Raw genomic sequence first — 83,595 nt, forward strand, 5'->3', positions numbered from 1 at the left:
ACGTATTACTTAGCCGAAACATTAAGTGTTGAGTCAGGTGCCACATTAACCATTCCAGCAGGAACCTCAATAATCGCCGATGTCGAAAGTGGGGATGAAACCAGTACGTATATCGTTGTTCAAAAAGGTGCCAAAATCGATATACAAGGCACTGAAGCCAGTCCAGTAGTGATGACTTCCTCCAATGAGGCCCCTGGTGATTGGGGTGGATTGGTAATCGCTGGGAATGCGACAACCACTGAAGGCACTGATGCAACTGCAGAGGTGGGACAAATTAAATATGGGGGCACGGTAGATACCGATAACTCTGGTTCCATTAGCTATTTAATCATACGTTATGCCGGGGCACAGATCAATCCAGACTCTCAATACAACGGCCTTACACTATATGCCGTAGGTTCCGGGACAACTATCGAAAATGTCGCCATGATCGATGGCAAGGATGATGGCGTTGAATTTTTCGGTGGAACTGTTTCGGTTTCCAATTTCTACTTCGAGAACAACGATGATGATGCGATAGATTGGACAGAAGGCTGGAGTGGTACTTTGACCAACGCCTATGTTCTACATACAAATGCCGGTTTCTCAACTGCAGTTGAAGCTGACGGCAGCAACAACAATCCGAAACTCGTAAACTTAACCGCAGTTTCTACCCAAGATGGTACTGCATTACAGTTTAAAAAGACTTCTGGAGCAACCATAACCAATCTTTATCTTGAAGGTTATGCCACTTTGGTTGATATGAAAGATTCCGGTCCTTTGGCCAATGTACAGATTGATGGTGCCGATGCTACCGTCGCTGGCCCTTATAACTCAGGAACGAAAGTTGACATTACTCTGTTTGATTGGGCTACTGGAAACTAAGCCACAATTAAATACCACTGAAAGCCCTGACGAATTAGTCGGGGTTTTCTTTTTTGCAGTACATCTGTGGGCGTTTTAAATACAAGTGAACCTGCAAGATATTAACCTAAACCTTTATATATAACCTTCCCATAACATTCAATTAACCTTAGTCCGTTTTATTTGCAGTCAATTTTTAACCCATGAAGAAACTAACTTCTATTCTTGCTCTATTTATTACCCTTGGTGTTTGTGCCCAAGAAAAAGGCGCTATTTCCGGAAAAATAATGGACTTGGAAATCGAAAACGAACCCATGCTATTGGCAAATGTGCAAATTAAAGGGGGTTCCAAAGCAACACAGACCAATTTTCATGGGAATTTTGAACTGAAAGATATTCCCGTAGGGCAACATACTTTAATCGTCAGCTATGCCGGTTATGAAAAATTAGAGATACCCGTACAGGTCGAAAAAGATAAGATTGCAGAAGTTAATGGCGGTTTGTCGCAGAAAACATTATTTGGGAGTGATATGGCCATTACTAAAACCATACAAAAAGAATTTACCAGAGGACCAAGTTTAAGGTAAGACGCATATTTGATATAAAAAAACATCCCGCTTTTGGCGGGATGTCTTCGTTTTGATTGGTTAAATTATCGTCAATTCTTTGCTAGTCCTTCTTTTTTAACACCGTCGACACTAGCAATCTCGTTATTGCTATATCTTACTTCCTTCATTTGATCACCGACCCAAAATGTCCATTTCCCTACTTTACGCCCATTTAAATAGGCGCCTTCAGAAATCTTTTTACCTTCTTCGTTAAAACTTGTCCATTCCCCATGTAACTTTCCATCAAGGTTAAAAGTCCCTACTTGACTTACAATTCCATTGTCATGAAAATAAGTAGCTTCTATCAATTCGGTTTCTTCATTTAAACCGACCTTATTTTCTTGTTGGGCATATGCAAATGACGTTGCCAATAGTACGGTTAGGAGTATTAAAATGTTTTTCATGATCGATCTTTCTTGTAATGACTAGTACGAAGATACGTTTTTTTTACGTTCACTTAACGTTTACTTTACATTAAAAACGATCGCCTTATGACTTCATTATTTTCCAATTACCCATAAAATGGGCCCATTGAACCAAATAACCCATTGCAATACCCTTTCATAAGTACCACAATAATGGATTCCTTTTTCAGCCAAATCCATTGCTTAACGTTTAGAAAACATTATCTTGACACGGTATGGGTTCCATACCGCGCAAAACCATTAACGCAATGAACTTCAGACATATAACCGTATTGTTTGTTTTCCTAGGGACCATTATTTCCTATTCACAAGAGACAAATGCGCCTAAATTTGGCAAAGGCCTATTTAACCTTGTTGGAAAAGACAGTACGTGGAGCATGAAAATCGCTGCACGTATGCAGTTTCTCTCAACCAATACCTGGAATAAGGGTGATGACGATAATTGGGTCGATCCAGAGCAAAATTTTCTGGTGCGTAGGGCTCGACTAAAATTCAATGGGTTTGCCTATACGCCAAAACTTAAGTACAAACTCGAACTGGGACTATCCAACCGTGATATTTCAGGTGCCTCCACCTATACCGGCAATGCCCCTAGATATATCCTCGATGCCGTCATTATGTGGAATTTTTATGAAAATTTCGAATTATGGGTGGGTCAGACCAAACTGCCCGGAAACATTGAGCGGGTCATTTCCTCAGGAAACCTGCAACAGGTAGATCGATCTTTGGTCAATAGTAGATTTAATATTGACCGTGACCAAGGAATTCAATTACGGCATCATTTCTATGTAAAGAACAACTTTTTGATTCGGGAAAAATTCGCCATCTCCCAGGGGGAAGGTAGAAATATCACCAGTGGCAATTTGGGGGGCCACCAATATACCACGCGTTTGGAATTATTGCCTTTCGGAACCTTTGAAGGGAATGGGGAATACAGTGGCAGTGACCTACAAAGGGAAACGAAACCGAAGTTAATGCTTGCCGCGACCTATGACAGTAACCAAAATGCAGTAAAGACAAGAAGCAACCAAGGCTCCTATATGACCAATGATACCGGTTTTTACGAAACCAATATCAATACTTTCTTTTTAGATGCCATGTTCAAGTATCAGGGCTTTTCATTAATGGGCGAATATGTACATCGGGATGCCAAGGATCCCATTGCTAAAAATTCGGATGGCACATTAACGGGTGATGAAGTACAAGTGGGCCATGGACTTAATCTACAAACAGGATATCTTTTCCGTGGCAATTGGGAAGTGTCTGGCAGGTACACCGAAATCAACTTGGACGAGGCCATTACAGGAAGAAATCCTGAAACCCAATATACTCTTGGTTTTTCTAAGTATATTGTTGGTCATAAACTGAAGGTTCAGACCGACTTAAGTTATTTGTCAGTAGATGGTGGATCGGACAGGATAATGTATCGCTTGCAATTAGACGTTCATTTTTAATTTAAAAAAGGGATATACGAATATAAAAGTTTAAGTGATTGAAGATGTTTTCCTGAAATCCATTTCACATCCAAAATGTGGAAATCGTTTTATTGAAATATTTTTTATCCGCAACATATAGTATTGATTTAACATATTCATAACATTTTGGTAACTTTAGACCATAGGGTTAAGGCTATGTTTACGCCGTTACTTTCAAAAGTTCTTTTATGGATAACATTTACTTTTTAATGATCATAGCACTGGCCATTTTAGCCATAGCGGATCTCGTTGTAGGGGTTAGTAATGACGCCGTTAATTTCCTGAATTCCGCACTTGGTTCCAAGGCCATCTCCTTTAAAACCATAATGATCGTGGCCAGTTTGGGTATCGCATGTGGTGCTGTATTCTCCAGTGGACTAATGGAAGTTGCTAGAAAAGGTATTTTTGTGCCAGGGGAATTTATGTTCAGTGAAATCATGATCATATTCATGGCCGTTATGATCACCGATATTCTCTTGCTCGACTTTTTCAACACCTTGGGCATGCCTACCTCCACGACCGTATCCATTGTTTTTGAATTATTGGGTGCAGCGGTTGCCATGGCCCTTATCAAAATAGGCATGGATGGCGGTTCATTTTCAGAGGTCGTTAATTATATCAATACAACAAAAGCCACCGAAATTATACTGGGTATTCTATTGTCCGTGGTTGTCGCCTTCTCGGTCGGGGCCTTGGTCCAATATGTATCCCGTCTTTTGCTATCCTTCAATTTTGAAAAAAAAGCGAATTGGGTAGGATCTGTATTTGGAGGATTCGCCTTGGCAGCGATTACCTATTTTATCTTTATCAAAGGATTGAAAGGAACGGATTATTATGCTGAAATCAAACCCATGATCGAAGGCAAGACTGCTATTATCATTGCCTTATGTTTTATAATTTGGTCCCTCTTATCCTATGTTGTTATTGCCGTTTTCAAAAAGAACATATACAAACTCATTATTGCGGTAGGGACTTTTGCCTTGGCATTGGCCTTTGCCGGTAATGACCTTGTTAATTTTATTGGGGTACCTATTGCGGCCTATCAATCCTATGAGGCTTGGGTCATCTCAGGAGTACCAGCCAACGAATTCGCCATGGGCGTTTTAGGCACAAAAGTACCTACCCCTACCACTTTTCTTCTTGGTGCCGGTTTGATAATGGTCTTGACCTTATGGTTTTCCAGCAAGGCTAAAAAAGTAGTGAAAACCTCCATCGACCTTTCTAGTCAGGCAGAGACAAAAGAACGTTTTAATCCGAATTTCTTGTCCAGAACCTTGGTCAGAACTACGATATTGGCTGCAAAATATACGGCAACCGTTATTCCGAATTCCCTTCAAACCCGTATAGACCAACAATTTACGAAACCCGTTATCAAACTCCCGAAAGGCAAGGAACATGAACTTCCTGCGTTCGACTTGGTGCGGGCAGCTGTCAACCTCATGGTAGCCAGTGTACTTATTTCGATCGCGACATCAATGAAACTACCCTTATCAACCACCTACGTGACCTTCATGGTCGCCATGGGTTCTTCCTTGGCGGACAGGGCATGGGGTAGCGAAAGTGCCGTTTACAGGGTCGCTGGAGTACTTAATGTCATTGGAGGATGGTTCTTTACCGCCCTGTGTGCTTTTATTGCTGCAGGGACTGTTGCCTATTTGATCCATTTGGGTGGTAGCGCCATGATTGCGGTCTTATTATTATTGGCCATTTTACTATTGACACGGAACTACATAAAACACACCAAAAAATCAAGGGAAGTTAAAGCTGAGGATAGTCTGAGTAAGGCTGAGAGCCAATCTATCCATGGGGTTATAGAAGAAAGTGCGGATAACATTTCAAAAGCACTTAGGCGGGTAAGTAAAATAAACCAAATTACCATTAATGGATTGATCAATCAAGATCTCGATGCGTTAAAAAAGGCAAAAAAGACCGTAGTAAAACTTGAAAATGAAATTGAGGAACTTCAGAATGATATTTTCTATTTCATCAAAGATCTGGACGACTCCTATTTAGGGGCCAGTAAATTCTATATCGATGTTATCGGAAGCATTCAGGACGTTGCACAATCATCTAGCCTGATAGCAAAAGTCAGCCATAAACATGTTAACAACAACCATAAGGCCCTAAAGAAAAAACAAGCTGAGGAATTGTTGTACATCAACGAGAAATTGGTGCACTTATGTTCTGAAATAGGCAAAATATTCGATGCGCGTTCCTTTCATGATATAAAACCCAATATTCTCCAAGAAAAGCAGGATTTGTTGGCCTACGTTAAGGAATCCATCCAAAAACAGGTGGAACGTACAAGATTTGAGGAATCGAGTCCTAAGAACACGACCCTCTACTTTAATATTTTATTGGAAACCAAAGACCTTATCAAAGCGAACATGGATATTCTAAATCTTTATTTTGAAGAACATAGAAATAGCACAATAGGTCAGGAACCGATAGATTGAAAATAAAAAAACCAAAAAACGATACTTTCTTATTTTCGAACTTCCAACAAAGTGTCGGTTTCCCCATATAACAACTCCGCCACTTCGATCAATTTTTTGACAATATCGTTAACATGATCGTTGTCATTTACCAATGAAGAAGCCATATCAACGGTTATCAAATCGTTCCGAATCAGTTTGTTTATCGATTTTGTGCTTTGGTGCTTGCCTTTTCTAGCTTCCTCCTTAAGCACCAATAATTTTGAATACTGGGCTTCCCGGTCCACTTCTTTTCTGAACAAATAGATAACGCGTAAAACTTTTACGATCTTCTTCCTGAACTTATCATACTCTTTACTAATATATTTATTGTCGGAATTTAGATAGTAGGACACATTCCTACCCAGTTCACGAACATCCTCGATAATCTCTACCATCTTGCGACTTGCGATCCTTATCTCGGATAACCGCGTATTCTGCACCTTGGTCATCTTTAAATCACTTTGTGCCGTAGTAGCATATCTTATGATTTCGCCATAGATGGTTTTTACCTTGCTCGAATACAATTCCCTTACATTGGTTTTAAAATCCTCCTTAGAGCCCTTAACAATCTCTTTTATCCCTATGTTTGATATAATCGCTTCCCGATGGATATTAAGTCCATGGGCTACGATTTCAAAAATTGCATTTTCGTACAAATACTTTGCCTCATTGATCAATGATACGATTACGCCAGAGGGAAATTGTAGTACGGTCTCGTTCAAGAACTTGGGCTCATCGATATCCTGACCCACTTTTTCCTTAAAGAATACCAGTAAAAAGTGTTCCAGTTTTTTAATGAAAGGAATCATGATAAGCACCCCTAAAATATTGAAAATAGTATGGAAGAGAGCTAGTTTCAAAGTATAATCAGTAGTGGCTATCCCTACCACCTCGGACAATATATTAACCAGATCCGCCAACGGGTAAATAAAGACCAGTGCCACCAAACCCGTCACTAGATTGAAAATTAAATGTGCCCCTGCCAAACGTCTTCCAGCCACATTGGACCCCAAGGACCCCAATACCGCGGTAATGGTTGTACCCACATTCGCCCCAATGGCCAATGCCAAGGCATTTTCATATTCGATCTGGCCTGCAGACAAGGCGGCCAAAATCAGGGCCAAGGTGGCACTACTCGATTGTAGTATGGTGGTTACCAATATTCCCAGACCTGTATACACCACCACTCCCCAAAACCCGGGAATGGCATATTGGGTCAAATCGATATAGGCTTTGAAAACATCAAAACCCTCTTTCATGTAGTGAATACCAAGAAAGAAAAAACCTAAGCCCGCCAAGACATTGCCCAAACCCTTAAATTCAGCCTTCTTTTGAAAAGAAAAAACAACCCCGAATACGAGCATGGGCATCGCCAAAGCGGAGATCTGCAATTTCAATCCAAATACAGCGACCAACCAAGCCGTGGCCGTAGTACCGATATTCGCCCCGAAAATCAACCCAAGACCACCGTTTAATGTAATCAATCCTGCACTAATGAACGAAATGGTAATTACCGAAACCAAGGAACTCGATTGGATTAAAGCCGTAACCACGGCCCCAACACCAATACTCTTATATAGTTTATGGGTAGCCCGTTTTAAAAGGTTTTGCAGGGGGCCTTTGGTAAAGACCCTAAAACCTTCTTCCAACATGATCATCCCAAATAACAGGATGGCCACACCCGCCCCTATGGTCTTTAGATTGGAATTAATCAACAAAAGCACTGCCAATATTCCCAGCAAAATATAAAACAACAATTTTTTAAACAGCCCCATGCCAATGTATTTTAACAACTTTGAAAAATTAGGGAATATAATCAATGGTTGAAAAATCACAAATACAGCGACCTTTAATTTCCATGAATCCCTTGAAACCACCATAAAACCCATGTATCCCAAGAGACGATATTACCCTTAAGTAAATATAATGTTAATTTTATGTTATTCGAAAAGCCCGGATTCTTTACACAAATGGGGCTAAAAACCAGTTTCTATTGATCATCTTTTTCATTATCCCCGAAAATATAGATCAAGAATCAAAAAAAACAGGAAATCAATAAAAAGAATAAAATACAGTATGAACTGAAATTCATAACGTTAAGATCACATTTGCCTATAATATTTGCAGTACGTTTGCATGTTTCCTTGAATAGTTATGTATGGATAATATTTACCTTCTGATGATTATTGCACTGGCTTTCCTAGCCGTTGCTGATTTGGTTGTAGGCGTTAGTAATGATGCCGTGAACTTTTTGAATTCCGCCATTGGCTCAAAGGCCATCTCCTTTAAAACCATTATGATCGTTGCCAGTGTTGGTATCGCTCTTGGTGCCATATTCTCCAGTGGGATGATGGAGGTAGCCAGAAAAGGTATTTTCAACCCAAGTGAATTCATGTTCAATGAAATCATGTTCATTTTCATGGCCGTGATGATTACCGATATTCTTTTGTTGGATTTCTTCAACACCTTGGGCATGCCCACCTCGACGACGGTTTCAATTGTTTTTGAACTCTTAGGGGCAGCTGTCGCCATGTCTATGATCAAAATATGGGATAGCGGCGGTGACTATACCAATGTGCTGGATTATATAAACACTTCAAAAGCCCTGGAAATAATACTGGGTATTTTGCTTTCAGTCGTTGTTGCATTTACCGTGGGTGCCATGGTGCAATGGATCTCCCGTTTGCTATTGTCTTACAATTTTGAGAAAAAGGCCAAATGGGTCGGCGCCTTATTCGGAGGCATTGCCCTTTCCGCCATCACCTACTTCATTTTAATGAAAGGCATCAAAGGCACCACTTATGCCAGTCAGTCCTTTGATTTGATCGGTGGTATGACCATAAGTGATTTCTTGGAACAAAAGGTTTGGTTTCTGATCCTCGTGAATTTCACGATCTGGTCTATCCTATCCTTCTTTTTAATGACCCTTGCTAAAGTCAATATTTACAAACTGATCATTGGCGTTGGCACTTTTGCCCTGGCCTTGGCCTTTGCCGGCAATGACTTGGTGAATTTCATCGGGGTACCTATTGCTGCCTTCCAATCCTATGAAGCATGGTCAGCCTCCGGGGTTGCCGCTACCGAATTCAGTATGGCCATACTTGCCAACAAGGTTCCTACCCCAACTTTACTGCTGTTCATTTCCGGTATGATCATGGTAGCCACATTGTGGTTTTCGAAAAAAGCACGTCACGTAGCCGATACTGAAATAAACCTTTCCAGGGAAGGTGCCTCAAACGAACGTTTTGAGCCCAATGTACTTTCACGTGGCATTGTGAGGCTTTCCATACTTATGTCACAACTAACATTGATCTTTCCTAAATCAGTAAGAAAAAAGGTAGATGCACGTTTTAAAAAACCAGTAATACACCTTTCCAAAGATAAAAGCTATGAGCTACCTGCCTTTGATATGGTGCGGGCTGCCGTGAACTTAATGGTTGCTGGCATCCTAATTTCGATAGCCACCTCCTACAAACTTCCTTTATCCACAACCTATGTCACTTTTATGGTGGCCATGGGAACATCATTGGCCGATAGGGCGTGGGGACCAGAGAGTGCCGTATATAGGGTTGCAGGTGTCTTGAATGTCATCGGGGGATGGTTTGGAACCGCAATTATTGCCTTTGTTGCCTCAGGTGCCATATTGACCATTATCAGTTTTGGAAAAGGCGCTGCGCTTGCCGTACTATTGTTCGCGGCTATTTTGTTGCTCATAAGAAGTTATATTTCCTATAACAAAAAATCAAAGGAAATAAAGGCGGAAGATAGCCTACGTAAAGCTGAGAGCAGTTCTATACAAGGCGTTATCGAAGAGAGTGTACACAATATCGCCAATGTGATCAAGCGTACCAACAAGATCTATACGAACTCTATCAACGGACTTGCCCGACAAGATCTTGATCAACTAAAGAAAGGGAAAAAACAGGTCTATAAACTGTCTAAGGAGATTGATGAACTTAGGGATAACATATTTTACTTTATCAAAAACCTTGACGAAACCAGCATAGGTGCCAGTAATTTCTACATTACAATTCTAGGAAATCTGACTGACATCGCCCAATCCCTTGATTATATTGCCAAAATATGCCATAAGCATGTCAATAATAATCACAGTAAATTAAAATACAACCAAATAAAAGAGTTAAAACAAATTGACCAGGAATTGGAAACATTGTTCAATAACACGAAGGAAGCCTTTGATAACCGATCTTTTGAGAGGATGGGCATTCTCCTTCAGAACAAGCAAAATCTCTTTGACATGGTCACCGAAAAAATACAAAAACAAGTAGCACGGACTAGGACCGAGGAATCGAGCCCTAAGAATACCACCCTATATTTTTCATTGTTATTGGAGACCAAGGATCTCTTGAAAAGCACAATAAGCCTCATGGAATCATACTACAATGAACACGACAGTAGTGTTAAACCTGCCAGACTTGATGAATAAGTTCTTTCGGAGACCACCAAAATGTCTATATTGGGCAAAATTGCCATAAGGCCAAGGTCGACGTTGACATAATCAATCATATACCAACCGGATTATTCGTCGCGATTGCCAACAGGATTTACATTTGCCATGCATGCGTTCTGCACATCAAATTTTTATCCTGGCCAATTTTGGATTTTTATAAAAAAACGAATAAATGAAAAGGTTTCTCCTAACAATGATCGTAATGGTTGGTTTACAAACTGTCACGGGCCAAGATTTAACTTCAACCCAATTACTGGATAAAGCCATCGCCTATCACGATCCAAATCAACTCTGGAACCTGTTTGCTGGCAAATTGTTCATTACACTACAATATGCCGATGGTAAAGAACGCCAAAGTGAAATCGAAATAAACCTTCCCAAGGAATATTTTAAAATAACCACCTTTCGGGAAGACGATATAGTGCTAGAGCTTATGGTGGAGAAAAACGATTGCACCTTAAAATTAAACGGCGAGACCACCATCTCCGATGAAGATAGAAAGACCTATCGGTTAAGCTGCGAACAAACACTGAAGACGAAGGACTATTACACCTATCTCTATGGCCTTCCCATGAAATTAAAAGACCCGGGAACAATCATAGACCCCAACGTTGAGACAAAAACCTTCAAGGGCAAGGAATACTTGGTCTTAAAAGTGAATTACGAGGAAGGTATAGGCAAAGACACTTGGTATTTTTACTTTGACCCCACTACTTATGCCATGGAAGTGTATCAATTTTATCACGATGAATCAAAAAATGATGGGGAGTATATTCTTCTAAGTGATGTTGAGAATGTGGCCAGTATGAAAATACCCAAGACAAGGGCTTGGTATACCAATAGTGATGACAGACTTTTGGGTATCGATATTCTAACAAAGGCAGAACCCTTAAAATAATCAACGACCATACTGTCGGGATAACCGCCAAGTATTATAAAATCAAACCCAAAACAGCGGTAAACGAATTAAAATATAAGGAAACGAGGCACTACGGAATTACCTCAAAGGGATTCTCCCATTGACTAACCCTATTGGCAAAAGAGGACTTTCTATCGATAAAAATTCATCTCATCCATATAGCGCCAAACCTCATAGGGCAACAAAGGTTTGATGTTCTTGCCCTTCTTATGGTTTTTGCGAATGAAGGTCGATGAAATCTCCATAATGGGTGCATCTACATGATGTATCCTTGGATGTCCCTTAAACTGATGGTCTACCTTCCCTTCCGAAACCCTGGGGTATACATAAATGGAATAGTTTTCGAGAATGACCCCATAATTTTTCCACTTGTGGAAACCCTTTAGATTGTCCTCTCCCATAATCAAGGAAAAGTCATGATCATTCCCATACTGCTCCCCTAAATGGACCAACGTATTAATGGTATAGTTCGGTTGCGGCAAATCAAACTCTATCTTACTTGGCTTCAGTTTGGGATACTCTTTCGTAGCTTCAAATACCATTTGGTATCTATGATGGTTGTCCAACAGGGTTTTCTTGGTCTTAAACGGACTCATTGGCGTGATAACAAACCATATTTCATCTAAATCGGAGAATTCCACCATATGATTGGCTATTACCAAATGGCCAATATGTATGGGGTTGAATGTACCGAAATATAACCCGACCTTTTTCATTTTCACCCTTCGGTTTTGGAAGTTTTTGCCCCCACATATTCAGCGACTAGATTCTTTGCCTCTATCAGGGCCGTATCCAAATCGTAATTCTTGATTACCTTATCGAATTGGGGTGCTGTAGCCAACTCTACCGAAGCTTTTGCAATACGCATATTGATTTTATCATCACTTTCCGTACTTCGTTTTTTCAAACGAATCTTAAGTTCGTCAACACTGGGTGGTTTAACAAACACAGCAAGTGTCACATCGGGATATTTCTTTTTGATCCGTAGTCCGCCGACCACATCAATATCAAAGATCACATTCTTGCCTTCAGCCCAAAGTCGTTCGACTTCAGTCTTTAGGGTGCCATAGAAGTTATCCCTATACACTTCCTCCCATTCAAGGAAATCATCATTTTTTATGTGTTTCTTAAACTCTGAAACAGTCATAAAATAATAATGTTCCCCGTTTTTCTCCTTGCCCCTGCGTGGCCTAGATGTGGCCGATACCGAAAAAGCCAGGTTCAACTCGGGCTGTTCCAATAAGTAACGTACAATCGTGGTCTTACCACTACCCGATGGGGCAGAAAATATGATCAGTTTACCTCCTTCCATCACAAAACATTAAGCATTTGTTCTTTTATTTTTTCTAGCTCATCCTTCATTTGTACAACGAGTTGTTGCATAGGAGCAAAATTGGCCTTTGAACCAATAGTATTGACTTCCCTGCCAATTTCCTGGCTAATGAACCCTAATTTTTTACCATTACTGTCTGAGGACTTCAAGGTTTTGGAGAAATAATCAAGATGATTGGCCAAACGCACCTTCTCCTCGGTGATATCATACTTTTCCAAATAATAGATCAGCTCTTGTTCAAACCGGTTTTCATCCACTTCGGCTTTTAGGTCCGAAACTGCTTTTTCCAATCGTTCACGAATAGTTGCCTGTCTTTGGGGGTCCATTTCTATAACTTGAGCCAACAAAGCCTCAAGGTTCTTTATGCGCTGAATAAAATCGCTTTCCAACACTGAACCTTCTTCTGATCGAAATTTATTTATCTCGGATAAGGCTTCCTTCAGTGCCAACTGTATGGTCTTGTATTCCTCTTCATCGATATCTTCCCTTTCGGTCTTCATGGCATCGGGTAAACGCAAGGCCATTTCCAACAACCTCAGATCCTCACCATCCGCTATCGATTTCAATTGTTTCATGTATTGCCTCACTACCCCTTCATTCACTTGGGCCGAAGTTTCATCCCCTGTATACTCTACATACAATCCGAAATCTACCTTACCCCTCACCAATGAACTGGCGATGACTTTCCGCAATTCCAATTCCTTGGCCCTATAGGCAGAGGGCATCCTCGCATTTAAGTCAAGACTTTTACTGTTCAGTGATTTTAATTCTACCGTTACTTTTTTAGTGGGGAGTTGTATGGTGTGCTTCCCAAATCCCGTCATGGATTGAATCATGGAGTATTTTTTATTTCCCGCAAAGATAAGCAATTGTAGTTTGCCAAATACCCCATAACTCCCTGTTCAGTCCAATTTAAACAGCCCTACTCTTTATCAAAATTTACAATTGTAAGCCACTGGCATTATTCGGATTTTTAAATACCCAGGATTTTTCTTAGAGCATCCTTATCTATTTCGGTACCTGCAAAATCATCAAAGGTCTTTTCGGTAGCCTCTATAATATGGTCTTGAATGAATTGGGCACCTTCCCTTGCCCCTTGTTCCGGACTTTTAATACAACACTCCCACTCCATTACCGCCCAAACATCACAGCCGTATTGGGTTAGTTTGGAAAAAATACTCTTAAAATCTATTTGTCCGTCACCCAACGATCGATATCTACCGGCTCGATCTCCCCAATCATTATAACCGCCGAATGCACCTTTCTTACCCGTAGGGTTAAATTCGGAATCCTTCACGTGAAAAGACCTGATGAATTCGTGATAATGATCGATGTAGGCAAGATAATCCAATTGTTGAAGTACAAAATGGCTCGGGTCATAGAGTATATTCACTCTTTTATGGTTACCAGTTGCCTTGAGAAAACGTTCAAAGGTATCCCCGTCGTGTAAATCCTCGCCCGGATGTATTTCGTAGCACACATCAACCCCTTCCGCGTCAAAATGGTTCAATATGGGCAACCAACGCTTCGCCAATTCCTTAAAACCCATCTCAACCAAACCTTTTGGCCTTTGGGGCCAAGGATGCATGGTATGCCATAATAGCGACCCAGAAAAAGTGGCATGTGCCTTTATGCCCAATCTGCGACTTGCGGTAGCGGCTTTTTTCACTACTTCGACCGCCCATTCCGTCCTGGCTTTTGGGTTGTTCTTAAGCTTGTCGGGGGCGAAACTATCGAACATAAGATCGTAGGCAGGGTGCACGGCCACCAATTGCCCTTGCAAATGGGTAGACAACTCCGTGATCTCCAAACCGTAAGAATTGACCTTGCCCTTTAGCTCATCGCAATAGGTCTGGCTTTCTGCCGCCTTGTCCAAATCAATCAAAAAACCTTCCCATGTAGGTATTTGTATCCCCTTATAACCCAAATCCGATGCCCATTTACACATTCCATCCATGGAATTAAAAGGTGCTTTACTATCTACAAATTGCGCCAAAAAAACGGCAGGTCCCTTAATTGTTTTCATTTGGTATGATTTAATATGGTTATTATACTGACAGTTAAAAGAGTTAGGTCGTAAATCAAAGAATATACGCTATATTTAATCCTTTGGAAGTTGACCTTTGTTTCTTCGGACTTGATTCATAAAGATAACAAATACATCATAATCCAAATAGTAATACGATTGGAAGGTGTTTCTGGTACCCGATCAGGATTTTGGATATGGTTTTGCAAAATAAAGCCGGCAACACCAGCTAATATTTTTCCGTTCACTAAATTTGAAGTATATGGAATTACCAGCGTACTAAACCATACGCTTTTACGTTTTATAGATTGAGCCACATTGTATCCCGTACAATGGAAGCAATTAAATTACAATACGACCATGGATAACGCATCAGCCCGCAATATGTGGGGAGATTACTTAGACAACCATCTGGAAGATGCCTTTGCCGAGGCTCCGAAAACAATGCATTTTTTTGACAATGAAAAAGATGCCAACGAGTGTGCCCTATTGGTTAAAAATGGAATTAAGAAGGTCATCACCCATTCCCTTTTAGGACTACAATACAGAAAGGAACCATTACCTAAAATCGGCGACTTTACCGTGGTGACCGATTGGAATGGAAAGGCACAGTGCATTGTGCGCACCACCTCTGTGCAATTGAAACCTTATTTCAGTATCGATGGGGAATACGCACAATTGGAGGGGGAAGGTGATAAAAGCCTCGCCCATTGGAAAAAAGTACATTGGGATTATTTTACACGGGAACTGGCACCCTTTCAAAGGGTACCCCGGGAAAGTATGATCATCGTTTGTGAATCGATTGAAAAGGTTTTTGAAAGAAAATAAACAAATCCCTTCCTAAAAAAATCATCCAAAAGGCAACCCCTAATTTGCATATACCCCAGCTAATCATGATGTAAAACCGCAAATGGCTTCAACCTTACCCTTTTCCCTGTATTTATTGATTTTCCAAATCGACCCAAACATTACCCCCTTTATGTGAGGCCACGGTAGCTTCGATAAAGTCCATGCCACGAACACCATCCAGCATTGTAGGGAATTCCCCATCGTTATATTCCTGGTTCCTAATAGCCTTTGCCGCCCCCTTATAAATATTGGCCATCGCATCAAAAATACCCTCAGGATGACCTGCTGGCAATTTTGTGCCATCCAAGGAAAACGCTGAATTATAAGCATGCCCTGGTTTATAGATCTTGGTAGGTTCCGTATCGCTTAAGAGATATAGGAAATTAGGGTCTTCCTGTTGCCACTTAAACGCCCCTTTTTCACCATAAATAGAAATCGCCAGTCCATTTTCCTCACCAGTGGCCACTTGACTGGCCCGTATAACCCCTTTTACATGGTCTCCCATTCTTACCAACACGGTACCGTCAATATCCATAGGGTTATCGTTATATAGATAATTGAAATCGCTTAAAATTGATTTTACCTTAAGTCCGGTAGTGTATTCCAGCATATTAAAGGCATGTACCCCAATATCACCCATACAGGAACTGACACCTGCCTTTTCCGGGTCTAATCGCCACACAGAGGCGCGTTTCTCCTTATCATGGATTATGGTATTGATCCAGCCTTGATAATAAACGGCATCTACCTTGTGGATTTTCCCCAAAACGCCGGCCTTTATCATTTCCCGCATTTGGCGTACCATAGGATAACCGGTATAGGTATGGGTCAATGCAAATACGGTTCCTGCGTTCTTATGGGCCGTTTGTAATTCCTTCGCCTCTTGCAATGTGGTTGTCATCGGTTTTTCACAAATTACATGAAATCCGTTTTCCAACAATTTCAAGGCCATCGGGTAATGCAGGTAGTTTGGAGTCAAGATCGCGCATACCTGAACACGTTCATTTTCTGGCAATCCCATTTCCTCAACAACAAAAGTGTCGAAATCACTATAAACGCGATCCAATGGCATATCGATTTCACTGGCAAACGCCTTGTTCCTTTCAAAATCGGGGGTAAAAACAGCAGCCACTATTTCATAATTATCATTGATCTGTGAGGCTACGCGATGTAAAATCCCAATAAGGGAATCACCACTACCTCCTAAAACCCCAAGTCTAAGTTTTTTTGGCATGAATTACTCTTTTTTTAAATCTTATAAAATCAACTACTTAATTTTGAACCATTGTTTTAAAGCAGGACCAAACCTGTTAGTGTCTATCGTAGTAGGAACCGTCAAAACCCAAAAACCAAGTTTTCGTCTCCATTCCTTGGTATTTACCGTTTGTAAAAGGCATAATCCATATTGATAGGCTCCAAACCATTGGCCCGAAAATCCATCGCTATCTGTGCCCTATGGTGTGTAGAATGGTTGATGACTTGAAAAAGCATCTCTTGAATGGTATTGGTGAACAATCTGCCTTCGGTATTCTCATAATCAACACGCTTTTCAAACTCATTGGTATGGGTGACAATATCAAAAGAGGTTCTTTGATTGTCGTAATGTACATCCGCCCAATCCGATATCGGCTGGCTTTGCCATATTTTATAACTAATGGGTTTGGTAAGGATTCTTGAATTCCATAAATGATGGGCATTTAGAATATGGCTAAAAAGCTCAATACTCCTATCCGGTACTTTATCGAATTTCTTACATTCTTCAATCAATTTTTTATTGCAATAAAAATTGTAATCAAACAAATGATTAAAAAAGACCTTCATAAAATTGTTTGTTAGTTTAACTTTTTAGCCCAATCTAGGTTTTTTAAATGTAGAAAAATTATTTAATATTTATGCTTCAAGAAGACAAACAATTTAATATCTTGAGGATGAAATACCTACCATTACTTTCAAGACTTACGAAATACCTTTAAGAAATAAGCCATATCGAACCAAAATATCGCCCGTACCAAATAGGATCGCATACCATTTAGCCGATAAACCAAATTAAAACCAACCGATGAAAAGAAGAAGTTTTATTCAAAAGACCGCTCTTACCACAGGAGCAATTTCCATGACCGGAAGCTTGGCATTTTCCAATTCCAAAGAAGTTACAAAACCCGGTTTCAATCTAAAATATGCCCCTCATTTAGGTATGTTCAAAGAACATGCCGGTAAAGACCCTATTGATCAGATCAACTTTATGGCCGATCAGGGATTTACCGCATTTGAGGATAACGGAATGATGAAACGTGATGTATCCCTCCAAACCAAAATGGGGGAGACCCTTGCCAAACGCAATATGACCATGGGCGTATTCGTTGTCGAAAAAGGCGGCAATATGGCGAATACCCTTGCTGCAGGCAAAAAGGAACACATTGATATTTTCTTGGACGGATGCAAAAAGGCCGTGGAAGTGGCAAAACGCGTAAACGCCAAATGGATGACCGTTGTGCCCGGGGGCTATCAAAGAAATTTGCCGATAGGCATCCAAAATGCAAATGTCATTGAAGCGTTACGCAGGGGCGCTGAAATACTAGAACCCCACGGTTTGGCCATGGTTTTGGAGCCTCTTTCCGATTCACCCGATCTTTACTTACAAACATCGGAACAAACCTATCTGATCTGCAAAGGTGTCAATAGCCCTTCATGCAAGATCCTATATGACATTTACCATATGCAGAAGAATGAAGGTAACCTCATTCACAATATGGACCTAACCTGGGAGGAAATCGCCTATATCCAAATCGGGGACAACCCAGGAAGAAAAGAACCGACCACGGGTGAAATCAACTATAGAAACATTTTCAAGTGGATCCACGAAAAAGGATTTGAAGGAATCCTTGGTATGGAGCACGGGAACTCACAACAAGGCAAAACGGGTGAACAGGCCGTTATAGATGCTTATCGTAAGGTCGATGGTTTTATGTAGTTTTATTTTAAGGTGATTTCGATAATCGTATCGACCCCATCTTTTTTATTCTTTGGAATTTCAAGAAGTAGCCCATATTTATCCAAACGGTGGCTTACCTTGCTCTTATCCTTAAAGAAAACGACGGATTGTACTTTTTCCTTAAAGGGCTGAACCAATAAAACATCCTTGTCCCAATCCAGGATATGAAGGTATAGTTTTTTACCTTTTTGGGTAGAAACACCCCAATCCTCTGCAGCTACGATTCCCCTTCGGGTACCATAAATGGTTTCCCCATTCTCTGCTATCCAATCACCCATGGCTTTTAATGATGCTTTGTGTTCGGGTTGTATCTGACCATTGGGCATAGGGCCTACATTCAATAAGAGATTGGCATTACGTCCTGCGGACTTCACCAACATATGCACCAATTCCTTAGGCGATTTATGGTTTTGGTCCATAAGGTTAAAACCCCAGGAACCATTAATGGTCAAACACATTTCCAAAGGCAATTGGCTTATATGTGAACCCTGCCACCCTGTGGTATTCTCCCCGGGCAAATCCTGCTCAAACATTTGAAAATCCTCTCCAGGATATGGTTTCACATGGTGGTTACTGCCTATTAAAGCTCCGGGCTGTAACTTGTGTATGAGTTGATAGGTTGTTCCCAACTTCCAATCCGCATCTTTTTTATCCCACATGCCATCAAACCAAATTCCCCCTATTGGACCATAATCGGTAAGTAATTCGGTCAATTGTCCATTCATATAATCGAGATAAGCATCCCAGTCCCCAGATTCATCCCTGCCGGTAAATCCCTGTCCCGTTCTTCCCCGAGGATAATAATCAGGATGATGCCAATCCAATTGTGAATAATAAAAGAAGAGCTTAATATCCTGCTTGCGACATTCCTCGGCCAACATCCTAATGATATCCTTGCCATATGGGGTTTTATCAACGATATTATAATCAGAGATCTTTGAGTCATACATGGCAAAACCATCATGATGCTTCGTAGTTATGGTAATGTATTTCATACCGGCATCCTTTACCATTCGAACCCACTCCGCCGCATCGAAATCCACAGGATTAAAGAAAGAAGGAAGCTTTTCATACTGTTTTATGGGTATTTTCTTATTTTGCATGATCCATTCGGCGATTCCCGGATCACCTCCTCCGCCAAGAACACTATAGACCCCCCAATGGACGAACATCCCAAACTTTGCGTCTTGGAACCATTGCCTATTCTCTAAATTTTCCTGTGTAGGCTTATAACCCTCCTGTGCCCCTAAACTATTCGACAAGAGTAAAACGGAGAACAATACGAGGAATGATTTATTGATTTTCATTGGTATATGGCTTTAGTTGGATTAAACATGGATGTAGATATTATAGGGTATTAAATATACTAAAAGCCTGTTAGTTTTTGGATGAATCCCGTTGTAATTTTATAATGGATCCATGGATTTTCAACCTTGGGCTCAAAAAGACAATTCCATAACACAGGTCCATTATTTCAGGTTCACTTGTTCCATTCTATAGTGGCTTATCAAACACCTCTCTTACTAAATCCTTAAAAATTGAAATCCACATTTAAGTTTAACTTTATTTTTTAACATTATATTGATTTATTTAACAATTTTTACGGCATCTAATTACGAATTTGAAACGTATATACTTAAATATTCTCCAAATTATGGACAAATACACGATCATATTACTCATTTATATTGCGGCGTACACACTTTCCTTAGCCTTGAAGCCTTACTATTTCAAGAAACAATAAACTAGCAAGGAAGTTCCCCGATTTTTACTCCGTAATACTGGGGATGATAGCTTGTGTTTTGTACGGATACCAAAATGTCACTTGGGAATAAAATATAAAAAACCCTGACGGAACCGTCAGGGTTTTTCTTTTCAATAAACACTATCACACATACCGAAATCGAATCGGTATTCCATTATGAACCGCACATTAGGCAGTCATCATCGGCCTGGCCTTCCTTGGCCCGCGCGATCATTTCTTTCATTTCCTCGGGAGTCATTGGCTGAACATCCATCCCGTCATTTTGCGGCGCAATCGGGGTTGGGGTCACTTCTATGGTTTTTGCCGTTTTAACTGCAACTGGGGCAACAGAAACTGTAGCCGTTTCCTCAACAGGAACCTCTTTCTTCTTGCTATTGTCCAGAGTGAATTTAATGGCATCTACCGCCGACTTCGTCCTCAAGTAATACATTCCCGTCTTCAACCCACTCTTCCAAGCGTAAAAGTGCATTGAGGTCAATTTGGAATAATTCGCATTCTCCATAAAGAGATTCAGGGATTGACTTTGATCGATAAAGTACCCTCTTTGGCGACTCATATCAATAATATCCTTCATGCTAAGCTCCCAGACCGTTTTATACAAATCCCGGATTTCTTGCGGAATGGTCTCAATATGCTGAATGGAACCATTGGCCCTCATAAGCTCTTGCTTCATATTCTCGTTCCACATACCCAGATTGACCAAATCTTCCAACAAATGCTTGTTTACCACAATAAACTCACCAGAAAGCACCCTTCTCGTATATATATTGGATGTGTAGGGTTCAAAACATTCGTTATTGCCTAAAATCTGTGATGTGGAAGCGGTTGGCATCGGTGCCACCAATAAGGAATTGCGAACGCCATGTTTTTTAACTTCCTTACGTAATTTGCCCCAATCCCAACGACCTGAAAGTTCCTCATCCTCGATACCCCAAAGATTGTGTTGGAATTCACCTTGGGATATTGGAGAACCCTCATAAGTAGAATAAGCCCCCTCAACCTTGGCTGCTTCCATAGAGGCTGTAACCGCTGCAAAGTACAGGGTTTCGAAGATTTCCTGGTTCAATTTCTTGGCCTCATCACTGGTAAATGGCATGCGCAATAGAATAAAAGCATCCGCCAAACCTTGTACCCCCAAACCAACAGGTCTATGTCGCATGTTCGAGTTTTCAGCCTCTTTGACCGGATAGTAATTTCTATCGATAACCTTGTTCAAGTTCTTGGTGACCCTTTTGGTGACCCTAAATAACTCTTTATGGTCAAATTCCCCGTTCTTAACAAACATGGGCAATGCAATAGAGGCCAGGTTACATACCGCAACCTCATCAGGTGAGGTATACTCCATGATCTCGGTGCACAAATTTGACGAACGAATAGTACCAAGGTTTTTTTGGTTGCTCTTGCGGTTCGCCGCATCCTTGTACAACATATATGGGGTACCGGTCTCGATTTGGGACTCCAATATCTTCTCCCAAAGTTCCCTAGCCTTAACGGTCTTACGCCCTTTACCTTCCGCTTCATATTTTAAGTAAAGCGCTTCAAACTCCTCGCCGTGTGTGGTGAAAAGACCCGGGCATTCATTAGGACACATCAATGTCCATTTTTCATTACCCTCAACCCGTTTCATGAACAAGTCGGAAATCCACATGGCATAAAAAAGATCACGCGCACGCATCTCTTCCTTACCATGGTTCTTTTTCAATTCAAGGAATTCGAAAATATCGGCATGCCAAGGTTCCATATAAACCGCAAAGCTTCCTTTACGTTTTCCGCCTCCTTGATCCACATACCTTGCCGTATCGTTGAAAACCTGTAACATGGGTACAATTCCGTTGGAAGTACCATTGGTACCGGCAATATATGATCCTGTAGCCCGTACATTGTGAATAGACAACCCTATGCCACCCGCCGATTGTGAGATTTTTGCCGTTTGTTTTAATGTATCATAGATCCCTTCGATACTATCGTCTTTCATGGCCAAAAGAAAACAGGACGACATCTGGGGTTTCGGGGTCCCGGAATTGAAAAGTGTCGGGGTTGCATGGGTAAAATACTTTTTGGACATCAACTCATAGGTTTCCTTTACCGCTTCCAAATCATCCAAATGTATCCCTACGGATACACGCATCAACATATGCTGCGGCCGTTCTGCAATCTGTCCGTTCAATTTTAGGAGATAGGAACGTTCCAAGGTTTTAAAACCAAAGTAATCATATCCAAAATCACGATTATAAATAATGGTCGAATCCAAGGTCTCCGCGTTTTCGGAAATCACCTTATACACCTCATCGGAAAGCAAGGGTGCTTTCTTTCCTGTCCTAGGATTCACATAGGTGTAGAGGTCCCTCATCGTTTCCGAGAAAGACTTTTTAGTATTTTTATGTAGGTTGGAAACAGAAATACGTGCAGCCAATTTCGCATAATCAGGATGCATGGTGGTCATGGTAGCCGCTATTTCTGCAGCCAAATTATCCAATTCCGATGTGGTAACCCCATCATAAAGTCCTTCTATAACACGCATGGCCACCTTCAATGGGTCTACTAGGTCGTTAAGGCCATAGCATAATTTTCTAACCCTGGCCGTGATCTTATCGAACATTACCACTTCTTTTCTTCCGTCTCTTTTTATTACATACATTGAGTTAAAATTGTTTATTGTTATTATCTGTTAGTGTATACATTCATGTATAAGGCCATAGGCCTTAAACGCAGTGCAAATAGGCAAACTCCTATTGGGTATCACCCCTATAAGTATCCTATAATCAACCCGTGCCTAGAAATCAGCGTCGAAACTGATTTTTTGGGAATCTTCGTCCTTGTCCTTGTTTAAAACACCGGCTTTTTGGTATTCTGACACCCTTTTCTCAAAGAAATTGGTTTTTCCTTGAAGTGATATCATATCCATGAAATCGAAAGGATTGGTCGAATTATAGACCTTATCACATTCCAGTTCTACCAATAACCGATCGGTAACAAACTCCAAATATTGCGTCATCAGTTTTGAATTCATCCCTATTAGGCTTACCGGTAAGGACTCGGTTATAAACTCCCGCTCAATATTCAAGGCATCGACAATAATTTCAGTAATACGTTTTTTAGGCACTTTGTTTATGATGTGGTGCTTATGAAGATGTACGGCATAATCGCAGTGCATTCCCTCATCCCTGGATATAAGTTCGTTGGAAAAGGTCAACCCAGGCATTAAACCTCTTTTCTTTAACCAAAAAATGGAACAGAAAGAACCTGAAAAGAAAATACCCTCCACGGCCGCAAAGGCAATCAACCTTTCGGCAAAACTGGGGGATTCTATCCATTTTAAGGCCCAATCGGCCTTCTTTTTTATTGCAGGAAAGTTTTCAATGGCCCTAAAAAGGATATCCTTTTCCTTTTCATCCTTAACATAGGTATCTATCAGCAGGGAATACGTTTCGGAATGGATATTCTCCATCATTATTTGGAAGCCATAGAAAAATTTAGCCTCGGAATATTGCACTTCATTGACGAAATTCTCAGCCAGATTCTCATTTACAATTCCATCGGATGCAGCAAAAAATGCCAATATGTGTTTGATGAAATACTTTTCATCATCACTCAATTTATTGTTCCAATCGGCAAGATCTTGATGAAGATCGATTTCTTCGGCTGTCCAGATACACGCCTCTTGTTTTTTATACCAATCCCATAAATCATGGTGTTGTATTGGGAAGATCACAAAACGATCTTTGTTCTCCTGTAAAATGGGCTCTAAGGCTTCTGGCATAATACTGTTTATTTAAAAAGTTATTTGACCAAGGTGATACTTACCCTGCTGCTGGGAATAACAAAGATGTAAAATAGCAATCTAATTTTCAGGGGCAAATTCTTAAATTGACCACAAAGTTTTTAACACAAGATGTTGAAATGTAGGCTTACTCACTATGTTCATTGCCTTTTTGAAAATTGAATGTTTTGATAAAAAAGTGAAGAAATAAAATAAACCAAAAAGTATATTGATCCATACTATTCAGTTTAATATCAATAAGATACGAAACAAGTACACGCACTCAGCCAATTAGGTTCAAATGTTGCCCCTATCGGTTTAGCATGATTAAAATAAGTGTTATGGATTTAAAGGATCAATAATCGACCTAATGGGAATTCCCTTAAAAAATAAAAATACTGCCAAATTGTACGGCCCTCTGATAAATCAAAATCAATTTGACTACAATTTGTGCTGATCTAGGTAGTTCCCCCGAAACCTATAATCAAGCTACCATCAAATCAAAAATTTGATTAAGGTGTCAAATGTAGTTCCCATCAGTTAGGCTGTTGCTTAAAACAGTTGTACACAAATATTTGTATACCCCATTGAGCCGTACCTTTTTGATTGGCAGTTTTTTATATTTTAAATTCTTTTTTCTAAAAGCCCCTACCTACCTTGTTTTTTACAGGATTTAGAACCTTTAAAAATACATAATTTTTATCACACACTCCTATTTGTCAATATATTATATCATTCCCCACCCAAGTTCCGAGCTTGGAAATCGCCTTTAACGAATAATTCTCCGTTGCTGTTATCCATGAACACCACGTCTAAGTACCCGTATATATTGAATTCATCTATTTGTGTAATGACTAATTTTCCTTTTTTCATGAACAATGGCTCCCCACCCAAAGATTTGGCATCTGCATAACCAAAGACCCCGTCAAAGTTGTTCAACAACCCATTGATATGTCCTGACAATCCGTATTCACCAATCGCCAGTTGCTTTTGACTGTTCATTTTTTTAATTAAAAACCCCATGATATGCTCCTGATTATTTCCCTCATTACCAAACCGTAGCGATATTGAGGAATAAGCGGCTCCTTGATCGGTAGTTCCCATATTGGTCTCAAAGGTAGCCTTGCCCTTCAACAGTTGTTCAAAAGGTTCATTGGCATAGTGTGTAAAACCTTCTAGTTTCCCGTTGGATGCCATATTGGGATCTATATCCGAATTGGATATAAACAAGAATGGCATCAGGAACCAAAACGCAATTTTCATGGATTTAAGCATATAGTGATTCATCATTTCCGACTTTTTGTTAATAGATAACCCGTTTCCACTTTAAGGGCATAACATCTCAATCCCGCATCTGTATATCTGAATGGTTCTCGCTAATAAGCGAATCATGGGCAGTACCCATGTCGTTATCTTTCTCTACCAATACGGCCACAACGAGCGCAAGCAACAATAAGGTGAACATAATTAAACATTTTTTCATGAGTCTGTTTTTAATTCCTATTCGTTGTTTTGCACTTTGATATGTGGGGACAAAAACAATTTTTCATACCCCTAATTTATTGGATGCCAATTCATAGATAATGACTTATTGTATAAATGGTGTTAAAATATGTATAAACGGTATACGAAAAAGCCTCACAACTCCCATAACACAAGGTTTTGTAAGAATTTTCACCGAAACGACCAGCATACGTCAAGAAACCCTATTTTCAAGAATAATAACCAATCATACTCAAAATAGTTCCATTGATACAAATTCGCTTGAATACTTCCAACTTAATTTTAAATTTGATTATCTTACAATACGACTTTACACTATGCTTGAAGCTATAATTGTTGACGACGAGATAAAAGCGCTCCAGAGTCTTACCTGGGAACTGACTAATTTCAGTAATGAAATAAACGTCAGTGCCTCATTCACGGACCCTTTTGAAGCTTTGGAATATCTCTCAAAAAACACACCGGATTGCCTTTTCCTCGATATAGAAATGCCCACAATGGATGGCTTTCAATTTATTCAGAAGTTAACCAATAAGAATTTTCCGGTGGTCATTACCACTGCCTACAATCAATATGCCATCAAAGCACTTAAAAACGAGGCCATTGATTATCTTTTAAAACCCATTGATACGGATGATTTAAAAGATACTATCGTTAAAATCAAAAAATTCAATGCCAAGAGCTACACTTCTGAACGTTTGGAAAAAATTCTACTGAACTTCAATTCCAATACCCATCACAGAAAAATCACGTTCAACACTGACGGCAAGCTGCTCTTCCTGGAAAGTGATGAAATTCTTTATGCGGAATCTGATGGCAACTACAGCACCATTTACCTAACCGATGGCCAAAAAATAGTACTGACCAAAAAATTAAAGGAGGTCAATGACCTACTCCCAAACGATTCCTTCTTCAGGATCCACAACTCATACATCATCAACCTCCATAAAATAAAGGAGTTCTTAAAAACAGATGGATATGTAATCCTAAGTTCTAACCATAAAATTCCGGTCTCAAGACAAAAAAAGTCAGATTTTCTGGATATGATATGACATCCTCCTAAACCACTTTACAAAAATTACACAGCATATTTTATGGGTAAATGGAAATACATATTTCTCTCTATATTTTTCTTTAGCCAAATAGGGAATACCCAAAACATTCCTGCCGCATTCAAAAAAACTATCGATAGCCTTATTAAAGCTGGTCCTAAGACGTATTCAGAAATAGATGCCGTTGTGAGGCCTTCAAGAAAGGATACCATATTAATGCGCTATTTTGTCAATGAAGCCATTGCCCAGGAATACTATAGCGGACAGGCCTATGCCTACAACCAATTAGGCCGTAGATACAGGGATATTTCCCAATTTCCACAGGCCATACGCCTACATCAAGCTGCTTTGGAGGCCGCCACCAAGGAAGACAATCTCGAATTCAGGGTATACAGTTTAAATATGCTCAGTGTCATACACCGCAGAAGGGACGCCATTAAATCAGCCTTGGACTATAGTCAGGAAGCCCTTGAATTGGCCGAAACGGTCAAAAACCCTTCCGAAGGTCTAAAAAGGAGCATTAATGTATCCTTAAATGGTATTGGAAACCTATACCAAACCCTGGAACAATATGACCTGGCCATTGAGCAATTCCGAAAATCGTTGAAACTCGAAAATGAATTGGGCAATAAATTGGGTCTCGCCATAAACCATCAAAACATTGGTGAGTGTCAAGAAATGCAAGGCAAATTGGATGAGGCCCTAAAGAGCTATAGGACCTCCTTGGCATACAACGAAGAGATCAACAGTGAAAACGGAAAAGTCATCTGCAAAAACAGTATTGCCCATGTATACCTTGCTCAGCACAAATTGGATGAAGCCTTGGAAATTCTGGAGCCTACCTTATTATCTTCCCAGGAAATCGGTGACAAATACCTTACTTCAGGGGTATACATTAATCTCGGCCGGGCATACCTTTTAAAAGACAACCTGAAAAAGGCGCAAATAAATCTAGATCAGGGCCTTGCCATTGCCGAAAGACATAATCTACCTTCCAATATTTCACTGGCAAATTCATATCTATCGGAACTGGCTGAAAAACAGGGCAATTACAAAAAAGCGATGACCTATTACAAACTGGCCCAGGAATTTGAGGAAAAGACCATAAACGAGCGTAATTTACGGTATGTCGGTGATATGATCAGTCGCTACAACATTGAAAAGAAAAACAACGAAATAGAAATCATCAATAAGGATTATGAAATCGTAAAACTAAAACTCCGTAAGAACCAAACACGATTGTTGATCGGAGGCTTTGCCCTAATACTTTTAACCGGTGTCTTTTATATTCTCTATCGGCAATATCAACTAAAAAACGACAAAAAGCTCTTGACCTTGGAACAGTCGATGTTGCGTAGTCAAATGAACCCCCACTTCTTATTCAACTCACTGAATTCCATTAAATTATATATCATAAACAACGACAAAAAGAATGCCGTACATTACTTGAATAAGTTTTCGAAATTAGTACGCAAAATCCTTGAAGCCTCCTCATTGAAAGAGATTCCGTTGGCCGAAGAATTAGAGACCGTTGAACTCTATATGAATATTGAGAACATCCGATTCTCGAATGAAATCAACTTCAAGATTACCATCGATAAGGACATTGACATACATACCATCAAGATTCCATCATTGATACTCCAACCTTTTCTGGAAAATGCCCTTTGGCATGGTTTATCGTCCAAAACCGGCGAAAAAAGCATTGACCTTCATGTGAGTAGGGGAAACAACAATTTTATTGATATCAGTATCACCGACAATGGTGTAGGTAGGGATGCTGCGGAAACCATAAAAAAGAGCAAGGTCCTCAAACGAAAATCCGTAGGGATAGAAATCACCAAGGAACGCCTGGCCAATTTTGCGAAGGACTACCAAAACACCTTTGATGTAACCATAATTGACCTCTTCGATGAGAAGAAAAAAGCAACAGGGACAAAAGTCGTTTTACACCTACCTACGATTTAGTGTAATCGGCAGCGATTTCTTCCAATTCCGCATACCACTCTTTCCCGAATTTACGGATCAACGCCTCCTTTACGAATTTGTAGACGGGCACTTTAAGGGAAGCCCCCAATTCACAAGCTGCATCACAAATCTCCCATTTGTGGTAGTTCACCGCCGTAAACTCGCTATACTCCCGTATACGTACCGGATACATATGGCATGATACCGGTTTTTTCCAAGTAATGACCCCTTGATTATAGGCTTCCTCAATGCCGCACTTGGCTATTTTTTTATCATCATAAATGACATAGGCACATTCGCTATTGTTCACTAATGTGGTTTCCCATTCACCATCTTCACCCTTGATGAACGCCCCTTGATCCTCAATGGCTGCAATACCCTCTGGACGAAGAAAGGGCTTAACATCCTTGTATATATCCACGAGGATTTCAGTTTCATGATCTTCGACAGGTGCCCCTGCCGTGCCATCTATACAGCAGGCACCTTTACAGGCATTAAGATTGCAAACAAAATCATTCTCTATGATCTCTTCGGAAACTATGGTATTACCCAATTGAAACATACACCTTTATTTGTGTCCAAAGATAGTATATTGCCCTTAGAATAAAATCGATTATATTTTAATAAAGAACATCTAAATACTGATGACTTAACGTAGATTTGCCAACTGTTTTAATTTTTACAAATGAATTTAGACTTAGACATCAAGGAAATCGCCACTTCCAGCATGGTTCTTTTTGCCGTAATAGATATCATAGGAAGTATTCCTATCATTATCGGGCTGCGAAATAAGGTTGGCCACATACAATCGGAAAAAGCCTCAGTCGTAGCGGCTTTAATTATGATTGCATTTCTCTTCGTAGGAAAGGAAATACTGACCTTAATCGGTATTGACGTATATTCCTTTGCCGTTGCAGGGTCGTTCATTATCTTTTTCCTTGCCATAGAAATGATATTGGGTGTAACCCTTTATAAGGATGACGCCCCGGAAAGTGCCTCCATTGTACCTATTGCCTTCCCTTTGATAGCGGGTGCGGGTACCATGACCTCATTATTGTCACTTCGGGCAGAATTTCATGTGGAAAATATCATTGTTGCCATACTTGTAAATATTATCTTTGTGTATATCGTTTTAAAATTATCAAAACGAATAGAACATTTCCTGGGCAAAAATGGAATCAGTATTATCAGAAAAGTATTTGGGGTAATATTACTTGCCATTGCCGTGAAACTGTTCACCGCCAATATTAATGCATTGTTTTAAAAAATGAGCAAAACCTTTATCATCATATTGATTGTTTTGGGCATCGTACTCATAGGTTATAATGTAACCTTGGTTGATTTTGACAATCCCATCGAAGGCAATAGTGTTATAGCCCTTATAGGTATCCTGGCCGCACTTTGTGCCATTGTCTTGTTGTTGATTTTCTTGACTTCAAAAAAGATACAAAAGAAAATAGAGGAAGATTAGTTGGTTGCATCGATTTTATCGACTTCCCCCTGCTTCACTATTGGGCTGTCCAATTCCAAGACCTTTTTAAGCATGGCATCCGACGATCCCTTAATTTTCGCATGGATGTTCGCACCGAACAACTGGTCTGCCAAAGCTGCCTTTATATACAACTTTAGTTGGTCCTCACTGTCATAAAAATCCATTTTCAGACCTCGTTCTATTGAATAATCGACAAACCTTTCAAAAAGGATATCGTCTACCTTGTAATCATTGACAAATTCCTCTTGGGAATAATCGTCGAATCTATGGCGGTCCCCATCCAGGTATTCAAAAACAAAAAACGATAGAAAACCCAGGTTATCCATACTCTTTATGGCCTCTTCCTCATTGGATCCAATAGGAACGAAAACATCAGGTATGATACCCCCTCCCCCGTACACTACCCGACCTTTAGGGGTCGTGAATTTTAAGGAGTCTGCGACTTTTATACTATCCACGGAGACCAATTCTCCATTATGATACCTATCGGTAAACCGTTTGTAGTAATCCTTGTTCCCATTTTTATAGGTACGTTGAATACTGCGTCCCGTTGGGGTATAATATCTAGATACCGTCAACCGTATAGCAGAACCATCGCCCAAATCCATCTCACGCTGCACAAGGCCTTTACCAAAAGAACGACGGCCAACTATGGTGCCTATATCATTGTCTTGTAATGCCCCGGCAATTATTTCACTGGCAGAGGCGGAACGTTCATTGATCAGCACATAAATGGGCTTGTCCTCAAAACTACCTTTATCGGTGGCGTATATCTTATCTATTTTACCTTTTTTGTTCTTTGTGAAAAGGATCAATTTGCCATCTTGCAAAAACTCATCGGCCATTTGCTCGGCTATACCGAGATAGCCCCCTGGATTATCCCTTAAATCCAACGTGAGCTTTTCGGCACCCTGCCTTCTCAAAGCACTTAGGGCTTCCTTGAATTCCCGGAATGTTGATTCGGCGAAACGATTCACTTTGATATACCCCATGGTCGGGGTCATCATAAAATAGGACGATACACTTTTAATGGGGACAACATCCCTTCGCACATCAACCTTGAAGGTTTTGTCCTCACTTTTACGATATACCGTGAGTTCTACATAAGAACCTTTCTGTCCCTTTAATTTTTCAACAATATTATCACTGGCCAAATCCTTGCCAAACAACGTATCGTTATCTGCCATTAGAATACGGTCACCCGGTAATATGCCTTTTAAAAAGCTCGGGCCATCGTCTATCGTCCGTATTACCGCAATTGTATCCTTATACGGATAAAAATTAATGCCTATCCCCACAAAATCACCCTTCATGTTCTCGGAAACCTCTTCCATTTCACGTTTGGGAATGTATACGGAATGTGGATCTAATTTTTCAAGAATATTGTTGACCGTCACATCAACGATACTATCCGTGTCAATATCATCGACATACTCATAATCGATATAGTCTATAAGCCTGTTGAGTTTGTCTTTTTTGGAATTTGTGGTAAACAATTTTTCCGGTGAATCATTGAAATGGAGCTTTCCACCAACAAAAACACCGACAGCCAATGCTGCCGCAATAATCGTGGGTAATATGTAGTTGTACTTCTTTTTCAAACTTGACTTACGATGATATTAGATTGCTGATTCCTCTATTATGGGCATATGCACCAATTCGACCCCGGCCTTTTCCAAAAACTCCAATCCGGAAACATCCTTATAGGCTACTTTATATACTACACGTTTTATGCCAGATTGATGTATCAATTTGCTGCATTCCCGACAGGGTGAGAGTGTAATATAAAGTGTCGCCCCCTCACATGACTGGGTTGATGACGCCACTTTAGAAATGGCATTTGCCTCTGCATGAAGTACATACCATTTGGTATACCCTTCATCATCCTCACAAAAATTTTCAAAACCGGTGGGCGTTCCATTATAACCATCAGAAATGATCATTCGATCCTTCACCACGATCGCCCCGACCTGTTTGCGTTTACAATAGGACAATTTACCCCATTCCGCTGCCATTCTTAAATAGGCCCTGTCATATTTTTCTTGTTTGGATTTTTTCATAGAGACAAAATCTACCCATTCATTGTTGGGGGACTAAGATACCCGCTTTATAAAAGCCTGACAAAACTATGGGGTAAAATTAACATTAACCTACCATGGGAACGTTGCAACCAGCATGGGTATTGTGATAAGGATAACCAATATAGAGGCTCCTGTAACAAAAAAGACCTGTTTTACTTTGAAAAACGATTGAATGATATATGCCAATGCAAGCACGGCCATGACGATAAGTACCTGGGACAACTCGATGCCAGCGGCAAAACCCAATAAGGGCGACAATTTTTCTTCCTCACCAGCCATAAGCATCTTAAAATAATTACTGAAGCCAAAACCGTGTATCAAGCCAAAAAAACCAGTTGCCAAAATATGCAATAGAATACTTTTTTCCTTGGCTTTGGATTTGAGGTATACCAAATTGAATATTGCGGTCGATAAAATGGTCACTGGAATAAGAAACTCGATCAACCCACTATCCATAACCACAACCTCATAAACGGATAACCCCAACGAGGTACAATGGGCAATGGTGAATACAGTTGCCAATACCAACACTTTTTTCCAACTTTTAAAGGTAAAGGGCAAACTCAAGGCCGTTAAAAACAAAATATGATCATAAGCTGAAAAATCGAGAACATGATTAAGCCCCAACTCTATGTAAAACCAAAAATTCGACATTCTTATAAGACTGATTTTAGATTATACCCCTTTCTTGTTGAATTAGTTCATAGGCCTTCTGCACCTCTTTGAACTTCTCTTCGGCACCTTTTTTTATGGCTTCATTCTCTGTGTTTACCCTATCGGGGTGATATTTTTTTGCCATGGTCCGATATGCTTTTTTAATTTCGTCGTTGGTCGCCGTTTTATCGATTTCAAGAATTTTGTACGCGTTGTCACCCGATTTGATGAACATGGCCATAATACTCTCAAAGTCGCGCATGGCTACCTTTAAATAACCCGCAATCTCCCGTATTTTGTTCACCTCAGGATTACGTATCATCCCATCTGCCTGGGCAATCCCGAACAAGAAGTGCAACAACTGTAGCCGTACTTCGTAACGGGTCCTTTGGTTTAGATAGGTACATATGCGTTGTGCCGAGATTTCATGCTTCTTATTGATGTCATTAAACGTCCTGAAAATAGCATTGGCCTTATCCTTGCCATAGTTGGCCACAAAATATTGGCGCACATAATCCAACTCACGTTGGTTAACCGAACCATCCGCTTTGATAACAATGGAGCAAAGGGAAAGTAAGTTCAATTCAAAATCGGCAGGCGATACCTGCTGACGCGTCATATCACTGAACACGGTACTGGATTTACCCCCCCCACTTAGACCATCGATAAAACTGCCAAATAAAAATCCTAAAATCGCTCCGGAAAAACCTCTAATGGTAAAACCGACTACGGCTGCTAACCATTTAATCATATCAATTCTTAATTTTTGCCAAAGATATGATAATACCGAGCAAAACAAGTGGTAACGAAAAGTTAAGTAATCAAGAGTACTACGACAAATTAGTTATCTTTGACCACTTTTATAAATCAATAAAAAGCAAAATATGTATCCAGCAGAATTGGTAAAACCTATGAGAGACGACTTGGCTAATGCCGGGTTCGAAGAATTGTTTACAGCCGATGCGGTTGAAAGCGCCATTAAGAAAGAAGGTACAACTTTGGTGGTTGTAAATTCGGTTTGCGGTTGTGCTGCGGCCAATGCACGACCTGCTGCCAAGATAAGTTTAATGAACGATAAGAAACCGGATCATTGCGTAACTGTATTTGCCGGAGTTGATACGGAAGCTGTTAATGCAGCGCGAAATCTTATGATTCCATTTCCGCCATCATCACCGAGTATTGCCCTTTTCAAGGATGGTGAATTGGTTCATATGGTTGAACGTCATCATATTGAAGGTAGGCCTGCAGAACTCATAGCCGAGAATTTGACAGAAGCCTATAACGAATTTTGTTAAAAGCCCGACCCTTTTTAAGGAGTTGAATCAGGTAATCACAACAAAAAATTGCAAAAAGACCTGTCAGGTTTTGAAAACTTGACAGGTCTCCTTTATTTTTGTGACATGCAAAAGATTTTGGCATATCCGCTCACCATTATTTATTTCCTCTTTTTTGGATTGGCACTTGCGGTGTTTCATCCCATCCAATGGATTTGTTTCAACTTGTTTGGTTATAAGGCCCATAAGGCAAGCGTTAGCCTCCTCAATTTATGCTTGTTGCGTTGCACCCATTTCTTGGGAACTACCTATAAATTCAATAATCCTTATCAAATTCCGACAGACCGGCCCTTGATTATCGTATCGAACCATCAAAGCATGAACGATATACCACCGATCATTTGGTTCATGAGGAAATTCCATCCTAAATTTGTGAGTAAGATCGAACTGGGAAAAGGCATTCCCAGTGTTTCCTATAACCTCAGGCATGGAGGTTCTGTATTGATCGATAGAAAGGATAGTAAACAGGCCTTGGTTCAAATTGCCAAACTGGGCAAATATATTGAAAAGCACAATCGAAGCGCTGTGATTTTCCCGGAAGGAACCAGAAGTAGAACTGGAGAACCTAAAAAATTCCAACCGACCGGTCTTAAGATTTTAATGAAAAATGCACCATCCGCACTGATTGTCCCATTGAGCATCAACAATTCATGGAAAATGCTCCGCTATGGCAAATTCCCATATGGCATAGGCAACCATCTCACTTTTGATGTTCATGAACCTATTGAAAACCATGGTGATTTTGATGCGTTGTTCACCCTTGTCGAAGAAAGGGTTAAATCCGGCATACATCCTCCACAATGAAAGAACCTGAAACCATCACAAAGACCATCGCTTTTGTAAAGGAGACCCTGAAAGAGGCTGAAGGAGGGCACGACTGGTTTCACATACAACGGGTGTATAAAAACGCCAAACAAATTGCGAAGGACGAGGACGTTGATTCACTTGTGGTATCCCTAGGGGCCTTGTTGCACGATATTGCCGATGCAAAATTCCATGATGGGGATGAATCCGTTGGACCTGATATAGCCCAAGCGTTTTTGAAATCAATCGCTGTTGACGACAAAACCATAACCCATGTCGTAAACATCATCAATAATATTTCGTTTAAAAACAGTCTGTCAAAGGATGGGAAAACGAAGTTCAAATCCAAAGAACTGCAGATAATCCAAGACGCAGACCGACTCGATGCCCTAGGGGCCATCGGGGTTGCACGGGCCTTTAATTATGGTGGATTCAAGAATCGGGAACTATACAATCCTGATATTGCCCCCAATTTGAATATGACCAAGGAAGAATACAAAAAATCAAAGGCACCGACGATAAACCATTTCTACGAAAAGTTGTTATTGCTAAAAGATAAGATGAACACCCCAATGGGAACCAAAATGGCCGAGGAGAGACATGATTTTATGCTCAACTACCTAGAGCAATTTTACCGGGAATGGAATGGTGAATCGTAACCACCCATTGACATTCTTACAGTAAACCAAGATAGCTTTCCAATCAAAACAACTTCAACTGTCCTTTTTTATACTGTTCATGAAGTCCTTTGTTCAATTTTGGCAACTCCTTATCCTTAAAATAAGTACGTCGTGCCAATCGTAACATATCGTGAATATGAAAGGCTATGTTACCCTCCCCCTTGCTGCGCATACCAAACCGACTATCATTTAAGGTACCGCCATGACACGATTTGATTTGGGCAAGTACCTTATCGGCCTTATGGGGTAATGCCTTATGGATCCAATCCGTGAAAATTTGACCTATGGCTCCATTCAGACGTACAATAGTATACCCAAAGGACAAAGCTCCATTATCAGAAACCGCCTTGGCCAAATTGATGATTTCATGACTATTTATACCTGGAATAATCGGGGCCAACATGGCATTTACGGGGATTCCATTTTTCGAAAGCAGTCGAATGGTCTCCAATCGTTTCTTAATGGTCGTTGTACGTGGTTCCAATACCCTACGGGTTTCTTCCGAAAGTGAGGTTACCGATATATTCACGGCTATTAAACCCTCATGGGCCAACTCCTTTAATATATCCATATCCCTTAAAACCAATGCATTTTTGGTAATAATACCCACAGGATGTTTGTATTTTAAAAACACCTTTAGGCATTCCCTGGTCAGTTCAAATTTTTTCTCTGCCGGTTGGTAGCAATCGGTATTACCAGAAAGCACAATGGTTTCGGCCTTCCACCTTTTACTCTTCAAATTTTCCTCCAAAAGTGTGGGTGCCTCTTTCTTGACCAAAATCCGCTGTTCAAAATCCAAGCCCGCCCCATAACCCCAAAATTCATGGGTATTTCGGGCATAGCAATAAATACAGCCGTGTTCACAACCTTGATACGGGTTTAGCGAGTAACCCATACCCACATCCGGACTCGTTACCTTATTCACAATGGTTTTGGGAAAAATGGGGATATAGTTGGTGCTACCTTGATGGGCTTCCTCACCCTCAATACGACAAAATTCCAAGAAATCATCCCGGGTTTCATGACTGAACTGTGAAAATTTGTTGGGCACATAGGCCTGTGCACCTCTTCCTTTACGATAGTTTGAATCTTTCAAATTAGGATTTATTCCAAATTTATGGATTATATCCTTTTTTATACGATGTAATCATTAAATAATTTTTTGTTCGGGGAACTAAAATCGACGGTGATTCCGACCAATAGGAATCGCAATATAGAAAGTGAAAATATACTGAGTGGCCGTACGTGATCGGTAGGATGTGATGTCCCCTTTCCGTCGAAATGACCGTAATACCCATATATCACCCACCGCAATTCTCAACGAACCACTGCATACTGCATACTGTCAACTGCATACTGACTACTGCATACTGGCTACTGACTACTGCATACTGACCACTGTCAACTGACTACTGACTACTTGATGAGTACACTTACCAATTGCTTTTTATTACCTCTCTTGGCATAAAAGATAATTTGGTTGTCTTGGGTATTAAACAAGGGTTTGGATACCATTAATGGCAAACGGGCTTCCTTATCATCAATAAGTTTTTTATAACTAATATGCCCCTCTGTATCCAATTTAATGACGAATACATTCCTGTTTCGACTCAATCCCTGTTTAAAAAGTAATCGATCACCTGGCAATAATTGCGGATTTTCCGCTGCCGTACTAATGAAAAAGTAGGTATTGCCATCTTTCGTATAGGAACTATAGGAGGCGTAGGCACCATCGCCCTGGGTCACCTCTGCCTTGTTGATGTTCCGTGCCCATAACATATCACCGTCAGCACTTAGTTTTGCGCTGACAATATCGTTATGGTGATATCTGGTAACCTTAAGTCGGCCTCCGCTTGAATTTGCTTGTACACTTGTGGTTATAAAATATTCCTCAGCATTGAAATGGATAGTACCATCGTTGGATATATTCACATTCTTGAACACCAAATCCTTGATTACCTTATCCTCCTCACGCCCAAACTTATCAACCATGAACTGTTCGGAAAACGGACTGTATTTCTTGGTGTTGATTTCCAGTGTGTTCATATTAATTTTAAAATAAGCCAAACCATTGTATCTGTTATCCTTTCTATTGGCATAGAAACCAACACAAAACAACTCATTGTCCTTAATTACGGGAATCAAAGCCTCGGAGAATTTACCAGGCCCATCAAATGTTTGGGTTTGCGCGCCACTGCGGGACACCTTTATCAACTCATATTGGAACCTACGATCTTTGGCTAAAAACCTTTTCTTTTTAAAATAGGCCTTACCAATGATGTAGGCTTCTTGTAGATCTTTTGAAAAAGCGACATTCTCAAATGCGTAGTTCTTCTCTTCCACCTCAGCAGAAAAATCATGTTCGGCTACTTTTTGCAAACTGGCATTGAACATGTAAATAAAATGCTTATTCGTTTTTCCCTTTTTAAAATGGGTACTGATCACAAAGGCATTCTTTTTGTCATTGAACAAAACAGAGGTGGTGAACCCTGAAGAGAAATTTCGGTTATAATAATTTTTATCCAAGGGATTGGATACTTCCTGTGATTGAACGGTCAATAACGTTTCCTTAGTAAAATTCATTTCTGAAAGCGGACTACGATGTACTGAATATTCATAAGCCAAAGCATTATAATCATAATCCAGGAAAATCAGATAAATCTGTCCATTGGCCACATAACCATCAACCAAATTCGCGTTCTTGAGTTTATAATTATACTCATTGATCAACTGCATATTGGCATCATAATGTTCTATCAAATATCCTTTTGGTTTTAGGATCACCCCCGTATAATAGGACCTTACCAGGAACGTACCTCCTTTACCATCATTGGAAATGGTCAAAAGGTTTGAATATTTATACCTGTCGTTATATTTCTCGCCGATTGAAAAATCGAGAGGGATTTCCTGGGCCACAACCGTACAGGAAGCTATAAAAAGAATGAATAGTGATGCGTATTTTCGAAAATTCATGAGTAGGGTTTTTAGGATTTTCATTTACCGGGGAAATCAGCTTTTCGCTTTTCTAAAAACGCACTGGTACCTTCCTTAAAGTCGGCTGTACCAAAGCATTCACCAAAGGCCTCTATTTCCGTGGCATATCCATTTACATTATTGTTAAAACAATCATTTATGGCTTTTATTGCGTAACCAATGGCAACGGGGGAATTATTCGATATCCTGTCGGCCAATTGCGTGCAAAGCCCCATAAGTCCTTCTTGTGGCACCACATGGTTGACCAACCCATAATCCAAGGCCCTCTGGGCGTCGATCATGCCTGCGGTCATGATCATTTCCATGGCCCTTCCCTTACCCACCAAACGAGGCAAGCGCTGGGTACCCCCATAGCCGGGAATGACCCCCAATGATACCTCTGGAAGGCCCATCTTAGCGTTTTCACTAGCCACCCTAAAATGACAGGCCATCGCCAATTCGAGTCCACCCCCCAATGCAAAACCATTTACGGCGGCAATAACGGGTTTGGAAAGATTCTCAACAAAATCAAAAAGCATTTCCTGCCCCTTTGCGGCCAATTTTTTTCCCTCTTTTTTTGAAAAACCCGAAAACTCAGCGATATCCGCACCAGCGACGAAAGCCTTTTCCCCGCTTCCCGTGATAATGATAACCCGTACTTTCTTATTCTTTTCAAGTTTTTTGAAAGCCCCATGTAGATCCTTTATGGTATCCTTATTGAGGGCATTTAATTTGTTGGGACGATTAATGGTGATCGTAGCCGTACTGCCTTCGATATTCACCAAAATGTTCTGATACTCCATATGAATGTTGTTTCTATTGATTCCTTGGAATTTGGTTTTTAGGGAAGATTACGGTAAAAACCGTTCCTTTTCCAGGCTGGGATGTAACGGTTATGCTTCCGCTATAAGTTTCCACTATGTTCTTAACCATACCTAATCCGAGTCCCATACCGCTGGACTTGGTTGTGAATTTTGGTTCAAAAATCTTATCGGTCATATCATCGGCAATACCAATACCGTTGTCCGCTACACAAATCTTTACATTCTCCCCTTCAGATGCCACGGTTACCAAAATCCTGGGCGATGGTTGGTTCATCATTGCCTGGGTAGCGTTCTTTACCAGATTGGTAACCACCCTGATGAGTTGGGTCCTATCACATTTGGCAATGATTTCCTTTTCATCACTAATGAAGTGGATATAGGGTTCGTTGAAGATGTCCAAGGCCAACCGAACAATTTTCACCACATCCAGGGTCTCATTCTGTTGGGCCGGCATTTTGGCGAAATTTGAGAAAGCCGAGGCGATACTACTCATGGTATCTATTTGCTGTATCAAGGTATTGGAATACTCTGCAACTTTCTTTTTGATATCAGGGTCGGTCGGGTCAAACTTACGTTCAAAACTTTGGACACTCAATCTCATGGGTGTCAACGGATTCTTGATTTCATGGGCCACTTGTTTAGCCATTTCACGCCAAGCCTGTTCCCGTTCGCTTCTTGCCAATTTTACCGCACTTAACTCTAGTTCGTCTATCATGGCGTTATATGCGGTCACCAACTTTCCGATTTCGGACCCTGAGTCCTCAATGATGATTTTTTTGTTCCGTTTGGTCAGGTCGGTTTTGAACATCATATCGGAAACCGTATGAAGCGATCGTGTAATATATTTAGTGATAAAGTAGGCCAACCCTATGGCAATCAATAGCATTAAAAAGTACACCCATCCCAATCGGATCAACGAATCCCGCAATTCCATATCGTTCAAGGCATTGTTCTCATAATACGGCAGATTTAATATACCAATGGGTTTAAATTTATTGTCGTTGATATAGGTGTATGAAGCTTGATACTTATCCCCTGCGGCAGAATTCTTTTCCAAATACCGTCGCGTAACACTCATTGCCAGATTATCGAGCACCTCGGTATCCAAGCAATTGGATTGCGGGTCGATTTCAAAACGAGGTCTTGAGCTTTTTATCAATTGACCTTCCAAATCATAGATATTGAAAGGTGCATTCAGCACATCGGCAATTTGATAGATATCATCCTTAAAAATAAGATGCAGGTTTTCCGTTGTAAGTGGATATGTCGTTTTTTGGAGTGTGTACCGAACACTCTGTTTTACCTGTTCTTCCTTCCGTTCCAAACGGTGGGCATGATAATCCTTTAAGGTTTGGCGATATTGATAGATGGTTACCCCAGAAATTAATATAGATGCTATCAGCACCAATAAAATCATGGTGGCGAATATTCTTGAACGTAAGGAAATATTTCTGACCAAGGCGCTGTAATTTGTCCATAAAGATAGCAAATATCAGGCCATTATCAGACCCAATGAAACCGGAGGGTTTGGCCTCTTTTCAAAACCATCGAAAAGAAATTTGCCTTCTGCCCTTGATGCATCTTCCAAAGGACTTTGGACTATGCCCGTGGATTTTTCTGCTGAATGCGTCGATAAAGCCGTATACCCAGCATAAGGAGAATACCCAACACCATGATACCGACCACACCGAAAATCCAATTAAAGGCATTTTTTAGAATGACCAAAAAAACCACGGCAAACAAGATCAGGGTAGCACCTTCATTCCATATACGCATAAACCGAGAGGTATATTTTACCTCATCTCGCTGTAATTGCTTATATATTTGGTGGCATTTTAAATGATAAAGAATCAAAAGCACCACAAAAAGCAATTTAACAAGCATCCAAGGTTGCTGTAACCAAATCGGCTGTAAAACCAGTAGCCAAACAGCAAAAAGGGTACATAAAATGGCCGATGGCCATGTAATGATTTTCCATAAACGCTTGGTCATCAATTTCAACTGATCGGTCAGTATCTCCTTGTCCGGGGATGGTTTTTTAGATGCTTCAATATGATATATGAACAAACGGGGAATATAGAACAGCCCTGCAAACCAGGTTACCACAAATATCAGATGCAACGCTTTTATATAATTGTAATATTCCATTTACTATTCTATTTGTATTGCCCCTATTCCAGAATCCCAAAGCTTTTTATTGAATGCTGGAATACGCGTTTTCATAAGTTGTTCCGCTTCTTTATCCAACACCTCCCATTGTGCATCAAGTTCAGCCTTACGCGCTATTGAAGATTGATTCACCCTTGGTATACCACTATTGGTGGCATCGATCAAAAATAAATACTCCGCTGTAAATTTATTAGGAAAATTTTCAACATCATCATAAGCTTTGGACTTTCTTTGAACCATTTTTTTATCCCAAGCATCCAATGCATCAAGTAGTCCTTGTCCTTCGGTTTTTAAGGCTTCATTTTTCAGCCCTTTTAAGACGGACTTCAATTGTTGTTGGGTTTTATAAAGACCATTCAATCTATTGTGCATGACCGTCAGTTTCTGTTCCATTTCGGTCATGATTTCATCATACTCCTTATACTGACCCTCTTTTGTTTCATAAGTGGGCATTTCTATGATATTCCCCACGATTGAGACGACCCCATCACCCATTTTCAATTTTAAGGTATACTTTCCTGGTGACGCCTTATGCCCCCTAAATCCGGCCTCAATATAAACGTCCGGTATTCCGGGAAGGGAAGGGTATTGCATGTTCCAAACAAATCGGTTCAAGCCTTCCTTTTTGTCCAAAAGTGGATCCATTGAAGGTCCACCCCCATTATAGGTTATTGCATTTTCGTCCTTTTTGGAACTGAACGTTCTTACCAATCTGTTTTGGCTATCGAAGATATCTAAAGAAATATGGGTACTATCTGCCAATTTCGGAAGCTCATAATATATGACCATGCCATTGGCGGGATTTACCCCATTAAAAGCATCAGTACCTTTAAATTTTGTGGTATTACCACTCATTGGACTTCCCCAATACCCGTTCAAGGCATCACTGGGTTGAAGCAATTTCAATCCGTTTTTTGAAGATTGATGTTGTTGTAATACATTCAAATCATCCAAGACCCAAAAGGCCCGCCCAGAAGTAGCCACAATCAGATTTCCTTGATGTACCTTTAAATCGGTGATGGGTGTTTTTGGTAAATTCAGTTGCAAGGCCTCCCATGATTTACCATCATTCCAGGATACGTACATTCCTTTCTCAGTCCCTGCATAGAGTAAGCCCTTACGAACGGTATCCTCGCACACTACCCTTGTGAAAGCACCATAAGGTATACCTGTACTGATATCCGTCCAACTTTTACCGTAATCCGTTGTTTTATAGATAGCTGGAGTATAATCATTGAATTTATACCGAGTGGTAGCAATATAAGCTGTAGCAGGATCATGGGGAGACACTTCAATGGCATTCACCAGACACTCCTTTAATCCTTTTGGGGTTACATTCTGCCATGTAGCGCCATTATCCCTCGTTACTTGCACAAATCCGTCATCACTACCTGTCCAAAACACCCCCTTTTCATGGGGTGATTCTATCATATAGGCGATGGTTCCGTAATTCTCGGCACCTACGGCTTCATTGGTATACGGACCGCCCCCATTACCTTGCTTATCATCCATATTACGGGTTAAATCGGGAGACATTTCTTCCCAAGTAACACCCATGTCCCGAGTACGTAGTACTAACTGTGCACAATGATAAAAGGTATTTGGTTCATGTTGTGAACGTATAATGGGCGCATTCCAATTATATAGATATTTCATATCCCTGGCTTCCCTTCCTAGATACTGGATGGGAGCCGCCATAATCTGGGTAGAAGCCTTGGATTCCATATCCAGTGCCTCAATGGTTCCCAAATAACTTCCTCCTAGAACATAGCGTGGATTATTGGGGTCAAAGGCCAAAAATGCACTCTCCCCACCTGCAGCATAGGTCCAATCCTGTTCGGTGATTCCACTTCTTCCCAAGGAAAGACTGGCGATTTTCACGGAGGTGTTGTCTTGCTGTCCGGCATAAATATTATAGGGGAACAGATTATCAACGCTTATTCTATAAAATTGGGCTGTTGGCATAATATCCTGAGTGGACCATGTCTTGCCAAAATTGAAGCTAATGGCCGCACCCCCATCATTGGCAATGACCATATTCTTGGAGTTACTGGGATTGATCCATAAATCATGGTAATCACCATGCGTACCCGATAAAGTCTCCCAAGTTTTGCCACCATCGATAGAACGTAAGGCCGGGGCACTCAAGACATAAACGGTATTCTCATCATTGGGGTCGGTAAAAACCTCTGTATAATACCAGGCCCGCTGTGTCAATCGATTATCACCACTGACCCTACCCCAACTATCACCGGCATCATTGGAAACGAACAACCCGCCTTTATCTTTATTGGAATCACTTTCGATAAGCGCATATACCTTATTGGAATTTGCCGGACTAACCGAAATGGCCATTTTACCTTTTTCCTCGGGTAAGCCTTTTTCAATCTTGAACCAACTTTCCCCACCATCGATGGATTTATACACGCCACTGCCTTCACCTCCGCTGATCACGATATTGGGTTTACGCTGATGGTGCCACATGGTGGCGAACATGATTTCTGGATAGTTGGCATCCATGGACAGTTCTGAACACCCCGTTAATTCATTAACGAACAAGGTGTTTTTCCAAGTCTTTCCCCCGTCAACGGACTTATATATCCCTCGCTCCTTATTAGGACCATAGAGTGCTCCTTGGGCCGCCACATAAACGATGTCTGGATTTGTAGGGTGAATTACAATCCGGGCAATATGTTGGGTTGCCTGCAATCCCAATTCTGTCCATGTCTTACCTGCATCGGTAGATTTAAACACCCCATCACCGTAGGAGGTCATTACACCCCTTGGGGCATGTTCCCCCATACCACAATAAACGATATTGGGATTGGAAGCCGACACGGCTACCGCACCTACGGAACCCATTTCAAAAAAGCCATCGGAGATATTGTCCCATTGTTGTCCTGCATCGGTGGTTTTCCATAGGCCACCACCGGTTGTCCCCATATAATAGGTTAAGGGATTACCCACAACACCAGTCGCTGTAACTGACCTACCGCCACGAAAAGGACCGATATTCCGGTATTTCAAAGGCTTGAAATAGTCTTCCGCTTTTTGGGCAATCCCAAGTGTAGTGGTTAGTAGTAGTACTAATAAAAGTGATTTTCTCATTGATAAAGGTATTATTGGTCAACATTGACCTTTTGCATTTCAACCCAAAATGGGAATATTTTTTTATTTCCAACACTATAAAATGGGATTAAATCACAATCCATCTTTGGCAATTGCACATTGGTCATTTCTATATATTCGGTGTTATCGATCTCATTTTTCAGCTGATCGATCCTGCCTTTCGTTTCTAGGAACATCGTTCCTCCTTTTGGTACTGGTTTTACAAATCTAAATTTGATATTGTAACTTCCTTCCGCTATGGATACATCCCATTTTCCATAGATTTCCTCTTGATCCCAAATACCCCTTTCCCCGCCTGCATCATTTCTGTTCAAAAAAACAGGATTCTCATGTTCACTACCGATAAGGATCTTTGGTTGATTCAAGATATTTTCAGATGCCATCAATTCATTGAACGTACGGTCCAAATCGGTTTTAAGTGATTCTGCTATTTCCTTTTTGTCCTGAATTAAATTATACTGTTCATATGGGTCTTCCTTGATATTGAAGAGTTCAAAACCTTCGATTTGGGCATTATAGTCCGTATGTCCCACCAATTTGTATTGCCCTTTCTGAACTGCCATATTCTGGTATAATACTGGATAACGCCGTGTCCAATAAAAAAACAAAGATCGATCTTCCGTTTGTACTTTTTTCTTTTCTAAAATTGGCACCAAGTTCACACCATCGATTTTTCGGTCTTCCGGCATTTTCACATGACAGACTTCCGAAATTGTTGGAAGTACATCGATATGGGCAGCGATGGTTTCAATATTTCGATTTCCTTTCCATTTATTTGGATATCTTACAAAAAAAGGAACCCGAACGCCCCCTCTATACACACTTCCCTTTCTCCCCCGCATACCAGCAACATATCTAATTTGCTGGGGGCCATTATCGGTCATAATAACCACAAGGGTATTATCGGCAATATTCAGGGATTCGAGTTTTTGCAATAACCTTCCTATGTTATCATCAATATTGGAAACCATTGCATAAACCTTTCGGGCATCCTCCTTGTCCCGTTCACTCATGGCAACAAAGGGTCTATAATCACCATCAAAACCCGAAGCAGGATCAATGTCCTTATAACGCTGATAATAACTGTCTGGCACTTGTAACGGGGTATGTGGGGCATTAAAGGACAAATAGCAGAAAAAAGGCTGTTGATGGTTCTCTTCAATAAAATCAATGGCATTCTTGGCGAAAATATCACTGCAATAGCCCTCATAAGCCTCCTGTTTTCCGTTATGCCAAAGTACAGGGTCAAAATAACTACGGTTTCCTTGAAAATACGTCGTGAAATCACCCACTTGGCCCATACCCCCTGAAAGATGGATCAATGACTCATCAAATCCTTGGTCCATTGGTCGTGACGGATAATTATCCCCTAAATGCCATTTACCGAAAATACCTGTTTTATAATCAGCTTGTTTCAACATTTCCGCAATGGTCACTTCGTTGGATGCCATAATTGCCCCACCGTTATAAGTATCCCGAATTCCCGTTCTAAGGGAATATCTCCCCGTCATTAAGCTGGACCTGGTCGGGGCACAAACCGGTGAAACATAAAAATTATTGAAACGGATGCCCTCTTTTGCAAAAGCATCGATATTGGGTGTTTGTACATGTGGATTTCCCGTATATCCCAAATCACCATACCCTTGGTCATCGGTAATGATTATGATGACATTTGGCGTATCGGATGTTTGGGCATACATTACCCTTGTCCCAAAGCACACACTTGTAAGAAAAAACAGGGTGTTGAAAATAAAATGGATATGCTTCATTTCAGTTACTTTATTCTTAGAGAGGTCTCGACTCCGCTCGACCGACAGTTTCTATCTTAATTCAACATTTGTTGATTGACCGAAAATCAAGGAACAACCACATCAATCCTTAACAACAGGGTGTTGAAAATAAAATGGATACGCTTCATTTCAGTTACTTTATTCTTAGAGAGGTCCGACTCCGCTCGACCTGACAGTTTCTATCTTAATTCAACATTTGTTGATTGACCGAAAATCAAGGAACAACCACATCAATCCTCAACAAAAAGATAATTCAATTTTAACGCATTGAATGCTGCATTGAATTCCTTAAGCTCTTTGTCTAGGACGGCATTATATGTTTTAAGCTCTTTATTAATTTGGGCGGTCAATTCATTCTTCACCGCTACATCCTGATCCGTTGGGGGAAAATCATCAATGGCCACCAAACTGTTCAAATGTCCCAATTTATTGTTCAACCGAATAGGGAAATTCAAAGGATCCTGCCGACTTCTGTTTTTGGTTTGATAGAGGGCTTTTTCGACAGTTCCGAGACTTTCCTTCATTTTCTTGGCTTTCTCAACCAATTGTTTTGTTTTTGGATTGTGTTTGTACTGCTTGGTGAAAGCGTCCAGTTGTTTGGTAATGTTCCTGATTTTTTCAATGGATTGATGCGCTTTTTCGATCGTCGTATTGATATCGGTTATAAAATCAAACTGCTTTTGCATATCGTCTACTGAAACCTCGGCCCTAGGATCTGGAAGTATGTTGAACGTTTCCGAGGATGATGCCCCATTCACATCCAGATGTACTTTATAACTCCCGGGAACGGCCTTGGCACCGTCCAAACTGGCCCACCAAAGGATCATACCTTCCAATTTCTTGGCTCCCTTACCTCGGGTGTCCCATACAAACGTATTGCCCCCTTTCTTAACCTCGAGCTTTTTATCTTTCTCCTTGGCGACATTGCTGTAGTTTGCCAACGTATCCCCGGCCATGGTGGTAAAGGTTAGACTAATACTATCCTTCTCGGCCAGATCTTTCAAATAAAAATGGGTAATGACCCCATTGGGGTGATTGGCCCCGGCGGTTTTTGAAGGGGTTTTTAACGTTCCACCTTTGGTACGGTACGAATCCTTGGGTTTATACAAGATTGATGAGGCTGACTTTTTACTGGTATCCAATTGATGCAATACCGTTAGGTCATCAATGATCCATAAACTCCGCCCTTGGGTGGCCACGATCAAATTGTCATCCTTAATGGTTAAATCGGTAATGGGAACTATGGGTAAATTCAATTGAAAAGGCGACCAATGGGCGCCATCATCAAAGGAAATATACATCCCGGTTTCGGTGCCTGCATACAACAACCCCTTACGTTTAGGGTCCTCACGAACCACCCTGGTGAAATGCTCCTTATTTATACCATTCGTTATTTTTTCCCATGTCTTGCCGTAATCCGTGGTTTTGTAGAGATAAGGTTGAAAATCGCCCAATTTATATCTTGTAGCCGCCACATAACAAGTGCCTTCGTCAAAGGTTGAAGGTTCAATGCTGTTGATCATATTCCATTCGGGCATATTAGATGGTGTTACATTCTCCCAACTGACACCACCGTCCTTGGAAACATGAATGAGTCCATCATCACTGCCTACCCATAACAAACCTTCCTTTAACGGACTTTCATTCGCCGCAAAGATGGTACAGTAATATTCAACACTGGTATTATCCTGGGTAATAGGTCCTCCACTGGAAAGCAATTTGGTAGGATCATTTCTTGTAAGGTCACCGCTTAACAATTTCCAACTTTGGCCTTCATTTTCGGTCACATGTACATGGTTCGAAAATGCATACAATTTTTTAGGATTATGTTTACTGAACATGATCGGGAAATTCCATTGAAAACGGTATTTCATTCCTTCGGCACCATGCCCCATAGGGTTATCCGGCCAAACATTGATGCCCCGTGCAGTCTTCCTCGCATGGTTTACGCGGGTTAGAAAACCATCATAACTTCCACCATAAACAATATCGTTGTTCAATGGGTCCACGGCTATCGTAGCAGACTCCCCTCCAGCGGTTTCTTCCCAATCCCCATCACCAATACTTCGCCCATCACTGCGATGTTTGATCCTTACGGTTGTATTATCCTGTTGGGCCGCATAAATGCGATAGGGAAAGGAATTATCCGTGGTAACCCTGTAAAATTGGGCCGTGGGCTGGTTGTAATACGTACTCCAGGTTTCACCCCCATCATAGGAAATCTGCGCCCCTCCATCATCGCCAATGATCATTCGTTGGCCATTTTCGGGCGCTATCCATAGGTCATGGTGGTCACCATGGGGAGCATTAAAGGTTTTAAAAGTCTTGCCACCGTCGGTCGATTTATGGTAATTTACATTGAGTACATATACGACATCCGCATCTTCGGTATCGGCGTAAACCCGTGTATAATACCATGCACGTTGGCGTAATTTGCGTTCACTATTGACCTGTGTCCATTTTTCACCTCCATCATCAGAGCGGTATAACCCACCTTTTTCCTTATTCTCCACTATGGCCCAAACCCGATCGGAATTTTTGGGAGAGACCGTTACGCCTATAATTCCCAAGGTGTCTTTTGGGAAACCTTCATTTTTAGAGATTTCTTTCCAGGTTTCACCACTATCGGTGCTTTTCCAAAGGGCAGAACCATCGCCACCACTGCTTAAACTATATGGGGTTCTTTTTGCCCGCCAAGTGGATGCATACAATATACGCGGATTATTGGGGTCGAAAGTCAGGTCAACGGCCCCGGCCTGGTCATTGACAAATAATTTTTTTACCCAGGTTTTGCCCCCATCGGTACTTTTATAGACACCCCGATCCTGGGTAGGTTTATAGATATTCCCCAAGACAGCAGCATAAATAGTATTATAATCTGTAGGATGTATTCTAATTCTAGGAACATGCCTACTGTTCTTTAGTCCAGCCGAGGTCCACGTTTTGCCGGCATCCTCGGTTTTCCAAACCCCATAACCGGAAGACACATTACCCCGTAAGGTTTTTTCACCACCCCCTACATAGATGACATTAGGGTCACTTTTGGCTACCTCAACGGCACCGATACTTCCCCCAAAATAACCATCGGAGATGTTGCCCCAAGTACGGCCACCATCGGTGGTTTTCCAGACACCCCCTCCTGTGGCCCCAAAGTAGAATAGGTTGGGTTCTCCCGGCACACCCGTTACGGCAGCGGAACGCCCTCCTCGGAATGGTCCGATCAAACGGTAGTCCAAACTGGAATAGAGTTCTTCAGGATATTCTGGAGTTGTGGTAGATGCCTTTTTATTTCTTTGGGCCAGACTTGTTGATGGAAATAGGAAAAAGGCCAGCATAACGATGCTCGCCCAAGCGTAGAAAGTTTTCATATTTTGAAGGTTCTGATTAGTCAAGACTAAAAGTAAGGAATAAATAAAATTCCATTAAAGATTCCTCAATCAAATTAGCCTTTTGATCGTATTAAATCCTATTCTAACCAAACAAACGGGATTTTACAATGTTATTTCATGAAACAATGGCAAAGTGCCTTCGGTTTGGTTACTTTTAAAAACAACGATATTGTTACTGCGTTGGTTGATCCATATACTATACAAACGAACGCTAGCGGAGACCTTATAAAATTAATGCTCCCAAAGAACGAAGGTTTTTTCTATTTCGATATTTTCATTCTGATCGATACAGTAAACTATGAATTCAGATCGCCCCACTCCTCTACCTAAAGATTTAAAATGATAAATAATAAACCTATTATTTTGAATTTCTAATGGACTTGAAAAATAATGATGAGGCCTGATTTTTGGCTTTTCAGCTATAAGTGTAATTCCTTTTTCACAAAGTTTTTTAGGATGATTTTGATCAGGCCCAATTTTTTCTACAATTTCCAACAAAAGGTCACGCCCAATATACTCGGCAATTTCTTCAGTATCCAAATATTGTTTTGCCAGTTTCTCTTGAGCATATTTGTTTGTAGCCTTTGAAATCAACAAAAGAGGCTCACGTTTTAATTTCAATAGTTGATTTATACTGTCCTCCTTAGTTATTTTACCACTTATTATCAAATTATGCAGAACGTGCTTAACGTACTCATCCGGAACAGTATCCCGTGTGATTACTTCTGGCACAATTTGGTAGCCATTATAAGCAGTTTCTTGTCCCTTAACTGTAAAAACAATAAAAAGAAATAGTAAATAGCTTATATAAAGTGGGTTATTAATACTGCTCATATTTTTTTCAAATAGATAAGATTCCAAAAGCACAATCTAACCTAGCGATATTTCTTGAAATCACGCAACAAACTTGTCTGGTCTTCATCGGCATCCCGAAAGATAAAATGCACGTGGCTTCGCATAAAACAATAGGCAAAGAGTTCCATTCCCTTATGGATTCTACAATACCTTATGCTATCTACCAAAACCTTGAGATACATCTCCCGTGTAAAAACATCGATCCAATAAACAGTAGCGAACGAAATAAAATAGGCCACTACTGGATTATAGAATTGGTATTTTCTACTCATGGCTTATTAAAAATACAAAAAACATGGTTTTTGTTTGAAACTAAATGTTCTTATCAGGTACGGCAGTCGTCACATATGGGCGCTAGCTATGGGACAGTCTTTGAAAAACCTCAGGTCTAATTTTATTCCTTGCCTGCACAAAGGCGCTTTTAGTAAACTTCGAAGATTTACCGAGTCTTAAAAAATCAGCAAAATTCTCTATCTCAATAGCTAAGCTTTTTCTCAATAGATTTAACATAAGCAGTAAAAGTGTAGGAAAGCATTGTTTTCTGTTTCGAGTAAAGTGTTCTTTAGAAACCTTAAATTCACTTTTCAAACTAGAACTGAAAATTTCAGCTTTTATCTTTTCAATGAAAAAACTAGCCGTTTTTTTTTCATAAGTAAATCATTGATTATCAATTAAATATACGAAATATCCAAGCAAAAAAAGGGTAAACACCTGATAATCAAGAAAATAAATCACTAACTTAATGACATTGGACGGGTGCTAGTGAGGGATTTATTACCATGAAGTTGTTGGAATTGATTTGACAATTGACCAGTTTCCATCAATTTTTTCTAAACAGAGTATTTGCGCAGAACCATATAATTTACTACGACTAACTCCAAATTCTAAAATTGCCATTGTTTCATCTCTATTATACCATACTCTTGAAAAACTATAAAGCAAGTCAAATTGATCATAATCTTTAGATTTTTTTAAATTAACAGTATCAGCTAATTTTAAGATATGTCCTTTTTTACTCCTTATATTATCAACATTATTAATGTTCTTGCCTTGTAAGGAAGTGTCTATTATATCATTGAATCTTTTAGGGACTTTATCTCGTCTTTCCTCAAATAATGAACTTTCCATTTGTGGGTAAACACCCACAATCATCTTGATTTTAAGAAGTGAATCAATTATTTTTTTAGGAATAATGGTATCATTACTTCCCATAGGAGGAGGTGGAGCCACCGGAAATGTGAAATCATCGATTATTTTTGAAATAATGAAGTTGTCTTCTTTTGTGATTTCGTTAGATTGCGCACAACTACTAATAAAGATAAACAGCCAGAATATTTTAAATAGTAATTTTTTCATTTTAATTACATGTTTCATTAAAATTATTTTCCACTACTTCTTTTAAATTTTTATAACTTGTATCTTGGGAATCGGTTAGCCTTGCTATATCATACCCTGCATCTCTTAAACCATCCCAACCATAGGCCATATAATAATTAAGGGGATATTTATTTCCATCTATTTCTCTTACGGCAAGGGCTATCGATTTAATATAATTTTCAATCATATATACGTGATGAGCATCATCCAACCAACGATAGGCAGGGTTGTTTATTGTTTCTGAATATCCTTTATAATAGGCATAGTATTGTAATAATTGAGCCCGATTATTTGGGTCAACTCCTGATCGATACCTGCTAACATATCGATGTATCTCAGCATGAATTCCTTCGTGGAGTATCAAAGCGGCTATACCCAATGAACTTTGATTTATATTTTCAATTGTAATAACCATATTATTTACATCATCAGAATTTGTACATCCATCAGCACCAGGTCTTGAGCAATCTCCATTTTGAAATGTTAAATTGTATTCGGGATCATCAATAAATTTAGCAATGGTTTTCTTAAACAAGTTTCCATTTGTTGTTTCTAACTTATCATAAACGCATTTTGCTTTGCCGGTAAGGTAATTGTCTATATGATCCTCCCCAATTACTTCATCATTGAACTCAGGGTAACCACTTGAGGAATTGCCCCCACTGCCCCCACCGTGCGTACCATCATTTATAAAACCCTGAGAATTACCCCCAGATTCCGGGGCTGTTCCTCCAGAGCTGCCACAAACCCACTTCGACTCATATTTTACAGTAGTGTATGCCAATTCAAGGTCATCTATACCACGCACATAATACCAATCTGTAAATACCGGTATGGTTTCCCAAGTGCACTCCAGAACATCCTCTTTACCAATAAACGATGCTTTGTTCGTTCCCTTTTCAAAGATGCTCTGAATAAGCATACCCCCATCATATATACTTTTAGACAAACTGCTTCCGTCAGTATCATAGAATGAAATTCGACCACTAAACCCTGTAAGATCATTAAAAGAAACCTTTCCACCGTAGGGTGAAAATGAGGTAAACTTTACCATATAATAATCATAAGATACATCTTCACTCGGAATCGCAATAACCTTATATTGAATGGATATGTTCCTTTCCTTGTGCCGCATTTGGATTTCAGTAATATCCAGATTGCTATTCGTCACCGAAAACTCATAAAATGGAGTAGGGATTGTATCTGTAATAACTTCCAAAGGATTTTGCCAATCAACATCGAAACCATACGGTATTACGTTTTTAAAACTAGCAGCATTAAAGTTTTTTGAAAAACTGATGGAATTGTCAGAAAGACTATCGTTTGTGTCTTTTTCGCAACCAAATAATAAAAATACTACAGGTAATAAAAAAACAAGTTTTCTTAATAATACTTGAGAGAAAAAATATTTATTCTGATGGTTTTTAATTGAATTTTCCATGTCCAAATCGGCTTAGGTTCGTCATATATTAGAATGATAGGTTTAAAAAACCTCATTACTGTTGAATATAAAATTCGAAAGTTCTATTTAAACCCCGATATAGTTCAACCTTATAAAATCCAAGGTTTTCCTTTTTTTCGATAAAAAGGTAGTTCTTATCTGTATGTCACCCGTCACAGACGGGGGCTAGCGAGGGTAGTAGTCGCTATCGAGAATTTAAATACTTTTTACTTTGGGCTTATTAAGATTTTCAAACACTAATCTTTTATGCCCCAATTAGTATCCTGCACTAACCATAACGTGTCAGATTTTATAATAGTTCCTGTTAATACAGCGCCCTCTATTGGGTAAAAGATGGAATATGAAACTCTTTTCTTTTCACAGTCTTGATCAATAATACGTATTTCATGAATTGTTCCCTCCGGTAAAACCAAGGAATCTTTAAAAACAATCGCATAACCGTTAGATTCAATTCGCAAATCAGGGGTAATAAATTCATTTTTAACCAATTGTATTGGCAACCTACCTTCAACATTGGGATGTAAAAACATTTGAAAATCAGGGGTTCCAAATATAGTTGTGATGATTTTTTCTTTCTCACTCTTGGTAAAGCATATGGCCGATCCCCCAATGTTCTCTTCAGGTCTAACTTTAGTCTTTTCCTTACAGCCTATGAAAAGAGGAAAAACAAAAAATATACTAAATACGATTATAATCTTTTTGTTCATTACTTTTTCCTATTTAAAACAATTCTCGCACGATCAGGATGCACATTTTCCCCGCTGGTGCGAGCGTCACGCTCGTATTCCGACACTGGCGTGATTCATTGTTTCAATGAGCTTACGGATAATATGCTCAGCATCTATTTCTTGCTCATGCGCTACTAAAGAACGAAACAAAATAGACCTGTGTTAGATTATAGAACTTGTACTTTCTACTCATGGCTTATTAAAAATACAAAAAGCCATGGTTTTTGATTTGACGCTATATGTCCTTATCCGGTACGGCACTCGTCACAGACGGGCGCTAGCGAGGGGGTATCTATGACCCAAAGTGACCGTTTTTGATAAAAAGTGCTCATCGGCAATAGAAATTCAAGGCTTCGGATAGTAGAAAGCATCAACGCAGGTGCCACTTAAAACCTCCAACCCAATCCATATCAATCCCCATAGGAAACTCAGCGGCCAAAGACCCGGTATAGTTCAACACCGCATTCATGCTCGGTCGTACCGACCGCACGAATGCTTAGTTATTGTGGTTTGTATTTTTAGGTCTATTTTCTTCAATCCATTTTTCTAAATCTCCAATTTTTTCTTTCACAAATGTTTTCCAATTTGTTGTTTGAGTTAAGCCTTCTTTTTTCAAAGCGTCCAAATACCAATTTTTGTATTTAAACATTGGCATTCTATAAAAATCCGGTCCATGCATTCCTACTGCCCAAAGAGAATCAATTTTATTTATGATTTCTGAATTTGAAAAGGTCAAGTCTTTTAGTTTATCGTCATATTTTCCCCAGTAAAAAACCTCTATCAAATCAAGTTCTAATAATTTTTCTATGACTTCTAATCCATGTTTTTTTGCTGAGCTAGAACTTTCATTTTTATAAGTATATCCAATATTGGCTAATATGGTTGATATATATTCAATACCATCTGGCATAAAAAGTTCGATAAAATCTTCTTTGAATAATTCTATAGTTTTCATGGTGCTATAAATTTAACATTACGAACTTTCGTCCAAATTCCTGCTGCTCTAAAGTCTAAAGATATTGTTGCGGGGAAGTTGCTTGTCGACGCTGAACTCTGTCTATAGTTGATGTAGTTGCCATTACCCATATTTGCTCTTAAAACACCATTACCATCATCAATTAAATTTCCGATTTTGTGTTTAGTTAATGAATTAAAGAGTTCTCTTGCTTTTGTAATTGGTGAATTGGTTTTCACGATTCTAATTGTATTGCTCGTCGCCCGTCTGCTACGGGTACCCACAACAGTAGGTAATACGACCTTCATCCTAAAGATTTCAATAGCTGGATCTACCCTAGCGATATTCCTTGCACTGCTATATTTCCATTGTGTTGCTTGGGTAATAAAACCTGCGGCAACGGGATTGTCATGAATATAATCCAATTTTTGTTTTATCACTTCAGCACGTTGCTAGCAAACGAAACAAAGTAGGCCGCTGTTGGAATATAGAACTTGTATTTTCTACTCATGGCATATTAAAAATACAAAATATCATAGTTTTTGTAATTACGAAGTGTGTTCTTATCCGGCACGCCACCCGTCATAGACGGCCGCTATCGAGGGCATCACTTCTCAACTATTCTCAAATCTATTCTAAGACTAGCCTGTCATAGAAAGTGTAAATAATCTGCCATTTGTTCTCTAGTTTTTTCATGATGTAAATTGCGATCTCGTCATCGGACATTTTACTAAATACAGCGAGATTATCAATTATAATAGGCTTGCTAATCCTCAATACATGCATTTTTTTATTTTTACGGGACCTTTTCAGCTTTATATTGTTATTGAGATAAGATTTGTCAAGTTTAATAGGTTTGCTTATAAGAATAGCGTGAGAAATCTTTGTTAGAATTTCTTTTGTGAGGATACTCCCCAACTCTTTATCGGATATTGTTACAGGGATACCCACATTTTTAGTGATCATTTCAAGATTAGATTTTTCAAAATATTTAATCCACTCTTTATCTATATGGGTTTTGTAATATATAGTTACGTCTGTTCCATCTATTCTCTGCCCACTAAAAAAATCATTTATCAAAAAATATTCGGATTTTGAAAGTTTATCACATTTGCTATACTCTTGTGCACGAACGGCGTATATGGAAAATACCAAAAAAATAATTGCCTTAATCACATTTGACGCCTTCTGCGTTATTTGAACTTGTTGCTTCATTTCTAATAGCTGTTTGTATTTCAGATTTATTCTTCAATGTATTATATACGGACGAACTTTCAAGTCCTGCCCAAGCGAGCTTTTTATAATAGCCGGAATCCAGGAAACGATTGTCCCATACAGCTAGGGAATTCGCTAAGGCATCAACATATTGGGATATAAATTCGTGTTGGGTTAGATTATAGTTGTTTATTTCATTCTTATACTTTTCATTGATTAGATTTAAATCAGTAACCATGTCAGATGTGCGGTTTTCTTTTAAAATATACCCAATGTAAGCGTGGATGCTTTCATGTATGATGGTGCGTGCAATAGACAACTGTGTCGCATCTCCAACATAATCGTCGTCTAATGTAACACTCCAGCCGTCTCCGGATGGTTGTGTACTCGCATTTCTTGGGTTTCCGTTCACATCTTTACCAGCCTCGGCGACCTTAAAAGTCAAATCATAATTTCCTGACTTATCGAACAAATCCAAAATTCCTTGCGATAGATGTCCAGTGCCATCAAGTCCGCCTATATCAGGTATAGTTAACCTTTGCATATCTTTATTTTGCAATTTATCTATAATATCTTTAACACATGGATTATTTACTTCGTCAACTAAATGAATATGATCCTCCCCAATTACTTCATCATTGAACTCAGGGTAACCACTTGAGGAATTACCCCCACTACCTCCACCGTGCGTACCATCATTTATAAAACCCTGAGAATTACCCCCAGATTCCGGAGCTGTTCCTCCAGAGCTGCCACAAACCCACTTCGACTCGTATTTTATTTCAGTGTATGCATATTCATAATAACTACCACGGTCATAATACCAATCTGTAAATACCGGTATGGTTTCCAAAGTGCACTCCAGAACATCCTCTTTACCAGTAAACGATGCTTTGTTCGTTCCCTTTTCAAAGATGCTCTGAACAAGCATACCCCCATCATATATACTTTTAGACAAACTGCTTCCATCAGTATCATAGAATGAAATTCGACCACTAAACCCTGTAAGATCATTAAAAGAAACCTTTCCACCGTAGGGTGAAAATGAGGTAAACTTTACCATATAATAATCATAAGATACATCTTCATTCGGAATCGCAATAACCTTATATTGAATGGATATGTTCCTTTCCTTGTGCCGCATTTGGATTTCAGTAATGTCCAGATTGCTATTCGTCACCGGAAACTCATAAAATGGAGTAGGGATTGTGTCAGAAATAACTTCCTGAGGATTTTGCCAATCAACATCGAAAACATACGGTATTACGTTTTTAAAACTAGCAGAATTAAAGTCTTTTGAGAAACTGATGGAATTGTCAGAAAGACTATCGTTTGTGTCTTTTTCGCAACCAAATAATAAAAATACTACAGGTAATAAAAAATAAGTTATTCTTAATAATACTTGAGTGAAAAAATATTTATTCTGGTTTTTAATTGAATTTTCCATGTCCAAATCGGCTTAGGTTCGTCATATATTAGAATGATAGGTTTAAAAAACCTCACTACTCTTGTATATAAAATTCGAAGATTATATTTGAAACCCGATATAGTTCAACCGTATAAAAACCAAGGTTTTCCTTTTTTCGATAAAAAAAGGTTTAGCTAACAATTTGAACCACTATAATTTATGACCCCACAAACTCCAAACAAACCGGACGTGGGAGTGCCAATTCATGTTGAAAATATCCTACTCTTAAGGTTTTGATTGCTAAAATAGAATTATAAACCGTTGATTAATTAGGGAGGAATTCACTAAAAAATGTAAGATATGTCTTATTTTTAAAATTATTTTCGCTGAAATCAAAATAATATACTCTTCTATAATGAAAAGATCAATCATCTTAATTTCCATATCAATAGTGTTCCTAAGTTGTACCAATCTGAAACATTTAACCCCTTTTGATGGATACAACGGAAAACCCAAAATTGTAGAAACACTTGGATATACTATTAACAAAGACTCTATCAAAGAGCTTTTCATTTATGAAGCTTTTTATTTTGACAAAAAAGGCAGAATGGTTAAATCAATTGAATATGAAAACGAAGAACGGAAACCCTTAAGGGTATATATCAATAAATATGATAATAAAGGAAATATTGTAGAGCTTAATTATTCTAATCATGATGGAACGGATAGCCATACGGTTTATTATAGCTATAATAGATATGGTCAGCTTTTAAAAGAAGAATCAAGAAAAATTGTACATAAATATACTTACGATAGGAAAAATAGAACTGCGGAATTAAAAAGTAATTTTAAAAATGGTAAATTCCATGACCGAATAACCTTTAAGTTCAATAAAAATTGGCAAAGGACTGAATTGGTTACTTATGATGAAACCGGAGATATAACTTTAATATATAAAGAGGAATATGATGAAAATGGCAACGTGATTAAGGTAAGTAGTTATGATGATAAAGAACAATTGATAAGGTTCACAGAAATCTTATACGATAAACAAAACAAAACATATGAATCGAAAAAATATAAAATAGATAATAATGATACTACATTAGTAAATATTTCTAAATGGCATTATTCTTATGATAAATATGACAATGTCATAGAGGAGAAAGTTGTCCCTGATGAAGGGATTGTCCTTATAACTCAAAATAAAATTACTTATTAATTTATTTAAATATAATAAGTGTAATAATAAGCTAACGATAAAAAATAAGTTTATTTAAAAAACACTACTCCAGAAACTCCAAACAAACCGGACTCGACAATTCATAATCATAAAGAAATTGCAACATGCCTTCAGTTTTATCCCGTTTGAACACAACGATATTGTTGCTGCGTTGGTTGGCCACCAAAAGAAAATCACCGCTGGGATCCAGGGCAAAATTACGGGGCCAATCGCCCTTTACGCTTTCACGCCCGACCAAACTCAGTTTGCCTGTAGTTTGGTCCACTTTAAAAATCACAATCGTATTCTCCCCGCGATTGGAACCATAAAGAAATTGTCCGTCGCTTGATAGATGGATATCCGCACAAAAACTTTCCCCTGTAAAATCCTTGGCCAAGGTTGAAAGGGATTCAACCTCTTGATACGTACCATCCTCTTTTCTTTGTAGTGTGGTAATGGTCGAATTCAGCTCATTGATGACATATAGGTATTGCCCGCCCTGCCCAAAGGTAAAATGTCTGGGCCCGGCCTTTGATGCCATATCCAATGAAGGTTGTTCGGCGGGAACAAATTCATTGCCTTCCCATTGGTATCGCTTAACGGCATCGAGTCCTAAATCGGCAACAAAGAGTCCGTCTGCCGTAAATTGGGCCGAATGCACATGGGAGGTTTTAAGGGTATCCAAAACCTTATGATCGATAAATTGGGGGTTGGGCCTTAATGCGCCTTTATCATCCAATCCAAAAATCGTAAGACTACCTCCGGTATAGCTTGAAGCGGCCAAAAAGTGGCCATCTTTGGACAATCCTATATGGCAAGGGTGTGCCCCAACCGTGGCATCGGAATTGATTTTCAACAAGCTATCCCCATCAATACGAAAAGCAGCCACGCCTCCGCTGGAATTTTCATACCTATCGGTTTCTTCTACGGTATATAAATATTTCTTATCCAGCGAGACCTTTACAAAGGATGGGTTCCCTATTTCAGCTGCCAATTTCTTATGGCCAAGTTCCCCTGTATTGGAATCGAAGTGATAACTATAAATCCCTTCACTCCCGTTCTCGGTATAGGTACCCACAAAAAGGGTATGGGTTTTCCGGGTTTGTTCGTTTTTACATCCGAAAAGGAATAGAAAGGTGCTTAAAAGCAAAACGTAGTACTTCTTCATGGGTTGGAATGGTTTAGACTTTAAAAGTAACAACTTAATTTGAGAATGACCCTTACCTATCCAAATCCCTCTTTACTTCGCGTCTTAAATAAAAACCTGTGACCAATGTGGCAAGGACATCGGAAATCGGAAAGGCAATCCATACCCCAAATTCACCTAAATAATTAGGCAATATCAATATTAACGGTATAAAAAAGAACCCTTGCCTAGTCAATGTCAGCAATAAGGCAGGTACCGCCTTGCCAATGGCCTGAAAATAGGCCGCACCGATCAATTGCAGGGCAATGATCGGGGTAGCTGCAAAGACCAATCGCATGGCTGAAGGCGCATGTTCCAAAACAAAGGCATTGGTGGCCAGTTCAAAAGCGGACATATCGGGTTTATTACTCAAAAACAAGGAAGCTATCTCGGCTGGAAAAACCATAAGTCCCACAAAAACCAGTGTTGCCATAAGGGCCGCGTATTTAATGGCCGTAAAGATCGATTCCTTGACACGTTCATACTTATGGGCTCCATAATTATAACCTGCAATGGGTAAAAAGCCTTGGGTAACCCCAAAGACCGGAAAAAGGGCAAACATGAGCATGCGGCCAACGATGGCATAGACCGCTACCATGGCCTCACCACCCAAATCGAATAGAATATTGTTCATCAACAAGTAGATGACACTCACTACGGCTTGTCTCGATAGGGTAACAAAGCCCAAAGAGCTTATTTCCTTAAGGATATGCGATTTCAATCCCAAATGACCCCAATTGACCTTCAGTTCCGAATTTTTAGAAACAAAAAAGTACAGGACATATGCAAAACAAAGGACATACCCTATGGTCGTGGCCCAAGCGGCACCTTCCATTCCCCAATCAAAGACATTGATAAAAAAATAGTCCATCACCAAATTCCCAATAGAAGGTATGATCATGGCGATCATGGCGAATTTAGGTTTCCCCTCGGCACGGATCACCGTATTGCCCATCATGCAAAGGGCTAAAAAAGGCACTCCACAAACCACGATGATATAATAAATTTTAGCGGGGTCAAAAATGGCACCCTTACCTCCAAAAGCCGGAATCAATCCATCAACATAAAACAATCCCAGCGACACCATGATCGTGGTAACCAAAAGGGTTAGGGTAATCTGGTTCCCAAAGGTCTGTAGGGCTTTCTCTTTATCATCGGCCCCCAAGGCCCTAGAAATAATACTGGAACCCCCGATACCGATGGCCATCCCCAAAGCACCTATAAAAAAAGATACCGGTAAAACCACATTGATTGCCGCAATGGCAATGGAACCGATCCAATTACCCACAAAAATGGAATCGACCAAAACGTTCAGGGACATGACCAGAATACCTATAGAAGCAGGTACGGCTTGTCGTACAAGTAGTTTTCCTATAGGTTCGGTGCCGAGTTGGTCTGATGTTACTTTAGCCATTTCAACTATGGTTAAGACCTACAAAAAACACAAAGTGCGCATTCCTTGTAGGTCCAAAATCTTAAAATTATTTAATCCTGAACTATTACTTATTTTTAAACCTTAGAGAACCCTCTACTACAACCAAGGGAAACCTTGTAGGTCAATCGCTATGCAGGTAGAGCCTCTGTATTTTGCCAAGCTTCAATCCAACCGGCCATGACCTTTACCCAATCATCACTATCGTTTAAACATCCAATATGCTTGTACGATTCACCACCCGCCTCTTCAAATTGATGCTTTCCTTCCATCGCAATCTCCTCTAAAGTTTCGAGACAGTCGGCAACAAAAGCCGGGGTTACCACGGCCAATCGCTTTTTACCTTCTTTGGCCAAACGTTCAAATTCGAAATCGGTAAAAGGTTTCAACCAAGGATCATTAGGCAATCTTGATTGGAATGACACACTGAATTTATCCTGATCCAATCCTAAATATTCGGTGACCCGCCTCGTGGTATCGTAACATTGATGCCGATAACAGGTATTATGGGCCACGGAATTAGTGGTGCAACACTTACCATCGATCTTACAATGGAATTTTGTGGGATCGGATTTTCGGATATGCCTTTCCGGTATGCCATGGTACGAAAACAACACATGGTCATACTCAAAGTCTTTCAATCCTTCCGCTATACTCTCGGAAAGAACCTTGATGTATTCTTCATTCTTATAAAATGCAGGTAAGGTGGTCAACTGCATCTTCGGAAAATATCTTTCTTGTTCCTCCATGGTTTTTACCACAACGGTCTCAAAGGAAGACATGGCGTATTGCGGGTACAATGGCACCAACAATACCTCATCGACACCCTTATCGTTCAATTCCTGAAGTGCGTTTTTAATCGTCATGCTACCATAGCGCATACCCAAGGCCACAGGAATTTCAACCTGCTTACCCACCTTTTCGGAAAAGCGCTCGGAAATCACAATCAACGGGGAGCCTTCTTCCCTCCATATTTTTTGATAGGCCTCGGCGGATTTTTTGGGTCGTGTCTGCAAGATGATGCCACGTACGATAATATTCCGCAACCAATTGGGAACGTCTATTACACGTGGGTCCATTAAAAATTCATCCAAATAAGGTTTTACATCCTTTGCTGTTGGACTATCCGGGGAACCTAGGTTTACCAATAAAACTCCTTTCATATGCTGGCACTATTATAATTTTTAATGGGAGTATGTCCCCATCTACTTCACTCCATCTTACCAATATCCCTATAATTCCGAATGGATTGAACCTTCTCATGAATAAAATTCAATGATAATGGAAATGAACACAACAAAAATAGGTGTTGTAAAAAAACTAAACCCATACTCTGTCCATAACTTTCTTATGCCACTATGGGAAAAATCTATTTTTCACATGGTTTTAACACCTTTTACGATCTATTTCTTTAAGTTCTATTTTATAACCAAAAAAAACAGGATAATGTTGGAATCATTTTTGAAAAGCTCAACCAATCAATCACTCCTTTATGTGATTATTGCCTTTTTTCTAATTCTCGTTGTTTATTTCACTACTGTACAAGTTCTGCGAAGGTTCGGAAAAAACCCCGACAATATTATTCCAAGGCACGCTTTTAAAAAAATCACCTTTCCATTATTCCTTATTCTTTTTTCATTCCTTGTACGTATGGAATCCCTTCGTGATGTACTAGGGCTTCATGATTATACCTACGGATTTAGGAAAACCAGCACATTGATGTTCATTTTTGGTACGACGTGGTTGATTTTGAATATCATCAAAATCATTAAGAATAGGGTCGTTGAAAAATATGATATCCATACTTCGGACAACCTAAAGGCCCGAAAGATCAGGACCCAGTTCAATATCCTGGAGCGTATTATGGTTTTTGTCATTATCATCCTCGCCATAGGCATCGCTCTAATGAGCTTTGAAAGTATACGTGAAATCGGGGTCAGTATTTTCGCTTCCGCAGGGGTCGCCGGGATTATCATTGGTTTTTCTGCCCAAAAAATGATCGGTACCATTTTGGCAGGTATCCAGATCGCCATTACCCAACCCATTAAAATCGACGACGTCGTTATTGTTGATGGCGAATGGGGGCGCATCGAAGAGATAACCTTGACCTATGTGGTGATCAAAATATGGGACAAACGAAGATTGGTAGTGCCTTCGACCTTTTTTATCGAGAAGTCCTTTCAAAACTGGACCAAAACCTCAGCAGATATCCTTGGTACCGTTTTTCTTTATACCGATTACAATGTTCCCGTTGATGCCATTCGAAAGGAATTGACCCGAATCCTGGAATCTACCGATCTATGGGATGGGGAAGCCAACAATGTACAGGTCACCGACTCAAAAGCCAATTACGTGGAAGTTAGGGCGATGATGAGCGCCAAGGATTCTTCCATGGCCTGGGATCTTCGTGTGCTCGTCCGCGAAAAACTGATTGGTTTTCTACAACAAAATTATCCTGAAAGCCTTGCGCGTACCCGGGTTTACATGGACCAGACGGAAGCCTTGGAAAAAACGGATTAATGGCACCCTTTTTGTTATTTTTGTATACTAACATAGAGAAAATGCGAAAATCCATTTATTGCTTTATAATCCTATCCCTAACTATTGTCACCAATGGGCTAGCCCAACAAATCACATGTTCGGCCCAGGACAAGGTGGCTTTTGAAGATAAGATCATCGAGATTGATGGCCTACTTGAAAAAGATTTAGGACAAACCATGGTCTCGGTGGGTAAAACCTTCCTAGGGACTCCTTATGTAGCAAAGACTTTGGAAATTGGAGAAACCGAGACCCTTGTTGTAAATCTTCATGGACTCGATTGTACAACCTTCGTTGAAAACGTTCTTGCCTTTTCGTTGCTATTGAAAGAAGAAAAGACCGATTTTGATTCTTTTATCGAACACCTAGAAACCATTCGGTATAAAGACGGAAAGCTCGATGGGTATGCGTCACGCCTTCACTATTTTTCCGAATGGATCGCCAATAATGAAAAAAAAGGATTGTTGACCGATATCACAGCGGAAACCGGGGGAAAGGAAATTACCAAGGACATTAATTTCATGAGCACCCATAGGGACTTATATCCCTTTTTAAAAGATGAAGCGAATTTTCAGAAAATAAAGGAATCCGAAAACTTCTTGAACAACCAAGCCCTCTGTTTTTTACCCCAGGAAGAAATCGAGGCCAATGAACTTATGATCCAATCGGGCGACATTATTGCCTTGACCACATCCATAAAAGGCCTTGATATAACCCATACAGGAATTGCCTCTAGGGAAAATGATGGAAGGATCCACTTGCTGCACGCCTCCTCAACGGGTGAGGTAAAGGTCTCCGAACTGCCCTTGGTCGATTACCTCAAAAAAATAGGCAAGAATACAGGGATTATGATTGCTAGGGTAAATTGATCGCACAAATGGTATCGCTAGAAACAAACCCATTGGTCTCTACATGGGTTTTTACAAGGCCTTTAAGCAACAAGTTGTGTTTTTCCCCGATATTATAGGGTCATATATCACTTGTCTATATCCCATCAATGCTTATGTCCCTTACCCTAAAACCGACTGATCGGTCTAAAACGTTCAAAAATGCAAAAGCGTTAAACCTCCTAGGGTTTTCATTACGATTTCGATAAAGACATCACATATTTCTTGGGTGTGGTACCATACTTTTTCTTGAAAGCCGCGATAAAATGACTCGATGTACTATACCCTATTTTCATTCCGACCTCATTGACATTGTTTTGACCCAATTCCAATAACCTGCGGGCGTGCTCCATCTTATAATCGAACAGGAAACTATATACGGAATCCCCATAAATTTGTTTAAAACCTTCCTTCAATTTTTTCAGACTTAACCCTATTTGCTGTGCCAGTTCGGGTAAGGAAGGGGGTTCGGCCATTTGGGCGATCATGATTTCCTTGGCCTGACGAATGCGTTTCACATTGTCCTCATCGACCAAAAACGGACATTGTTCCAAATCGGCATCGGTGCTTTTATTAAAATAAAGTGAAATCAATTCATAGACCTTCCCCATGATATACAATTCCTTTATCGATGGATGCAGGTTATAATTCATGATCTGACTCAATACGACGGCAATGGCCGGGGAAACTTCCTCTTGGGCATAATACTTTTTCTCTTTGTTCTCATTACTTAAAAACGGAATATAATCTGCCTCATTTGAAAATAGGGAGTGAAACTTTCGAATGGTCATTACCACGGATACAATCCAGGAATTGGGTGCCATTTCCATATTCATCGGTAGGTCGACCTGGGTGTTGTACAACAACAAGGAATTTTCCTCAGACACCTCAAGGGCATACATGCCTTCGTTAAAAATGAATTTCGCATGTCCTTTCAAGCAAAAATGAAATTGGATGAAAGTACTATCGATCTCACGAATAACCCGCTGTTTTACAAGGCTATCATTCTGAACCTTCAATACATAAAACCCGTCTTCGATCAGCACTTCGGTATAGGATCCTTGAGCGACATTTTCTTTTTTCATAACATAAATATTTTTTCATTTTATTTAGAATAAATCTAAATAATAATACTACGAATCCATGAATTCCCCATAAAACCATGGTTTAACGGCAATTTACAACGAATTAGGATTAAAATCCCGAATTTCGATACTAATTGTTCCTCTAGCGTTATATTTATTTGAATGATGCATTTAATTTTGTGCCCGTTCGAACAGATTTATGAAGGAGTACCACATATCAAAACATAATTCATTCTATACGATAGGCCTAAACTACAAAAAGGCCGATGCGCATATTCGTGGTAAATTCAGCCTCGATGAAGCTGCTATGGAAAACCTATTGGCGCAAGCCAAAGAACAGGGAATAGATGGGTTATTGGTTACTTCTACCTGTAACCGCACGGAATTACATGGGTTTGCCCAACATCCTTTTCAGTTGATCAAATTACTTTGCGACAATACCCAGGGTACAATTGAAGAGTTTCAAGAAGTAGCCTATGTTTATAAGAACAACGATGCCATTTCACATCTGTTTCGTGTAGGTACTGGTTTGGACAGTCAAATTTTGGGTGATTTTGAAATCATAAGCCAATTACGGCAAAGTTTCAACCGTTCCAAGAGGCATGATATTGCCAATCCGTTTATTGAAAGACTTACCAATTCCGTGATCCAAGCAAGTAAACGTATCAAAAATGAAACTGAGCTATCCTCAGGAGCCACCTCAGTAGCATTTGCGTCGGTACAATATATACTTCAGAATGTTGAGGACATCTCAAACAAGAGTGTTTTGCTTTTTGGTACTGGGAAAATTGGAAGGAACACCTGTGAAAACCTCATTAAACATACCCAGAACTCGAAAATAACCTTGATCAACCGAACAAAGACCAAAGCCGAGAAAATTGCGGGTAAATTCAATTTGGTGGTTAAGGATCATGGTGATTTACAGACCGAAATACGAAATACCGATGTTCTGGTAGTCGCCACAGGCGCACAATCGCCCACAATTTCAAAGGATTTGATCTATACAAAGAAACCCTTGTTGATTCTTGATCTGTCCATACCCAAGAATGTTTCCGATGATGTCGCTGAATTGGAACATGTAACGGTGATCCATCTAGATCATTTATCCCAAATGACGGATAAGACCTTGGCACGTAGAAAACAGTTTATCCCGCAGGCAGAAACAATCATTGAAGAAATTAAGCGTGAGTTTATACAATGGTTGGAAACCCGAAAATTCGCTCCTGTAATCAAGGCGTTAAAGAATAGATTGAATACCATGAAAGAGGAAGAGCTCGATTACCAATCGAAAAAGCTTTCCAATTTCAATACCGAACAGGCCGATGTTATTTCTGACCGTATCATTCAAAAAATAACAAAACAGTTTGCAAATCATCTAAAGGATGCCAATGGGGATGCGGACGATAGTCTTGAGTTGATCCAAAAAGTCTTTCAGTTAGAAATAAATTCCCAATGAGTAAAATTATCAGAATAGGAACCCGCGATAGTGAATTGGCACTATGGCAGGCGAATACCGTTAAAAAAAATCTAGAAGCCCTAGGTCACCAAACTAAACTTGTCCCTGTAAAATCCACAGGGGATTTGGTTCTAAACAAGCCCCTTTATGAAATGGGAATCACAGGTATTTTTACCAAGACCCTGGATATAGCCATGCTTAATGGTGATATCGACATTGCGGTACACTCCATGAAAGATGTACCCACAGCCTTACCAAAAGGTATTGTACAGGCAGCGGTATTGAAAAGGGCCAATTATCTGGATATCCTAGCCTTTAAAGACAATGAGGAATTTCTTGGAAGTAGGGATGCCGTCATAGCTACCGGGAGTCTAAGAAGAAAAGCACAATGGTTGAACAGATACCCGACCCATACAGTCGTGGACATACGCGGTAACGTGAACAGCCGTATGCAAAAATTAATGGACAACGATTGGAACGGAGCTATTTTCGCAGCAGCCGGTTTAGATCGGATTGGATTGGAACATGAACACACTATTGGACTCACATGGATGCTCCCTGCGCCCGCACAAGGTGCTATAATGGTGGTTGCAATGGAAAATGACGAGTTTGTCCGTGAAGCCTGTGCCGAACTGAATCATGAACCTACCGCCATTTGCACCCAACTTGAACGTGAGTTCCTTAGACTCCTTGAAGGTGGATGTAGCGCGCCAATAGGAGCCTTGGCCTACATCAACAATGAGGATGAGGTTACCTTTAAAGGCGTATTGTTATCTGTGGATGGCACGAAAAAATTGGAGGGGGAATTCACGGCTCCCCTAGGCAAACATGAAAACCTAGGACGCGATTGTGCCAATAGTATCTTAAGTCGTGGTGGTAAAAACCTAATGGGCGAAATACAGCGAGATACAGATAGTATTGAAATATTTTCCACGAAAAAATTAACGCAAGATCAGCGATTCTTATTTAAAAATGACCTTGAGGTAGACTCCGAGGATTTTATTAAAACGAGTCCAAACCGTATTCCGGCCAAAGTATTGAAGGCCAAAATGCAAAATGTGATCATTACAAGTCAAAATGCCGTTGAAGCCTTATTGACCAATATGAGTGCCAACGATCTTCAATTCGAAAACATTTACTGTGTTGGTCGTCGCACTCGACGACTGATTGAGAGTCGCATAGGAAAAGTGAAACATTTTGAGAAAAATGCCGAGAAATTAGCAGATTACCTGGTTGACCATTTGGAGGGGATCGAAGTCACCTATTTCTGTAGCAACCTACGCTTGGATGATCTTCCAACTATCTTGACCGATAATGGTATTACCGTCAATGAAATTGAAGCCTACAAAACCAAACACACCCCTGTTGAAGTACCCAAAAACGTAAAAGGCGTACTCTTTTTCAGTCCCTCAACCGTTGAAAGCTATTTAGAGCTGAACAAGGCAGATAAAAAAGCCTATTGCATTGGTGAAAGCACTGCAAAAAAAGCCAGGGAACATTTTACTGAGGTTTATGTTGCCAAAATACCCAGTGTTGAAAGTGTTATTGATTTGGTAAATGACAATTATAAAAATTAGCATTCCACATATTTTTGGGATGTCAAAAGAACAGATATATTGAAAAACGACCTATTCCTTAGAGCCTTAAAAGGTGAAACCGTTGACAGACCACCGGTATGGATGATGCGCCAAGCAGGGCGCTACCTACCCGAATTTATTGAAATTCGGAAAAAATACGATTTCTTTACCCGATGCCAAACACCAGAACTTGCCTCTGAGATTACAGTGCAACCCATTCGAAGGTTCGGTATGGATGCTGCTATCCTTTTTAGCGATATTTTGGTCATCCCACAGGCTATGAACATCGAAGTGCAAATGAAACCCAACTTCGGACCTTATTTGCCAAATCCTATACAAACCCAAAAAGCTGTGGATAACGTAATTGTCCCAGACGTTCATGAAACGCTTAATTATGTAATGGAGGCCATTACCATGACTAAGGAAAAGTTGAACAACGAGGTTCCTTTGATAGGTTTCGCCGGTTCCCCTTGGACCATACTTTGCTATTGTGTACAAGGACAAGGCAGTAAAACTTTTGATAAGGCCAAGGAATTCTGTTTTACACAACCCCTTGCCGCCCATCAGCTTCTGCAAAAAATAACCGATACTACCATCGCCTATCTGAAGGCAAAGGTGAAAGCCGGTGTTAATGCGGTTCAGGTTTTCGATTCATGGGGAGGCATGCTTTCCCCTACTGATTACCAAGAATTTTCTTGGAAATACATACAACAGATCATCGATGCATTAAAAGATGAGGCTCCGGTCATTGTCTTTGGTAAAGGCTGCTGGTTTGCCCTGGGTGATATGGCCAAATCAGGTGCTGCCGCTTTGGGTGTAGACTGGACCTGCTCGCCAAAAAACGCCCGTTATTTAACAGGCGGTAATATTACCCTCCAAGGTAATTTTGATCCTGCCAGGTTGCTGTCACCTCCTTCTGAAATCAAAAAAATGGTAACCCAAATGATCAATGAATTTGGTAAGGACAAGTACATTGCGAACCTAGGTCATGGCATCCTACCGAACATACCGTTAGAAAACGCAAAAGCCTTTATCGATGCGGTAAAAGAATACAAAAGCCCTGTCTAATACTATATACCAATTGTTTTAATGCTTCTTGATTCCGGTACGTATAACATAGAACCCATTCAAGGCAAAGATGCCTGGAAACTCTGTGATTTCGTCATATCAAATGCTGAGCGCCTTAAACGCTATTTCCCTAAAACCCTGGAGCAAAATTCAACACCAGACCTCGCTGCTATTTTCGTAACAAAAAAAGTAAATCAGTATTCCGACAAAGAAGAATTCCTTTTTAAACTCACGGAAAAGGAGCATCGCACAATTATAGGACTCGTTTATATCAAAAATACCGATTGGGACAATAAACAGGCGGAATTAGCCTATTGTATTGGATATCAATACGAAGGTAAAGGATTTATAACGCAATCCGTTAAGGAATTAGCAACATATGCCTTTGAGCATTTAGGCTTAACCACCCTACAGATTGTTGTCCATAAAACCAATATGGGAAGCGTAAAAGTTGCAAGAAACAACGGTTTTACTTGGCAGAAAACGCTACCAAAAGAGCATACCCCACCTGGTGAGGCCCCTTTGGATATGGAACTTTATGTATTGACCAATAGGGAACATAAGTTCAGCTAAAGACCCACAAGGTTTTGAAAACCTCGTAGATCTACAATAAAATGGATAAGTTGTCGTATCGAATTATAAGTTATTCCCCACACGAATAGAAAATAGTCAATAATGAAACTGGAAAAATTGGAAAAAGACACCTATTACCATGTATATAACAGAGGTATAAATGGTGGTGTTATTTTCAAAAACCAAGAAAACAAACGGTATTTTCTGGAACTGGCCAATAAATATCTGTCCAAGAAAGTAGTTATACTGGCCTATTGTCTTATGGACAATCATTACCATATGGCTATTCGCACACTTGCTGATGAAAAGTCCATTACACAAGCATTTTCGAATCTTTTCAATGCCTACGCCAAAGCTTTCAATAAACGGGAAGGGAGGACAGGTAGTCTGTTTGAAAAACATTTTAAGCGTATTCCGATCAATGATGAGGACTATTTAAGAAACTTGATTGTCTATATCCATCTAAATCCCCAAAATCATGGTGTTTCTAAAGATTTCAGCACTTTTGGATTTTCTTCCTATCATTTATTTAAATCAAATAATCAAGAAGAAGTATTGAAGGTAAACAAGAAAGAAACTTTGGCGCTGTTTGAGGATGTGAAGAATATGGAATACGTGCATTATAAAAAATTAGGCAAATCTATTGAACTATCAGACCTACAAGGTGTTGAAAACCTTGCAGGTCTAGCCAAAGGAAAAGCATCCAACATGAATCAAATAAGTGAGAGTGAGGAAAACAAAAATGCCCCGCGAGGTGTCGTCGACGAAGGAGACCTCCCTGTAGGTCTAAATTCCACCAGAGAAAGGCAACCTGGGAAACAAGTAGCTACTAACAAAGAAGGCCAAGGGGAATCAGACCTACAAGGTGTTGAAAACCTTGCAGGTCTAGCCAAAGGAAAAGCATCCAACATGAATCAAATCAGTGAGAGTGAGGAAAACAAAAATACCCCGCGAGGTGTCGTCGACGAAGGAGACCTGCAAGGTGTTGTCAACGAAGGAGACCTCCCTGTAGGTCTGAACAAATCCGTAACCCGAGACAAATTCTACAAATACATCCAAGAATTACAAGAGACTATCACCAAGAGACTCGAAGATGTTGATGGCAAGGCCAAATTCCAAGAAGATCTATGGAAACGGCCCGAAGGCGGGGGTGGCCGCACAAGGGTCATCGAAAATGGAGCTGTCCTTGAAAAAGGCGGGGTGAATATTTCCGCTGTACATGGGGCTTTACCCGAAAGTATGCAAAACTACTTTGGTGTTAAGGATGCCGATTTTTTTGCCTGTGGCCTGAGTTTGGTATTACACCCTAAAAGTCCAATGGTACCAACGGTACATGCCAATTGGCGTTATTTTGAAATGTATGATAAAACCGGTCAAATTGTAGATCAATGGTTTGGTGGCGGACAAGACTTAACTCCGTATTACTTGTTTGATGAAGATGCCTCGCATTTTCATTCGGTATGCAAAAAAGCGTGTGATGCCCATCATCCAGAGTTTCATGCAAAGTTTAAAAAGAAATGTGATGATTACTTCTGGAACACCCATAGAAATGAGGCCCGTGGCGTTGGCGGACTCTTTTTCGATTATTGTAAAGCGGATGAATCCATGAACATGAACGATTGGTATAATTTTGTGACCGAGGTGGGAAACAGCTTTTTAGAAGCTTATGTACCAATCGTTATAAAAAGAAAGAACCTTGAATACAGTCAATCACAAAAGGATTGGCAAGAGATTCGACGCGGAAGATATGTCGAGTTCAATTTGGTACATGACAAGGGAACCCTATTCGGCTTAAGGACCAATGGCCGTATAGAAAGTATATTGATGAGTCTACCCCCACAGGTACAATGGCGATATGACCATCATCCGGAACCGGATAGTGAGGAAGAACGACTCCTAAAGGTATTGGCCCAACCTAAAAATTGGATTGCGTAGCATTATCATGGGGAAAAATATCTATTTAATCGCACTACTCTCAATCTTTGCTTTTACGTCCTGCAAAAAGTCAAAACGTACCAAAAGCGATATCGATATCGAGTTTACCCAAGATACCTTGGAGGTCGGTTACACGTATTGGTGGCCAGAATCGGGCCCATTCTTGGGACAATGTGGTGATGAGCTCTCCTTGGTTTTCAGTGGTACCATCACAAAACTCCTCGAACCTAACGATGATGCCGGGCCCTTGTATAATTCACAAAAAGGATTCATTCAAATTGACGAAGTATATAAGTTCAAAGACTTAGGGCCCAACACCTATGCCAATCAACAGTTCTTTGTTTCCGATTGTTTTGAAGGATTAAACTTGAACGTAGACGACAAAGTACTCGTTTTTTGCTATGATTACGAAAATGACCTGAGCATTCCTGGCGGTAAATCCATTTTAAAACTAAAATCGACGGATGACCCTCTTATTACATCCATTAAAAAATATATCGATTCCGACCAGAATCCGACCAAAATCAAAAAGGATAGGAAATTATGGGAGCAATATGGTCTCGGTAGTGCCCTGGATAGGATATTGGAGTGTGCCGAATCAGCCTCCCAAGACGAATAGGTCAATGCCAAATAACACTTTTCTTGGTTTTCTCCCCTTGGGCGTTGGACATATGGAACATTCGAGCCTTTAAAAGCGCTTTTCTTCCCTGTAAATGTCGCGTGTAGAGCAGCTTCGCATTTCCAACAGTCCTTTTCCAATGCTTTAAAAACAACGCTGCATGTTGCTTGTTTTCCCCAAAGCGTTCAGGAACCACCAAATAGCGCTGAACACCCATAAATCTTCTTAACCAATCCCCTCTTAAAAGTAAGTAACGCGGATTTTCAATCGGCGCAATAACCTGTTCCAGTGCATTTATGAATATGGTGCTTTCGTAGGTTGACATACCTTTGGGCACACAAGACACCGTGCCCCTTCCATCCAAGGAAACCACAATTTCCAAATCGGCCATATTGCTGGTCAAAAATCCAAGTTCATTCATGGTGTAAAGAACCGCCCAGCCCATTTTTTGAACATCTTTGTGCAAACGACCATGGTTGATGTATAACTTGAACACCTTAAAGGCCTTGACACCAAAACCAAATAGCAAGGCTGAGATAAGTGTATATATAAACTTCATCCACCCTCCATGGAGTAAAATATTCAAATGCTTTAAGATGAATTCCGGGACAAAGTAACCCAATGCGATAGACAATTCCAGAAATCCGAATAAGACCATATCCCGATAATGTAATCTTTTTTGCACCTGATAGGAATTCCCTCCCTTATAGAAAGATTTAAGTTCTTTTACCAGCCCGGTACCACTTCCGATAGCTTTTTGCCAATTTTCCCGAATGTTATTTCTGTTTCGGGCAAGGTCAGTACTCATTCGATTGGTTTTTTCAACTTCGTCCCCCACTTTGGGGATTACCAAATCCAGACGGTCCATCCCATTGGTTATCCGCAAGGGTTTTGAATTCGAAATCCCCATAAAAGCGGTAAACCGCCTATTTAATGTTTCAAGATCCTTCCCTCCTTCCTCATCCGATGGATCCAAGCAAATCAGATGCCAGATTACGGCAGTCTTATCCGGGTTAGGGGCATAGCTTCTAATCGCCCTACCCCGCATTTGGTTTGAGGTTACAAAGGAACCCACCGAAGATGCTAAAACCAAGGTGTTTATTGCGGGTGCATCCCAACCTTCCCCTAAAAGGGATTTGGTACCTATCAGTGTTCGTACCCTACCTTTTTGAAAAAGATCCGTTATGATCCCAACCAGTGTTTCGGATACTTTGTTCTTTGCTTTTATTGCCACAAAATCCAAATCAGGGGCGATAGGCTTATGTGTAAAATTGGAACCCCCAAGGGTGTCACAAATGATTTTAAAAACCACCTTGCTTACGATGACCAAACTTCCCGTAAGAACAGCCATCGAGGATGGATCATGAAGAGCAATCCTTAATCGATGGAATATAGGCAAAACCCCTAATTTACTTATCTCCGACACGCTGTCATCGGCTGTTTCCAGATATTCTTTCCGAATATAATCCGTAAGTACGACAGCCCGTAAATGTGCCCCCATTTCCACTTCAGCCGCGGCAACAATTTGCACTATGCTATTGAGTTTCCCCGGGCTGTTCGAAAGCGTACGGTAAAAAGATTCATTTCCAATTAGATCTACCCGATGGGTTTTTAAAACGCCTATTTTCCGCAATCTTTTTTCCAGTGCCTTAAGCCCTTCATCCTTGGCAGTTTCATGATTACGTTCCTCGAATAAAATATAATTGAGGAGTATGGCGGCCCAATCATTCGTAAAAGCCGGGAATTCTATGCTATCTTTCCTTTCAAAGCCTAAAACCTTTAACTTTTGTCGTGGAATTTCAACACCAATGGCATGTAAGAATATCAATAGGGCTGAAAAAAAGGAAGGCTGTTGATAAATTTCAGGTAAAGAATCCCCTGTGTTCACATAAAACCGGTGATTCATCAAGCGATCAATCAACCAAGTATCCGTTTTTAAACCTTGGACCATTTCGGCAACCTTAAGCCTAAAGGCAACTATAAAATCTATCGTCAATTGATCGGGAAGTGAAAAATGCACAAAATCCTGATGGGGACATAAATCCCCTTCTTTCACCAAATTGGGTATAGCAATTTCATCATCTACCTCACCACAGAGGTCAAAATACCTTTTCACCTCGGCCTGACTACTATCAAAAGGAGGTGTGGCCGTTAATGCCACAACCTTCAGTTCTTGATCCTGTTTTAGGGCAAATAGGCACTTCCACCATTCATTTTTAAGATGATGTGCCTCATCGAGCACAATGGTCTTTATTCCCTGCTTATTAAAAAACCCAAGGAATTCAGATTCAGAAGCCATTCTTTTATAAAATGCATGCAATCCCTGATAGGTACTTAAGGTAATGTCGGAAGGCTTGTCCATAGCGAACGAGACGTTCCCAAAATCCCCATTTTCGGTAAAATATTGCTGCAGTCTTTCTTCCCACTGGTTCCTAATGGTCAATGTTGGGGCCAAAACCAAGGTTCTATTCCCGATTTGTCTCAATATTTCAAGTCCTAGTAGGGTTTTTCCCGATCCTGGCGGGGCAATCACATGAAGGTGGTTGTCTGCCATATGGGTGGAAAGATTCCTTAAAAAAAGCCCTTGATACCGCCGCCAGGGAAATCTAAATTTTAAACTTTGAAAGCTTGCAACCAAATGACAATCGATTAATTTTGATAAAGGTAGTTATTCAACGCAAAAGCATATATTTTATTGGGTCAAAGGCCTTTGCTAAAACACATTTTCTTTACTTTGTATATTATTTGGGTCGTATGGAATCATATGACTCCAGTGGCAAAATACTATTCGATTAATTTTATTATAAAAAGCTGATTATGTATCCTATTATTAGAAATAGAAGACTACGCGCATCAGAATCCATCAGAAGATTGGTTCGTGAAACGATTATAACCCCCGATGACTTTTTAGTCCCTTTATTTGTCGTCGAAGGCAAGAACGTAAAAGAAGAAATCCCTTCGATGCCCAACTACTTTCGGTTTAGCTTGGACAACCTTGAAAAGGAAGTGAAAGAACTTTGGAAAATGGGACTTTGTTCCGTACTCCTTTTCGTTAAGGTTCCTGAAAACCTAAAGGATAACAAAGGTACAGAAGCGTTGAATGCCGAGGGATTGATGCAACGTGCGATAAAAACGATCAAGAATGCTTGTCCTGAAATGTTGGTCATGACCGATGTGGCCCTTGACCCCTATTCCTCTTATGGTCATGATGGTGTGGTGTCTGACGGACAAATACTGAACGACGAAAGTGTGGAGATCTTGACCGAGATGGGTCTATCCCATGCCCAGGCCGGAGCTGATTTCCTGGCCCCCAGTGATATGATGGACGGTCGTATTCTTTCCATGCGGGAGGCATTGGAAGATGAAGGCTTTTTCAATACTGGAATCATGAGTTATAGCGCTAAATATGCCAGTGCTTTTTATGGCCCTTTTAGAGATGCTTTGGATTCAGCCCCTGTTGACATCAAGAATGTGCCCAAGGACAAAAAATCCTATCAAATGGACTTTGCCAATCGGTTTGAAGCCATACGTGAAACCCAATTGGATATTGACGAAGGTGCGGATATCGTCATGGTAAAACCCGGACTCGCCTATTTGGATATTGTTCGTGAAATACGCAATGAAGTCGAGGTCCCGGTGGCCGTATATCAAGTATCCGGCGAATATGCGATGGTGAAGGCTGCAGCGGAAAAAGGTTGGTTAAACCATGATGCGGTAATGATGGAACAACTAACCTCCATAAAAAGGGCAGGTGCCAATATCATTGCCAGTTATTTCGCAAAAGATGTCATTAAACTCCTTAATCAGTAAACCGAGTCCATACAATTCTTGGAAAAACAGGAATCCTGTAATTTTAATCTTGATATAAAAATCGTGAACAAAATTATCTTTATACTAATTGGTTTATTTATTTGGAAGGCCCAAGCACAGGAAGGCACACCCATTCCTATGCATATCAATGAGGAAGAAGGGCTAGCCTATGCACCACTTTCAAATATGGGGATGGATTCTACCTTCATCCACACAAAGGTTGACTCAATAATAACCGATGGTATAAAAAACAATGCCTTCCCTGGGGCCCAAGTTTTGGTGGCCAAAAACGGTGCTATCGTATTTCATGAGGCCTATGGTTACCATACGTACGATAGTATTCAGCAGGTTTCGAAAGATGACATCTATGATTTAGCCTCGGTTACCAAAATCACAGGACCTTTACCAGCGATCATGAAGTTGGTGGATCAAGGCAAACTCAATTTGGATGTGCCTTTTAGTACCTATTGGACCGCTTGGAAAAACAGAAAGGACAAAAAAGACCTGACCCTACGCGAAATATTGGCGCACCAGGCCGGACTTACCCCTTATATCGTTTTTCTCAGCAAGGTGATCAAGAAAAATGGCCGTTTGAAAAAAAGATTCATCCATACAAAACCAAGTTCGAGATTCCATAATCAGGCGTACGAGCATTTGTATGTAAAAAACCGCTTTAACCACAAGATGTATCGCATAATCAATAGATCAAAGGTTAGCGATGAAAAGAAATACAAATATTCCGGTCTCACTTTCCTTATTTTCCCCGAGCTCATAGGGCAATTGACTGGGACCCCTTATGAAGAATACGTCTCTAAAAACTTTTATGTTCCCTTAGGGGCAACAACCTTAGGTTTTAGACCCAAAACCAAAAATTTTCCGAATAAGATAGTCCCAACAGAAATAGATACCCTCTTTAGGCATTCCTTGACCCAAGGCTGGGTACACGATGAGAATGCTTCCCTTTTGGGTGGTGTATCGGGTAATGCGGGTTTGTTCGGAACCGCGACGGATTTGGCAAAAATAATGCAGATGTATCAGAATTATGGTACTTTCAATGGTCATCGGTTTATCTCCGAAGCCACCTTGAAAGAGTTTACCCGCATACAATATCCTGAAAATGACAACCGTAGGGGCTTGGGCTTCGACAAGCCCTTGATCGGGAACGACACCCTTGATCTTGCAGCGGCTTATCCCGCACCAGAAGTTAGCCCTAAAAGCTTTGGACATAGTGGTTTTACAGGGACTTTCATATGGGCCGACCCGGAAAACCAATTGGTATTTATTTTTCTTTCCAACCGTGTGTATCCAACAAGGGAAAATCGAAATCTATATAGCCTAAATATTAGGGGAGCAGTGCAACAAGTCTTTTATCAATCGATAATCCCTGATTAACATACAATTATTACTATTTTAGTCAGATAAAACAAACCTATGGGAATACTGTTTTTTTACGCCTTTATCTCTATATTCTTTTCCTTTCTATGTTCCATATTGGAAGCGGTATTATTGAGTATTACCCCAACATTCATCAATCTTAAGAAAAAGGAAGGGAAGTCGTATGCTGAAACCTTGGAAACCCTTAAAAAGGATGTTGACAAACCTTTGATTGCCATTCTCACCCTAAATACGATTGCACATACCGTGGGTGCGATCCTTGTGGGTGTCCAGGCGAAAGTCGCATATGCCGAATTGTACGGCAATGCCCCACGAACCGTTCTAGGTTTGGAATTTACCGAGGACGTAATGGTCGGTGTTGTATCGACCCTTATGACCATTTTGATCTTGGTTGCTTCCGAAATCATCCCAAAAACCATTGGTGCCACCTACTGGAAGCAATTAGCGAATTTTACTTCAAAAGCGCTTCGAATCATGGTCTTGGCACTGAAATGGACAGGACTTCTATGGGTTTTACAATTGTTCACCAAACTCGTGGGTGGCCAAGGACACCATGGTAGCGTCCTTAGCAGGGAGGATTTTACGGCAATGGCCGATATTGCGCATGAGGAAGGCGTTTTTCAAGAGTCGGAATCCATCGTAATCAAAAACCTCTTGAAATTCGATGAAATCTTGGCCAAGGATATTATGACACCAAGAACGGTCATGAAAATAGCCCATGAAAATAAAACGATCAAGGAGTTTTTTGATGAAAACCCCAAACTTCGTTTTTCCCGAATTCCGATTTATAAGGATAAGGTCGATAATATTACTGGATTTGTATTAAAGGACACGGTGCTTGAAGAGATGATCAATGAAAATGGTGACTCCCTCTTAGCTACTATCAAGAGGGATATTTTAGTGGTGAATCGCGATAAACCCATCCCGGATCTCTTTGAAACATTCATCTCCCAAAAACAGCATATAGCCTTGGTGGTTGATGAATATGGCTCTGTGAGCGGTTTGGTTTCCATGGAAGACGTTATTGAAACCCTACTCGGACTCGAAATAATGGACGAAAGTGACAATGTGGACGATCTACAGCACTTGGCACGTGAAAATTGGAAAGTACGGGCAAAACGCCTGGGATTGATCGATGATAACGCCACATTCGAATAATGGAATCGGCATTTGTACATACCCCTTTGGGCATTGCCAAATTGGAAGGCGATGAAAAAGGATTGGCATCCGTGAGTATATTGAATGAGGACGTTGGTACTACCACCATAATTCCCGAAGTTCTTGAAGATGCCGTTTACCAACTCCAGGAATACTTCAGTGGCCAAAGGGAAGCTTTCAGTTTAACCTTGAATGCCGAAGGGACCGATTTTCAAAAAAAGGTATGGACCGAACTTCTTGAAATTCCTTATGGAAAAACGATAAGCTATTTAGCACTATCCAAAAAACTGGGTGATGCAAAAGCCATTAGGGCAGTTGCGGCAGCCAATGGGAAAAATCCATTATGGATTATTGTTCCTTGCCATAGGGTTATTGGCAGTGATGGTTCTTTGACGGGTTATGCGGGCGGACTTCATCGTAAAAAATGGTTGTTAAACCATGAGAGTCCGGCCAAACAACAATCCTTATTCTAAAACTTACCGACCACTTGGTCGGTTCTCCCGACAATTCTCCCAAGATATAAGCCATTTGTGTATTTCATCGACCCAATGACACCTTAAATTGATGTTTAGTGCCTTAAAAGGCTTTAAAATGTCTCACAACACAAACCACCGGGTCGGTTTTGAGTGATTTTGCCACTTTTGCCCTATTACCTTCTATTTCTGATCAAAACCACCTGATTTGGACTTAAAAACATTTCCGATAATTTGTATCTTTAATCTATGCTTCACAAAATCCAATTAGAAAATATCCTGTTTTTAGATATCGAAACGGTACCTGAAGTAGCCGATTACCAAGAACTGGACGATGCTAAAAAGGAATTGTGGGAACACAAATCCCAATACCAACGAAAGGATGAATTTACCGCGGAGGAATTCTATGACCGCGCAGGTATTTGGGCCGAATTCGGAAAGATCGTCTGTATATCGGTAGGTTATTTCCATATGACAGGAAATCTAAGGGAATTCAGGGTAACCAGTTTCCAGGGTGAAGAATCCAAATTGCTTGAGGATTTCAAAACCCTATTGAACACCCATTTTAAATATCCGAAGCATTTGCTTTGCGCCCACAATGGCAAGGAATTCGATTTTCCTTATATCGCACGGCGGATGATTATCCACCGTATAGACCTTCCCTATAAATTGGACCTCTTTGGTAAAAAACCTTGGGAAGTACCCCATTTGGACACCATGGAACTATGGAAGTTCGGGGATTACAAACATTATACCTCCCTAAAACTAATGGCCCATATCCTGGGTATCCCCTCACCGAAGGAAGATATTGATGGTAGTATGGTTCGTGATGTTTATTATGAGGAAAAGGATGTGGATAGGATCGTAACCTATTGCGAACTCGATGTCGTAACCACGGCACAGGTCTTTTTGCGATTGCGCAATAACGATTTATTGGCCGATTCCGAAATCAAGAAGGTTTAATGGCAGCACAGCCTAGTAGGTGCCCGACATTTGGATAACCCCTTTTCCAAAGCCACGATCGGGACTCAACTATTATACTTCAGTTGGATGTATACCGGAAAATGATCGCTATACCCTCCCAAATATTTACTGCCTGCGTACGTTCGAAAGGGTGTTCCCTTGTACTTTCCTTTCCATTCTGTCAATAAATGTTCATCAAAAATATTGGCATGGGCAAAGCTGTGGGTTCCCTTCTCGTAATTAAAGAAATTATGGGAAACGATAATCTGGTCGAACAAACTCCAACTCCGTCTATAATTGGCACTGCCCCTATTGGGCGACCCTAATTTTTCCATAGGATTATACAAGCCCGTACCATCGGTCAGTAATTGGATACTATTGGAACTTGGGTCATCATTAAAATCCCCCATGATGATGAAGTTAGGTTCCGGATGCTCCGCTTCAATTTGTTCCATTTTAAGCTTAATGGTCTTGGCCGCCTCTACCCTTTTATAATCAGTGGCTACATCACCAGTTCTACGGGAAGGCCAATGATTGACGAACACATGCACAAGCTCCTCGTTGAGTTTGCCATGAACATACAGGATATCCCTAGTCGTATCCCTTACCCCCTCCGCGTTATACACCAATAAGGGTATGGGTTCTGAATGCAATACTTCAAAATGGTCATTATGGTACAATAAGCCCGTATCAATCCCTCTTTCATCGGGAGAGTCGTAGTGCACATAACCATAGTCTATATCCTGTAAAGGTCCTGCATTGATCAAATCCTGTATCACGGTTTCATTTTCGACCTCGGCAATACCCACCAAAGCAGGGGGCCGTTCTGTGGATGCCAATCCGATTTCAGAAATGGTCTTGGCCAATTTTAAGATTTTCTTCTTATATCTCTTCGGGGTCCATTTTTTAAAACCCTTAGGCGTAAAATCAACATCCAAGGTATCTGGATCGTGCGTTGTATCAAAAAGATTCTCGAGATTATAGAATGCTATTGTATGAAGACCTTGTTTCTTTTTCTTCTTGAAAAGTGAAAATACCATGCATTTAAGTTAAGGGAATCAAATTTACGAAAATAGCTTGGTCAGTATTATGTAAATTTGCATATTAAATTAGACTATGTTAGAAAAGAAAGCGATAGAATACGAAAAAGTTGTCCTTATAGGGGTCATCAATAAGGAGCAAGATCAAGAAAAGGTGAATGAATATCTTGATGAACTTGAATTTCTTACCTATACCGCTGGGGGAGAGGTCATGAAGCGCTTTGTACAGCGTGTCGATGTCCCGAATCCAAAAACCCTGATCGGTAGTGGTAAGATGCAGGAGGTAGAGGACTATGTGGAAAAAAATGATATAGGCTCCATTATCTTTGATGATGAGCTTTCCCCTGGACAACAACGCAATATTGAAAAACAATTGCGCTGTAAGATTTTGGATCGTACCAGTCTTATCCTTGACATTTTTGCGCAACGGGCCCAGACAAGTTATTCCAGAACCCAGGTAGAGTTGGCACAATATGAATATCTTCTTCCCCGTCTTACGGGATTATGGACACACTTGGAGCGTCAAAAAGGGGGTATAGGAATGCGTGGACCAGGGGAGACCGAGATTGAAACCGATAGACGTATTGTTCGTGACCGTATTTCATTACTGAAGAAAAAGTTATTGAAGATAGACCGGCAAATGGAAACACAAAGGGGCAATAGGGGTTCCCTTGTTCGGGTTGCCCTAGTCGGGTATACCAATGTAGGTAAGTCAACCTTAATGAACGTCATTAGTAAAAGTGATGTCTTTGCGGAAAACAAACTTTTCGCCACATTGGACACTACCGTACGGAAAGTCGTCATTGGAAATCTTCCGTTTTTACTCAGTGATACGGTAGGATTCATTCGAAAATTACCCACACAGTTGGTCGAAAGTTTCAAGAGTACTTTGGATGAGGTTCGGGAAGCAGATCTATTACTACACGTAGTGGACATTTCACACCCTAACTTTGAGGAACATATAGCCTCTGTAAACAAGATCTTGGATGAAATTGACAGTGCAGACAAAAAGACCATTATGGTTTTCAATAAAATAGACCAATATCACCATCAAACCATAGATGATGATGACCTGGTAACCGAACGAACCACAAAGCATTTCACCATTGAGGATTGGAAACGCACATGGATGCAACGTATGGGGGAAGACGCATTGTTCATTTCGGCATTGAACAAAGAAAACCTTGATGAATTCCGCAAACGGGTGTATGATGTCGTCAGGGATATCCATGTCACGCGATTCCCTTATAACAACTTTCTTTATCCAGAACATTTAGACCAATATTAGGCCGTTAAAATCATTAGAAACAGTGCCGTTCATCGGAGAAATCATACCGTTAATTTTTTCACCACATTTTAGGTCGGGTTCACAACATATTTTAGGCGAAATCGT

At 40.2% G+C, this 83,595-nt stretch carries 71 protein-coding genes (1 of these 71 cut by a window edge); 30 read left to right on the forward strand and 41 right to left on the reverse strand.

Annotation, left to right across the window (positions count from 1 at the left end):
* Together LX92_RS22955 and LX92_RS00255 are read left to right on the forward strand one after the other, a co-directional pair.
* On the forward strand, positions 1–864 hold the final stretch of the coding sequence (locus tag LX92_RS22955; RefSeq protein WP_190263524.1) for a beta strand repeat-containing protein. Its footprint begins 2,088 nt before the window's first position; only the last 864 of its 2,952 coding nucleotides appear in the window; its start codon lies beyond the left edge, outside the window; it ends in the stop codon at positions 862–864.
* Positions 865–1,046: 182 nt separating this feature from the next.
* Complete coding sequence (locus LX92_RS00255) at positions 1,047–1,430, forward strand: carboxypeptidase-like regulatory domain-containing protein (protein WP_109648281.1); 384 nt, start codon at positions 1,047–1,049, stop codon at positions 1,428–1,430.
* A gap of 71 nt (positions 1,431–1,501) precedes the next feature.
* Here the strand turns inward: LX92_RS00255 and LX92_RS00260 are convergent, their stop codons facing one another.
* Entirely contained in the window at positions 1,502–1,855 is a 354-nt protein-coding gene (locus tag LX92_RS00260) for a toxin-antitoxin system YwqK family antitoxin (protein WP_109648282.1), read from the reverse strand.
* Positions 1,856–2,124: 269 nt separating this feature from the next.
* Here LX92_RS00260 and LX92_RS00265 point away from each other — a divergent pair, with 269 nt between their 5' ends.
* Both LX92_RS00265 and LX92_RS00270 read left to right on the forward strand, forming a co-directional pair.
* Positions 2,125–3,330: a porin gene (locus LX92_RS00265; RefSeq protein WP_109649011.1), complete on the forward strand. Its 1,206-nt coding sequence runs from the start codon at positions 2,125–2,127 to the stop codon at positions 3,328–3,330.
* Between the two features lie 209 nt (positions 3,331–3,539).
* The gene (locus LX92_RS00270) at positions 3,540–5,807 is read left to right on the forward strand and encodes an inorganic phosphate transporter (RefSeq protein WP_109648283.1); all 2,268 of its coding nucleotides are present in this window, start codon (positions 3,540–3,542) and stop codon (positions 5,805–5,807) included.
* A gap of 29 nt (positions 5,808–5,836) precedes the next feature.
* Here the strand turns inward: LX92_RS00270 and LX92_RS00275 are convergent, their stop codons facing one another.
* A complete protein-coding gene (locus tag LX92_RS00275; RefSeq protein ID WP_223308294.1) occupies positions 5,837–7,603 on the reverse strand; it encodes a Na/Pi cotransporter family protein in 1,767 nt (588 codons plus the stop codon).
* A 383-nt stretch (positions 7,604–7,986) separates the two neighbouring features.
* Between LX92_RS00275 and LX92_RS00280 the strand changes: the two genes are divergently transcribed.
* Both LX92_RS00280 and LX92_RS00285 read left to right on the forward strand, forming a co-directional pair.
* Positions 7,987–10,275 (forward strand): inorganic phosphate transporter, encoded by a 2,289-nt coding sequence (locus LX92_RS00280; RefSeq protein ID WP_109648284.1) that lies wholly within the window; start codon positions 7,987–7,989, stop codon positions 10,273–10,275.
* 196 nt (positions 10,276–10,471) lie between these two features.
* Positions 10,472–11,197, forward strand: coding sequence for a DUF6503 family protein (locus LX92_RS00285; protein WP_109648285.1), 726 nt, complete (start codon positions 10,472–10,474; stop codon positions 11,195–11,197).
* A 152-nt stretch (positions 11,198–11,349) separates the two neighbouring features.
* On the opposite strand, the gene nadD is transcribed toward LX92_RS00285, so the two are convergent.
* The 4 genes from nadD to LX92_RS00305 form a co-directional block, all read right to left on the reverse strand.
* Positions 11,350–11,934: a nicotinate (nicotinamide) nucleotide adenylyltransferase gene (nadD, locus tag LX92_RS00290; protein ID WP_109648286.1), complete on the reverse strand. Its 585-nt coding sequence runs from the start codon at positions 11,932–11,934 to the stop codon at positions 11,350–11,352.
* A gap of 2 nt (positions 11,935–11,936) precedes the next feature.
* On the reverse strand, positions 11,937–12,530 hold the full coding sequence (gmk, locus tag LX92_RS00295; protein WP_109648287.1) for a guanylate kinase: 594 nt from the start codon (positions 12,528–12,530) through the stop codon (positions 11,937–11,939).
* Positions 12,530–13,387, reverse strand: a complete 858-nt coding sequence (locus LX92_RS00300) for a YicC/YloC family endoribonuclease (protein WP_109648288.1) — start codon at positions 13,385–13,387, stop codon at positions 12,530–12,532. Before LX92_RS00300 ends, gmk begins: the two co-directional genes overlap by 1 nt.
* Positions 13,388–13,524: 137 nt before the next feature.
* Positions 13,525–14,577 carry a sugar phosphate isomerase/epimerase family protein gene (locus tag LX92_RS00305; protein WP_109648289.1) on the reverse strand — a complete coding sequence of 351 codons (1,053 nt, stop codon included), beginning with the start codon at positions 14,575–14,577 and terminating at the stop codon, positions 13,525–13,527.
* Positions 14,578–14,937: 360 nt separating this feature from the next.
* Between LX92_RS00305 and LX92_RS00310 the strand changes: the two genes are divergently transcribed.
* Positions 14,938–15,405 (forward strand): ASCH domain-containing protein, encoded by a 468-nt coding sequence (locus LX92_RS00310; protein WP_109649013.1) that lies wholly within the window; start codon positions 14,938–14,940, stop codon positions 15,403–15,405.
* Positions 15,406–15,517: 112 nt separating this feature from the next.
* Here LX92_RS00310 and LX92_RS00315 read toward each other — a convergent pair whose 3' ends face one another.
* Together LX92_RS00315 and LX92_RS00320 are read right to left on the reverse strand one after the other, a co-directional pair.
* Positions 15,518–16,660, reverse strand: coding sequence for a Gfo/Idh/MocA family protein (locus LX92_RS00315; protein WP_109648290.1), 1,143 nt, complete (start codon positions 16,658–16,660; stop codon positions 15,518–15,520).
* A 143-nt stretch (positions 16,661–16,803) separates the two neighbouring features.
* The gene (locus tag LX92_RS00320) at positions 16,804–17,247 is read right to left on the reverse strand and encodes a DinB family protein (protein WP_109648291.1); all 444 of its coding nucleotides are present in this window, start codon (positions 17,245–17,247) and stop codon (positions 16,804–16,806) included.
* 238 nt (positions 17,248–17,485) lie between these two features.
* Here LX92_RS00320 and LX92_RS00325 point away from each other — a divergent pair, with 238 nt between their 5' ends.
* On the forward strand, positions 17,486–18,397 hold the full coding sequence (locus tag LX92_RS00325; protein WP_109648292.1) for a hydroxypyruvate isomerase family protein: 912 nt from the start codon (positions 17,486–17,488) through the stop codon (positions 18,395–18,397).
* Positions 18,398–18,399: 2 nt separating this feature from the next.
* On the opposite strand, the gene LX92_RS00330 is transcribed toward LX92_RS00325, so the two are convergent.
* The 5 genes from LX92_RS00330 to LX92_RS22345 all read right to left on the reverse strand — a co-directional run bounded on the left by LX92_RS00330 (position 18,400) and on the right by LX92_RS22345 (position 25,426).
* Positions 18,400–19,725, reverse strand: coding sequence for an alpha-L-fucosidase (locus LX92_RS00330; protein ID WP_109648293.1), 1,326 nt, complete (start codon positions 19,723–19,725; stop codon positions 18,400–18,402).
* Between the two features lie 612 nt (positions 19,726–20,337).
* The gene (locus LX92_RS00335; protein ID WP_109648294.1) at positions 20,338–22,821 is read right to left on the reverse strand and encodes a ribonucleoside-diphosphate reductase subunit alpha; all 2,484 of its coding nucleotides are present in this window, start codon (positions 22,819–22,821) and stop codon (positions 20,338–20,340) included.
* Positions 22,822–22,956: 135 nt separating this feature from the next.
* On the reverse strand, positions 22,957–23,943 hold the full coding sequence (locus LX92_RS00340; RefSeq protein ID WP_109648295.1) for a ribonucleotide-diphosphate reductase subunit beta: 987 nt from the start codon (positions 23,941–23,943) through the stop codon (positions 22,957–22,959).
* Between the two features lie 732 nt (positions 23,944–24,675).
* Positions 24,676–25,233: a hypothetical protein gene (locus tag LX92_RS00345; RefSeq protein WP_146197780.1), complete on the reverse strand. Its 558-nt coding sequence runs from the start codon at positions 25,231–25,233 to the stop codon at positions 24,676–24,678.
* Positions 25,234–25,285: 52 nt separating this feature from the next.
* Positions 25,286–25,426, reverse strand: a complete 141-nt coding sequence (locus LX92_RS22345) for a hypothetical protein (protein ID WP_170117771.1) — start codon at positions 25,424–25,426, stop codon at positions 25,286–25,288.
* Positions 25,427–25,763: 337 nt separating this feature from the next.
* Here LX92_RS22345 and LX92_RS00350 point away from each other — a divergent pair, with 337 nt between their 5' ends.
* Both LX92_RS00350 and LX92_RS00355 read left to right on the forward strand, forming a co-directional pair.
* On the forward strand, positions 25,764–26,498 hold the full coding sequence (locus LX92_RS00350; protein ID WP_109649014.1) for a LytR/AlgR family response regulator transcription factor: 735 nt from the start codon (positions 25,764–25,766) through the stop codon (positions 26,496–26,498).
* 42 nt (positions 26,499–26,540) lie between these two features.
* Positions 26,541–28,466 carry a tetratricopeptide repeat-containing sensor histidine kinase gene (locus LX92_RS00355; protein ID WP_109648297.1) on the forward strand — a complete coding sequence of 642 codons (1,926 nt, stop codon included), beginning with the start codon at positions 26,541–26,543 and terminating at the stop codon, positions 28,464–28,466.
* On the opposite strand, the gene LX92_RS00360 is transcribed toward LX92_RS00355, so the two are convergent.
* Entirely contained in the window at positions 28,456–29,028 is a 573-nt protein-coding gene (locus tag LX92_RS00360; protein ID WP_109648298.1) for a DUF3109 family protein, read from the reverse strand. The two genes, LX92_RS00355 and LX92_RS00360, sit on opposite strands and share 11 nt — an antisense overlap.
* Positions 29,029–29,151: 123 nt before the next feature.
* Between LX92_RS00360 and LX92_RS00365 the strand changes: the two genes are divergently transcribed.
* Both LX92_RS00365 and LX92_RS00370 read left to right on the forward strand, forming a co-directional pair.
* Positions 29,152–29,730 (forward strand): MarC family protein, encoded by a 579-nt coding sequence (locus LX92_RS00365; RefSeq protein WP_109648299.1) that lies wholly within the window; start codon positions 29,152–29,154, stop codon positions 29,728–29,730.
* Between the two features lie 3 nt (positions 29,731–29,733).
* Positions 29,734–29,937, forward strand: coding sequence for a hypothetical protein (locus LX92_RS00370; protein WP_109648300.1), 204 nt, complete (start codon positions 29,734–29,736; stop codon positions 29,935–29,937).
* Here the strand turns inward: LX92_RS00370 and LX92_RS00375 are convergent.
* From LX92_RS00375 to LX92_RS00390, 4 genes are all read right to left on the reverse strand, one after another.
* Positions 29,934–31,559: a S41 family peptidase gene (locus LX92_RS00375; protein WP_109648301.1), complete on the reverse strand. Its 1,626-nt coding sequence runs from the start codon at positions 31,557–31,559 to the stop codon at positions 29,934–29,936. The two genes, LX92_RS00370 and LX92_RS00375, sit on opposite strands and share 4 nt — an antisense overlap.
* Before the next feature lie 18 nt (positions 31,560–31,577).
* Positions 31,578–32,018, reverse strand: a complete 441-nt coding sequence (locus tag LX92_RS00380) for a deoxycytidylate deaminase (protein ID WP_109648302.1) — start codon at positions 32,016–32,018, stop codon at positions 31,578–31,580.
* A 90-nt stretch (positions 32,019–32,108) separates the two neighbouring features.
* Entirely contained in the window at positions 32,109–32,693 is a 585-nt protein-coding gene (locus tag LX92_RS00385; RefSeq protein ID WP_109648303.1) for a HupE/UreJ family protein, read from the reverse strand.
* A 16-nt stretch (positions 32,694–32,709) separates the two neighbouring features.
* Positions 32,710–33,444 carry a TerB family tellurite resistance protein gene (locus LX92_RS00390; protein ID WP_109648304.1) on the reverse strand — a complete coding sequence of 245 codons (735 nt, stop codon included), beginning with the start codon at positions 33,442–33,444 and terminating at the stop codon, positions 32,710–32,712.
* A gap of 133 nt (positions 33,445–33,577) precedes the next feature.
* On the opposite strand from LX92_RS00390, the gene LX92_RS00395 reads away from it, so the two are divergent.
* The 3 genes from LX92_RS00395 (at position 33,578) to LX92_RS00405 (ending at position 35,490) form a co-directional block, all read left to right on the forward strand.
* Positions 33,578–33,988, forward strand: a complete 411-nt coding sequence (locus LX92_RS00395) for a BrxA/BrxB family bacilliredoxin (RefSeq protein WP_109648305.1) — start codon at positions 33,578–33,580, stop codon at positions 33,986–33,988.
* A gap of 105 nt (positions 33,989–34,093) precedes the next feature.
* A complete protein-coding gene (locus LX92_RS00400) occupies positions 34,094–34,831 on the forward strand; it encodes a lysophospholipid acyltransferase family protein (RefSeq protein WP_109648306.1) in 738 nt (245 codons plus the stop codon).
* Positions 34,828–35,490, forward strand: a complete 663-nt coding sequence (locus LX92_RS00405; protein ID WP_109648307.1) for an HD domain-containing protein — start codon at positions 34,828–34,830, stop codon at positions 35,488–35,490. The genes LX92_RS00400 and LX92_RS00405 overlap by 4 nt, the downstream gene beginning before the upstream one ends.
* A 43-nt stretch (positions 35,491–35,533) precedes the next feature.
* Here LX92_RS00405 and LX92_RS00410 read toward each other — a convergent pair whose 3' ends face one another.
* The 17 genes from LX92_RS00410 to LX92_RS00490 form a co-directional block, all read right to left on the reverse strand.
* Positions 35,534–36,607: a PA0069 family radical SAM protein gene (locus LX92_RS00410; protein WP_109648308.1), complete on the reverse strand. Its 1,074-nt coding sequence runs from the start codon at positions 36,605–36,607 to the stop codon at positions 35,534–35,536.
* A gap of 320 nt (positions 36,608–36,927) precedes the next feature.
* Positions 36,928–38,484: a hypothetical protein gene (locus LX92_RS00415; protein WP_109649015.1), complete on the reverse strand. Its 1,557-nt coding sequence runs from the start codon at positions 38,482–38,484 to the stop codon at positions 36,928–36,930.
* Positions 38,485–38,504: 20 nt separating this feature from the next.
* Positions 38,505–39,287, reverse strand: a complete 783-nt coding sequence (locus tag LX92_RS00420) for an enoyl-CoA hydratase/isomerase family protein (RefSeq protein ID WP_109648309.1) — start codon at positions 39,285–39,287, stop codon at positions 38,505–38,507.
* 13 nt (positions 39,288–39,300) lie between these two features.
* Positions 39,301–40,725 (reverse strand): sensor histidine kinase, encoded by a 1,425-nt coding sequence (locus LX92_RS00425; protein ID WP_109648310.1) that lies wholly within the window; start codon positions 40,723–40,725, stop codon positions 39,301–39,303.
* 182 nt (positions 40,726–40,907) lie between these two features.
* On the reverse strand, positions 40,908–41,456 hold the full coding sequence (locus LX92_RS00430) for a CopD family protein (RefSeq protein WP_109648311.1): 549 nt from the start codon (positions 41,454–41,456) through the stop codon (positions 40,908–40,910).
* Between the two features lie 3 nt (positions 41,457–41,459).
* Positions 41,460–44,585, reverse strand: coding sequence for a WD40/YVTN/BNR-like repeat-containing protein (locus tag LX92_RS00435; RefSeq protein ID WP_109648312.1), 3,126 nt, complete (start codon positions 44,583–44,585; stop codon positions 41,460–41,462).
* 11 nt (positions 44,586–44,596) lie between these two features.
* Positions 44,597–46,375, reverse strand: coding sequence for an arylsulfatase (locus tag LX92_RS00440; protein ID WP_109648313.1), 1,779 nt, complete (start codon positions 46,373–46,375; stop codon positions 44,597–44,599).
* 251 nt (positions 46,376–46,626) lie between these two features.
* The gene (locus LX92_RS00445) at positions 46,627–49,764 is read right to left on the reverse strand and encodes a WD40/YVTN/BNR-like repeat-containing protein (protein ID WP_109648314.1); all 3,138 of its coding nucleotides are present in this window, start codon (positions 49,762–49,764) and stop codon (positions 46,627–46,629) included.
* A 252-nt stretch (positions 49,765–50,016) separates the two neighbouring features.
* Positions 50,017–50,619 carry a hypothetical protein gene (locus tag LX92_RS00450; RefSeq protein WP_109648315.1) on the reverse strand — a complete coding sequence of 201 codons (603 nt, stop codon included), beginning with the start codon at positions 50,617–50,619 and terminating at the stop codon, positions 50,017–50,019.
* A gap of 41 nt (positions 50,620–50,660) precedes the next feature.
* Entirely contained in the window at positions 50,661–50,912 is a 252-nt protein-coding gene (locus tag LX92_RS00455) for a transposase (RefSeq protein WP_109648316.1), read from the reverse strand.
* Between the two features lie 502 nt (positions 50,913–51,414).
* Complete coding sequence (locus LX92_RS00460; RefSeq protein ID WP_146197781.1) at positions 51,415–51,996, reverse strand: hypothetical protein; 582 nt, start codon at positions 51,994–51,996, stop codon at positions 51,415–51,417.
* A gap of 1 nt (position 51,997) precedes the next feature.
* On the reverse strand, positions 51,998–53,458 hold the full coding sequence (locus tag LX92_RS00465) for a hypothetical protein (RefSeq protein ID WP_109648318.1): 1,461 nt from the start codon (positions 53,456–53,458) through the stop codon (positions 51,998–52,000).
* Between the two features lie 257 nt (positions 53,459–53,715).
* Positions 53,716–54,186 (reverse strand): hypothetical protein, encoded by a 471-nt coding sequence (locus LX92_RS00470; RefSeq protein WP_109648319.1) that lies wholly within the window; start codon positions 54,184–54,186, stop codon positions 53,716–53,718.
* 517 nt (positions 54,187–54,703) lie between these two features.
* Entirely contained in the window at positions 54,704–55,162 is a 459-nt protein-coding gene (locus LX92_RS00475) for a hypothetical protein (protein ID WP_109648320.1), read from the reverse strand.
* Complete coding sequence (locus LX92_RS22595; RefSeq protein WP_190263525.1) at positions 55,159–55,602, reverse strand: hypothetical protein; 444 nt, start codon at positions 55,600–55,602, stop codon at positions 55,159–55,161. Before LX92_RS22595 ends, LX92_RS00475 begins: the two co-directional genes overlap by 4 nt.
* Positions 55,603–55,792: 190 nt before the next feature.
* Positions 55,793–56,377, reverse strand: a complete 585-nt coding sequence (locus tag LX92_RS00485) for a hypothetical protein (RefSeq protein ID WP_109648321.1) — start codon at positions 56,375–56,377, stop codon at positions 55,793–55,795.
* Complete coding sequence (locus LX92_RS00490; RefSeq protein WP_109648322.1) at positions 56,331–57,824, reverse strand: hypothetical protein; 1,494 nt, start codon at positions 57,822–57,824, stop codon at positions 56,331–56,333. Before LX92_RS00490 ends, LX92_RS00485 begins: the two co-directional genes overlap by 47 nt.
* A gap of 376 nt (positions 57,825–58,200) precedes the next feature.
* Here LX92_RS00490 and LX92_RS00495 point away from each other — a divergent pair, with 376 nt between their 5' ends.
* A complete protein-coding gene (locus LX92_RS00495) occupies positions 58,201–59,007 on the forward strand; it encodes a hypothetical protein (protein WP_109648323.1) in 807 nt (268 codons plus the stop codon).
* Positions 59,008–59,071: 64 nt separating this feature from the next.
* Here LX92_RS00495 and LX92_RS00500 read toward each other — a convergent pair whose 3' ends face one another.
* The 3 genes from LX92_RS00500 to hemH form a co-directional block, all read right to left on the reverse strand.
* The gene (locus LX92_RS00500; RefSeq protein WP_109648324.1) at positions 59,072–60,175 is read right to left on the reverse strand and encodes a lactonase family protein; all 1,104 of its coding nucleotides are present in this window, start codon (positions 60,173–60,175) and stop codon (positions 59,072–59,074) included.
* A gap of 52 nt (positions 60,176–60,227) precedes the next feature.
* Entirely contained in the window at positions 60,228–61,607 is a 1,380-nt protein-coding gene (locus LX92_RS00505) for an MATE family efflux transporter (RefSeq protein ID WP_109648325.1), read from the reverse strand.
* Positions 61,608–61,756: 149 nt separating this feature from the next.
* Positions 61,757–62,788, reverse strand: a complete 1,032-nt coding sequence (gene hemH, locus LX92_RS00510) for a ferrochelatase (protein WP_109648326.1) — start codon at positions 62,786–62,788, stop codon at positions 61,757–61,759.
* A gap of 283 nt (positions 62,789–63,071) precedes the next feature.
* Between hemH and LX92_RS00515 the strand changes: the two genes are divergently transcribed.
* Both LX92_RS00515 and LX92_RS00520 read left to right on the forward strand, forming a co-directional pair.
* Entirely contained in the window at positions 63,072–64,145 is a 1,074-nt protein-coding gene (locus LX92_RS00515) for a mechanosensitive ion channel family protein (RefSeq protein WP_109649016.1), read from the forward strand.
* Between the two features lie 41 nt (positions 64,146–64,186).
* Positions 64,187–65,032, forward strand: a complete 846-nt coding sequence (locus LX92_RS00520) for an N-acetylmuramoyl-L-alanine amidase-like domain-containing protein (protein WP_109649017.1) — start codon at positions 64,187–64,189, stop codon at positions 65,030–65,032.
* 212 nt (positions 65,033–65,244) lie between these two features.
* Here LX92_RS00520 and LX92_RS00525 read toward each other — a convergent pair whose 3' ends face one another.
* On the reverse strand, positions 65,245–66,135 hold the full coding sequence (locus tag LX92_RS00525) for an AraC family transcriptional regulator (protein ID WP_109648327.1): 891 nt from the start codon (positions 66,133–66,135) through the stop codon (positions 65,245–65,247).
* A 199-nt stretch (positions 66,136–66,334) separates the two neighbouring features.
* Between LX92_RS00525 and hemA the strand changes: the two genes are divergently transcribed.
* From hemA to LX92_RS00555, 6 genes are all read left to right on the forward strand, one after another.
* Complete coding sequence (hemA, locus tag LX92_RS00530) at positions 66,335–67,591, forward strand: glutamyl-tRNA reductase (protein ID WP_109648328.1); 1,257 nt, start codon at positions 66,335–66,337, stop codon at positions 67,589–67,591.
* Positions 67,588–69,168 carry a hydroxymethylbilane synthase gene (hemC, locus tag LX92_RS00535; RefSeq protein ID WP_109648329.1) on the forward strand — a complete coding sequence of 527 codons (1,581 nt, stop codon included), beginning with the start codon at positions 67,588–67,590 and terminating at the stop codon, positions 69,166–69,168. The genes hemA and hemC overlap by 4 nt, the downstream gene beginning before the upstream one ends.
* A gap of 36 nt (positions 69,169–69,204) precedes the next feature.
* The gene (gene hemE / locus LX92_RS00540) at positions 69,205–70,236 is read left to right on the forward strand and encodes a uroporphyrinogen decarboxylase (protein ID WP_109648330.1); all 1,032 of its coding nucleotides are present in this window, start codon (positions 69,205–69,207) and stop codon (positions 70,234–70,236) included.
* 21 nt (positions 70,237–70,257) lie between these two features.
* Positions 70,258–70,809: a GNAT family N-acetyltransferase gene (locus tag LX92_RS00545; RefSeq protein WP_109648331.1), complete on the forward strand. Its 552-nt coding sequence runs from the start codon at positions 70,258–70,260 to the stop codon at positions 70,807–70,809.
* 1,014 nt (positions 70,810–71,823) lie between these two features.
* On the forward strand, positions 71,824–72,744 hold the full coding sequence (gene hemF / locus LX92_RS22680) for an oxygen-dependent coproporphyrinogen oxidase (protein WP_223308321.1): 921 nt from the start codon (positions 71,824–71,826) through the stop codon (positions 72,742–72,744).
* 7 nt (positions 72,745–72,751) lie between these two features.
* Positions 72,752–73,363, forward strand: a complete 612-nt coding sequence (locus LX92_RS00555; RefSeq protein WP_109648333.1) for a hypothetical protein — start codon at positions 72,752–72,754, stop codon at positions 73,361–73,363.
* A gap of 1 nt (position 73,364) precedes the next feature.
* Here the strand turns inward: LX92_RS00555 and LX92_RS00560 are convergent, their stop codons facing one another.
* The gene (locus tag LX92_RS00560) at positions 73,365–76,001 is read right to left on the reverse strand and encodes a DEAD/DEAH box helicase family protein (RefSeq protein ID WP_109648334.1); all 2,637 of its coding nucleotides are present in this window, start codon (positions 75,999–76,001) and stop codon (positions 73,365–73,367) included.
* A 179-nt stretch (positions 76,002–76,180) separates the two neighbouring features.
* Here LX92_RS00560 and hemB point away from each other — a divergent pair, with 179 nt between their 5' ends.
* The 5 genes from hemB to LX92_RS00585 all read left to right on the forward strand — a co-directional run bounded on the left by hemB (position 76,181) and on the right by LX92_RS00585 (position 81,162).
* A complete protein-coding gene (gene hemB, locus LX92_RS00565; protein WP_109648335.1) occupies positions 76,181–77,173 on the forward strand; it encodes a porphobilinogen synthase in 993 nt (330 codons plus the stop codon).
* Between the two features lie 63 nt (positions 77,174–77,236).
* A complete protein-coding gene (locus LX92_RS00570) occupies positions 77,237–78,565 on the forward strand; it encodes a serine hydrolase domain-containing protein (protein ID WP_244915914.1) in 1,329 nt (442 codons plus the stop codon).
* Between the two features lie 39 nt (positions 78,566–78,604).
* Positions 78,605–79,726, forward strand: a complete 1,122-nt coding sequence (locus LX92_RS00575; RefSeq protein ID WP_109648336.1) for a CNNM domain-containing protein — start codon at positions 78,605–78,607, stop codon at positions 79,724–79,726.
* Positions 79,726–80,199, forward strand: a complete 474-nt coding sequence (locus LX92_RS00580; protein ID WP_109648337.1) for a methylated-DNA--[protein]-cysteine S-methyltransferase — start codon at positions 79,726–79,728, stop codon at positions 80,197–80,199. The genes LX92_RS00575 and LX92_RS00580 overlap by 1 nt, the downstream gene beginning before the upstream one ends.
* A 249-nt stretch (positions 80,200–80,448) precedes the next feature.
* Positions 80,449–81,162, forward strand: a complete 714-nt coding sequence (locus LX92_RS00585; RefSeq protein WP_109648338.1) for a 3'-5' exonuclease — start codon at positions 80,449–80,451, stop codon at positions 81,160–81,162.
* A 65-nt stretch (positions 81,163–81,227) separates the two neighbouring features.
* Here the strand turns inward: LX92_RS00585 and LX92_RS00590 are convergent, their stop codons facing one another.
* Positions 81,228–82,202, reverse strand: a complete 975-nt coding sequence (locus LX92_RS00590) for an endonuclease/exonuclease/phosphatase family protein (protein WP_109648339.1) — start codon at positions 82,200–82,202, stop codon at positions 81,228–81,230.
* Positions 82,203–82,278: 76 nt separating this feature from the next.
* Here LX92_RS00590 and hflX point away from each other — a divergent pair, with 76 nt between their 5' ends.
* Positions 82,279–83,490, forward strand: a complete 1,212-nt coding sequence (hflX, locus tag LX92_RS00595; RefSeq protein ID WP_109648340.1) for a GTPase HflX — start codon at positions 82,279–82,281, stop codon at positions 83,488–83,490.
* Positions 83,491–83,595 lie beyond the last annotated feature (105 nt).

The sequence above is a fragment of the Maribacter polysiphoniae genome, assembly GCF_003148665.1.
In the GTDB taxonomy this organism is placed as follows: domain Bacteria; phylum Bacteroidota; class Bacteroidia; order Flavobacteriales; family Flavobacteriaceae; genus Maribacter_A; species Maribacter_A polysiphoniae.

Bases quoted from the DNA above. Each gene is read 5' to 3' on its own strand.
- LX92_RS00255 (WP_109648281.1), top strand. From the start codon at position 1,047: ATGAAGAAACTAACTTCTATTCTTGCTCTATTTATTACCCTTGGTGTT.
- LX92_RS00260 (WP_109648282.1), bottom strand. From the start codon at position 1,855: ATGAAAAACATTTTAATACTCCTAACCGTACTATTGGCAACGTCATTT.
- LX92_RS00265 (WP_109649011.1), top strand. From the start codon at position 2,125: ATGAACTTCAGACATATAACCGTATTGTTTGTTTTCCTAGGGACCATT.
- LX92_RS00270 (WP_109648283.1), top strand. From the start codon at position 3,540: ATGGATAACATTTACTTTTTAATGATCATAGCACTGGCCATTTTAGCC.
- LX92_RS00275 (WP_223308294.1), bottom strand. From the start codon at position 7,603: ATGGGGCTGTTTAAAAAATTGTTGTTTTATATTTTGCTGGGAATATTG.
- LX92_RS00280 (WP_109648284.1), top strand. From the start codon at position 7,987: ATGGATAATATTTACCTTCTGATGATTATTGCACTGGCTTTCCTAGCC.
- LX92_RS00285 (WP_109648285.1), top strand. From the start codon at position 10,472: ATGAAAAGGTTTCTCCTAACAATGATCGTAATGGTTGGTTTACAAACT.
- nadD (WP_109648286.1), bottom strand. From the start codon at position 11,934: ATGAAAAAGGTCGGGTTATATTTCGGTACATTCAACCCCATACATATT.
- gmk (WP_109648287.1), bottom strand. From the start codon at position 12,530: ATGGAAGGAGGTAAACTGATCATATTTTCTGCCCCATCGGGTAGTGGT.
- LX92_RS00300 (WP_109648288.1), bottom strand. From the start codon at position 13,387: ATGATTCAATCCATGACGGGATTTGGGAAGCACACCATACAACTCCCC.
- LX92_RS00305 (WP_109648289.1), bottom strand. From the start codon at position 14,577: ATGAAAACAATTAAGGGACCTGCCGTTTTTTTGGCGCAATTTGTAGAT.
- LX92_RS00310 (WP_109649013.1), top strand. From the start codon at position 14,938: ATGGATAACGCATCAGCCCGCAATATGTGGGGAGATTACTTAGACAAC.
- LX92_RS00315 (WP_109648290.1), bottom strand. From the start codon at position 16,660: ATGCCAAAAAAACTTAGACTTGGGGTTTTAGGAGGTAGTGGTGATTCC.
- LX92_RS00320 (WP_109648291.1), bottom strand. From the start codon at position 17,247: ATGAAGGTCTTTTTTAATCATTTGTTTGATTACAATTTTTATTGCAAT.
- LX92_RS00325 (WP_109648292.1), top strand. From the start codon at position 17,486: ATGAAAAGAAGAAGTTTTATTCAAAAGACCGCTCTTACCACAGGAGCA.
- LX92_RS00330 (WP_109648293.1), bottom strand. From the start codon at position 19,725: ATGAAAATCAATAAATCATTCCTCGTATTGTTCTCCGTTTTACTCTTG.
- LX92_RS00335 (WP_109648294.1), bottom strand. From the start codon at position 22,821: ATGTATGTAATAAAAAGAGACGGAAGAAAAGAAGTGGTAATGTTCGAT.
- LX92_RS00340 (WP_109648295.1), bottom strand. From the start codon at position 23,943: ATGCCAGAAGCCTTAGAGCCCATTTTACAGGAGAACAAAGATCGTTTT.
- LX92_RS00345 (WP_146197780.1), bottom strand. From the start codon at position 25,233: ATGATGAATCACTATATGCTTAAATCCATGAAAATTGCGTTTTGGTTC.
- LX92_RS22345 (WP_170117771.1), bottom strand. From the start codon at position 25,426: ATGAAAAAATGTTTAATTATGTTCACCTTATTGTTGCTTGCGCTCGTT.
- LX92_RS00350 (WP_109649014.1), top strand. From the start codon at position 25,764: ATGCTTGAAGCTATAATTGTTGACGACGAGATAAAAGCGCTCCAGAGT.
- LX92_RS00355 (WP_109648297.1), top strand. From the start codon at position 26,541: ATGGGTAAATGGAAATACATATTTCTCTCTATATTTTTCTTTAGCCAA.
- LX92_RS00360 (WP_109648298.1), bottom strand. From the start codon at position 29,028: ATGTTTCAATTGGGTAATACCATAGTTTCCGAAGAGATCATAGAGAAT.
- LX92_RS00365 (WP_109648299.1), top strand. From the start codon at position 29,152: ATGAATTTAGACTTAGACATCAAGGAAATCGCCACTTCCAGCATGGTT.
- LX92_RS00370 (WP_109648300.1), top strand. From the start codon at position 29,734: ATGAGCAAAACCTTTATCATCATATTGATTGTTTTGGGCATCGTACTC.
- LX92_RS00380 (WP_109648302.1), bottom strand. From the start codon at position 32,018: ATGAAAAAATCCAAACAAGAAAAATATGACAGGGCCTATTTAAGAATG.
- LX92_RS00385 (WP_109648303.1), bottom strand. From the start codon at position 32,693: ATGTCGAATTTTTGGTTTTACATAGAGTTGGGGCTTAATCATGTTCTC.
- LX92_RS00390 (WP_109648304.1), bottom strand. From the start codon at position 33,444: ATGATTAAATGGTTAGCAGCCGTAGTCGGTTTTACCATTAGAGGTTTT.
- LX92_RS00395 (WP_109648305.1), top strand. From the start codon at position 33,578: ATGTATCCAGCAGAATTGGTAAAACCTATGAGAGACGACTTGGCTAAT.
- LX92_RS00400 (WP_109648306.1), top strand. From the start codon at position 34,094: ATGCAAAAGATTTTGGCATATCCGCTCACCATTATTTATTTCCTCTTT.
- LX92_RS00405 (WP_109648307.1), top strand. From the start codon at position 34,828: ATGAAAGAACCTGAAACCATCACAAAGACCATCGCTTTTGTAAAGGAG.
- LX92_RS00415 (WP_109649015.1), bottom strand. From the start codon at position 38,484: ATGAATTTTCGAAAATACGCATCACTATTCATTCTTTTTATAGCTTCC.
- LX92_RS00420 (WP_109648309.1), bottom strand. From the start codon at position 39,287: ATGGAGTATCAGAACATTTTGGTGAATATCGAAGGCAGTACGGCTACG.
- LX92_RS00425 (WP_109648310.1), bottom strand. From the start codon at position 40,725: ATGATTTTATTGGTGCTGATAGCATCTATATTAATTTCTGGGGTAACC.
- LX92_RS00430 (WP_109648311.1), bottom strand. From the start codon at position 41,456: ATGGAATATTACAATTATATAAAAGCGTTGCATCTGATATTTGTGGTA.
- LX92_RS00435 (WP_109648312.1), bottom strand. From the start codon at position 44,585: ATGAGAAAATCACTTTTATTAGTACTACTACTAACCACTACACTTGGG.
- LX92_RS00440 (WP_109648313.1), bottom strand. From the start codon at position 46,375: ATGAAGCATATCCATTTTATTTTCAACACCCTGTTTTTTCTTACAAGT.
- LX92_RS00445 (WP_109648314.1), bottom strand. From the start codon at position 49,764: ATGAAAACTTTCTACGCTTGGGCGAGCATCGTTATGCTGGCCTTTTTC.
- LX92_RS00450 (WP_109648315.1), bottom strand. From the start codon at position 50,619: ATGAGCAGTATTAATAACCCACTTTATATAAGCTATTTACTATTTCTT.
- LX92_RS00455 (WP_109648316.1), bottom strand. From the start codon at position 50,912: ATGAGTAGAAAATACCAATTCTATAATCCAGTAGTGGCCTATTTTATT.
- LX92_RS00460 (WP_146197781.1), bottom strand. From the start codon at position 51,996: ATGAAAAAATTACTATTTAAAATATTCTGGCTGTTTATCTTTATTAGT.
- LX92_RS00465 (WP_109648318.1), bottom strand. From the start codon at position 53,458: ATGGAAAATTCAATTAAAAACCATCAGAATAAATATTTTTTCTCTCAA.
- LX92_RS00470 (WP_109648319.1), bottom strand. From the start codon at position 54,186: ATGAACAAAAAGATTATAATCGTATTTAGTATATTTTTTGTTTTTCCT.
- LX92_RS00475 (WP_109648320.1), bottom strand. From the start codon at position 55,162: ATGAAAACTATAGAATTATTCAAAGAAGATTTTATCGAACTTTTTATG.
- LX92_RS00485 (WP_109648321.1), bottom strand. From the start codon at position 56,377: ATGAAGCAACAAGTTCAAATAACGCAGAAGGCGTCAAATGTGATTAAG.
- LX92_RS00490 (WP_109648322.1), bottom strand. From the start codon at position 57,824: ATGGAAAATTCAATTAAAAACCAGAATAAATATTTTTTCACTCAAGTA.
- LX92_RS00495 (WP_109648323.1), top strand. From the start codon at position 58,201: ATGAAAAGATCAATCATCTTAATTTCCATATCAATAGTGTTCCTAAGT.
- LX92_RS00500 (WP_109648324.1), bottom strand. From the start codon at position 60,175: ATGAAGAAGTACTACGTTTTGCTTTTAAGCACCTTTCTATTCCTTTTC.
- LX92_RS00505 (WP_109648325.1), bottom strand. From the start codon at position 61,607: ATGGCTAAAGTAACATCAGACCAACTCGGCACCGAACCTATAGGAAAA.
- hemH (WP_109648326.1), bottom strand. From the start codon at position 62,788: ATGAAAGGAGTTTTATTGGTAAACCTAGGTTCCCCGGATAGTCCAACA.
- LX92_RS00515 (WP_109649016.1), top strand. From the start codon at position 63,072: ATGTTGGAATCATTTTTGAAAAGCTCAACCAATCAATCACTCCTTTAT.
- LX92_RS00520 (WP_109649017.1), top strand. From the start codon at position 64,187: ATGCGAAAATCCATTTATTGCTTTATAATCCTATCCCTAACTATTGTC.
- LX92_RS00525 (WP_109648327.1), bottom strand. From the start codon at position 66,135: ATGAAAAAAGAAAATGTCGCTCAAGGATCCTATACCGAAGTGCTGATC.
- hemA (WP_109648328.1), top strand. From the start codon at position 66,335: ATGAAGGAGTACCACATATCAAAACATAATTCATTCTATACGATAGGC.
- hemC (WP_109648329.1), top strand. From the start codon at position 67,588: ATGAGTAAAATTATCAGAATAGGAACCCGCGATAGTGAATTGGCACTA.
- LX92_RS00545 (WP_109648331.1), top strand. From the start codon at position 70,258: ATGCTTCTTGATTCCGGTACGTATAACATAGAACCCATTCAAGGCAAA.
- LX92_RS00555 (WP_109648333.1), top strand. From the start codon at position 72,752: ATGGGGAAAAATATCTATTTAATCGCACTACTCTCAATCTTTGCTTTT.
- hemB (WP_109648335.1), top strand. From the start codon at position 76,181: ATGTATCCTATTATTAGAAATAGAAGACTACGCGCATCAGAATCCATC.
- LX92_RS00575 (WP_109648336.1), top strand. From the start codon at position 78,605: ATGGGAATACTGTTTTTTTACGCCTTTATCTCTATATTCTTTTCCTTT.
- LX92_RS00580 (WP_109648337.1), top strand. From the start codon at position 79,726: ATGGAATCGGCATTTGTACATACCCCTTTGGGCATTGCCAAATTGGAA.
- LX92_RS00585 (WP_109648338.1), top strand. From the start codon at position 80,449: ATGCTTCACAAAATCCAATTAGAAAATATCCTGTTTTTAGATATCGAA.
- LX92_RS00590 (WP_109648339.1), bottom strand. From the start codon at position 82,202: ATGGTATTTTCACTTTTCAAGAAGAAAAAGAAACAAGGTCTTCATACA.
- hflX (WP_109648340.1), top strand. From the start codon at position 82,279: ATGTTAGAAAAGAAAGCGATAGAATACGAAAAAGTTGTCCTTATAGGG.